47 protein-coding genes, 1 tRNA gene, 1 other RNA gene and 6 pseudogenes (2 of these 55 running past the window's edge) are annotated in these 115,343 nt (G+C 73.0%); 16 read left to right on the plus strand and 39 right to left on the minus strand.

Annotated features, from left to right (window positions below):
• On the plus strand, positions 1-1,825 hold the 3' portion of the coding sequence (locus AC4BDD_RS13465; RefSeq protein ID WP_490691245.1) for an MDR family MFS transporter. Its footprint begins 167 nt before the window's first position; the window shows 1,825 of its 1,992 coding nt (coding positions 168-1,992); its start codon lies off the left edge, out of view; it ends in the stop codon at positions 1,823-1,825.
• Between the two features lie 23 nt (positions 1,826-1,848).
• On the opposite strand, the gene AC4BDD_RS13470 is transcribed toward AC4BDD_RS13465, so the two are convergent.
• Entirely contained in the window at positions 1,849-2,316 is a 468-nt protein-coding gene (locus AC4BDD_RS13470; protein ID WP_490691246.1) for an RrF2 family transcriptional regulator, read from the minus strand.
• 176 nt (positions 2,317-2,492) lie between these two features.
• On the opposite strand from AC4BDD_RS13470, the gene AC4BDD_RS13475 reads away from it, so the two are divergent.
• On the plus strand, positions 2,493-5,234 hold the full coding sequence (locus AC4BDD_RS13475) for an FAD/NAD(P)-binding protein (RefSeq protein WP_490691247.1): 2,742 nt from the start codon (positions 2,493-2,495) through the stop codon (positions 5,232-5,234).
• A gap of 301 nt (positions 5,235-5,535) precedes the next feature.
• On the opposite strand, the gene cysN is transcribed toward AC4BDD_RS13475, so the two are convergent.
• Genes cysN through AC4BDD_RS13490 form a run of 3 tightly spaced genes read right to left on the minus strand, consistent with a single transcriptional unit; the run spans position 5,536 to position 9,187 of the window.
• Positions 5,536-7,449: a sulfate adenylyltransferase subunit CysN gene (gene cysN / locus AC4BDD_RS13480; RefSeq protein ID WP_490691248.1), complete on the minus strand. Its 1,914-nt coding sequence runs from the start codon at positions 7,447-7,449 to the stop codon at positions 5,536-5,538.
• Positions 7,449-8,378 carry a sulfate adenylyltransferase subunit CysD gene (cysD, locus tag AC4BDD_RS13485; RefSeq protein ID WP_490691249.1) on the minus strand — a complete coding sequence of 310 codons (930 nt, stop codon included), beginning with the start codon at positions 8,376-8,378 and terminating at the stop codon, positions 7,449-7,451. The genes cysN and cysD overlap by 1 nt, the downstream gene beginning before the upstream one ends.
• Entirely contained in the window at positions 8,375-9,187 is an 813-nt protein-coding gene (locus tag AC4BDD_RS13490) for a 3'(2'),5'-bisphosphate nucleotidase CysQ (protein ID WP_490691250.1), read from the minus strand. Before AC4BDD_RS13490 ends, cysD begins: the two co-directional genes overlap by 4 nt.
• Before the next feature lie 310 nt (positions 9,188-9,497).
• Between AC4BDD_RS13490 and AC4BDD_RS13495 the strand changes: the two genes are divergently transcribed.
• Positions 9,498-10,274 carry a thioesterase II family protein gene (locus AC4BDD_RS13495; protein ID WP_490691251.1) on the plus strand — a complete coding sequence of 259 codons (777 nt, stop codon included), beginning with the start codon at positions 9,498-9,500 and terminating at the stop codon, positions 10,272-10,274.
• A 36-nt stretch (positions 10,275-10,310) separates the two neighbouring features.
• The gene (locus tag AC4BDD_RS13500; RefSeq protein ID WP_490691252.1) at positions 10,311-11,363 is read left to right on the plus strand and encodes a sulfotransferase family protein; all 1,053 of its coding nucleotides are present in this window, start codon (positions 10,311-10,313) and stop codon (positions 11,361-11,363) included.
• A 75-nt stretch (positions 11,364-11,438) separates the two neighbouring features.
• Here AC4BDD_RS13500 and AC4BDD_RS13505 read toward each other — a convergent pair whose 3' ends face one another.
• The 5 genes from AC4BDD_RS13505 to AC4BDD_RS13525 all read right to left on the minus strand — a co-directional run bounded on the left by AC4BDD_RS13505 (position 11,439) and on the right by AC4BDD_RS13525 (position 27,919).
• Complete coding sequence (locus AC4BDD_RS13505; protein WP_490691765.1) at positions 11,439-22,352, minus strand: type I polyketide synthase; 10,914 nt, start codon at positions 22,350-22,352, stop codon at positions 11,439-11,441.
• An 85-nt stretch (positions 22,353-22,437) separates the two neighbouring features.
• A complete protein-coding gene (locus AC4BDD_RS13510; RefSeq protein ID WP_490691253.1) occupies positions 22,438-23,712 on the minus strand; it encodes a type III PLP-dependent enzyme domain-containing protein in 1,275 nt (424 codons plus the stop codon).
• The gene (locus tag AC4BDD_RS13515) at positions 23,709-26,744 is read right to left on the minus strand and encodes an AMP-binding protein (RefSeq protein WP_490691254.1); all 3,036 of its coding nucleotides are present in this window, start codon (positions 26,742-26,744) and stop codon (positions 23,709-23,711) included. The genes AC4BDD_RS13510 and AC4BDD_RS13515 overlap by 4 nt, the downstream gene beginning before the upstream one ends.
• A complete protein-coding gene (locus AC4BDD_RS13520; RefSeq protein WP_490691255.1) occupies positions 26,744-26,980 on the minus strand; it encodes a phosphopantetheine-binding protein in 237 nt (78 codons plus the stop codon). The genes AC4BDD_RS13515 and AC4BDD_RS13520 overlap by 1 nt, the downstream gene beginning before the upstream one ends.
• 51 nt (positions 26,981-27,031) lie before the next feature.
• Entirely contained in the window at positions 27,032-27,919 is an 888-nt protein-coding gene (locus AC4BDD_RS13525; protein ID WP_490691256.1) for an ACP S-malonyltransferase, read from the minus strand.
• A 233-nt stretch (positions 27,920-28,152) separates the two neighbouring features.
• On the opposite strand from AC4BDD_RS13525, the gene AC4BDD_RS13530 reads away from it, so the two are divergent.
• Complete coding sequence (locus AC4BDD_RS13530) at positions 28,153-29,052, plus strand: proline iminopeptidase-family hydrolase (RefSeq protein ID WP_490691257.1); 900 nt, start codon at positions 28,153-28,155, stop codon at positions 29,050-29,052.
• A 113-nt stretch (positions 29,053-29,165) separates the two neighbouring features.
• On the opposite strand, the gene AC4BDD_RS13535 is transcribed toward AC4BDD_RS13530, so the two are convergent.
• From AC4BDD_RS13535 to AC4BDD_RS13580, 10 genes and pseudogenes are all read right to left on the minus strand, one after another.
• Entirely contained in the window at positions 29,166-37,448 is an 8,283-nt protein-coding gene (locus AC4BDD_RS13535) for an SDR family NAD(P)-dependent oxidoreductase (protein ID WP_490691766.1), read from the minus strand.
• A gap of 23 nt (positions 37,449-37,471) precedes the next feature.
• On the minus strand, positions 37,472-54,292 hold the full coding sequence (locus tag AC4BDD_RS13540) for an SDR family NAD(P)-dependent oxidoreductase (RefSeq protein ID WP_490691767.1): 16,821 nt from the start codon (positions 54,290-54,292) through the stop codon (positions 37,472-37,474).
• Between the two features lie 38 nt (positions 54,293-54,330).
• Positions 54,331-65,037: an SDR family NAD(P)-dependent oxidoreductase gene (locus AC4BDD_RS13545; RefSeq protein WP_490691258.1), complete on the minus strand. Its 10,707-nt coding sequence runs from the start codon at positions 65,035-65,037 to the stop codon at positions 54,331-54,333.
• Positions 65,038-65,062: 25 nt separating this feature from the next.
• The gene (locus AC4BDD_RS13550) at positions 65,063-65,818 is read right to left on the minus strand and encodes an acyl carrier protein (protein WP_490691768.1); all 756 of its coding nucleotides are present in this window, start codon (positions 65,816-65,818) and stop codon (positions 65,063-65,065) included.
• A 78-nt stretch (positions 65,819-65,896) separates the two neighbouring features.
• Positions 65,897-66,469, minus strand: a pseudogene (locus AC4BDD_RS13555) (SDR family NAD(P)-dependent oxidoreductase); the annotation flags it as partial.
• A 27-nt stretch (positions 66,470-66,496) separates the two neighbouring features.
• Positions 66,497-67,081: pseudogene (locus AC4BDD_RS13560) on the minus strand (SpnB-like Rossmann fold domain-containing protein); the annotation flags it as partial.
• Positions 67,058-67,567: pseudogene (locus tag AC4BDD_RS13565) on the minus strand (polyketide synthase dehydratase domain-containing protein); the annotation flags it as partial. The pseudogenes AC4BDD_RS13560 and AC4BDD_RS13565, both read right to left, overlap by 24 nt.
• A pseudogene (locus AC4BDD_RS13570) lies at positions 67,559-67,993 on the minus strand (polyketide synthase dehydratase domain-containing protein); the annotation flags it as partial. The pseudogenes AC4BDD_RS13565 and AC4BDD_RS13570, both read right to left, overlap by 9 nt.
• A pseudogene (locus AC4BDD_RS13575) lies at positions 67,967-68,746 on the minus strand (acyltransferase domain-containing protein); the annotation flags it as partial. The pseudogenes AC4BDD_RS13570 and AC4BDD_RS13575, both read right to left, overlap by 27 nt.
• 144 nt (positions 68,747-68,890) lie before the next feature.
• Positions 68,891-80,632: pseudogene (locus AC4BDD_RS13580) on the minus strand (SDR family NAD(P)-dependent oxidoreductase); the annotation flags it as partial.
• Between the two features lie 364 nt (positions 80,633-80,996).
• Between AC4BDD_RS13580 and AC4BDD_RS13585 the strand changes: the two are divergent.
• The 3 genes from AC4BDD_RS13585 to AC4BDD_RS13595 all read left to right on the plus strand — a co-directional run bounded on the left by AC4BDD_RS13585 (position 80,997) and on the right by AC4BDD_RS13595 (position 88,137).
• Entirely contained in the window at positions 80,997-81,797 is an 801-nt protein-coding gene (locus AC4BDD_RS13585) for a hypothetical protein (RefSeq protein ID WP_490691259.1), read from the plus strand.
• Positions 81,798-81,805: 8 nt separating this feature from the next.
• Positions 81,806-84,919 (plus strand): non-ribosomal peptide synthetase, encoded by a 3,114-nt coding sequence (locus tag AC4BDD_RS13590; RefSeq protein ID WP_490691260.1) that lies wholly within the window; start codon positions 81,806-81,808, stop codon positions 84,917-84,919.
• Positions 84,920-85,290: 371 nt separating this feature from the next.
• Entirely contained in the window at positions 85,291-88,137 is a 2,847-nt protein-coding gene (locus AC4BDD_RS13595) for a helix-turn-helix transcriptional regulator (protein ID WP_490691261.1), read from the plus strand.
• Between the two features lie 84 nt (positions 88,138-88,221).
• On the opposite strand, the gene AC4BDD_RS13600 is transcribed toward AC4BDD_RS13595, so the two are convergent.
• Genes AC4BDD_RS13600 through AC4BDD_RS13615 form a run of 4 tightly spaced genes read right to left on the minus strand, consistent with a single transcriptional unit; the run spans position 88,222 to position 91,818 of the window.
• Positions 88,222-88,857: a response regulator gene (locus AC4BDD_RS13600; RefSeq protein WP_490691262.1), complete on the minus strand. Its 636-nt coding sequence runs from the start codon at positions 88,855-88,857 to the stop codon at positions 88,222-88,224.
• Complete coding sequence (locus AC4BDD_RS13605) at positions 88,854-90,116, minus strand: sensor histidine kinase (RefSeq protein ID WP_490691263.1); 1,263 nt, start codon at positions 90,114-90,116, stop codon at positions 88,854-88,856. The genes AC4BDD_RS13600 and AC4BDD_RS13605 overlap by 4 nt, the downstream gene beginning before the upstream one ends.
• Positions 90,113-90,970 (minus strand): ABC transporter permease, encoded by an 858-nt coding sequence (locus AC4BDD_RS13610; protein ID WP_490691264.1) that lies wholly within the window; start codon positions 90,968-90,970, stop codon positions 90,113-90,115. Before AC4BDD_RS13610 ends, AC4BDD_RS13605 begins: the two co-directional genes overlap by 4 nt.
• The gene (locus tag AC4BDD_RS13615; protein ID WP_490691265.1) at positions 90,967-91,818 is read right to left on the minus strand and encodes an ABC transporter ATP-binding protein; all 852 of its coding nucleotides are present in this window, start codon (positions 91,816-91,818) and stop codon (positions 90,967-90,969) included. The genes AC4BDD_RS13610 and AC4BDD_RS13615 overlap by 4 nt, the downstream gene beginning before the upstream one ends.
• 197 nt (positions 91,819-92,015) lie before the next feature.
• Between AC4BDD_RS13615 and AC4BDD_RS13620 the strand changes: the two genes are divergently transcribed.
• Entirely contained in the window at positions 92,016-93,311 is a 1,296-nt protein-coding gene (locus tag AC4BDD_RS13620) for a cytochrome P450 (RefSeq protein WP_490691266.1), read from the plus strand.
• 20 nt (positions 93,312-93,331) lie between these two features.
• On the opposite strand, the gene AC4BDD_RS13625 is transcribed toward AC4BDD_RS13620, so the two are convergent.
• On the minus strand, positions 93,332-94,177 hold the full coding sequence (locus AC4BDD_RS13625; protein WP_490691267.1) for a methyltransferase domain-containing protein: 846 nt from the start codon (positions 94,175-94,177) through the stop codon (positions 93,332-93,334).
• Positions 94,178-94,239: 62 nt separating this feature from the next.
• Here AC4BDD_RS13625 and AC4BDD_RS13630 point away from each other — a divergent pair, with 62 nt between their 5' ends.
• Entirely contained in the window at positions 94,240-96,087 is a 1,848-nt protein-coding gene (locus AC4BDD_RS13630) for a S9 family peptidase (protein ID WP_490691268.1), read from the plus strand.
• Here the strand turns inward: AC4BDD_RS13630 and AC4BDD_RS13635 are convergent.
• The 10 genes from AC4BDD_RS13635 to ffs form a co-directional block, all read right to left on the minus strand.
• Entirely contained in the window at positions 96,023-96,862 is an 840-nt protein-coding gene (locus AC4BDD_RS13635; RefSeq protein WP_490691269.1) for an SURF1 family protein, read from the minus strand. The genes AC4BDD_RS13630 and AC4BDD_RS13635 overlap by 65 nt on opposite strands.
• Before the next feature lie 165 nt (positions 96,863-97,027).
• A complete protein-coding gene (locus tag AC4BDD_RS13640; protein ID WP_490691270.1) occupies positions 97,028-98,248 on the minus strand; it encodes a hypothetical protein in 1,221 nt (406 codons plus the stop codon).
• The gene (locus tag AC4BDD_RS13645) at positions 98,245-98,904 is read right to left on the minus strand and encodes a SigE family RNA polymerase sigma factor (protein WP_490691271.1); all 660 of its coding nucleotides are present in this window, start codon (positions 98,902-98,904) and stop codon (positions 98,245-98,247) included. The genes AC4BDD_RS13640 and AC4BDD_RS13645 overlap by 4 nt, the downstream gene beginning before the upstream one ends.
• Positions 98,905-99,207: 303 nt before the next feature.
• Entirely contained in the window at positions 99,208-100,284 is a 1,077-nt protein-coding gene (locus tag AC4BDD_RS13650; RefSeq protein ID WP_490691272.1) for an aspartate-semialdehyde dehydrogenase, read from the minus strand.
• A complete protein-coding gene (locus AC4BDD_RS13655; RefSeq protein WP_490691273.1) occupies positions 100,281-101,552 on the minus strand; it encodes an aspartate kinase in 1,272 nt (423 codons plus the stop codon). Before AC4BDD_RS13655 ends, AC4BDD_RS13650 begins: the two co-directional genes overlap by 4 nt.
• A gap of 256 nt (positions 101,553-101,808) precedes the next feature.
• Positions 101,809-102,504: a DUF5063 domain-containing protein gene (locus AC4BDD_RS13660; RefSeq protein WP_490691274.1), complete on the minus strand. Its 696-nt coding sequence runs from the start codon at positions 102,502-102,504 to the stop codon at positions 101,809-101,811.
• Positions 102,497-103,096, minus strand: a complete 600-nt coding sequence (gene recR, locus AC4BDD_RS13665) for a recombination mediator RecR (RefSeq protein ID WP_490691275.1) — start codon at positions 103,094-103,096, stop codon at positions 102,497-102,499. The genes AC4BDD_RS13660 and recR overlap by 8 nt, the downstream gene beginning before the upstream one ends.
• Before the next feature lie 100 nt (positions 103,097-103,196).
• Positions 103,197-103,535: a YbaB/EbfC family nucleoid-associated protein gene (locus tag AC4BDD_RS13670; RefSeq protein ID WP_490691276.1), complete on the minus strand. Its 339-nt coding sequence runs from the start codon at positions 103,533-103,535 to the stop codon at positions 103,197-103,199.
• 360 nt (positions 103,536-103,895) lie between these two features.
• A complete protein-coding gene (locus AC4BDD_RS13675; protein ID WP_490691277.1) occupies positions 103,896-106,463 on the minus strand; it encodes a DNA polymerase III subunit gamma and tau in 2,568 nt (855 codons plus the stop codon).
• Between the two features lie 173 nt (positions 106,464-106,636).
• An RNA gene (ffs, locus tag AC4BDD_RS13680) (signal recognition particle sRNA small type) lies at positions 106,637-106,731 on the minus strand.
• Between the two features lie 111 nt (positions 106,732-106,842).
• On the opposite strand from ffs, the gene AC4BDD_RS13685 reads away from it, so the two are divergent.
• Positions 106,843-106,927, plus strand: a tRNA-Ser gene (locus AC4BDD_RS13685).
• 74 nt (positions 106,928-107,001) lie between these two features.
• On the opposite strand, the gene AC4BDD_RS13690 is transcribed toward AC4BDD_RS13685, so the two are convergent.
• The gene (locus AC4BDD_RS13690; RefSeq protein ID WP_490691278.1) at positions 107,002-107,574 is read right to left on the minus strand and encodes a GNAT family N-acetyltransferase; all 573 of its coding nucleotides are present in this window, start codon (positions 107,572-107,574) and stop codon (positions 107,002-107,004) included.
• Positions 107,575-107,629: 55 nt separating this feature from the next.
• Between AC4BDD_RS13690 and AC4BDD_RS13695 the strand changes: the two genes are divergently transcribed.
• Together AC4BDD_RS13695 and AC4BDD_RS13700 are read left to right on the plus strand one after the other, a co-directional pair.
• On the plus strand, positions 107,630-108,229 hold the full coding sequence (locus tag AC4BDD_RS13695) for a TetR/AcrR family transcriptional regulator (protein ID WP_490691279.1): 600 nt from the start codon (positions 107,630-107,632) through the stop codon (positions 108,227-108,229).
• Positions 108,230-108,462: 233 nt separating this feature from the next.
• The gene (locus tag AC4BDD_RS13700) at positions 108,463-109,350 is read left to right on the plus strand and encodes an SGNH/GDSL hydrolase family protein (protein ID WP_490691280.1); all 888 of its coding nucleotides are present in this window, start codon (positions 108,463-108,465) and stop codon (positions 109,348-109,350) included.
• Positions 109,351-109,412: 62 nt separating this feature from the next.
• Here AC4BDD_RS13700 and AC4BDD_RS13705 read toward each other — a convergent pair whose 3' ends face one another.
• Both AC4BDD_RS13705 and AC4BDD_RS13710 read right to left on the minus strand, forming a co-directional pair.
• The gene (locus AC4BDD_RS13705; protein WP_490691281.1) at positions 109,413-110,051 is read right to left on the minus strand and encodes an NAD(P)-dependent oxidoreductase; all 639 of its coding nucleotides are present in this window, start codon (positions 110,049-110,051) and stop codon (positions 109,413-109,415) included.
• A gap of 64 nt (positions 110,052-110,115) precedes the next feature.
• Positions 110,116-111,063, minus strand: coding sequence for an EamA family transporter (locus tag AC4BDD_RS13710; RefSeq protein WP_490691282.1), 948 nt, complete (start codon positions 111,061-111,063; stop codon positions 110,116-110,118).
• Positions 111,064-111,151: 88 nt separating this feature from the next.
• On the opposite strand from AC4BDD_RS13710, the gene AC4BDD_RS13715 reads away from it, so the two are divergent.
• Positions 111,152-111,652: a MarR family winged helix-turn-helix transcriptional regulator gene (locus AC4BDD_RS13715; RefSeq protein WP_490691283.1), complete on the plus strand. Its 501-nt coding sequence runs from the start codon at positions 111,152-111,154 to the stop codon at positions 111,650-111,652.
• Between the two features lie 47 nt (positions 111,653-111,699).
• On the opposite strand, the gene AC4BDD_RS13720 is transcribed toward AC4BDD_RS13715, so the two are convergent.
• On the minus strand, positions 111,700-112,368 hold the full coding sequence (locus AC4BDD_RS13720; RefSeq protein ID WP_490691284.1) for a TetR/AcrR family transcriptional regulator: 669 nt from the start codon (positions 112,366-112,368) through the stop codon (positions 111,700-111,702).
• A 78-nt stretch (positions 112,369-112,446) separates the two neighbouring features.
• Here AC4BDD_RS13720 and AC4BDD_RS13725 point away from each other — a divergent pair, with 78 nt between their 5' ends.
• Positions 112,447-113,082: an NAD(P)-dependent oxidoreductase gene (locus AC4BDD_RS13725; protein WP_490691285.1), complete on the plus strand. Its 636-nt coding sequence runs from the start codon at positions 112,447-112,449 to the stop codon at positions 113,080-113,082.
• Positions 113,083-113,247: 165 nt separating this feature from the next.
• On the plus strand, positions 113,248-113,673 hold the full coding sequence (locus AC4BDD_RS13730) for a DnaJ family domain-containing protein (RefSeq protein ID WP_490691286.1): 426 nt from the start codon (positions 113,248-113,250) through the stop codon (positions 113,671-113,673).
• On the opposite strand, the gene AC4BDD_RS13735 is transcribed toward AC4BDD_RS13730, so the two are convergent.
• A protein-coding gene (locus AC4BDD_RS13735; RefSeq protein WP_490691287.1) for a family 2 encapsulin nanocompartment cargo protein terpene cyclase crosses the window boundary here: on the minus strand, positions 113,618-115,343 show its 3' portion. 665 nt of this gene lie beyond the right edge of the window; the window shows 1,726 of its 2,391 coding nt (coding positions 666-2,391); the start codon falls outside the window, past its right edge — the gene reads right to left on this strand; its stop codon occupies positions 113,618-113,620. The two genes, AC4BDD_RS13730 and AC4BDD_RS13735, sit on opposite strands and share 56 nt — an antisense overlap.

Consider the following 115,343-nt stretch of genomic DNA (forward strand, 5'->3'; position numbering starts at 1 on the left):
CGTCCAAGCCTGGGTCAGCACCGCCTATCTGGTCGCCCTGTCCGTGACCACGCCGCTGTACGGCAAGCTCTCCGACATCTACGGACGCAAGCCGTTCTACATCGGCGCGATATCGATCTTCATCATCGGCTCGGTCGCCTGCGCGTTCGCCGACTCCATGCACCAACTGGCCGCCTTCCGCGGGCTCCAGGGCCTGGGCGCGGGCGGTCTGGTCACCCTCGGCCTGACGATCATCGCCGACATCGTCCCGCCGCGGGACCGGCCCAAGTACCAGGGCGCCTTCCTCGCGGTGTGGGGCACCTCCAGCGTGCTCGGGCCGCTGCTGGGCGGTCTGCTGTCGGGCCAGAGCGAGATCTTCGGCGTCACCGGATGGCGCTGGGTCTTCCTGGTAAACGCGCCCACCGGCATCCTCGCCCTGATCGTCGTCTCCAAGGTGCTCAAGCTGCCGCACCAGCGCGGCACCCACCGGATCGACTGGTGGGGCGCGGCCCTGCTGCCGCTGACCGTGGTGCCGGTGCTGGTCGTCGCCGAGCAGGGCGACAGCTGGGGCTGGGACTCGATCCGCTCGATCGCCTGCTACGCGCTGGGCGGCGTCTCGCTGGTCGTCTTCCTGCTGATCGAGCGCCGGATGCGGCACGAGGCGCTCATCCCGCTGCGGCTGTTCACCATCCCGACCTTCCGCATGTCGATGATCACCGCCGCGCTGGTGGGTGTCGGCATGTTCGGCGGCATCGTACTCGTCCCGCAGTACCTGCAGATCGTCCGCGGCGCCTCGCCCACCGAGGCGGGTCTGATGACGCTCCCGCTGATGCTCGGCATCATGATCGCGTCGGTGGTCTCCGGCGGTGGGATCGCGCGCAGCGGCCGCTACAAGATCTTCACGGTGATCGGCGCCGCGCTCACCGCGACGGGCCTGGGCCTGTTCTACACCGTGGACGTGGACACCCCGCTGTGGCAGCCGCTGCTGTACATGGTGGTCTTCGGCTTCGGCCTGGGCAACTGCATGCAGACCCTGACCGCCGCCGCGCAGAACGCCGTTCCGGTGCAGGCGATGGGTCTTGGCACCGCGCTCGTCACCTTCTTCCGGCAGATCGGCGGCTCGCTGGGCGTGGCCGCGCTGCTGTCGGTGCTCTTCCACACCGTGGGCGGCAACATCCAGGACTCCTTCTCGGCCGCACGCCAGGACCCGGACTTCCTGGCGGCCATGAAGGATCCGGAGGTCCGCGCGGATCCGGACAACGCCGCCTTCTTCAAGGCGCTGGACAGCGGCAAGCCCGGCGGCCTGCTGTCGGACTCCTCGTTCCTGAACCACCTCGACCCGCGCCTGGCCAGGCCGTTCAAGGAAGGGTTCATCGACTCCATCAACCTGGTCTTCCTGATCGCGGCCTGTGTGCTGGTGCTCGGGTTCGTGGCGGCCCTGCTGCTCAAGGAGGTGCCGATCCGTACGGCGCCCGAGGCCGTGGAGGAGTCCGCCGCCACCGAGGGAGCCACCGCCGAAACGCCGGACGCCGAGGAGCAGCTGCTGGTCACGGCCGCCGCGGGCGCCCCGTCGCCGGTGGCGGAGGCCGACGACAGCTGGTCACCGCAGCAGCTCAGCGCGACCACGATGCAGCTGCGCATCAGCGACTTCGAGCAGCTCAGGTCGCCGGCCACCACGCAGCTGCGGGTCCGTGAGCGCGAGGCGGCGCTCAGCTCCTCGACGATGCAGCTGCGCATCGTGGCCGCGCCCGAGGAGGCGTCCGCCGCGATCCTGCTGCCGAGGAGGGCGAAGAACAAGAACCCCGACCCGCGGGAGGCTTGGGCCACCCCGGCGCGGAAGAAGTGAACCGGCCGCTCCTGACCGCCTGACTACTGGTAGGTCCGCACGTCGTTGCGGTACTGGTCGGCCAACGCGCAGATCGCCTCGGGCAGCCCGCCCGAGGCGATCTGCGCGATCGTCACTTGTTCCAGCACATTGCGCAGGCTGGTGCGGGCCGCCATCCACACCTCGCGCAACGACTCGGCCGGGCCGGCGTACTGCAGCTCGGTGAGCCGGGCGTCACGCACATTGATCAACGGGCCGTCCACAGCCCGGTACACATCGGCGAGAGTGATCTCCTCCGCCGGCCGCGCCAGCAGGAAGCCCCCCTCGGGCCCGCGCGTGCTGCGCACGATCCGCGCCCGCTTGAGCTCTGCCAGCACCCCTTGCAGGAACTTCAGCGGAATGTCCTGCTCGGCGGCTATCCGGCTCGCCTTGACCGGGGTGCCGTCGGCCGCGTCCACGGCCAGTTGAGCCGTGGCGCGCAGCGCGTAGTCCGCCTTCGCCGAGATCCTCACGTCATCAATCCTTCTGCGGGCCGTTCCCCTTGGAGCCGACGGGTCCGGGCGGCATAGGGGGTCGCTAAGGGTAGCGCGGGGCAGTCCGGCGGCCTTGACCTCCGTAGCCTCAGGCCACCGACAACTTTGTCTACCGAAAAAGTAGACATACTGGCTGAGCTGGGGGTACCTCGCCAATGACCGGTGGAGAACCGAACTGTCGCGTCGCGGTCGCCGGCGCCGGGGCCGCGGGAGTGATCACCGCGGCCCGCTTGCTGGAGGCGGCCGCCGACCGCGGCCTGCCGCTGGAGATCCACCTCATCGACCCGGCGGAGACGACCGGCCTCGGCGTCGCCTACTCGACGCGGGACGATCACCACCTGCTGAACGTGCCCGCCGGGCGGATGAGCGCCGACGCCGGCGATCCGGACGACTTCCTGCGCTGGCTGGGCAAGCACGCCGGCCATCTGGCGGACCCCGGCCGGTTCGTCCCGCGCCGGCTGTTCGGCGCCTACCTCGCCGACCACCTCGCGGCGCGCTCGGCCGACGGGCCGGGGCGGGTCGTCCGGGTGCGGGACCGGGTACTCGAGGCGACGCGCGCCGACGGAAGGCTGACGCTCACGCTGGCCTCCGGCCGGACGCTCACCGCGGACGCCGCCGTGCTGGCCACCGGCAACCATCCGCCGTCCACCGACTGGGCACCGCCCGGGCTCCGCGACGCGGACGCCTTCATCGCGGACCCCTGGGCACCCGGCGCGCTCGACCGGATCCCGCGGGACGCGGACGTCCTGCTGGTCGGCACCGGGCTCACCATGGTGGACGTGGCGATGTCCCTCGACCGGCCGGGCCGCACCGTGCACGCGGTCTCCCGCACCGGGCTGCTCCCCCAGCCGCACGCCACCACCCCCGCGCCGCCCGTGGTGCCCGAAGACCTCACCGGTCACACCGGACTGGACCGGCTGCGCGGCGCGGTGCTGCGCCACCTGGTCCGCACCCGGCGGAGCCACGGCGACTGGCGGCCCGCCCTGGACGGTCTGCGCCCGCTGACCGCCGAGCTGTGGCAGGGGCTGCCGGAGCAGGACCGGGCCAGGTTCCTGCGCGCGGACGCCCGCCTGTGGGACGTCCACCGGCACCGGATGCCGCCGGTCACCGCCGCCCGGATCGCGGGCGCGCGGGACGCCGGGCGGCTGACGGTGAGCGCCGGGGAGGTGGCCGCCGCGGCCCCGGCCGGGGACGGGAGCGGGGTGTGCGTCACGCTCACCGACGGACGGCGGCTCACCGTCGGCGCCGTCGTCAACTGCACCGGCCCGCAGGGCGATCCGAGCCGGGCGGCGGACCCGCTGGCGGGCGCGCTGTTCGCCGCCGGGCTGGCCGCGCCCGGGCCGCTGGGCCTGGGCCTGGCGACCGGCTCCGACGGCCGGGTGGCGGCCGCGGACGGCGGGCCCGACGCCCCGCTGTGGACGCTCGGCGCCAACCGCCGCGGCTCGCTGTGGGAGTCCACCGCGATTCCCGAGATCCGCGCCCAGGCCGCCGAGGTCGCCGCGGCCGTGGTGGGCGTGGTGGGCGATGCCGGCGGGGTGGCCGGGACCGTGGGGGCTACCGCGGCCGCGGATCTCCCGGAGGACCGGCCGGTGTCCCGCGCCAGGCCGACGGACCATCACGGGCTGCGGCTGAGCACCACCCCCGAGGCGGCGGCGGCCTACAACCAGGGGCTGGACCGGATCCTGCGGGTGGCCTCCGGCGTGGAGGAGCCCATCGCCGAGGCGGTCCGCCTCGACCCCCACTTCGCCGTCGGCCACGCGGCGCTCGCCCTGCTCGGCCACGAATGGGGCGCCCGGGTGGACGTCGCCGGCGCGCTCGCGGCCGCGGCGGAGAGCGTCGGCCGGGGCGCGGACGAGCGGGAGCGGAGCTTCGTGGCCGCGGTCGCGGCCCGGGTCGGCGGCACCCGCGCCCAGGGCGACACCGCGCTGCTGCGGCACATCGAGGACCACCCCCGGGACGCCCTCGCGGTGAGCCTGGCGGTGCCCACCATCGCCTTCGGCGGGGTGACCTGCGGCGAGCAGACCTGGCAGCTGGTGGAGGGGCTGGCCCCGGCATACGGGGACGACTGGTGGTACCAGGGGCAGTTGGCGTTCGTCCGACAGGAACAGGAGCGCTGGGAGGAGGCCGAGGCGCTGGCCGCCCGCGCGCTCGCGGCCGTGCCCTCCTCCGGCCACGCGGTGCACGCCCGCGCCCACGTCTTCTACGAGACCGGGCAGCACAGCGAGGGGCTGGCGTGGCTGGACGAGTGGATCCGGGTACAGGGGCCGCAGGCCAACAACCGGGCGCACTTCTGCTGGCACGCCGCCCTGCACGAACTGATGACCGGCCAGACCGACGCGGTGCGCAGCCGCTACCTGGCCCAGCTGGCCCCGCCGTCGGTCACCGGCGCCCGGGCGCTGGTGGACTCCGGTGCGCTGCTGTGGCGGTGCCGGATGACCCGGTCCTGGGATGGCCCGCAGCCCGCCGGTGAGGTCCTGGAGCACGCCCCCGACGGGTGGCTGGAGGAGCCTCCGACGGCGTTCGCGGCGCTGCACTGCGCGCTGGCGCTGGCGGCCGCCGAGGACCTGGCCGGCCTGGCGCGGCTGCGCACCACCGCCGAGCGGCACGCGCTGCCGGTCTTCCGTGAGGTCGTCGCCCCGCTGTGCACCGCGCTGGCCGCGGTGGTGGACGGGGCCTGGGCCGGCGCGCTGCCGGTCCTGGAGGGCCTGCGGCCGCGGCTGGCTGCGCTCGGCGGCAGCGCGGCACAGCGCGACGTCATCGAGGAGACGCTGCTGTTCACCCTCACCTCGGCCGGCCGCCATGCGGAAGCGGCCGCGCTGCTGGAGGCACGGCTGGACCGGCGGCCCGCGCCGCTGGACCGGACCCGGCTGACCGGGCTGCGGCCGGCGCTGGTCTGAGCGGAGCCCTCCGGGGGCGTGAAGTGGCCGAGCGGCGCGGCCGGTGAGATCACCGGCCGCGCCGCTCTTATGGGGGGTGGGAGGAAATGGTCTGTGGGGCCCGGCCCTGCGCCGGGCTCCGGGCGCTCGCACCCCGAGCCCGCGCCCGGTACGCACCGGGGCCGACGCCGGCCCGCTGCCCGCCTGCGGGGCGGGCGGCATCCGGCCCCTGGCGCCGGGGCCAGAGGCCGGGGCCAAGGGCCGGGGCCAGAGGCCGGGGCCAAGGGCCGGCGACGTGGCCTCGGCGCGGTGCGCGCCTCGGTCAGCGCAGCACGCCCATCGCGGTCAGCTGGGCAACGATCGCCTCGACCGCCTCCTCGGGGGAGCTCTCGGTGGTGTCGACGCGCACGTCGGGCCGCTCGGGCGCCTCGTACGGGGAGTCGATGCCGGTGAAGTCCGGCAGTTCGCCGCGGCGCGCCTTGCGGTAGAGGCCCTTGGGGTCGCGTTCCTCGGCGACCGCGAGCGGGGTGTCCACGAAGACCTCGCAGAACTCCCCCTCGGCCACCAGCCCGCGAGCCATCTCGCGTTCCGCGCGGAACGGCGAGATGAAGGAGACCAGGACGATCAGCCCGGCGTCGACCATCAGCCGGGCGACCTCGGCCACCCGGCGGATGTTCTCCACCCGGTCCGCCTCGCTGAACCCGAGGTCGCGGTTGAGCCCGTGCCGGACGTTGTCGCCGTCCAGCAGGTAGGTGCGCTTGCCCAGGCTGTGCAGGCGCTTCTCCAGCAGGTTGGCGATGGTGGACTTGCCCGCGCCGGAGAGGCCGGTCAGCCAGACCACGCAGGGCTGGTGGCCGCTGAGTGCGGCGCGCGCGGCCTTGTCGATGTCCACGGCCTGCCAGTGCACGTCCCGGGCACGGCGCGATGCGGAGCGCAGCATTCCGGCGCCCACCGTGGTGTTGGTCAGCCGGTCGATGACGATGAAGCCACCAGTGTGCCGGTTGTCCAGGTAGGGGTCGAAGGCGACGGGCTGGTCGAAGGTGATCTCGCACAGCCCGATGCCGTTGAGCTCCAGCGCTTCGGCGGGGGCGCGCTCCAGGGTGTTGACGTCCACGGTGTGGGTCAGCTGGGTGACCGTGGCGCCGACCGTCCTGGTGCCGATCTTGACCAGGTAGGGGCGGCCGGGGAGCATCGGCTGCTCGGCCATCCACACCAGGTGGGCCTCGAAGCGGTCGCCGGTCTGGGCCGGGCTGTCCGCGGAGCACAGCAGGTCGCCCCGGCTGGCGTCGATCTCGTCGGCGAGGGTGACGGTGACCGCCTGCCCGGTGACGGCCGCCTCCAGGTCGCCGTCCCAGGTGACCAGCCGCGCGACGCGGCTCTCGGTGCCGGCCGGCAGGACCCGGACGCGGTCCCCGGGCCGCACGGTGCCGCCGACGACCGTGCCGGAGAAGCCGCGGAAGTCGGAGTTCGGGCGGTTGACGTAGCTGACGGGCAGCCGGAAACCCGCGCCGTCCGGCTGGGCGTCGCCGCCGCCCGAGGGGGTGACGGTCTCCAGGTGGTGCAGCAGGGTCGGGCCGGAGTACCACTCCATCCGGTCGCTGGGCTCGGTGATGTTCTCGCCGTGCAGCGCGGAGACGGGGATGCAGGTGATGTCGGTCAGGCCGATGGCGCCGGCGAACTCGCGGAAGTCGGACTCGATCCGGTCGAAGACCTCGGCCGAGTAGTCCACCAGGTCCAGCTTGTTGACGGCGAGCACGACGGTGCGGATGCCGAGCAGCGAGACCAGGTAGCTGTGGCGCCTGGTCTGGGTGAGGACGCCCTTGCGCGCGTCCACCAGGATCACCGCGATGTCCGCGGTGGAGGCTCCGGTGACCATGTTCCGGGTGTACTGCTCGTGCCCGGGGGTGTCGGCGACGATGAACTTCCGCTTGTCGGTGGTGAAGAAGCGGTAGGCGACGTCGATGGTGATGCCCTGCTCCCGCTCGGCGGCGAGCCCGTCCACCAGCAGCGCCAGGTCCAGTTCGCCCTCGCGGGTGCCGGAGCGCGCGGAGTCGGCCTCCAGCGCGGCCAGCTGGTCTTCGAAGATCAGGTGCGACTGGTAGAGCAGCCTGCCGATCAGGGTGCTCTTGCCGTCGTCGACGCTGCCGCAGGTGATCAGCCGCAGCAGGCCCTTGCGTTCGTGCCCGCGCAGGTAGTCCTCGATGTCCCCGGGCACCAGCTTGGTGGTGTTGACCATCAGAAGTAGCCCTCCTGCTTCTTGCGCTCCATGGAGGCCGAGGCATCGTGGTCGATCATGCGGCCCTGCCGCTCGGAGGTGGTGGAGAGCAGCATTTCGCGGATCACCGCCGGGAGGGTGTCCGCGGTGGACTCCACCGCGCCGGTGAGCGGGTAGCAGCCCAGGGTGCGGAAGCGGACGTCGCGCATCATCGGCCGCTCGCCGGGGAGCAGCGGCATCCGGTCGTCGTCCACCATGATCAGCGTCCCGTCGCGCTCCACCACCGGCCGGCGGGCGGCCAGGTACAGCGGCACGACGGGGATCTTCTCCAGGTAGATGTAGAGCCAGATGTCCAGTTCGGTCCAGTTGGACAGCGGGAAGACCCGGACGCTCTCCCCCGGCCCGGTGCGGGCGTTGTACAGCTGCCACAGCTCGGGGCGCTGGCGCTTGGGGTCCCAGCGGTGCTGGGCGGAACGGATGGAGAAGATCCGCTCCTTGGCGCGGGACTTCTCCTCGTCCCGGCGGGCGCCGCCGAAGGCCAGGTCGAAGCCGTGGGCGTCCAGCGCCTGCTTGAGCCCGGCGGTCTTCCACATGTCGGTGTGCACCGCGGAGCCGTGGGTGAACGGGTTGATGTCCAGCTCAAGGCACTCGGGGTTCTGGTGGACCAGCAGGTCCATGCCCAGCTCCGCCGCCGCCCGGTCCCGGAACTCGATCATCTCGCGGAACTTCCACGTGGTGTCCACGTGCAGCAGCGGGAAGGGCGGCTTGCCGGGGTAGAACGCCTTGAGGGCGAGGTGCAGCATCACCGAGCTGTCCTTGCCCATCGAGTAGAGCATCACCGGGCGTTCGCTGTCGGCGACCGCCTCCCGCATGATGTGGATGCTCTCCGCCTCCAGCCGCTCCAGATGGCTGAGCGCGGGCGCCGGCAGCGTGTCCGTTTCCGTCCTCATCGTGTCTCCTCGGCGTGGACCGCGGATGCGGCGGCGATCGTCTCCAGCAGCCGCTCCGCACTCTCCTGACGGCATATCAGCAGGTCGGGCAGGTACGGGTCGGGGCGGTTGTAGCGCAGCGGCGAGCCGTCCAGCCGGGAGACGTGCAGCCCGGCGGCGGCCGCCACCCCGGCCGGGGCCGCGGAGTCCCACTCGTACTGCCCGCCGGCGTGCAGATAGGCATCGACCGTGCCACGCAGCACCGCCATCGCCTTCACACCCGCCGACCCCATCGGGACCAGCCGCGCGCCCTGCCGCTCGGCCACCGCGGTGGCGATGGCGGGCGGGCGGCTGCGGCTGACCGCGATGCGCAGCGGCCCGGGGTCCGCGGGGCTCGAAGGCGACGGCGCGGGGGAGGCGGGCGGCGCGGCCGGCGATCCGGTGGTGAAGGTGGCGTCCTCGGCGGGCAGGCAGACCGCCGCCGCGCGGGGCTCGCCGTCCACGGCGAGGCAGATGTGCACGGCCCAGTCGGCGCGGCCGGAGGCGTACTCGCGGGTGCCGTCCAGCGGGTCGACCACCCATACCCTGCTCCGCGTCAGCCGGGCGGGGTCCGCGGCGCCTTCCTCCGACAGCAGCGCGTCGTCCGGGCGGTGCTCGGCGAGCACCCGGGCGATCCAGGCGTGGGCCAGCGCGTCCCCGGCCCGGCCCAGCGCGGCGCCGCTCAGCAGCTTCTCCTCGCGCACGGCCAGCAGTAGTCGCCCGGCGCCGCGTGCCAGGGCCCGCGCCAGCCCGTGGTCGTCGTCCGCCGCTATTGCGGGATCCTCGGACACGTCCACTGAAGCCCCCAAACTGTCGAGTAATTCGCACGACGCCGACGGCATCTGCTAATTGCCTGCCGGAATGGTAAGCGCTCCTCTGGGTAAAACATGCCGGAAACGGGACGCCACAGCAGATGGTGGAGTTATTTACCAGGGGCTAGGGGGGTTTTAGGGGCAAAATAGGGGTTGGTCATTTCAGAGCGTGATGAGACCGTTTCACTCGGCTATAAATGGACGACGGCCAGCGCTCACTGAATATTTTCGGCCCAATTCGCGCCCTGAAACGACGCTGGTGTTTCGCTCGGGAAGGACAGCGCCCCCCATGTCAGGAAAACCCGCGGCCAGCACTGCCTGGATACGCCGGTTCCACCCGTCGCCGGATCCCACCGCCCGTCTGGTCTGCTTCCCGCACGCCGGCGGCTCGGCGAGCTACTACTACCCGGTGTCCGAGGCGATGTCGTCCTCGACGGAAGTGCTGGCGCTGCAGTACCCGGGACGGCAGGACCGCAGAGCCGAGCAGCCGGTCGAGAACATTCCGGAACTGGCCGACCAGATCTTCACGGCGCTGCGCCCGTGGGCGGACCGCCCGCTCACCCTCTTCGGGCACAGCATGGGCGCGACACTGGCGTTCGAGGTGGCCGCCCGGATGGAGCTGGTGGGGATCGCCCCGCTGGGCCTGTTCGTCTCCGGCCGCCGGGCGCCGTCCACCCACCGCAGCGAGTTCGTCCACCAGGGCCCGGACGAGGCGATCGTGGCCGAACTCCAGATGCTCAACGGCACCGACTCGGCCCTCCTCGGCGACGAGGAACTGCTGCGGATGATCATGCCCGCGATCAGAAGTGACTACAAGGCCATCGAGACCTATCGGTACGAACCCGGGCCGAAGCTGAACTGCCCGGTATATGCGCTGGTCGGGCAGGACGACCCGAAAGCGTCGCTCGCCGAGGTACGGGCCTGGGCCGATCACACCACGAGCCACTTCGAGTGCCAGGTGTTCGAGGGCGGCCACTTCTATCTGACCGATCACCAGTCGGAGATCGTCAATCTCATCTCCGACCACATCGTTTCCACCACAGCTGGTTTGACGTCGACGCGCTGAAGACGTCGGCACGATGAATGGGAAAGTGATGCAGTGATGTCCACCGATCAAATCGAGCCGGGCACCGATCCCGGGACCATCATCGTGTGCAGCGGCCGCTGCGGCTCGACCCTGGTGTCGGACCTGCTCGCCGAGCACTCCACCATGGTGCCGCTGCTGGAGTTCTTCGGCTCCCAGTACCAGGCCGGCATGGTGCAGGAGGTCATGACCGGCCGGCAGTTCTGGGAGCTGGTGACCGAGCCCTGGCTGTCCATGAACACCGTGGTCCGCCTGGGCCGGGTGCCCAAGGAGGTCCGCTACGACCTCAGCCGCCACCAGACGCCGCCGGAGCTGTCCGGACTGCTGGGCTTCACGCTCCCCGCGATCAGCGAGGACCCGGACAAGCTGCTGGAGGAACTGGCCGGCCTGGTGCCGGAGTTCCCCACCCAGCCGCTCGGCGCCCACTACCGCCGGCTGTTCGCCCTGCTCGCCACCTACGGCGGCAAGCCGCGCTGGGTGGAGAAGTCCGCCACCTCCGGCCTGTACGTCTCCGAGCTGCTGGAGATGTTCCCCGGGGTGCGCGTCGTCTACCTGACCCGCGACATCGTGGACGTCGCGCTCTCCATGACGAACCACTCGATGTTCCTGATGGCCGACCTCAGCGTGAGCTTCCGGCAGCGCTGCGGCTTCGACCCGTTCGTCAAGGGCTCCCGCCCGGCGGGCGCACAGGTGCCGCCGGACCTGGAGCACCTGCTGCCGGAGAACCTCACCCCCGAGGTGCTCGACTACCGGGCGGGCAGCGAGGCGTCCATGATGAACCTCATCGCCCTCCAGGCGGTGATGGCCCGCAAGACCGACGACGCCCTGCGCGACCTGCCCGAGGACCGCGCCCTGCGCATCGCCTACGAGGACCTGCTCCAGGACCCGCAGGGTGAACTCACCCGCCTGGGCAGCTTCCTCGCCCTCGACGACGCCGAGGACTGGGCGAAGCGGTCGGCCGGCCGGGTCGCCAAGCCCCGGCCGCGGAGCACGGAGGTCGACGAGGCCTCGCGCGCCCGCTACCAGTCGTTCTACGACAACATCTACCAGGCCGCCCCGATGATGGGCTGACCTGGCAGAGAGCAGCAGCCGGCAGGCAGCACAACGGCCGGCCCGGGAATCCCGGGCCGGCCGTTCGCCGTTCCGCTACGACGTCTCCAGCTCGTCGTCGAGGATGTCGAACAGCTCGTCGGCGGTGACCGAGTCCAGCTCCGGCCCCTCCTCGCGCTCCTCGTCCCGGCGCAGCTCCTGCCAGGCCGAGGTCAGGGCGCGCAGCCGCTCCGAGATCCGGGCGTGCTCGCCGGCGTCCGGGCTCGCGGCCGCCACCACCGTCTCCAGCGCCGCCAACTGCTCCTCCAGCGACATCGGCCGCGTCGCCGCCACCGGCGCCACCTTCTCGGCGAGGAAACCGGCGATCGCCTCCGACGTCGGATAGTCGAAGATCAGCGTGGCCGGCAGTCGCAGCCCGGTCGCCCCGCCCAGCCGGTTGCGCAGCTCCACCGCCGCCAGCGAGTCGACACCCAACTCACCGAAGCCGCGTGTCGGTTCCACCGCATCCGGTCCGGTGTGGCCCAGGACCACGGCGACATGGGTACGCACCAGCTGCAGCAGCTCGGCCGCCCGCTCCTCCTCCGGCAGCGCCGCCATGCGCGAGGCGAAGGTGGCCGTCGGCTCCGGCGCCGTCCCGGGCCGCGCGGCGCGGCGGGCGGGCGCCCGCACCAGCCCGCGCAGCAGCGCGGCCACGCCGTCCTCTCCGGCGGCGGCCCGTACGGCGGCGAGATCGAGCCGCATCGGGACCAGCCGGGCGGTGCCGGTCTGCCGCACCGCCGCGTCGAGCAGCGCCATGCCCTCCGCCTCGGCCAGCGGGAGCATCCCGGACCGGGAGAGCCGCCGCAGGTCGGCGGCGTCGAGCTGCGCCCCCATCCCGCTGTCCCCGCCCCACAGGCCCCAGGCGAGCGAGACGGCCGGCAGGCCCTGCGCCCGGCGGTGCTGGGCCAGCGCGTCCAGGAAGACGTTGGCCGCCGCGTAGTTGCCCTGCCCGGCGCCGTCGAAGGTGCCGGCGGCCGAGGAGAACAGCACGAACGCGTCGAGCCGCAGGTCGAGCTCGACGGTGAGCGCGTGCAGGTTCCACGCCGCGTCCACCTTCGGGCGGAACACCGCGTCGAGCCGCTCCGGGGTCAGCGCGTCGATCACGCCGTCGTCCAGCACACCGGCGGTGTGCACCACGCCGGTCAGCGGATGCTCGGCGGGGACGGCGGCCAGCAGCGCGGCCAGCGCCTCCCGGTCGGCCGCGTCACAGGCGGCGAGGGTCACCTCGGCGCCGAGCGCGGTCAGTTCCTCCCGCAGCGCGGCCGCGCCCTGGGCCGCCGGGCCCCGACGGCTGGCGAGCAGCAGATGGCGCACCCCGTGCCCGACGACCAGATGGCGGGCCACGCGGGCGCCCAGGCCGCCGGTGCCGCCGGTGATGAGCACCGTGCCGTCCGGGTTCCACCCGGCAGCCCCGCCCTCGGCCGCGCCGTCCTCGGTCACGGCCGTGGACGTGGCGGTAGCCGTGGCCGTTGCCGTGGAGCGGGCCAGCCGGGGCACCAGCACCGCACCCTGGCGCAGCGCCACCTCGGGCTCACCGGAGCCGAGCGCGGCGGCCAGCGCCCCGCCGACGTCCGCACCGCCGGACTCCACGTCGACCAGCACGAACCTGCCCGGGTTCTCGGCCTGCGCCGCCCGCAGCAGGCCCCACACCGGGGCGGTCGCCAGGTCGTCCACATCGTCGTCGGCGGCGGTCGCCACCGCGCCGCTGGTCACGATGGCCAGGCGGGAGGCGGCGAACCGCTCGTCGGCCAGCCAGGACCGGACCAGATCGAGCGCCCGGTACGACGCCACCCGGACCCCGGTCACCAGCTCGCGGTCCGCACCACCCTGGCCGGGCTCGACCGTGCAGGGGGCCAGAACGACCTCCGGGACATGGCCTGATGCCGCCAGCGCCGCGAGATCCGGGTACTGATCGATCCGCGCGCCGGACGCCTTCGCCAGTGCGGCGACGCGCGGGCCGTCACCGCCCAGCAGCGCCCAGACGCCCTGCCCGGAGCCGGAGCCGGGGTTGGTACCGGTGCCGGCTGCTGTGTCGGCGGTCGGCAAGGCGGTCCACTCGACCTGGAACAACGCGTCGTGCGTGGCCTCGCGGGCCGCCGCGATCCCTTCGACCGCCACGGGCCGCAGGGCGAGGGACGCGACGGCGGCGACGGGCGCCCCGGTCGCGTCCGCGATGGCGAGCGACGTCCCGTTCTCCGTCGCCGAGAGCTTCACCCGCAGCGCCTCGGCCCCGGTCGCGTACAGCGACACCCCGCTCCACGCGAACGGCAACTCGGCCTGCTCGGAGTCCGCACCGCCACCCAGCCCGATCGCGTGCAGGGCCGCGTCCAGCAGTGCCGGGTGCAGACCGAACGCCCCGACGTCCGTGCCCTCGGGGAGGGATACCTCGGCGTAGACGTCTTCGCCCTCGCGCCAGGCGGCCGTCAGGCCCTGGAACACCGGCCCGTAGTCGAGGCCGATCCCGGCGAACCGGTCGTAGAGCCCGTCGACCGCGATGGTCTGGGCACCGGCCGGCGGCCAGGCGGTCAGGTCGACGTCCGGGGCCGGGGCCCCGGTGGCCAGCGCGCCGGTGGCGTGCCGCGTCCACGGCTCGTCCCCGAAGCGCGCATGGACGCTCAGCGGACGCCGTCCCGTCTCGTCCCGGTCTCCGACCAGGACCCGCAGCTCCACCGCACCCCGCTCAGGCAGCACCAGCGGCGCCTGAAGCGTCAGCTCGTCGAGCACATCGCAGCCGACCTGATCGCCGACGCGCAGGGCCAGGTCGACGAAGGCGGTGCCGGGCAGCAGGACCACACCGGAGACGGCGTGATCGGCCAGCCAGGGGTGGCTCTGCAACGACAGCCGGCCGGTGAAGAGGTAGCCCTCGGGCAGCGCGATGGCGTCGCCCAGCACCACATCGTCCGCGTCGAGCGTGGCGCTCAGCCAGTAGTGCCGGCGCTGGAAGGCGTAGGTGGGCAGATCGACGCGCGCGGCCCCGGTTCCGGCGAAGAAGGCCGTCCAGTCGACGGAGTTGCCGGTGATGTGGACCCGCCCGAGAGCGGAGACCACGGCCTCCGGCTCGGACTTGTTCTTGCGCAGAGCCGCGACGAACGCCACGCCGTCGGCGTCAGGCAGGCACTCCTGCGCCATGGCGGTCAGGACCCCGCCGGGGCCCAGCTCCAGGAAGGTCCGCACACCCTCGGCGTGCAGGGCCGTGACCTCGTCGCGGAAGCGGACCGCCTCGCGGACATGCCGCACCCAGTACTCGGGGGAGGTGACCTCGCCCGTCATCGCGATGCGCGGTGCGTGGAAGGTCAGCGACTCGGCGACCTTGCGGAAGTCGGCCAGCATCCCGTCCATCCGGAACGAGTGGAACGCGTGCGAGACGGTCAGCCGCTTGGTCTTCTCAAAGCACGCTGCCACGGCAAGGACGGCGTCCTCGTCACCGGAGATCACCACAGCGTTCGGGCCGTTGACCGCCGCGATATCCACACCATCGGTCAGCAGCGGACGAACCTCGTCCTCCGACGCCTGGAGCGAGACCATCGCCCCACCCGTCGGCAGCGCCTGCATCAGACGGCCACGAGCCGCCACCAGCTTGCCCGCATCCTGAAGCGACAGCACCCCGGCAACATGCGCGGCAGCCAGCTCACCGATCGAGTGACCACCGACGAAGTCCGGCTTCACACCCCACGACTCGACGAGCCGGAAGAGCGCCACCTCGACCGCGAACAGCGCCGCCTGCGTGAACTCCGTCTGATTCAGACGCTCGGCGTCCTCCAGCACCGCCGGGTCCAACCCCAGCGCGCCGCACGCCTCATCGAAAGCGGCAGCGAACACCGGGAACGCGTCCCGCAGCTCGCGGCCCATGCCGACCCGCTGCGCACCCTGGCCGGTAAAGAGAACGGCCAGCTTGCCGCCGAGCACCCGGCCCGAGACGACCTCAGAGCCGACGATCACCGCCCGGTGCTCGAACGACGCCCGGCCGGTCGCCAGCGAGAACCCGACATCCACCGGGCTCAGCCCAGAACCGGCCTCACGCACCCGCTCGACCTGCGCCGCCAGCGCCTCAGGCGTCTTGCCCGAGACCACCCACGGCACCACCGGCAGCTCGACACCGCCCTCAACAGGGGCATCCGTCTCCGGCGCCTGCTCCAGAATCACGTGTGCGTTGGTGCCGCTGATGCCGAAGGACGAGACACCCGCGCGCCGGGGCTGCTGCTCCCGCTGTGGCCACTCACGTGCCTCGGTGAGCAGCTCCACCGCGCCGGCGGACCAGTCCACCTGCGGCGACGGCTCATCGACATGCAGGGTCTTGGGCAGCACACCGTGCCGCATCGCCATGACCATCTTGATCACGCCGCCGACACCGGCGGCCGCCTGGGTATGCCCCAGGTTGGACTTGAGCGAGCCCAGCCACAGCGGCTCGCCGCTCTCACCGCGCTCCTGGCCGTAGGTGGCCAGCAGGGCCTGGGCCTCGATCGGGTCGCCCAGCGTGGTGCCGGTGCCGTGCGCCTCGACCGTGTCCACATCGCCCGGTGCGAGACCGGCCCCGGCCAGGGCCTGGCGGATGACGCGCTGCTGGGAGGGACCGTTGGGCGCGGTGAGGCCGTTGCTCGCGCCGTCCTGGTTGACGGCCGAGCCCCGGACCACCGCCAGCACCTGGTGGCCGTTGCGCTGGGCGTCCGACAGCCGCTCGACGAGCAGCATGCCGACGCCCTCACCCCAGCCGGTGCCGTCCGCCGAGGCCGCGAACGCCTTGCAGCGACCGTCGCGGGCCAGGCCGCGCTGCCGGGAGAAGTCGATGAAGGTGTCCGGGGTGGTCATCACGGTGACGCCACCGGCGAGCGCCATCTCGCACTCGCCCTGCCGCAGCGCCTGGATCGCCCAGTGGAGCGCGACCAGCGACGACGAACAGGCGGTGTCCACCGTGACCGCCGGGCCCTCCAGGCCGAGCGCGTAGGCGACCCGGCCGGAGGCCACGCTGCCCAGGCTGCCGTTGCCGACGTACCCCTCGAGTCCCTCGGGAACGTGCCGCAGACGGGCGCCGAAGTCGTGGTACATCACACCGGCGAAGACGCCGACGGCTCGGCCGCGCACCGAGGCCGGGTCGATCCCGGCCCGCTCGAACGCCTCCCAGGACGCCTCCAGCAGCAGCCGCTGCTGCGGGTCCATCGCCAGCGCCTCACGCGGGGAGATCCCGAAGAAGTCCGCGTCGAACTCGGCGGCGTCGTGCAGGAACCCGCCCTCGATCGAGTAGGTCGTGCCGGAGTTGTCCGGGTCCGGGTCGTAGAGCGTCTCGACGTCCCAGCCGCGGTCGTCCGGGAAGCGCGTGATGCCGTCCTGGCCGGCCGCGACCAGCTGCCACAGCTCCTCCGGCGAGGCGACCCCGCCCGGGTAGCGGCAGCTCATGGCCACGATGGCGATCGGCTCGTCGTCCACGGCCGTCCGGGCGGCGGCGGAGGAGGCGGGGCCGTTCGCCGGGCCGGCGGTGCCCAGGACCGTCTCGCGCAGGTGCTCGGCGAGCGTCGCGGCGGTCGGGTAGTCGAAGGTGAGCGTCGCGGGCAGCCGCAGGCCGGTGGCCGCGTTCAGCCGGTTGCGCAGCTCGATGGCGGCGAGGGAGTCGAAGCCGATGGCGTTGAAGGCGCGTTCGGCCTCGATGGCCTCCGGGCCGCTGTGCCCGAGGACGGTGGCGACCTCGGTGCGGACCAGGTCCAGCAGCGCCGGTGCGCGGTCGGCCTCCGGCAGCGCCTCCAGGGTGGCGCGCAGCGTGCCGCCGGGGCCGGTCGCCGCCTCGGTACGGGCCGCCTGGCGGCTGTGCGTCCGCACCAGCCCGCGCAGTACGGAGGGCACGCCGGCCGCCCGGTTGCGGAGCGCCGCCGGGTCCACCCGCATCGGCAGCAGGGCCGACTCGCCGCTGGCGAGCGCGGCGTCGAACAGCGCCAGGCCCTCCGCGGTGGTCAGCGCGGGCAGGCCGGAGCGGGCCACTCGCCGCAGGTCCGTCTCGTCCAACTGCCCGGCCATGCCGCTGCTCTCGGCCCACAGGGACCAGGCGAGCGCCACGGCGGGCAGCCCGGCCGCGCGGCGGTGGCGGGCGAGCGCGTCGAGGAAGGCGTTGGCCGCGGCGTAGTTGCCCTGACCGCCGCCGTCCAGGGTGGCGGCCGCGGAGGAGAAGACGACGAAGGCCGCGAGGTTCAGGTCGCGGGTGAGCTCATGGAGGTGCCAGGCCGCGTCCGCCTTGGGCCGGAGCACCGCGTCCAGCCGTTCCGGGGTCAGCGCGGTGACGATGCCGTCGTCGAGCACGCCCGCGGTGTGCACGACCGCGGTCAGCGGGTGCGCGGCGGGGATGGAGGCGAGCAGTGCCGCCAGGGCGTCCCGGTCGGCCGCGTCGCAGGCGGCGATGGTGACCTCGGCGCCCAGCTCGGCGAGTTCACCGGTCAGCTCGGCCGCGCCGGGTGCGTCCGCTCCGCGCCGGCTGGCCAGCAGCAGGTGGCGTACGCCGTGTTCGGCCACGAGGTGGCGGGCGAGCAGCGCGCCGAGGCCGCCGGTGCCGCCGGTGATGAGGACGGTGCCTCTCGCCGCCCAGGGCCGCGCGGTACCCGTGCCGTCGGCGTTCGTGCCGTCGGTGCCGGTGCCCTCGGTGCCGGTGCCGTCAGCGTGCGCGGCGGGCACCGGGACCCGGGTCAGGCGGGGGACGGAGACGGCGCCGTGGCGGACCGCGATCTCCGGCTCGCGCGAGCCGAGCGCGGCCGGCAGCGCCTGCCAGGATTCCGGCGTCTCGTCCAGGTCGACCAGGACCAGCCGGTCCGGGTGCTCCTCCTGCGCCGAGCGCACCAGACCGGCCACCGCACCGCGGGCCAGGTCGTGGCCGCCCTTCAGCAGCAGGGCCAGGCGGGAGGCGGTGAACCGCTCGTCGGCCAGCCACTCCTGGATCACCTCCAGGGCCTGCCGGAGCGCGGCCCGGGCGGCGGCCGGGGCGGGGTCGTCCGTCCGACAGGCGTCCAGCGGCACCACGACGGTGTCGGGGACGGCGGCGCCGGCGGTGATCGCCGCGCCGAGCGAAGTCAGGTCGCGGTGGGCGGGGCCGCCCTCGCCGAGGACGGTGAAACGCTCGGCCGCGGCGCCGGATCCCGTGCCGGGCAGGGCGGTCCACTCCAGCCGGAACAGCGACTCATGGAGGCCGCCGCTCGCGGCCTGGGCGGCGAGGTCGGCCGACACCGGCCGCAGCACCAGCGACTCCACCGTGGCCACCGGGGCGCCGGTGGCGTCGGCGAGCTCCAGGGTGTGGCCGCCGGCCTCGCCGGGGCGCACCCGGACCCGCAGGGTGCGGGCGCCGACGGCGTGCAGGGTGACGCCGCTCCAGGCGAACGGCAGCTCGGGGCCGGACTCCTCGTCCAGCCCGATGGCGTGCAGTGCCGCGTCCAGCAGGGCCGGGTGGAGGCCGAACGCGTCGGCCTCCGCGTCCTCGGGGAGGGTGACCTCGGCGAAGACCTCGTCGCCGCGGTGCCACGCCGCCCGCAGCCCCTGGAAGGCGGGGCCGTAGCCGTAACCCTGCTCCGCCAGCCGGTCGTAGAGCCCGTCCGTGCCCGGGTAGGGGGTCGCCTCCCGCGGCGGCCACACGGACAGGTCGAAGGAGGGTGCGGCGCTCCGGGCGCCGGCCGTGGCCAGCACCCCGGAGGCGTGCTTGGTCCAGGGCTGCTCGAAGGAGTCGCCTGCGGGCTGGGAGTGGATCGTCAGCGTGCGGCGGCCGGCGGCGTCGGGCTCGGTGACGGCCAGCTGGACGCGGACCGCGCCCCGGTCCGGGATCAGCAGCGGCGCCTGGAGGGTGAGTTCCTCCAGCAGCTCGCAACCGACGCGGTCCCCGGCCTGGATGGCCAGCTCCACGAAGGCGGTGCCCGGCAGCAGCACCGTGCCGGAGACGGCGTGGTCGGCCAGCCAGGGGTGGGTGCTCAGGGAGAGGCTGCCGACCAGCACCAGTTCGCCGGATTCGGCGAGGCTGAGCTCGGCGCCCAGCAGCGGGTGTCCGGCGGGGACCAGGCCGAATCCGGATGCGTCGCCGGTGGCGGCCGGGGCGTCCAGCCAGTAGTGCTGCCGCTGGAAGGCGTAGGTCGGCAGCTCGACCCGGCGCGGGGCCCGGCCCGGCTCGCGCGCGGCGAGGAACGCCGCCCAGTCCACGTCCGCGCCCCGGACGTGGACGGCCGCGAGCGCGCCGGTCAGTGCGGCGGTCTCCGGGCGGTCGCGGCGGAGTGCCGGGACCAGCGCGGCGGCGTCCGGCTCGGTCAGGCAGCCGGCGGCCATCGCCGAGAGCACGCCGTCCGGCCCGAGTTCCAGGAAGGTGCGCACGCCCTGCCGCTCCAGCAGCCGGACGCCGTCGTGGAAGCGGACGGCCTGCCGCACGTGCCGGACCCAGTACTCGGGCGAGCACAGCTCCTCGTCGGTGGCCTGCTCGCCGGTGACGTTGGAGACGACCGGGATGCGGGGCGGCGCGTAGTCGAGGATCTCCGCGATCCGGGAGAACTCCTCGAGCATGGCGTCCATGTGCGGCGAGTGGAAGGCGTGCGAGACGTTCAGCCGTTTCGCCTTCGTAAAGCGCTCGGCGATCCGCTGGACGGCGTCCTCGTCACCGGAGATCACCACGGCCTCCGGGCCGTTGACGGCCGCGATGTCCACCCCGTCGGTCAGCAGCGGACGGACCTCGTCCTCGCTCGCCCGGAGGGAGACCATGGCGCCGCCGCCGGGCAGCTCCTGCATCAGCCGTCCCCGGGCCGCCACCAGCATGGCGGCGTCCTCCAGCGACAGCACCCCGGCGACATGCGCGGCGGACAGCTCGCCGACCGAGTGGCCGGCGACGAAGTCCGGCCGCACGCCCCAGTACTCGACCAGCCGGAACAGCGCCACCTCGACGGCGAACAGGGCGGTCTGGGTGTACATCGTCTGGTCCAGCAGGGCCGCCTCGGGGGAGCCCTCCGGGGCGAAGAGCACCTCGCGCAGCGGGGTGTCGAGCTGGATGTCCAGGTAGCCGCAGGCGTCGTCCAGCGCCTTGGCGAACACCCGGAACGCCGCGTACAGCTCGCGGCCCATGCCGAGCCGCTGGGAGCCCTGCCCGGTGAAGAGCACGGCGAGCTTGTGGCCCAGCGCCCGGCCGGTCACCGGCCGGTCCAGGTCGCCGTCGAGCGCGACCGCCCGGTGCTCGAACGCGGTGCGGGCGGCCAGGGCGTGGCCGACGTCCGCCGGGTCCAGGCCGTCGGCAGCCTCGCGGAGCCGCTCGAGCTGCGCGGCCAGCGCCTCGGGCGTCCTGCCGGACACCACCCACGGCACCGGCGTGCGGGGCGTCTCGGCGGCGTCGGCGGGGGCCTGAGCAGGTGCCTCGGAAGCGGTGTCCGCGGGGGTCTCGGGCTCCGCAGGGGCCTCGGGTTCGGGCGCCTGCTCCAGGATCACATGGGCGTTGGTGCCGCTGATGCCGAAGGAGGAGACGCCGGCGCGGCGCGGCCGCTCGGCGTCCGAGGACCACTCCCGGGCCTCGGTGAGCAGCTCGACCGTGCCCGTCGACCAGTCGACGTGCGGGGTCGGCTCGTCGGCGTGCAGGGTCTTGGGCAGCAGCCCGTGCCGCATCGCCATGACCATCTTGATCACGCCGCCGACACCGGCGGCCGCCTGGCTGTGCCCGATGTTGGACTTCAGCGACCCCAGCCACAGCGGCCCGGCGTCCTCCGCACGGCCCTGGCCGTAGGTGGCCAGCAGCGCCTGCGCCTCGATCGGGTCGCCGAGCCGGGTGCCGGTGCCGTGCGCCTCCACGGCGTCCACGTCCGCAGCGGCCAGCCCGGCGTCGGCCAGCGCCTGCCGGATCACCCGCTGCTGCGAGGGACCGTTCGGCGCGGTCAGGCCGTTGCTGGCACCGTCCTGGTTGATCGCCGAACCCCGCACCACCGCCAGCACCTGGTGGCCGTTGCGGCGCGCGTCCGACAGCCGCTCGACCACCAGGACGCCGACGCCCTCGGCCCAGCCGGTGCCGTCCGCCGACGCGGAGAACGCCTTGCAGCGGCCGTCCGGCGCCAGGCCGCGCTGCCGGCTGAACGCGGTGAACGTGCCGGGGCTGGACATCACCGCGACACCACCGGCCAGGGCCAGGTCGCACTCGCCGGCGCGCAGCGCCCGCACCGCCAGGTGCAGGGCGACCAGCGAGCCGGAGCAGGCGGTGTCCACGGTCAGCGTCGGGCCCTCCAGGCCCAGGGCGTAGGCGACGCGGCCGGAGACGACGCTGGTGGCGTTGCCGGTGAGCAGATAGCCCTCCAGGCCCTCCGGCGCCTCGTGCAGCCGGGGCCCGTACTCCTGCGGTTCGGCGCCGATGAACACGCCGGTGCCGGTCCCGCGTACCGACACCGGGTCGATCCCGGCGCGCTCGAACGCCTCCCAGGATGCCTCCAGCAGCAGCCGCTGCTGCGGGTCCATCGCCGTCGCCTCGCGCGGGCTGATCCCGAAGAACTCGGCGTCGAACCAGGCCGCCTCGTGCAGGAAGCCGCCTTCGCGCACATAGGTCGTGCCGGGCTTGTCCGGGTCCTCGTCGTAGAGCGCGGCGAGGTCCCAGCCGCGGTCGACCGGCAGGCCGGAGATCGCGTCCCGCCCGTCGGCGACCAGCTGCCACAGCTCCTCGGCGGAGCTGACACCGCCGGGGTAGCGGCAGGCCATGGCCACGATCGCGATCGGCTCGTCGTCGGCGTGGCCGGGCCGCGCGGTGCGTACCGGCTCCGGCTCGGCGGAGCCGCCGTGCAGCCGGGTGTGCAGGTAGCGGGCGAGCGCGGCGGGGGTGGGGTGGTCGAAGGTGATGGTGACGGGCAGTTCCAGGCCCAGGGCCGCACCGAGCCGCTTGTGCATGTCGACGGCGGCCAGCGAGTCGAATCCCAGGTCCAGGAAGGTGCGCCCGCCGCGCACCGCGGCGGGCTCGGGGACGTCACGGCCCGCCTTGCGCAGGACCGCCACCGCCGTCTCGGTCACCAGGTCGAGGAGGCTCATCCGCGCATTCCACCCATTCGTTCGTTCATCTCGTTGATCTGTTGCCGGGCACCCCGGCGTGTGACGCCTAGTCCGCGAGGCGGGTTCGGGCCGTCTCCAGCCGCGTCGCGGAGACGACCTCTCCGCCGGAGACGAGGACTTCGGCGGGGGCCGGGCGGCTGAGGAAGTGGAGCAGGCTGGCGGTGGCTCCGTAGGCGCCGGCGTTGGGGATGGCGATCAGGTCGCCCTCGGCGAGCGCGGGCACGCTGACGTTGCGGCCGAGGATGTCGCCCGGGGTGCACAGCGGGCCGACCAGGGTGGCCGTCTCGGTCTCCTGCGCCTCGGCTTCCTCGCCGTTTCCGCCGTTTTCGCCGGCGTCGCCGTCTGCGTGCTCGGTGTCCACCGTGATGGACAGCGGCAGCAGACGGCCCAGGCCCGCCATGCCGCCGAAGGTGTTGATGCCCGCGTCGAGGATGACGAACTTCCGGCCGCGGCTGGTCTTGATGTTGGTGACCGTGGTCAGCAGTTCCCCGCTGTCGCCGACCAGGTAACGGCCGGACTCACACGCGATCTCCACCTCGCCCTCGCGCCAGCCGGGGAAGTGCACGTCCAGGGTCTGCTCGAGCTCGCCGCGCAGCTTGCCGTACCGGGGGCGTTCTCCCGGCCCGGCGTACGGGGCGGCGAACCCGCCGCCGATGTCGAGGAAGCGCATGGGCAGGCCGAGTTCGTCGCGCATCCGGGCGGCCGCCTCGATGCTCTGCCGGAACTCGGAGATCAGGCTCTCCTCGTCGCGGGCGTTGCTCAGCGGGAAGAAGTGGGCGCCCACGATCCGGGTGCCGGGGACGCGCTTCAGCTCCTCGACCCCGTCGGCGAGGGTCTCGCCGTCGATGCCGAACTGGGAGGGCGTCCCGGTCATGCGGATGCTGGTGGTGGCGCTGGCGGACTCGTTGTTGACCCGCAGCAGGCAGTCGGCGACGGTGTCGTGAGCGAGGGCCACGGCACCGACCCGGCGCAGATCGCCGATGGACTCCACGGAGAAGTGCCGGATCCCGGCCCGGATCGCGTGCTCCAGCTCGGCGGCGGTCTTGCCCGGCCCGCCGTAGAGGATCTCCGCCGCCGGGAAGCCGGCCTCCAGCGCCGAGTTCAGCTCACCGGTGGAGCAGACTTCGGCACGGCAGGCGCCGTCCCCCTCGCCCAGCGCCCGGGCGATCTCCGGGTGCGGATTGGCCTTCAGCGAGTAGAAGAGGGTGAACTGCGGCGGCAGCGCGGCCCGCAGGTCCTGCCGGGCGGCACGCACCCGGTCCAGGTCGTGGACGTAGAGCGGCGAACCGAACCGCCCCACCAGTTCCTTGCGCCGGCTCATCGGGTACCCCCGCCGTTCTCCGCGGCCTTGCCGCCCAGTGCCTGGTCGACCAGCACGGCCAGCCGCTTCTTCTCGTTCTTGCCGTTGGCGGTGAGCGGGAGCTCGTCCAGCACCAGGCAGACCGCCGGGATCTTCGCGGGCTCCAGCCGCTGGGACAGCTCCTTGAGGACCACCGGCTGCCGCACGTCACCGACCACGCACAGGGCCAGGTCCCGGTCCTCGGTCGGGGCGAGCACCGCGGCCGCCCGCACGCCGGGGACGTCCATCGCCGCGGCCTCGATCTCGGTGGTGGACATCCGGGTGCCCTTGCGCTTGAACATGTCGTCGCGCCGGCCCTCGAAGTACACGAAGCCGTCGGCGTCCAGCCAGCCGTAGTCGCCGGTGTGCAGCCGCACCTCGCCGGTGCGCTCATCCCGCCGGAAGGTCCGGGCGGTCAGCTCGGGCGCCCGCCAGTAGCCGGCCATCACATGCGGCCCGGTCACCGTGATCTCGCCGACCTCGCCGGGCGGCAGCGCCACCCCGTTCTCATCCAGCACGGCCACCTGGGTCCCGGGCAGCGGGCGGCCGACGGAGTCGGGGCGCTCGTGCTCCAGGTGCGGGGGCATGATCGAGATGCGCTTGCACTCGGTGGTGCCGAACATCCGCGCCACGCTTGCGCCGGGGAAGGAGCCGCGCAGGCCCTCGATGGTCGCCTGCTGGAGCGCGGCCCCGGTGTTGGTGAACAGCCGCAGCCGGGTCTCGCCCGGGTCGCGCTCGGCGAGCCGCAGCAGCATCTGGGCCAGCGAGGGGACGGCGGGGAAGACGGTCGCGCCGTACTCCCGGATCTCGCTGAGCAGCTTGATGTCGGTCTGCCCGCCGGCGAGCGCCAGCTCGGCCCCGGCCAGGCAGGACAGCAGGATCTGGAAGAGGCCGTAGTCGAAGGAGAGCGGCAGGCGGCAGTAGACGACGTCGTCCGCGCGGTAGCCGAGCTCCTCCTGGATGGCGCGGGCGGCGAAGGTCATCTGCGCCTGCGGGCACATGACCGCCTTCGGCGCGGCGGTGGAGCCCGAGGTGTAGATGAGCACGCCCAGGTCGGACGGGGCCGCCCCGGACTCCACGGCCGCGGTGTCGGCGGCGGCGCCGGCCTCGGCGAACTCGGTCCACAGCGCCTCGACGCCGTGCACCGGCAGGCCGCTCAGCTCGCGCAGCGCGTCCACCGCCGGGGCCTCGACGACGGCGAGCCGGGGCTCGCTGTCCTCGATGACCGAGCGCAGGTGGAACTCCTTCATGGCGGGGTTGAGCGGCACCATGGCCACGCCCAGGCGGGCGCAGCCGTAGAGCATGGCGACCAGTTCGCGCCGGTTGGGCAGCTGGACCAGGATCCGGTCACCGCGGACCACGCCCTGGCCGGCCAGCCAGTGCGCGAAGGCGCGGCTGTGCCCGGCCAGTTCGCGGTAGGTCCAGGGGTCGCGGGCGTCGCGGACCGCGGGGGCGTCGGGCGTGGCGGACGCCCGCTCGTCGAGGAGTTCGTGCAGCATGCGGGCGGCGGGGGCGAACAGCTCCGCCGCGCGGGACCGCAGGCCGACCCGGTCGATCTTCCGGTTCGCGTTCAACGGCAGTTCGTCCAAGTGCTGGAAGTGTCGTGGGATGAGGTTCTGCGGGAGCCGGGACCGCAGCGCCCGGGCCAGCTCCACCGGAGTGGCGGGCCGTCCGGTGTAGAAGACGACGAGTTCGTCACCGGCGGGCAGCGGGGCGACGACGGTGGCCGCCTCCTCGACGCCGGGGCAGGCGCGGACCGCGTGGTTGATCTCGGACAGCTCGACCCGCCAGCCCTGCACCTGGACCTGGTCGTCGACCCGTCCCAGGTAGGCCAGCTCGCCGTCGGGGAAGCGGCGCACCCGGTCGCCGGTGCGGTACCAGGTGCGCGCGTCACGCTCCAGGAAGCGCCCGTGGTTGTCGTCCGGATCCAGGTATCCGGCGCACATCTGCGGTCCGGAGACGCACAGTTCGCCCTCTTCGGTGCTCACCTCGCCGTCCGGGCCCAGCAGGATGTGGTCCAGGCCGTCGTAGACCGGGCCGATGGGCACCACGCCGTTGACGCAAGTGTCCGGCGAGGTCTGCGGCGACCAGCGGTGCGTGGCGCAGGTGATGGTCAGCTCGGTGGGGCCGTAGAGGTTCTCCAGGGTGGAGCCGGACGCGGCCCGCAGCCACTCCTGGGCGTCCTCGGCACGCAGCGGCTCGCCCGCGAACAGGCTCCAGCGCAGGCCCGGCAGCGCGCCGGCGGTCAGCGCGCCGGTCTTGCGCAGCAGGGCGATGCTGCTGGGGGTGGAGAAGAAGACGGTCATCCGCTGCTCGGCGACGAACTCGGGGAACGCCCGGTACGCCTGCGCGGGCACCGGCACCACGCACGCGCCTGCGCCCCAGGCGCAGAACAGGTCGAACATCGCGCAGTCGAAGGTCAGGTCGAACGTCTGCGAGAAGACGTCCTCGGGAGTGAAGTCGTAGCGCGCGTCGAGGGTGCGGAAGTAGTGCGCGGTGGCGCCGTGCGAGATCGGCACGCCCTTGGGCCGGCCGGTCGAGCCCGAGGTGAACAGCACATAGGCGGCGTCCCCCGGTTCGGCGGGCAGCGGCCGCTCCAGGGCCACCTCGGGCCGGACGCCGCGCTCGGGCACCAGGACGGGCAGCTCCGGGCCCTGCTCGAGGATGGCGGGCAGCAGACCGGCGCCGGTCTCGTCGGTGATGATCGCCGAGACCCCGGCCGCGGTCAGCGCCTGCCGGGTGCGGGCGGCCGGGAAGCCGGGGTGCAGCGGGACGACCGCGGCGCCCGCGTACAGGGCGGCCAGGGTGCCGATGTAGGCCGTCTCGTTCTTGCTGGCCAGGATGCCGACCGCGCGGGGGCGGCCACCGGCCGCGGCGTGCAGCTCACCGGCCCAGGCGAGCGCCGAGCGGTGCGCCTGGGCATACGTCACGCCGTGGCCGGCGACCCGGAACGCGTCCCGGTCGCCGGCCACGGCCAGGCCCCGCAGGAACCGTCCGTGCAGCGTGTTCTCCATCAGGCGGCGGGCAGGGAGTCGCCGTCGCGGAGGACGCAGAGGGTCTTCCACAGCACGCCGGGGGTGGAGAAGGTCTCCACGGTCAGCGCGTCGTCGACGAACTTGACGTCGTAGCCGGCCTCCAGGGACATCAGGAGCTCGACGATGCCGAGCGAGTCCAGCCCGTGGTCGCGAAGGTCGAGGTCCGGGAGCATCGGCTCGTCGGCGGGGAGGAACGGCAGGCTCTTGCGGAGCATTTCCTCAAACTGCTGGTCCCACACGGGATTTTCCCTTCTCCTGGTTCTCGATTACTTGCGCGGCCGCATCGCGAGCCGCGGATCGACGGCCAGAACCTCGAAATTCGAAACGGTGCACTCAAGACGGCCGAAGAGGCTGTCCGGGCCGGCGACGCACACCTTGGTGACGGACATGTTCTTCAGCGTTTCCACGACGGCGGGCCAGCGGACCGGGGCCACGAAACCGTCCAGCAGCAGGGTGCGGACCCCGTCCGCACCGCGCACCACCGAGCCGTCGGAATCCGCGACAAGCGGAAGCTTCGGGTCCTGGAACGTGAAATCGGAGATGACCTCGTCGAGTGCCTTCTGGCGGAGCGCGGCGAATGCCGACGAATGCATCGGCGGCCGCATGGTGTAGAGCGGAAGGCCGCCGATCGACCTGATCCGCTGTTCCAGCCACTCGACGGAACCGGCACCCAGCGTGAGCATGTAGAAGCCGTTGTCGAGGTAGCAGGAGAAGTCGTACCACTCGCCGCGCTCGGTCAGCTCCGCGAGCACCGGCTCCAGCTTCTCCTGGGGCGCGCGCACGAAGGAGAGCGTCACCAGGTCCTGGTGCTCGGCGGCGAAGTACTCGGCGGTGCAGCGGGCCAGCCGGGCGGTCAGCCGGGCGGCGTCGGGGAAGGGCAGCGCGCCGGCGAAGGCGGTCATCGGCTTGAGGCCGAAGCTGGGCCCCGCGCACACCTCGGGCTCCTCGCCCAGGGTGTCCCGCGCCCATTCGGCCAGCGCGACGCAGTTGACGAAGAATGCGACCTGGGCGGCCTCGGAGTAGTCGTCGCCGGAGGATCGGAATCGCTCCACGACGGAATAGCCGACGGCTTCGTCGGCTTCTGCGAAAAGTCGCCGCGCCACTGGATTGACCAACATGAACTTCGCCATGTCGGCGAAGCGGTTCGGTCCCATTCCAGGAAACACAAATGCCGTACTCACCAGTATCCCGCCGTCTGCTGAAGACCTTCCCAGCCAAAGGGTGGAGGAGGGAGGTTCGGCGCGGTACCCCTACCGGCCCGGATCCAGCCCCTACCGGGGAAGTCCGGGCAGCGGGGCGGCAACGCCCTGATACGTTGCATCTCGTTTATGGCGCACGCCATGACTCTCGGCCATGACCAGTGCCTTCCGGATGGGGTGTCAGCAGGTTGTTCGCATCTCCGAGTGCCAAGGGGACCGTTCCGTATCGCGATTACCGGACCTGGTACCGGGTCACCGGCGAACTGGACAGCGGCAACCCGCCGCTGGTCGTCGCGCACGGCGGCCCCGGCAGCACCCATGACTACCTGCTGGCGCTCACCGCACTCGCCGAGCAGGGCTGGCCGATCGTCCACTACGACCAGCTCGGCAACGGCGGCTCGACCCATCTGCCTGACCGTGGCGCCGACTTCTGGACCGTCGACCTCTTCCTGGACGAGCTGGACAACCTCCTCCAGCAGCTGGGCATAGCCGACGACTACGTCTTCTTCGGCCAGTCCTGGGGCGGCATGCTCGGCGCGGAACACGCCGTCCGGCAGCCCGCCGGGCTGCGCGGGCTGATCATCGCCGACTCCCCGGCGTCGATGCCGATCTGGCGCGCGGAGGCGCTGCGGCTGCGCGGCGAGCTGCCGCCGGAGACCCAGGAGGCACTGGCCCGCCACGAGGCGGCGGGGACGTATGACAGCCAGGAGTACCAGCAGGCGATGTTCGCCTACTACCAGCGGTACGTGTGCCGGGTCGACCCGGTGCCGCCGGAGCTGGCGACCACCTTCCTCGCGCTGGCCAACGACCCGACCGTCTACCACACCATGAACGGCCCCAACGACTTCCACGTCATCGGCAGCCTGAGCGACTGGTCGGTGGTGGACCGCCTGCCGGCCATCGAGGCGCCGACGCTGCTGATCAGCGGCCGCTACGACGAGGCCACCCCGGCGACGGTGCAGCCGTTCTACGACGCCATCCCGGATGTGCGCTGGGAGATCTTCGAGGAGTCCAGTCACATGCCGCACCTGGAGGAGCCGGAGCGCTTCCTGGAGGTCATGGAGGACTTCCTCGGCTCCCTGGGCTAGGGCTTCAAGGACCGGTCGCGCGCACGGCGGCCGAGGACGCGGACGGGCCCGGACCGGTTCTCCACCGGTCCGGGCCCGCCCGCTTCCGTCAGTTCCAGCCGCTCAGGCGGGGCTCAGTCCTCGGACTCCTCCGCCTGCTCCTCCCTCTCCTCCAGGAGGAAGACGGCCATCTCGCGAGGGGTCGGGCTCTCGTAGATCAGCGCAGCGGGCAGCTCGAGACCGGTGATCTGCTCCAGCCGGTTCCGCAGCTCCACGGCGTGCAGCGAGGTGAAGCCGAGGTCCATGAAGTCGGCGTCCTCCTCGATGTCGTCGGGCGAGGCGTGCCCGAGCACCGCGGCAGTCTGGTCCAGCACCATCCCGCAGAGCTCGTCCTCCTGCTCGGCTTCGGGCAGCCCGGCCAGCCGCGCCATGAACCCGCCGGCCTCGTCCGCGGTCTCGTCCTCCGCGCCGTACGCACCGAGCAGTTCCTCGATCCCGGAACCGTCCGCACCGGCGTCCTCGGCCCGGCGCCTGCGCCAGGAGGCCAGCAGCGGCAGCGCCGCGGCCAGCGCCTGACGCGACTCGCCGGTGGCGTCCAGGGTGTCGCTGAGCGAGTCGAGGTCGCCGCGCTCCACCGCCGCCCAGAACTCCACGTCCACCGGATCGGCCGCGGCCGCCGGCTCCCCGCCCCAGGTCGCGCCGGACTCCAGCCAGAAGCGCCGCCGCTGGAAGGGGTAGGTGGGCAGGTCGACGCGGCGCGCGCCACTGCCCGCGAAGAACGCCGCCCAGTCCACGGCGGTGCCCGTCACATGGAGACGGCCCAGCGCATGGACGACCGCATGGGCCTCGGCCCGGTCCCGCCGCTGCGCCGGCACGAACGTCACGCCCTTGGCGAGCGGCAGGCAGTCCTGGGCCATCGCGGTGAGCACCCCGTCCGGGCCGAGCTCCAGGAAGGTGCGCGCCCCCGCCCCGTACAGCGCCTTGACGCCGTCGTTGAACCGCACCGCCTGCCGCACGTGCCGCACCCAGTACTCCGCCGAGCACAGCTCGTCGGCGTCCGCGAGCGCCCCGGTGACGCCTGAGACCACCGCGAGGCGCGGCGGGTGGAAGGTCAGCTCCTCGGCGACCTCGCGGAAGTCGGCCAGCATCGCGTCCATCCGCGGCGAGTGGAAGGCGTGCGAGACACGCAGCCGCTTCGTCTTGCGCCCCAGCGCCTCGAAGTGGCCGGCGACCTCGCGGACCGCGTCCTCGTCACCGGAGACCACGACCGAGTTCGGGCCGTTGATCGCGGCGATGTCCACGCCGTCGGTCAGCAGCGGACGGACCTCGTCCTCGGCTGCCTGGAGCGAGACCATCGCGCCGCCGGCCGGCAGCGCCTGCATCAACCGGCCGCGCGCGGCGACCAGCTTGGCCGCGTCCGCCAGCGACAGCACCCCGGCCACGTGCGCGGCGGTCAGCTCGCCGACGGAGTGCCCCGCGACGAAGTCCGGCCGCACCCCCCACGACTCGACCAGCCGGAACAGCGCCACCTCCACCGCGAAGAGCGCGGCCTGGGTGTGCTCGGTCCGGTCCAGCAGCTGGGGGTCGTCGAAGACATCGTGGTCGAGCCCGAGCGCCGCGCACGCCTCGTCGAAGGCGGCCGCGAAGACCGGGAAGGAGGCGCGCAGTTCACGGCCCATCCCGGCGCGCTGCGCACCCTGCCCGGTGAAGAGCACGGCGAGCTTGCCGCTGAACGCCCGCCCGGTCTCCAGCCGTTCCAGGTCGCCACCGAGCGCCACGGCACGGTGGTCGAAGGCGGTCCGCGCGGTCGCCAGCGTGAAGCCGACGTCCACCGGTTCCAGCCAGGAGGCGGCCTGGCGTACCTGCTCGATCTGGGCCTCCAGCGCCTCCGGGGTCCTGCCGGAGAGCACCCACGGCACCACCGGAAGCTCGGCCACCGCCGGCTGCGACCCGGGCTCCGCCCCGGCCTCCGGCTCGGTCTCGACAGCCACCTCGGGGGCCTGCTCCAGGACCACATGGGCGTTGGTGCCGCTGAACCCGAAGGACGACACCGCCGACCTGCGCGGACGGCCGCGCTCCGGCCACTCGCGCGCCTCGGTCAGCAGCTCCACGGCCCCGGCCGACCACTCCACATGCGGGGTCGGCTCCTCGATGTGCAGGGTCTTGGGCAGCACGCCGTGCCGCATCGCCATGACCATCTTGATCACACCGCCGACACCGGCCGCCGCCTGCGTGTGGCCGACGTTCGACTTCAGCGAACCCAGCCACAGCGGCTCGGCGCCTTCGCGCCCCTGGCCGTAGGTGGCCAGCAGCGCCTGCGCCTCGATCGGGTCGCCCAGCGTGGTGCCGGTGCCGTGCGCCTCCACCGCGTCCACGTCGCCCGGTGCCAGTCCGGCGGCATCGAGCGCCTGCCGGATGACGCGCTGCTGGGAGGGGCCGTTGGGCGCGGTGAGGCCGTTGCTCGCACCGTCCTGGTTCACCGCCGAGCCGCGCACCACCGCCAGCACCTGGTGGCCGTTGCGGCGCGCGTCCGACAGCCGCTCGACGAGCAGCATGCCGGCGCCCTCCGCCCAGCCGGTGCCGTCCGCCGACGCGGAGAACGCCTTGCACCGGCCGTCGGTGGCCAGCCCCCGCTGCCGGGAGAACTCGATGAACGACACCGGGGTCGCCATCACCGTCGCACCACCGGCCAGCGCCAGATCGCACTCACCGGCCCGCAGCGCCTGCACCGCCAGATGCAGCGCCACCAGCGAGGAGGAGCACGCCGTGTCCACCGTCACCGCCGGGCCCTCGAGGCCGAAGACGTAACTCAGCCGGCCCGACACCACGCTCCCGGAGGTGCCGGTGCCCAGGAAGCCGTCCACGCCCTCGGGGATCGAACGCAGCCCGGTCGCGTAGTCGTGGTACATCGAGCCCGCGAAGACGCCGGTGCGGCTGCCGCGCACCGAGGCCGGGTCGATCCCGGCCCGCTCGAACGCCTCCCAGGACGCCTCCAGCAGCAGCCGCTGCTGCGGGTCCATCGCCAGCGCCTCACGCGGGGAGATCCCGAAGAAGGCGGGATCGAACTCGGCCGCCTCGTGCAGGAAGCCGCCCTCGCGCACATAGCTGGTGCCCGGCTTGTCCGGGTCGGCGTCGTAGAGCCGCTCCAGGTCCCAGCCGCGGTCGGTGGGGAACGCCGACACTGCGTCCGTCCCGGAGGCGACCAGGTCCCACAGCTGCTCGGGGGAGGCGACCCCGCCCGGGTAGCGGCAGCTCATGCCGACGATCACGATCGGGTCGTCCTCGTCCGGCCCGCCGGCCGCGGCGGACCGCACTGCCACCGCACCGGCCCGCGCGGCGGCGCCCCCCAGCTCCTCGCCGAGGAACCGGGCGATGGCCGCCGCGTTCGGGTAGTCGAAGACCAGGGTCACCGGAAGCCGCAGCCCGGTCTCGGCGATCAGCCGGTTGCGCAGCTCCACCGCGGTCAGCGAGTCGAAGCCCAGCTCCCGGAACGCCCGCTCCGGCTCCACCTCGGCGCCGTAGCTGTACCCCAGCACGGCCGCCACCTCGCCGCGGACCAGGTCCAGCAGGATCGCGGCCCGCTCGGCCTCGGTGGCCCGGGACAGCCGCTCGCCCAGCGCGGAGCCGCCGCCGGAGGCGGCCCGGGCCCGGCGGACCGGGGTGCGCACCAGGCCGCGCAGCAGCGGCGGCAGCTCACCCGCCGCCCCGGCCAGGGCGCCGAGGTCCAGTCGGATGGGCACCAGCACCGGGTCGTCCATGGCCGACGCGGCGTCGAAGAGGGCCAGCGCCTGCCCGGGGGCCAGGGCCCGCACGCCGCCCCGGCCCATCCGGGCCCGATCGGCGTCGTCCAGCCGGCCCATGCCGTCGGTCTGCTCCCACAGCCCCCAGTCCAGCGAGGAGGCGGCAAGACCGGCGTCGGCCCGGTGCCGGGCCAGGGCGTCGAGGAAGGCGTTGGCGGCGGCGTAGTTGCCCTGCCCGGGTCCGCCGAACACACCGGCCGCGGAGGAGAAGAGCACGAACGCCGTCAGGTCCATCTCGCGGGTCAGCTCGTGCAGATGCCAGGCCGCGTCCACCTTCGGCCGGAAGACCGTCTCCAGCCGCTCGGGGGTCAGCGCGCCGATGACACCGTCATCCAGCACACCGGCGGTGTGCACCACACCGGTCAGCGGATGCTCGGCGGGCACGGCGGCCAGCAGCGCGGCCAGCGCCTCCCGGTCGGCGGTGTCGCAGGCCGCGATGGTCACCTCGGCGCCCAGAGCGGCGAGTTCGGTGCGCAGCTCGGCCGCGCCCGGGGCGTCCAGGCCGCGCCGGCTGGTCAGCAGCAGATGCCGCACCCCGTGCTCGGCCACCAGATGACGGGCCACCAGCGCACCGAGCGAGCCGGTACCGCCGGTGACCAGCACCGTGGCGTCACTCCCCCAGCGCGGCGCGGCCTCCTCGGCCGGGCGGGCGGCCCGCGCCAGCCGCGGCACGTACACCGCGCCCTCGCGGACGGCGATCTCGGACTCGTCCCCCGCCGCGACGGCCGCGATCAGGGCACGCGCGGAAGGCTCGTCCCCGTCCAGCTCCGCCAGCACGAAGCGGCCCGGGTTCTCCGACTGGGCCGAGCGGACCAGGCCCCGGACGGTGCTCGCGGCCAGGTCGTCCGGGCGGACCACCAGCACCAGGCGGGCATCGGCGAACCGCTCATCGAGCAGCCATTCCTGAACCAGCGACAGGGCACGCTCCGCGGCGGCCAGGGCGTCGCCCGGCACATCACCGGCCGCCGCGCGCCCGGTGCCGCACTCGGCGATCACCACGGCAGGGACCGGCGCGCCTTCGGCGAGATCGTCCCGCAGGGCCGCCAGGTCCTCGTAACGGCGGTCCACGGGGAGACCCTCGCCCGCCAGCAGCGCCCAGCCCTCGGCGGACTCTCCACCGCCACCGGCGGCCGTGGCCGGCGCGGCCACCCAATCCACGCGGAACAGAGGCTCGTTCCCGCCCGGGCGGGCCGCGGCCAGCTGCGCCGCGTCCACCGTACGCAGCGCGAGGGTGCCGATCGAGGCGACCGGGGCGCCGGCGCCGTCCGCGATGGCGAGCGACGCGCCCTCGTCCCCGGCCGACACCCGCACCCGCACCCGCAGCGTCCGCGCGCCTGTCGCCAGCAGCGACACCCCGCTCCACGCGAAGGGCAGCCGGACGGCCGTGTCGTCACCCTGACCGAGGCCAGGACCGGCCAGCACGATGGAGTGCAGCGCGGAGTCCAGCAGCGCCGGGTGCAGCCCGAACGCACCGGCCTCGGTGTCCTCCGGCAGGGCGACCTCGGCGAAGACCTCATCGCCCTTGCGCCAGGCGGCCGTCAGCCCCTGGAACGCCGGACCGTAGTCGATCCCCAGCTCGGCGAACCGCTCGTAGAGCCCGTCGACGGAGACGGTCTCGGCACCGGCCGGCGGCCACGCGGTGAGGTCGAACTCCGGCGCCGGGGCGCCGACCGCCAGCACACCGGTGGCGTGCCGGGTCCACGGCTCGTCCTCGAACCGCGAGTGGACACTCAGCTCGCGCCGCCCGGCCTCGTCCGGGTCCCCGACCAGCACCCGCAGCTCCACCGCACCCTGCTCGGGCAGGACCAGCGGTGCTTCCAGGGTCAGTTCCTCGACGAGGTCGCAGCCGACCTCGTCGGCGGCCCGGATCGCCAGCTCCACGAACGCGGTGCCGGGGAGCAGGGTCACCCCCGAGACGGCGTGGTCGGCCAGCCAGGGATGGGTCTTCAGCCCCACCCGGCCGGTGAAGAGATACCCCTCGGGCAGCGCCACCCCGGGATCCAGCAGCGTCTCGCGGTCACCGTCCAGCCAGTAGCGCTCGTGCTGGAAGGCGTACGTGGGCAGGTCGGTCCGAGCGGCGCCGGTTCCGGCGAAGAAGGCCGTCCAGTCGACGGAGTTGCCGGTGATGTGCACCCGCCCGAGAGCGGAGACCACGGCCTCCGGCTCGGACTTGTTCTTGCGCAGAGCCGCGATGAACGCCACGTCTTCGGCGTCGGGCAGGCACTCCTGCGCCATCGCCGTCAGGACCCCGCCGGGACCCAGCTCCAGGAAGGTACGCACACCCTCGGCGTGCAGGGCCGTGACCTCGTCGTGGAAGCGGACGGCCTCGCGGACGTGGCGGACCCAGTACTCGGGGGAGGTGACCTCGCCCGTCATCGCGATCTGGGGTGCCTGGAGGGTCAGCGACTCGGCGACCTTGCGGAAGTCGGCCAGCATCCCGTCCATCCGGAAGGAATGGAACGCGTGCGAGACGGTCAGCCGCTTGGTCTTCTCAAAGCAGGCTGCCACGGCAAGGACGGCGTCCTCGTCACCGGAGATCACCACGGCCTTGGGGCCGTTGACCGCCGCGATGTCCACACCATCGGTGAGGAGCGGCAGCACTTCGTCCTCGCCGGCCTGGAGCGAGACCATCGCCCCACCCGTCGGCAGCGCCTGCATCAGGCGACCCCGGGCGGCAACCAGCTTGCCCGCGTCCTGAAGCGACAGCACCCCAGCGACGTGCGCGGCGGCCAGCTCGCCGATCGAGTGCCCGCCGACGAAGTCCGGCTTCACACCCCAGGACTCGACGAGCCGGAACAGCGCCACCTCGACCGCGAACAGCGCCGCCTGGGTGTACTGGGTCTGGTTGAGCCGCTCGGCGTCGTCCAGCACCGCCGGATCCAACCCCAGCGCGCCGCACGCCTCATCGAAGGCGGCAGCAAAGACCGGGAAGGCCGCGTACAGCTCGCGGCCCATGCCGACCCGCTGCGCACCCTGGCCCGTGAAGAGCACCGCGAGCTTGCCGCCCAGCACCCGGCCCGAGACGACCTCGGAGCCGACAACAACCGCCCGGTGCTCGAACGACGCCCGGCCGGTCGCCAACGAGAAGCCGACATCCACCGGGTCGAGGTCGGCAGCCGCCCCGCGCACCCGCTCGACCTGCGCCGCCAGCGCCTCCGGCGTCTTGCCCGACACCAGCCACGGCACCACCGGCAGCTCAACGCCGCCCTCAACAGGGGCATCGCTCTCCGGCGCCTGCTCCAGAATCACATGGGCGTTGGTGCCGCTGATGCCGAACGAGGAGACGCCCGCCCGGCGCGGGCGGTCGTCCACCTGGCGCCACTCACGTGCCTCGGTGAGCAGCTCCACAGCGCCCGCCGACCAGTCCACCTGCGGCGACGGCTCATCGACATGCAGGGTCTTGGGCAGTACCCCGTGCCGCAGTGCCATGACCATCTTGATCACGCCGCCGACACCGGCGGCCGCCTGTGTGTGGCCCAGGTTGGACTTGAGCGAGCCCAGCCACAGCGGCTCGCCGCCCTCGCCCCGGCCCTGGCCGTAGGTGGCCAGCAGCGCCTGCGCCTCGATCGGGTCGCCCAGCGTGGTGCCGGTGCCGTGCGCCTCGACCGCGTCGACGTCGCCGGGCTCCAGCCGGGCGTTGGCCAGGGCCTGGCGGATGACGCGCTGCTGGGACGGGCCGTTGGGCGCGGTGAGGCCGTTGCTGGCGCCGTCCTGGTTGACGGCCGAGCCCCGGACCACCGCCAGCACCTGGTGGCCGTTGCGCTGGGCGTCGGAGAGCCGCTCCAGGAGCAGGACGCCCACGCCTTCGGCGAGTCCGGTGCCGTCGGCGGCGGCCGCGAACGGCTTGCAGCGGCCGTCCGCGGCGAGCGCCTGCTGCTGGCTGAAGTCGATGAAGGTGTTGGGGGTCACCATCACCGAGACGCCGCCGGCGAGCGCCATCTCGCACTCGCCCTGCCGCAGCGCCTGGGCCGCGAGGTGCAGGGTCACCAGCGACGACGAGCAGGCGGTGTCCACCGTGACCGCCGGGCCCTCCAGGCCGAAGACGTAGGAGAGCCGGCCGGAGAGGACGCTGCTGGAGGTGCCGGTGCCCAGGAACGCCTCGATGCCCTCGGGCACGGCCCGCACATCCGAGGCGTACTCCTTGTACATCACGCCCGCGAAGACGCCGGTGCGGCTGCCGCGCACCGAGGCCGGATCGATCCCGGCCCGCTCGAAGGCTTCCCAGGAGGTCTCCAGCAGCAGCCGCTGCTGGGGGTCCATGGCCAGCGCCTCGCGCGGGGAGATGCCGAAGAAGGACGGGTCGAAACCGGCCGCGTCGTCGACGAAGCCGCCCTCGCGCACGTAGGAGGTGCCGCGCCGCTCCCGGTGCGGGTCCCACAGCCCCTCCAGGTCCCAGCCGCGGTCGGCCGGGAAGGGGGCTATCGCGTCCCCGCCGGCCTCGAGCAGCTCCCAGAGCCGCTCGGGGCCGTCGATCCCGCCGGGGTAGCGGCAGGCCATGCCGACGATCGCGATCGGCTCGCGGGTCTTGGACTCGGCATCGTTCAGCCGCTGCCGGTACTCGTGCAGGTCGGCGGCTGCCTTCTTCAGGTACCCGCGGAGCTTGTCCTCGTTGGACATGGCCATGTTCTCGTCGTCTCTTCTCAGTTGATTCCGAAGCCGTCGAGGAGATCGAAGATCTCGTCGTCGGTCGCGGATTCGATCTTTTCCCTGACCGTGTCGCCTTCCGCACCCTCTTCGGTTGCAGGGGCGGCGGTGACCTTGGCCAGCAGGGCGTTGAGCCGGACGGCGATCCGCTCCCGTCCGTCACCGCCCTCCGCCAGGTCGGACAGGGCCCGCTCCAGACCGTCGATGCCGGCGATCAGCGACTGGACGGCCTGCTCCTCGCCGACCGTGTCGGAGGCGAGTTCGGCGCCCAGCAGCTCGGCGATCGCGGTCGGCGTCGGGTGGTCGAAGACCAGTGTCGCGGGCAGCCGCAGCCCGGTCGCCGCGGTGAGCCGGTTGCGCAGCTGCACCGCGGTCAGCGAGTCGAAGCCGACCTCGCGGAACGCCCGGTCCGGCTCGACCGCGTCCGCGGAGGAGTGGCCGAGCACCGAGGCGACCTGGGAGCGCACCAGGTCCAGCAGCAGGGTGGGACGCTCGCCCTCCGGGGTGGCCGCCAGGCGCTCCCGGAAGGCGTCCGCGGAGCCGCCCGCGGCGTCCGCCGCGGGCCGCGCCGGGACGCGGACCAGGCCGCGCAGCAGCGGCGGCAGGGCGTCGGTGCGGGCCAGTTCGCGCAGGCCCGGCAGGTCCAGCCGGACCGGGACCAGCGCGGCCTCGTCCAGGGACTGGGCGGCATCGAGCAGCGCCAGGCCCTCCTCGGAGGTGAGCGCCGCGACACCGCCGCGCGACAGGCGCCGTACGTCGCCGTCGTCGAGGTGGCCGGTCATGCCGCTGGCCTCCTCCCACAGGCCCCAGGCCAGCGAGGTGGCCGGGAGCCCGGCCGCGCGCCGCTGCCAGGCGAGGGCGTCCAGGAAGGCGTTGGCCGCCGCGTAGTTGGCCTGGCCCGGGCCGCCGAAGACACCGGCCGCCGAGGAGAACAGCACGAACCCGGCGAGGTCCAGCCCCGCGGTCAGCTCGTGCAGGTGCCAGGCCGCGTCGGTCTTCGGGCGCAGCACCCGGTCGACCTGTTCGGCGGTGAGCGTCCCGATCACGCCGTCGTCGAGGACGCCCGCGGCGTGCACCACGGCGGTCAGCGGGTGGGCGGCGGGGACACCGGCCAGGGTGGCGGCCAGCGCCTCCCGGTCGGCGGCGTCGCAGGCGGCGACGGTCACCTGGGCGCCGAGAGCGGCGAGTTCGTCCCGCAGTTCGGCGGCGCCGGGTGCCTCCAGGCCGCGGCGGCTGGTCAGCAGCAGGTGCCGGACGCCCCGGTTGGCGACCAGGTGGCGGACGACGGTCGCGCCGAGGGTGCCGGTGCCGCCGGTGACGAGCACCGTGCCCTCCGGGTCCCACTCGGTGTCCGCGGATCCGGCCGGGGCGGTGACCCGGGCCAGGCGGGGCGTGAACGCCGCGCCCGCACGGATCGCCAGCTGGTCCTCGCCGCCTGCCACGGCGCCCGCGAAGGCGCGCGCCGAGGCGTCGTGGCCGTCGAGGTCCACCAGCACCAGGCGGCCGGGGTTCTCCGACTGCGCGGAGCGCACCAGGCCCCACACGGCGGCCTGCGCCGGGTCGGTCACGCTCTCGCCGGCCTGCCCGGTGGCGACCGCGCCGCTGGTGACGATCGCCAGTCGGGAGGCGGCGAACCGGTCGTCGGCGAGCCAGGCGCGCACTAGGTGGAGCGTGCGGTGCACGGCCTCGCGGGCCGCGGCGGCCTGGTCCTCGATCACCGTCCGCCCGGCGGGGCAGGCGATGACCAGGTCAGGCGCGGTTCCGCCGGCGGCGGCCAGCTCGTCCAGGTCGGCGGCGGTGACGGCGGGCACGCCCGCGCCGCTCAGCGCGGCACCGAGGGAGAGCGGGTCCTCGCCGAGGACCGCCCAGCCGGCGGCCGGGGTGCCGGACGAGGCCGGCTCGGGCAGCCACTCCAGGCGGAACAGCGAGTCGGTGCCGGTGCCGCCGGCGGCCGCCAGCTGCTCGGCCGAGATGCGGCGCACGGCGAGCGAGTCCACCGAGGCGACCGGGGTGCCCTCGGCGTCGGCGACGCGCACCCGCACCGCGTCCGTCCCGGCCGCCGACAGCCGCACCCGCAGCGTCCTGGCGCCCGGGGCGGCGTGCAGCGAGACCCCGGACCAGGCGAACGGCAGCGGCGCGCCGCCGTCGTCCGCCCCGGCCGCGTCCACGAACCGGCCCAGGCCGATCGCGTGCAGCGCGGCGTCCAGCAGCGCCGGGTGCAGCCCGAAGGTGCCCGCCTCGACGCCCTCGGGGAGGGCGACCTCGGCGAAGACCTCGTCGCCGGCGCGCCAGGCGGCCCGGACGCCCTGGAAGGTGGCCCCGTACTCCAGCCCGGCCGTGGCCAGTTCGTCGTAGAAGGCGGTGACGTCCACCGGTTCGGCGCCCAGCGGCGGCCAGCTCGGCACCGCCTCGTCGGCGGCGGCCGCGGGTGCGGCCGCCGCCAGCGTGCCGTCGGCGTGCCGCGTCCAGGGCTGCCCGTCCTCGGCATCCTCCCGGCGGGAGTGGATCAGCACCGAGCGGTTGCCGCCGGCGTCCGGCTCGCCGACCGAGACGCGCAGCTGGACGCCGCCCGTCTCGGGCAGCACCAGCGGCGCCTGGAGGGTCAGTTCGGTGACCTGGCCGCAACCGGCCTCGGCACCCGCCTGGAGCGCCAGTTCCACCAGCGCGGCCCCCGGCAGCAGCACCGTGCCCCAGACGGCGTGGTCCGCCAGCCACGGGTGGGTGTCCACGCCGACCCGGCCGGCCAGCAGCACCGCGTCCGAGTCGGGCAGCGCGACCGCGGCGCCCAGCAGCGGGTGGCCGGTGCTGCCCAGGCCGATGGAGGCCGCGTCGCCGCCGGTGGCGGCGCCGCCGGTCAGCCAGTAGCGCTGCCGCTGGAAGGCGTAGGTGGGCAGGTCGACGCGGGCGGTGGAGGTGCCCTCGAACACCGCGGCCCAGTCGGGCGCGGCGCCGCGGACGTACGCCTCGGCCAGCGAGGTGAGCAGCCGGCCGCGGCCGCCGTCGCCGCGGCGCAGCGAGCCCACCACGACGGCGTCGGAGCCGGTCTCGTCCAGCGTCTGCTGCACGCCCAGCGTCAGCACCGGGTGCGGGCTGGACTCCACGAAGGTGGAGAAGCCCTGGCCGGCGAGGTCGCGGATGGCGTCGGCGAACCGGACGGTCTGCCGCAGGTTCCGGTACCAGTAGGCGGCGTCCAGCCGCTCGGTGTCGATGAACTCCCCGTCCACCGTGGAGTAGAAGGGGATGCGCGAGCGGCGCGGCTCGATCGGGGCGAGCAGCTCCAGCAGCCGCTCCTCGATCTCCTCCACGTGGGCGGAGTGCGAGGCGTAGTCGACGGCGATCCGGCGGTTGCGGATCTCCTCGGCGGTCAGCTCCTCGGCGAGTTCGTCCAGCGCCGCGGAGTCGCCGGAGACGACGACGGAGGCGGAGCCGTTGACGGCGGCGACCGAGAGCCGGCCGGCCCACCGCTCCAGCCGGGCCCCGGCCTGCTCCGCGGGCAGCGCGACGGAGAGCATGCCGCCGCGGCCGGAGAGCACGCAGATCGCCTGGCTGCGCAGGGCCACCACGCGTGCCGCGTCCTGGAGCGAGAGCGCCCCGGCGACGCAGGCGGCGGCGATCTCGCCCTGGCTGTGGCCGACGACCACGCCCGGCTCGATGCCCAGCGAGCGCCACACCTCGGCGAGCGAGACCATCACCGCGAACAGCGCGGGCTGCACCACGTCGACCCGGTCGAAGGCGGGAGCCCCCTCCGTGCCGCGCAGCACCTCCATCAGCGACCAGTCGGTGAACGGTTCCAGCGCGGCGGCGCATTCACCCAGCCGCTGCGCGAAGACCGGCGAGGAGTCGAACATCTCCAGCGCCATGCCGACCCACTGCGAGCCCTGGCCGGGGAAGAGGAACGCGGCCTTGCCCGCGGCCCCGGCGACGCCCTCCACCAGGTTCGGCGCCGACTCGGCACGCGCCAGCGCGGTCAACCCCGCGAGGAGGTCCTCCCGCTCGGCGCCCACCACGACGGCCCGGTGCTCGAAGGCGGCCCTGCCGAGCGCCAGCGAGCCCGCGATGTCCACCGGCGCGGTGCCGGGCCGCTGCTGGAGGTGGGCCAGCAGCCGCTGGGCCTGGGCCCGCAGCGCGGTCTGGCTCCTGGCCGACAGGACCCACGGGACCACCGGCGCCTCGGCGGCGGCCTGCCGTGCGGCGGGCTCCTCGACCGGCGCGTGCTCCAGGATCACATGGGCGTTGGTGCCGCTGAAGCCGAACGAGGACACCGCGGCGCGGCGCGCACGGCCGGTCTCCGGCCAGTCGCGGGCCTCGGTGAGCAGCTCGACCGCCCCCGACTCCCAGTCGACGTGCGGGGTCGCCTCCTCCACGTGCAGGGTCTTGGGCAGCAGCCCGTGCCGCATCGCCATGACCATCTTGATCACGCCGCCGACACCGGCCGCCGCCTGGCTGTGCCCGATGTTGGACTTCAGCGACCCCAGCCACAGCGGCTCGGCGTCCTCACGCCCCTGGCCGTAGGTGGCCAGCAGCGCCTGCGCCTCGATCGGGTCGCCGAGCCGGGTGCCGGTGCCGTGCGCCTCGACCACGTCGACCTCGCCCGAGGTCAGCCCGGCGTCGGCCAGCGCCTGCCGGATCACCCGCTGCTGCGAGGGACCATTCGGCGCGGTGAGGCCGTTGCTGGCACCGTCCTGGTTGATCGCCGAGCCCTTCACGACCGCCAGCACCTGGTGGCCGTTGCGGCGCGCGTCGGAGAGCCGCTCGACGAGCAGCATGCCGACGCCCTCGGCCCAGCCGGTGCCGTCCGCCGAGGCGGAGAAGGCCTTGCAGCGGCCGTCGCGGGCCAGGCCGCGCTGCCGGGAGAAGTCGATGAACGTGCCCGGGGTGGCCATCACGGTCACACCACCGGCCAGCGCCATGTCGCACTCACCGGCCCGCAGCGCCTGCACCGCCATGTGCAGCGCCACCAGGGAGGAGGAGCAGGCCGTGTCGATGGTGACGGCCGGGCCCTCCAGGCCGAAGACGTAACTCACCCGGCCGGAGACCACGCTGCCGGCGGTGCCGGTGCCCACGAAGCCGTCCACGCCCTCGGGCACCGAACCGCCCAGCTGCGTCGCGTAGTCGTGGTACATCGAGCCGGCGAAGACACCGGTGCGGCTGCCGCGTGCCGAGGTCGGGTCGATCCCGGCCCGCTCGAACGCCTCCCACACCGCTTCCAGCAGCAGCCGCTGCTGCGGGTCCATCGCCGTCGCCTCGCGCGGGCTGATCCCGAAGAACGCCGGGTCGAACTGGCCCGCCTCGTGCAGGAAGCCGCCCTCCCGCGCATAGCTCTTGCCCGGCTTGTCCGGGTCCGGGTCGTACAGGTCCTCCAGGTCCCAGCCGCGATCGGTCGGGAAGCCGGAGATCGCGTCGCCCGCGGACGCCACCAGCTGCCACAGCTGCTCGGGCGAGCCGACCCCGCCCGGGTAGCGGCAGGCCATGCCGACGATGGCGATCGGGTCGCCGTCCACCGCGGCCGATCCCCGGCGCGCCACGGACGCCGAGGCCTCCGCCTGGCCGCCGAGCAGTTCCTCCCCGAGGTAGCCGGCGATGGCCGCCGGGGTCGGGTAGTCGAAGACCAGCGTGGCGGGCAGCCGCATGCCGGTCGCCTCGCCCAGGCGGTTGCGGAGCTCGACGGCGGTCAGCGAGTCGAAGCCGATCTCGTTGAACGCCCGCTCCGCCTCGATCACCGCGCCCGAGGCGTGGCCGAGCACGGCCGCCACCTCATCGCGCACCAGGTCGAGCAGGAGCGCCGAGCGCTCACCCTCCGGGGCGGCCAGCAGCCGCTGGCGGACGGTGTCCGCCCGGCCGCCGTCGGCGACCCGCCGTGCCGTGGTGCGGACCAGGCCGCGCAGCAGCGCGGGCAGCGCGCCGGAGCCCGCCGCGGCGCGCAGCACCGGCAGGTCCAGGCTCACCGGCAGCAGCGCGGCCCCGGCCACCGACCCCGCGAGGTCGAACAGCGCCAGGCCGTCCGTCGCGGACAGCGCCAGCACACCGCCCCGCGCCATCCGGGCCAGGTCGGCCTCGTCGAGGCTCTCGGCCATGCCGCCGGACAGCCCGGCGGACGGCGCCCACAGGCCCCAGGCCAGCGAGGTGGCCGGCAGGCCGGCCGCCGCGCGCAGCTCGGCCAGCGCGTCCAGGAAGCCGTTGGCCGCCGCGTAGTTGCCCTGTCCGGCGCTGCCGAAGACACCGGAGGCGGAGGAGAACAGCACGAACGCCGTCAGGTCCATCTCGCGGGTGAGCTCGTGCAGCAGCCAGGCCGCGTCCACCTTCGGCCGGAACACCGCGTCGATGCGCTCCGGGGTCAGCGACTCGATCGTCCCGTCGTCGATCACACCGGCGGTGTGCACGACGCCGGTCAGCGGGTGCGCGGCGGGCACGGCGGCCAGCAGCGCGGTCAGCGCCTCACGGTCGGAGACGTCGCAGGCGGCGATGGTCACCTCGGCACCGGCCGCGACGAGTTCTTCGCGCAGCTCGGCCGCGCCGGGGGCGTCCAGGCCCCGTCGGCTGGTCAGCAGCAGATGCCGCACCCCGTGCTCGGCCACCAGATGACGGGCCACCAGCGCGCCCAGCGCACCGGTACCGCCGGTGACCAGCACCGTGCCCTCGGCGTCCCAGCGCGCGGCCACCGGCTCCGTGGCGCGGCTCACCCGCGCCAGACGCGGCGCCCGCACCACACCTTCGCGGATCGACAGCTGGTGCTCGGCACCGCTGCCGACCGCGGCGGTCAGCGCCGCCAGGGACTCCTCACTTCCGTCCACATCGGCCAGCACGATCCGCCCCGGGTGCTCCGACTGCGCGGAGCGCACCAGGCCCCACACGGCCGCGAGCGCCGGATCGGCGAACGCGTCCCGGGTCAGCACCACCAGCCGCGCGCCGGCGAACCGGTCGTCGGCCAGCCAGCTCTGGACCAGGTCCAGCGCCGCGTACGCGGCCGCCCTGGCCGCCTCGGGCACACTCTCGCCCTCGGCAGGCCCGCAGGGGGCGACCACGACATCCGGAACGGCTTCGCCCGCCTCGACCGCGGCGGCGAGCGCCGCCAGATCGGGCACGTCCCGGCCCAGGAAGACCCAACGGCCCGCGTCCCGCGCCGCGTCCGCCCCACCGGGCAGCGTCACCGTCGCCCAGTCGACCTCGAACAGCGAGTCGCGGTAGGCGTTGTCCGTCTGCTGGAGCTGGTCGGCCGCGATCGGCCGCACGGCGAGCGAGTCGACCGTGGCGACCGCCGCGCCGCTGCCGTCGGCGATGGCCAGCGCCACGCTCTCGCCGCCGGACCGGGTGACCCGGACCCGCAGCACGGTGGCACCGGTGGCGTGCAGAGTGACCCCGGACCACGCGAACGGCAGCCGGGCACGGCCGTCGTCCGCCACGAAGTCACCGAGCGCCAGCGCGTGCAGCGCGGAGTCCAGCAGCGCGGGGTGCAGACCGAACGCGCCCGCCTCAGCGGCCTCGTCCAGCGCCACCTCGGCGAAGATCTCGCCGTCCCGGCGCCAGGCGGCGGTCAGCCCCTGGAACACCGGCCCGTACTCCAGCCCGTTCGCGGCGAGCCGCGCATAGAGGTCCTCGACCGGGACGGGGCTCGCACCCTCCGGCGGCCAGACCGTCAGCCCGGCGTCCACGGCTGCCGCCGCACCCGGCGCCACCGCGCCCGAGGCGTGGCAGACCCACGGCTCGTCCTCCGGCGCGTCCTCGGCACGCGAATAGATGTCCACGGCCCTGCGAGCCCGCGCGTCGGCCTCGCCGATCGCGACGCGCAGCTGCACGCCCCCGTGCTCGGGCAGCACCAGCGGCGCCTGCAGCGTCAGCTCCTCGACCGTGCCGCAACCGACCTGGTCACCGGCGCGGATCGCCAGCTCGATCAGGGCCGTGCCCGGGACCAGCACGGCCCCGGCCACGACATGGTCGGCAAGCCACGGCTGCGCGTCCACCGACACGCGGCCGGTCAGCAGCGACCCGTCCGAGTCCGGCAGCGCGACCGCCGCGCCCAGGAACGGGTGCTCGGCCGCACCGAGGCCGACCGCCGCCAGATCCCCGACCGAGGAACCGCCGGAGACCAGCCAGTAGTGCTGGTGCTGGAAGGCGTAGGTGGGCAGATCGACGCGCGCGGCGCCGGTTCCGGCGAAGAAGGCCGTCCAGTCGACGGAGTTGCCGGTGATGTGCACCCGCCCGAGAGCGGAGACCACGGCCTCCGGCTCGGACTTGTTCTTGCGCAGAGCCGGGACGAACGCCACGCCGTCGGCGTCGGGCAGGCACTCCTGCGCCATAGCGGTCAGGACGCCGCCGGGGCCCAGCTCCAGGAAGGTGCGCACACCCTCGGCGTGGAGGGTCTGGATCTCGTCGTGGAAACGGACGGCCTCACGGACGTGCCGCACCCAGTATTCGGGGGAGGTCACATCGCCGGTCATCGCGATACGCGCCGGGTTGAACGTCAGCGACTCCGCGACCTTACGGAAGTCGGCCAGCATCCCGTCCATACGGAACGAGTGGAACGCGTGCGAGACGGTCAGCCGCTTGGTCTTGTCGAAGCGCGCGGCGACAGCGAGGACGGCGTCCTCGTCACCGGAGATCACCACGGCGTTCGGGCCGTTGACGGCCGCGATGTCCACACCATCGGTGAGGAGCGGCAACACCTCATCCTCCGACGCCTGGAGCGAGACCATCGCGCCACCCGTCGGCAGCGCCTGCATCAGACGGCCACGCGCGGCGACCAGCTTGCCCGCGTCCGCCAGCGACAGCACACCCGCCACATGCGCGGCAGCCAGCTCACCGATCGAGTGACCACCGACGAAGTCCGGCTTCACACCCCACGACTCGACCAAACGGAACAGCGCCACCTCAACGGCGAACAGCGCGCACTGCGTGAACTCCGTCTGGTTCAGCTTCTCGGCATCATCCAGCACCGCCGGGTCCAACCCCAGCGCGCCACACGCCTCACCGAAAGCGGAAGCAAAGACCGGGAAGGCCGCGTACAGCTCCCGGCCCATACCGACCCGCTGCGCACCCTGACCCGTGAAAAGCACCGCAAGCTTGCCGCCCAGCATCCGGCCCGAGACGACCTCAGAGCCGACCACAACCGCCCGGTGCTCGAACGACGCCCGAGTCGACGCCAGCGAGAAGCCGACATCCACCGGGTCCAGATCGGCAGCCGCCTCGCGGACCCGCTCGACCTGCGCCGCCAGCGCCTCCGGCGTCTTGCCCGAGACCACCCACGGCACCACCGGCAGCTCAACACCACCCGCAGCAGGCTGGGCCTCAACCTCCGGCGCCTGCTCCAGAATCACATGCGCGTTCGTCCCGCTGAAGCCGAAGGACGAGACACCCGCACGCCGGGGCTGCTGCTCCCGCTGCGGCCACTCACGCGCCTCGGTGACCAGCTCCACGGCACCCGTGGACCACTCCACATGCGGCGTCGGCTCATCGACGTGCAGCGTCTTGGGCAGTACCCCGTGCCGCATCGCCATGACCATCTTGATCACACCAGCGACACCAGCGGCCGCCTGCGTGTGGCCCAGGTTGGACTTGATCGAGCCGAGCCACAGCGGCTCGCCACCCTCACCACGCTCCTGGCCATAGGTGGCCAGCAGGGCCTGCGCCTCGATCGGGTCGCCGAGCCGGGTGCCGGTGCCGTGGGCTTCCACCGCGTCCACATCGGCGGTCGACAGGCCGGCTCCGGCCAGCGCCTGGCGGATCACCCGCTGCTGGGACGGGCCGTTCGGCGCGGTGAGGCCGTTGCTCGCACCGTCCTGGTTGATCGCCGAGCCCTTCACCACGGCCAGCACCTGGTGGCCGTTGCGGCGGGCGTCCGACAGCCGCTCGACGACGAGCATGCCGACACCCTCGCCCCAACCGGTGCCGTCCGCCGCGCCGGCGAACGCCTTGCACCGGCCGTCACCGGCCAGACCGCGCTGGCGCGAGAAGTCGACGAACGCGTTGGGCGTCGCCATGACGGTGACACCGCCCGCGAGGGCGAGCGAGCACTCGCCCGCCCGCAGCGCCTGCACCGCCAGGTGCAGGGCGACCAGCGACGACGAGCACGCGGTGTCGACCGTGACCGCCGGGCCTTCCAGACCCAGGGTGTAGGAGACGCGGCCGGAGAGGACACCGGCCGAGGTGCCGGTGCCCAGGAAGGCTTCGACACCGTCCGGGACGGAGGTCAGCCGGGTGCCGTAGTCGTGGTAGATCACGCCGGCGTAGACGCCGGTGCGGCTGCCGCGCAGGGTGCCCGGGTCGATCCCGGCGCGCTCGAACGCCTCCCAGGACGCCTCCAGCAGCAGCCGCTGCTGCGGGTCCATCGCCAGCGCCTCACGCGGGGAGATCCCGAAGAAGGCGGGGTCGAACTGGCCCGCGTCGTGCAGGAAACCGCCGTCACGGGTGTACGAGGTGCCCGGACGGTTGCCCTCCGGGTCGTAGAGCGAGGCCACGTCCCAGCCGCGGTCCAGCGGGAACGTCGACATCGCGTCCCCGCCGTCCACCAGCAGCCGCCACAGCTCCTCCGGCGAGGACACCCCGCCCGGGAAGCGGCAGCTCATGCCCACGATCACGATCGGGTCGTCGTCGGCGGTCGCGGTGATCTGGACCGCGGTCGTCGCCTTGGCCAGGTCGCCGGCGAGCTCCTCGCGTATGTACGCCATGAGCTCGGCGGGCGTGGGGTAGTCGAAGACCAGGGTCGCCGGCAGCCGCAGCCCGGTGACCGCGTTCATCCGGTTCCGCAGCTCGACCGCGGTCAGCGAGTCGAAACCGATCTCCTTGAACGAACGATCCGCCTCCACCGCGTCCGCCCCGGCATGGCCGAGGACGACCGCGACCTGCTCGCGCACCAGGTCAAGCAGCGCGCCGTCGCGCTCGGACTCCGGCAGCGCGGCGAGCCGCTCGGTCAGCGAATCGGCCGTGACCGCGCCGGATTCGGCGGCCCGCCTGCGGGGCGCGCGGACCAGTCCGCGCAGGATCGGCGGCACCTCGTCGGCGTGCGGCGCCAGGATGGCGGTGTCCAGGTGCATCGGCAGGGTGAGGGCTTCGTCGACGAGCTGCGCCGTGTCGAACAGCGCCAGGCCGTCCTCGCCGGTCAGCGGCGCGAAGCCTTCGCGTGCCATGCGGCCCAGGTCGGCGTCGCTGAGGCCGCCGGACATGCCCTCGGCCTCGGCCCAGGGGCCCCAGGCGAGGGAGGCGCCGGGGAGTCCGGCGCGGCGGCGCTGGTGTGCCAGCGCGTCGAGGAAGGCGTTGGCGGCCGAGTAGTTGCCCTGTCCCGGGTTGCCGAGGGTGCCGGCCGCCGAGGAGAACAGCACGAACGCCGACAGGTCCATCCCGGCGGTCAGCTCGTGCAGGTTGAGCGCGGCGTCGACCTTCGGCCGGAAGACCGTGATCAGCCGCTCGGGGGTCAGCGCGTCGATGACGCCGTCGTCGATCACACCGGCGGTGTGCACGACGCCGGTCAGCGGGTGCGCGGCGGGCACGGAGGCCAGCAGCGCGGCCAGCGCCTCGCGGTCCGCCACATCGCAGGCGGCGATGGTCACCTCGGCGCCGGCAGCGACGAGTTCTTCGCGCAGCTCGGCCGCGCCGGGCGCGTCCAGGCCGCGCCGGCTGGTCAGCAGCAGGTGCCGCACCCCGTGCTCGGCCACCAGGTGACGGGCCACCAGCGCGCCCAGCGCACCGGTCGCGCCCGTCACCAGCACGGTGCCGTCGGTGTCCCAGCTCCTGGGGACGGTGAGCACGACCTTGCCGATGTTCTTCGCCTGGCCCAGGTAGCGGAACGCCTCCGGCGCCCGCCGCACATCCCAGGTGGTGACCGGCAGCGGCCGCAGCGCGCCGCTCTCGAAGAGGCCGAGCAGCTCGGTCAGGATCTGCTGGATCCGGTCCGGTCCGGCGTCGGTGACGTCGAAGGCCTGGTAGGAGACGCCGGCGTGTGCCGCGGCGACCTCGTCGGCGTCGCGGATGTCGGTCTTGCCCATCTCCACGAAGCGTCCGCCGCGCGGCAGCAGCCGCAGCGAGGCGTCGACGAACTCGCGGGCCAGCGAGTCGAGTACGACGTCCACGCCTCGGCCGGAGGTGGCGGCGAGGAAGTCGGCCTCGAAGTCGAGGGTGCGGGAGGAGGCGATGTGCGCGTCGTCCAGCCCCAGTTCGCGCAGCCGGTGCCACTTGCCCTGGCTGGCGGTGCCGAAGACCTCCGCGCCCAGGTGGCGGGCGAGCTGCACCGCGGCCGAGCCGACGCCGCCGGCCGCCGCGTGCACCAGCACGGACTCGCCGGACTTCAGCCCGGCGAGGTCCACCAGCGCGTAGTAGGCCGTCAGGAAGACCACCGGGGCGGCGGCGGCCTCGGCGAACGTCCAGCCTCGCGGCATCCGCGCCAGCAGCCGGCGGTCGGCGACCGCGGTGGGGCCGAAGGCCGCGGTGGACACCATGCCCAGCACCCGGTCGCCCGGTGCCAGGTCGGTGACGCCCTCGCCGACCTCCAGGACGACACCGGCGCCCTCGAAGCCGAGCAGACCGGCGTCGCCCGGGTACATGCCCAGGACGTTGAGCACATCGCGGAAGTTCAGGCCGGCCGCCCGTACCGCGATCCGGACCTCGCCGGCCTTCAGCGGCGCGGTGGCCTCCGGTGCCGGGACCAGCCGCAGGTTCTCGAAGGTGCCCTTCTCGGCGGCGTCCAGCCGCCAGGCGGGCACCCCCGCCGGGGCCGCCAGCACTGCGTCGGTGGCCACCCGGCCGAGGCGTGCGACGAGCAACCGCTCGCCGCGCACCGCGAGCTGCGGCTCTCCGCAGGCCAGCGCGGCGGCGGGCACCCGCAGCAGGCTGTCGTCGTCCGCCTCCGCCGGTGCGTCGACGTCGATCAGGACGACCCGGTCCGGGTTCTCGGACTGGGCGGAGCGCACCAGGCCCCACACGGCGGCGTGCGCGAGGTCGGAGACGTCCTCGGTCGATTCGACCGCCACCGCGCCCCGGGTCACCAGCACCAGACGGGAGGAGGCGAACCGGTCCTCGGCCAGCCAGCGCTGCACCAGGTCCAGCGCCCGCGCCGAGGCTTCCCGCGTCCCCGCCTCGTGCGCCGTTCCGGGCAGCGGGCCGCAGGCCACCAGCACCGCGTCCGGCAGCGCGGTACCGGAGGCGACCGCCGCCGCCAGCGCGTCCAAGTCCGGGTAGGCGGTGGTGCCGGCCCCGGCATCCGCGACCTCGACACCGAACCGGTCGTCGGTGAGCAGCGCCCAGCTCTGCTCGGCCCCGCTCTCGCGAGCGGCCGCCGGAAGCGCGGCCCAGTCGAGGCGGAACAGCGAGTCGTGGTGGGCCGCCGCGGCGCTCAGCTGGTCGGCCGAGATGGTGCGCAGCACCAGCGAGTCGACCGAGACCACCGGGGCGCCGGTGCCGTCGGCGATGGCCAGCCGGACCCCGTCGGCCCCGGCGGGCGAGACCCGGACGCGCAGCGCCGACGCGCCCGAGGCGTGCAGCGTCACCCCGCTCCAGGCGAAGGGCAGCCGGGCGCCCTCGGGGTCGCCGCCACCGGCGAACGCGAGGGAGTGCAGAGCGGCGTCGAGCACCGCCGGGTGCAGGCCGAAGGCGGCGGCGTCGGAGTCCGCGCCGGAGTCCGCGGACTCCGGCAGGACGACCTCGGCGTACACCTCGTCGCCCAGGCGCCAGGCGGCGCGCAGCCCCTGGAAGACCGGCCCGTAGTGCAGGCCGGTCCCGGCCAGCCGCTCGTAGAGGCCGTCGACCTCCACGGCCTCGGCGCCGGCCGGCGGCCAGGCGGTCATCGGTGCGTCGGCGGTCTGCCCGGTGGTGGCCAGTGCGCCGGTGGCGTGCCGGGTCCAGGGCTGGTCGACGGCCTCGTCCTCGCGCCGCGAGTAGACGGTCACCTCGCGGCGGCCGGACGCGTCCGGCTCGCCGACCGCCAGCTGCACCTGGACGCCGCCCCGCTCGGGCAGCACCAGCGGCGCCTCCAGGGTCAGCTCCTCGACCGTGTCGCAGCCGACCTGGTCGCCCGCCCGGACCGCCAGCTCCACGAACGCGGTCCCCGGCAGCACCGCCGAGCCCATCACCGCGTGGTCGGCCAGCCAGGGGTGGGTGTGCAGGGAGAGCCGGCCGGTGAAGATGTGGCCGCCCGATCCGGCCAGCACCACGGCCGCCCCGAGCAGCGGGTGATCGGCCGAGCCGAGGCCCAGCCCGCCCGCGTCGGCGGCGGAAACCGTGCCGCGCGGCCAGTAGCGCTGCCGCTGGAAGGGGTACGTGGGCAGGTCGACGCGCGCCGCGCCCGTGCCCGCGAAGAAGGCCGCCCAGTCGACGTCGCTGCCGTGGACGTGCAGTTGAGCGAGGGCGGAGACGATGGACCGGGGCTCGGCCTCGTTCTTCCGCAGCGCGGGGACGAAGGCCACGGACTCCGGGTCGGCGTCCGGCAGGCAGTCCTGAGCCATGGCGGTCAGGACCCCGCCGGGGCCCAGCTCGAGGAAGGTGCGGACACCCTCGGCGTGCAGGGCCGTGACCTCGTCGCGGAAGCCGACCGCCTCGCGGACATGCCGCACCCAGTACTCCGGCGACGTCACATCACCGGTCATGGCGATCTGCGGCGCCTGGAAGGTCAGCGACTCGGCGACCTTGCGGAAGTCGTCGAGCATCCCGTCCATACGGAAGGAGTGGAAGGCATGCGAGACGGTCAGCCGCTTGGACTTGTCGAAGTGCGCCGCGACCGCGAGGACGGCGTCCTCATCACCGGAGATCACCACAGCGTTCGGGCCGTTGACGGCCGCGATGTCCACGCCGTCGGTCAGCAGCGGACGGACCTCGTCCTCGGACGCCTGGAGCGAGACCATCGCCCCACCCGTCGGCAGCGCCTGCATCAGACGGCCACGAGCCGCCACCAGCTTGCCCGCGTCCTGAAGCGACAGCACCCCGGCAACATGCGCGGCAGCCAGCTCGCCGATCGAGTGCCCGCCGACGAAGTCCGGACGCACACCCCAGGACTCGACGAGCCGGAACAGCGCCACCTCGACCGCGAACAGCGCACTCTGCGTGTACTGGGTCTGGTCCAGCTTCTCGGCGTCGTCCAGCACCGCCGGATCCAACCCCAGCGCTGCGCACGCCTCATCGAAGGCGGAAGCGAAGACCGGGAACGCGTCCCGCAGCTCGCGGCCCATGCCGACCCGCTGCGCACCCTGGCCCGTGAAGAGCACCGCGAGCTTGCCGCCCAGCACCCGGCCCGAGACCAGTCGGGTGAGGTCACCGTCGAGGGCGACGGCGCGGTGGTCGAAGGCCATCCGCCGCGCGAGGGTGGTGCCGACGTCCAGCGGGTTCAGTCCGGCGGCGGCCTCGCGCACCTGCTCGACCCGCGCGGCCAGCGCCTCCGGCGTCTTGCCGGACAGCACCCACGGCACCACCGGCAGCCCGGTCTCACCGGCGGCCGGAGCCTCGGGCTCCGGGGCCTGCTCGATGATCACATGCGCGTTGGTCCCGCTGAAGCCGAACGAGGAGACACCGGCGCGCCGGGGGCGTTCGGCGCTCGACGGCCACTGGCGGGCCTCGGTCAGCAACTCGACCGCGCCCGCCGACCACTCGACATGCGGGGTGGCCTCGTCCACGTGCAGGGTCTTGGGCAGCACGCCGTGCCGCATCGCCATGACCATCTTGATCACGCCACCGACACCGGCCGCGGCCTGCGCGTGTCCGATGTTCGACTTCAGCGAGCCGAGCCAGAGCGGGTCGCGGTCCTCGGGCCGGTTCTGCCCGTAGGTGGCCAGCAGCGCCTGGGCCTCGATCGGGTCGCCCAGCGTGGTGCCGGTGCCGTGCGCCTCGACCACGTCGATGTCGCCGGCGGCCAGCCCGGCACTGGCCAGCGCCTGCCGGATGACGCGCTGCTGGGACGGGCCGTTGGGCGCGGTGATGCCGTTGCTGGCGCCGTCCTGGTTGATCGCCGAGCCGCGGATGACGGCCAGCACCTCGTGGCCGTTGCGGCGGGCGTCCGACAGCTTCTCCAGCAGCAGCATGCCGACGCCCTCGGCCCAGCCGGTGCCGTCCGCCGCACCGGCGAACGCCTTGCACCGGCCGTCGGGGGCGAGGCCGCCCTGCCGCCCGAAGTCGACGAAGGTGCCGGGGGTGGCCATCACGGTGGCGCCACCGGCGAGCGCCAGGGTGCACTCGCCCTGCCGCAGCGCCTGCACCGCGAGGTGCATGGCGACCAGCGAGGAGGAGCAGGCGGTGTCGATGGTGACGGCGGGGCCTTCGAGGCCGAAGACGTAGCTGACCCGGCCGGACGCGACGCTGCTCGACGTGCCGGTGCCGAAGTAGCCCTCGATGCCCTCGGGGTTGGCGGCGGCCAGGAAGGTCGCGTAGTCGTGGTAGGCGATTCCCGCGAAGACACCGGTCTGGCTGCCGCGCAGCGCGGGGATGTCGATGCCCGCCCGCTCGAAGGTCTCCCAGGACGCCTCCAGCAGCAGCCGCTGCTGGGGGTCCATCGCCAGCGCCTCGCGCGGGTTGATCTCGAAGAACGCCGGGTCGAAGTCGCCGGCGTCGTGCAGGAAGCCGCCCTCGCGGGTGTACGTGGTGTTGGGCTTGGTGCCCGTCGGGTCGTACAGCGCGTCGACGTCCCAACCACGGTCGCGGGGGAACTCCGAGATCCCGTCGCCGTCCGACGCGACGAGGTCCCACAGCTCCTCGGGCGAGCGGACGCCGCCGGGGTAGCGGCAGCTCATGCCGACGATGGCGATCGGCTCGGGCAGGGCCGTCTCGACCTCACGCAGCCGGCGGCGCGTCTGGTGCAGGTCGTTGGTGACCCGCTTGAGGTAGTCAAGCAGCTTCTGCTGATCGTTCATCGACTCAGCCTTCGAGTTGTTGCGGTCGTTCGTCGTGGTCATATCTCGGAGAGCCCCAGCTCGTTGTCGATGAAGTCGAAGACCTCAGCCACCGTCGCGTCCTGAAGCTTGTCCGCGACGCCCTCGTCGGTGTCGTCCTGCGTGCCGCGCGTGCACTTGGCCAGCAGCGCGCTGAGCCGCTCGGCGGCCCGGATGCTCACCAGCTCCTCGTGGTCCATCGCCGAGATCGCGGCCTCCAGCCGGTCGAGTTCGGCCTGGAGGCGGCTCGCGGTGGCCGCGTCCGGGACGAGCTCCTCGCGCAGCCGGGTGACGAGGGCGACCGGGGTCGGGTAGTCGAAGACCAGCGTGGCGGGCAGCCGCAGACCGGTGGTGCGGGCGATCCGGTCGCGCAGTTCGACGGCGGTGAGGGAGTCGAAGCCGAGCTCGGTGAAGGCCCGTTCGGGCTCGACGGCCTCCGGGCCGGCGTGCCGGAGCACGGTCGCGGCCTGCAGCCGCACCAGGTCCAGCAGCACGGCGGTCTGCTCGGCCGCCGGGAGGCCGGACAGCTGACGCGCCAGGGCCTCGGCCTCCGCGCGCGCCTGTTCGGCCCGCTCCGCCTCGATCCGCTGGACCTCGGGGATCTCGCGGAAGAGGGGGTGGGATCCGGCCGCGGCGAACCCGTCCAGCAGGCGGGCCCAGTCGATGTCGGCGACGGCGACGCTCGCCTCGCCGTCCGACAGGACCTCGGCGACCGCGGCGATGGCCGACGCCGGAAGGCCGCGCAGCCCGCCCTGGTCGTCGTCCCGGCCGGTGCCCTCGGAGCCTTCCTCGGCAGCCTCGCGGGCGGCCTCGCCGTCCCAGGGACCCCAGGCGATGGACGCCGCCGGGAGGCCGCGGTCGCGGCGGTGCCGGGCGAGAGCGTCCCAGCAGGCGCTCACCGCTGCCGCACCGCCCTGACCGGGCCCGCCCAGTGTGCCGACGATCGAGGAGCACAGGACGAACGCGGACAGATCAAGGTGCGCGGTGAGTTCATGCGCGTTGACGGCCGCCGCGACGCGGGCGCGGACCGCCCGGTCGAACGCCTCGGCATCGACCGAGCCCAGCAGCCCGTTCCCCGTCAGCCCCTCAGAGCCCACGGACTCGTCGGACTCGTCGGCGAGGACCACCGCGGTCAGCGGGTGCTCCTCCGGCAGCCCGGCAAGCAGCCCGGCAAGCACCTCGCGGTCGGCCGCCTCCGCGGAGGTGACGGTGACCAGGTGCTCGGCGCCGCGCTCGGCCAGCATGCGGGCCGCCCGGGCGCCGATGGTCCCAGTGCCGCCGATGAGCAGCACGGTGCCGCGCGGCTCCCACTCCCCCGCCTGCGGGTTCACCTGGGCACGCACCAGGCGCGGGACGAAGAGACCGGCGTCGCGCACGGCGACCTGGTTCTCGTCGGCCGATCCGGCCACCACCCCGATCAGGCGGGACACGGCACGATCCGCCACGGACTCCGGCACATCGACCAGACCGCCCCAGCGCTCCGGGTGCTCGAAGCCCAGGACCCGGCCCAGACCCCACAGCTGCGCCTGCTCCGGGTTATCCACCCGGTCGGCGCCCCCGACCGAGACCGCGCCGCGCGTGGCCAGCCAGAGCCGTCCGTGCACGCCCGCGTCACCGAGCGCCTGCACCAGCGGCACCACGGGCAGTGCGGCGGAACCGCTCGCCCAGGTCAGGACCCCGGCCACGGACGCCATATCCACCGACCGCTCATCGAGGGCCGCCCGCAACTGCTCGGCGACCGCCTGCCGGTCGCCCTGCCGGAGTTCCACGGTCAGGGCCTGCGCACCCGCCTCGCCCAGGGCGAGAGCGGAACGCTCGACCCAGCCGTCGCCACCACATCCGGCGGGCGCGACCACCAGCCACACCCCGGAGAGCGCGCGCGACGTGCCCTCCACCAGACGGGACCAGACGGTCCGGTAGCGCCAGGGATCCTGAGCCGCCAGGCCCGCCGCGCCCTGGTCAGGTGCCGCCGTGGCCTCCAGCCAGTAGTGCTGGCGCTGGAAGGCGTAGGTGGGCAGATCGACGCGCGCGGCGCCGGTGCCCGCGAAGAAGGCAGCCCAGTCGACGGAGTTGCCGGTGATGTGGACCCGGCCGAGAGCGGAGACCACGGCCTCCGGCTCGGGCTGGTCCTTGCGGAGGGCCGGGACGAAGGCCACGGACTCCGGGTCGGCGTCGGGCAGGCAGTCCTGCGCCATGGCGGTCAGGACGCCGCCGGGGCCCAGCTCCAGGAAGGTGCGGACACCCTCGGCGTGGAGGGTCTGGATCTCGTCGTGGAAGCGGACGGCCCCGCGGACGTGGCGCACCCAGTACTCGGGGGAGGTCACGTCTCCGGTCATCGCGATGCGCGGTGCGTGGAACGTCAGCGACTCGGCGACCTTGCGGAAGTCGGCCAGCATCCCGTCCATACGGAACGAGTGGAACGCGTGGGAGACCGTCAGCCGCTTGGTGCGCTCGAAACCAGCCGCCACGGACAGCACGGCATCCTCATCACCGGAGATCACCACGGCGCGAGGTCCGTTGACCGCCGCGATGTCCACCCCGTCGATCAGCAGCGGACGAACCTCGTCCTCGCCGGCCTGGAGCGAAACCATCGCACCGCCGGTCGGCAGCGCCTGCATGAGACGGCCACGGGCGGCGACCAGCTTGCCCGCGTCCTGAAGCGACAGCACCCCGGCGACGTGCGCGGCGGCCAGCTCGCCGATCGAGTGCCCGCCGACGAAGTCCGGGCGCACGCCCCACGACTCGGCCAGACGGAACAGGGCGACCTCGACGGCGAACAGCGCACTCTGCGTGTACTGGGTCTGGTTGAGAAGCTCGGCGTCATCCAGCACCGCCGGGTCGAGCCCGAGCGCCGCACACGCCTCATCGAAAGCGGCAGCAAAGACCGGGAAGGCATCCCGCAACTCGCGGCCCATACCGACCCGCTGCGCACCCTGGCCGGTAAAGAGCACCGCCAGCTTGCCGCCCAGCACCCGGCCCGACGTCACATCGGACCCGACGATCACCGCGCGGTGCTCGAACGACGCCCGACTGGTCGCCAGCGAGAAGCCGACATCCACCGGGTCGAGGTCCGCGGCCGCTCGGCGCACCCGCTCGACCTGCGCGTCCAGGGCCTCGGGCGTCTTGCCGGAGACCACCCACGGCACCAGCGGCAGCTCAACGCCGCCCTCAGCAGGGACGACATCCGTCTCCGGCGCCTGCTCGAGGATCACGTGCGCGTTGGTCCCGCTGAAGCCGAAGGACGAGACACCCGCACGCCGGGGCTGCTGCTCCCGCTGCGGCCACTCACGCGCCTCGGACAGCAGCTCCACGGCCCCCGTGGACCACTCCACATGCGGCGTCGGCTCATCGACGTGCAGGGTCTTGGGCAGCACGCCGTGCCGCATCGCCATGACCATCTTGATCACACCAGCGACACCAGCGGCCGCCTGCGTGTGACCGATGTTCGACTTGATCGAGCCCAGCCACAGCGGCTCGCCGCCGTCACCGCGCTCCTGGCCGTAGGTCGCCAGCAGCGCCTGGGCCTCGATCGGGTCGCCGAGCCGGGTGCCGGTGCCGTGGGCTTCCACCGCGTCCACATCGGCGGTCGACAGGCCGGCTCCGGCCAGCGCCTGGCGGATCACCCGCTGCTGCGAGGGACCATTCGGCGCGGTGAGGCCGTTGCTCGCACCGTCCTGGTTGATCGCCGAGCCACGGACCACGGCCAGCACCTGGTGGCCGTTGCGTCGGGCGTCCGACAGCCGCTCGACGACGAGCATGCCGATGCCCTCGCCCCAGCCCGTACCGTCCGCCGCACCGGCGAACGCCTTGCACCGGCCGTCACCGGCCAGACCGCGCTGGCGCGAGAAGTCGATGAAGGTGTTGGGGGTGGACATCACGGTCACGCCACCGGCCAGCGCCATCTCGCACTCGCCCGCCCGCAGCGCCTGCACCGCCAGGTGCAGGGCGACCAGCGACGACGAGCAGGCCGTGTCGACCGTGACCGCCGGGCCTTCCAGACCGAGGGTGTAGGAGACGCGGCCGGAGAGCACACCGGCGGAAGTGCCCGTGCCCAGGAAGCCTTCCACCCCGTCCGGCACGGAGGAGCCGAGCCGCGCGCCGTAGTCGTGGTAGATCACGCCGGCGTAGACGCCGGTGCGGCTGCCGCGCAGGGTGCCCGGGTCGATGCCGGCCCGCTCGAACGCCTCCCAGGACGCCTCCAGCAGCAGCCGCTGCTGCGGGTCCATCGCCAGCGCCTCACGCGGGGAGATCCCGAAGAACCCCGGGTCGAACTCGGCCGCCTCGTGCAGGAAACCACCGTCACGGGTGTACGAGGTGCCCGGACGGTTGCCCTCCGGGTCGTAGAGCGAGGCCACGTCCCAACCGCGGTCCAGCGGGAACGTCGACATCGCGTCGCCGCCGTCCACCAGCAGCCGCCACAGCTCCTCGGGTGAGGACACCCCGCCCGGGAAGCGGCAGCTCATGCCCACGATCGCGATCGGATCGTCGTCCAGGGCGGCACGGCCGCCGGCCGCCGGGAGCAGGGCTGCCGCTTCCTCGCCGCCCACCAGTTCCTCGCGGAGGTGGGCGGTGAGCGCGGCGGGCGTGGGGTAGTCGAAGACCAGGGTCGCGGGCAGCCGCAGCCCGGTGACCGCGTTCATCCGGTTCCGCAGCTCGACCGCGGTCAGCGAGTCGAAACCGATCTCCTTGAACGAACGATCCGCCTCCACCGCGTCCGCCCCCGCGTAGCCGAGGACGGCGGCGACGTTGGACTGGATCAGCTCCAGAAGCAGGCGCTCCCGCTCGTCCGGGCCGAGTCCGGCCAGGCGCTGCCGCAGCCCGTCCACGGCGGCGGCGCCGCCCGCGGCGGCCCGCCGGACCCGGGGGGCCCGCACCAGCCCGCTGAGCAGGGCCGGGACGTCGCCGCCCTGCGCGGTCATGGCCGCGGTGTCCAGGTGCATCGGCACCAGCGCCGGCTCGGGCGTGCGGTGCGCGGCGTCGAACAGCGCGAGGCCGTCGGCCACGGAGAGGGCCGGGGTGCCGGAGCGGACCAGGCGCTCCAGGTCGGCGGCGGTCAGTTCGCCCGTCATGCCGCTGTCCTGCGCCCAGGCGCCCCATGCCAGGGAGGTGGCGGGAAGCCCCGCACCACGTCGGTGCTGGACGAGGGTGTCCAGGAAGGCGTTGGCCGCCGCGTAGTTGGCCTGGCCCGGGTTGCCGAAGACTCCGGCGGCCGAGGAGAACAGCACGAACGCCGACAGGTCCAGCCCGGCGGTCAGCTCGTGCAGGTGGAGCGCGGCGTCGACCTTCGGCCGGAAGACCGTCGCCAGCCGCTCCGGGCTGAGGGAGTCGAGCGTTCCGTCGTCCAGCACGCCGGCGGTGTGCACGACGCCGGTCAGCGGGTGCGCGGCGGGGACGGAGGCCAGCAGTGCGGCGAGCGCGTCCCGGTCGGAGACGTCGCAGGCCGCGATGGTCACCTCGGCGCCCTGCGTGGCGAGTTCGTCGCGCAGCTCGGCGGCGCCGGGCGCGTCGGCGCCGCGGCGGCTGGTCAGCAGCAGATGCCGCACCCCGTGCTCGGCCACCAGGTGGCGGGCGATGATCCGGCCGAGGCCGCCGGTGCCGCCGGTGACGAGCACCGTGCCGTCGGCGTCCCAGGCCCTGTCCACGGTGAGCACGACCTTGCCGACATGCTTGGCCTGCCCCAGGTGGCGGAACGCCTCCGGCGCCCGCCGCACATCCCAGGTGGTGACCGGCAGCGGCCGCAGCGCGCCGCTGTCGAACAGCTCCAGCAGCTCGCGGAGCATCTGCTGGATGCGGTCCGGCCCGGCGTCCATCACGTCGAACGCCTGGTAGGAGACGCCGGCGTGTGCCGCGGCGACCTCGTCGGCGTCGCGGATGTCGGTCTTGCCCATCTCCACGAAGCGTCCGCCGCGCGGCAGCAGCCGCAGCGAGGCGTCCACGAACTCCCCGGCCAGGGAGTCCAGGACGACATCCAGGCCGCGGCCGGAGGTGGCGGCGAGGAACTCCGCCTCGAAGTCGAGGGTGCGGGAGGAGGCGATGTGCGTCTCGTCCAGCCCCAGTTCGCGCAGCGTGCCCCACTTGCCCTGGCTGGCGGTGCCGAAGACCTCCGCGCCCAGGTGCCGGGCCAGCTGCACGGCGGCCATACCGACGCCGCCCGCGGCCGCCTGCACCAGCACGGACTCGCCGGACTTCAGCCCGGCCAGGTCCACCAGCGCGTAGTAGGCGGTGAGGAACACCACCGGGGCCGCGGCGGCCTCGGCGAACGTCCAGCCTCGCGGCATCCGCGCCAGCAGCCGGCGGTCGGTGACGGTGAGCGGGCCGAAGGATCCGGACAGCATGCCCATCACCCGGTCGCCGGGGGCCAGGTCGGTGACGCCCTCACCGACCTCGACGACGACACCGGCGCCCTCCAGGCCCAGCAGCCCGGCGTCGCCCGGGTACATGTCCAGGACGTTGAGCACATCGCGGAAGTTCAGGCCGCCGGCCCGCACCGCGACCCGCACCTGCCCGGGCTGGAGCACCGCGGTCGCCTGCTCGTTCTCCACGAAGCACAGCCCGTCCAGGGTGCCCTTGCCGACGAAGTCCAGCCGCCAGGCGTCGGTGTCCGCCGGCGGCGTCAGGGCGCCACCGGAGCCGGCGCGCGCCAGCCGGGGTACGCGGATCTCACCGGACCGCAGCGCCAGCTGCGGCTCACCGGAGTCGAGGGCGGACGGCAGCGCGCGCCAGGACTCGGCCGAGCCGTCGACATCGACGAGCACCAGCCGCTCCGGGTTCTCCGACTGCGCCGAGCGCACCAGGCCCCAGACGGCGGCATGCGCCAGATCGGCCGGGGACTCGGCGGCGTCCGCCGCCACCGCCCGCCGCGTCACCAGCACCAGGCGTGCGGCCGCGAACCGCTCCTCGGCCAGCCAGCGCTGCACCAGCCCCAGCGCGCGGGCCGCCGCCTCGTGCGTCTGCCCGGCGCTCACCGTCGAGGCGGCGTCGCCCGGGGAGCACGGCACCAGCACCAGGTCCGGCACCCCGTCCGCGGACGTCCCTGTCTCCAGGTCCGCCCACAGCTCCGCCTCGATGCCCGCGTCCGCCAGCGCACCGGCCGTGCCGAGACCGTCGGAGCCCAGCACGGCCCACCGGCCGGCCCGCTGACCGGCATCGGCCTCGTCACCGGACTCGTCTCCGGCGGGGCCGGCGTCCGTGGCCGCGACCGTCACCCACTCCAGCCGGAACAGCGAGTCCTGCTGGGCGGAGGCGGCGTCGGCGAGCTGACCGGTGTCGATGGCGCGCAGCGCCAGGGAGTCGATGGTGGCGACCGGGGCGCCGGTGCCGTCGGCGACCGCCAGCGACACCTCACCCGTGCCGCGCGAGGAGATCCGCACCCGCAGCCGCGCCGCTCCGACGCCGTGCAGCGCCACGCCCGACCAGGAGAACGGCAGCCGGGGACGGCCGTCGTCCTCGACGAAGTCGCCCAGGCCGATCGCGTGCAGTGCGGAGTCCAGGGCCGCGGGATGCAGCCCGAAGGCGGCCGCCTCGCGCTCCGCGTCACCCGGCAGCGCGATCTCCGCGTACACGTCCGAGCCGCTGCGCCAGGCGGCCCGCAGCCCCCGGAACACCGGCCCGTACTCCAGCCCGAGGGCGGCCAACTGGTCGTAGAGCCCGTCGATGTCGACGGCCTCGGCGCCGGCCGGCGGCCACTGCGTGAGATCGGCCGCCGCTTCCGCCGCCGGGGAGCCGGCCGTCAGCGTGCCGGAGGCATGCCGGGTCCACGGGTTCTCCGCCGGGGCACCGTCAGGGCGCGAGTAGATCCGCACCTCGCGGCGCGCCGATCCGTCCGCCTCGCCGACGGTCACCCGCAGCTGTACGCCGCCCCGCTCGGGCAGCGTCAGCGGTGCCTCCAGGGTCAGTTCCTCGAGCAGGTCGCAGCCGACCTGGTCGCCGGCGCGGATCGCCAGCTCCACGAGCCCGGTGCCCGGAACCAGCACCGTGCCCGCCACGGCGTGATCCACCAGCCATGCGTGGGTGGCGCGGGAGAGCCGGCCGGTGAACATGAAGCCGTCGGAGTCCGGCAGCGCGACAGCGGCGCCGAGCAGCGGGTGTTCGGCGGAGCCCAGGCCCAGCCCGGCGACGTCCCCGGTGACGGCCGAGCCGCGCGGCCAGAAGCGCTGGTGCTGGAAGGGATAGGTGGGCAGATCGACGCGCTGCGCGCCGGTCCCGGCGAAGAACGCGGCCCAGTCGACGGTGCCACCGTGGACATGCACCCGGCCCAGGGCGGAGACCACCGCCTGCGGTTCCGTGCGGTCCTTGCGCAGCGCGGGGATGAACGCCACACCTTCGGCGTCGGGCAGGCACTCCTGCGCCATGGCGGTCAGGACGCCGCCGGGGCCCAGCTCCAGGAAGGTGCGGACACCCTCGGCGTGCAGGGCCGTGACCTCGTCGCGGAAGCGGACCGCCTCACGGACATGCCGCACCCAGTACTCCGGCGACGTCACATCGCCGGTCATCGGGATCTGCGGCGCCTGGAACGTCAGCGACTCGGCGACCTTGCGGAAGTCGTCGAGCATCCCGTCCATACGGAAGGAGTGGAAGGCGTGCGAGACCGTCAGCCGCTTGGTGCGCTCGAACCCGGCCGCCACGGAAAGCACGGCGTCCTCGTCGCCGGAGATCACCACGGCACGGGGGCCGTTGACCGCCGCGATGTCCACACCATCGATCAGCAGCGGACGAACCTCGTCCTCCGACGCCTGGAGCGAGACCATCGCACCACCGGTCGGCAGCGCCTGCATCAGACGGCCACGAGCCGCAACCAGCTTGCCCGCGTCCGCCAGCGACAGCACCCCGGCAACATGCGCGGCAGCCAGCTCACCAATGGAATGCCCACCGACGAAGTCCGGCTTCACACCCCAGGACTCAACGAGCCGGAACAGCGCCACCTCGACCGCGAACAGCGCACTCTGCGTGTACTGGGTCTGGTCCAGCTTCTCGGCGTCGTCCAGCACCGCCGGATCCAACCCCAGCGCGCCGCACGCCTCATCGAAAGCGGAAGCAAACACCGGGAAGGCATCCCGCAGCTCGCGGCCCATGCCGACCCGCTGCGCACCCTGGCCGGTAAAGAGCACCGCCAGTCGGCCCTCGACCGCGCGCCCGGACACGATCTCGGACCCCACGAGCACGGTCCGGTGGTCCAGGGCCGCCCGGCCCGTGGCCAGGGAGAAGCCGACGTCCAGCGGGTCGAGCCCGGCCGCGGCCTCGCGGACCTGCTCGATCTGCGCGGCCAGCGCCTCGGGGGTCTTGCCGGAGAGCACCCACGGCACGACCGGCAGCTCGATCTCACCGGCGGCCGGGGCCTCGGCCTCCGGGGCCTGCTCGATGATCACATGGGCGTTGGTGCCACTGATCCCGAACGACGACACGCCCGCGCGACGCGGCCGCTCCACCCGCGGCCAGTCACGGGGCTCGGTGAGCAGCTCCACCGCACCCGCGGACCAGTCCACATGCGGCGACGGCTCATCCACATGCAGAGTCTGGGGCAGCATGCCGTGCCGCATCGCCATGACCATCTTGATCACACCAGCGGCACCCGCGGCCGCCTGCGTGTGACCCAGGTTCGACTTGATCGAGCCCAGCCACAACGGGTCACCGGCCTCACCACGGTCCTGGCCATAGGTGGCCAGCAGCGCCTGCGCCTCGATCGGGTCACCCAGCGACGTGCCCGTGCCGTGCGCCTCGACCACATCGACATCGGCAGCCGACACCCGGGCGTTCGCCAACGCCTGGCGGATGACGCGCTGCTGGGACGGGCCGTTGGGCGCGGTCAGACCATTGCTCGCACCGTCCTGGTTGATCGCCGTACCACGCACCACCGCCAGCACCGGATGACCGTTGCGACGGGCGTCCGACAGCCGCTCCACCAGCAGCATGCCGACACCCTCACCCCAACCGGTGCCATCCGCCCCGGCCGCGAACGCCTTACAACGCCCATCCGCCGACAACCCCCGCTGACGCGAGAACCCGACGAAGATCTCCGGCGTCGCCATCACCGTCACACCACCGGCAAGCGCCAGATCACACTCACCCTGACGCAACGCCTGCACCGCCAGATGCAAACCCACCAACGACGACGAACACGCCGTATCCACCGTCACCGCCGGGCCCTCGAACCCGAACGCATACGACACCCGACCAGAGGCGATACTCCCGCCAGTGCCGAGGAAACCCTCCACCTGCTCCGCGGCCTGATCCACCACCACCCCGTAGTCGTGGTACATCACCCCCGCGAACACACCCGTCCGCGAACCCCGCACCGAAACCGGATCGATCCCCGCACGCTCCAGCGCCTCCCACGACGCCTCCAGCAACAACCGATGCTGCGGATCGATCGCCACCGCCTCACGCGGCGAAATCCCGAACAGGGAGGGGTCGAACTCGGCCGCCTCGTGGAGGAATCCGCCCGAGCGGGCGTAGGTGGTCCCCTGGTGGTCGGGGTCCGGGTGGTACAGCGACTCGATGTCCCAGCCTCGGTCGGTGGGGAAGTCGCTGATCGCGTCCCCGCCCGCGGCCAGCAGCTCCCACAACTCCTCCGGCGAGGACACCCCGCCCGGGAACCGGCAGCTCATCCCCACGATCGCGATCGGCTCGCGCGATTCGGCGGTGAGCTTCCGGTTCTGCTCACGGAGCCGCTCGGTCTCCTTGAGTGACGCGCGAAGTGCCTCAACGAGTCGTTCGTCAGGTGCGCTCATCGTTGCGTTCTTACCTCTCGCGTCTTCAGAAGTCGGACTCTCCGAGCGCCATCCGCATCAGGCGCTCGGCGTCCATCGAGTCGATCGAGTCCGGCTCGCCCGCCTCGTCGGCGGCGGCCGGGTCCGGGGCCTGGACACGGATGCCCGCCAGCTCCAGCAGGGCATCCATCAGGCCCGCGTCCCGCAGGCGGTTCAGCGGAATGGCGGCCAGCGCCCGGCGGATCTCGTCCTCGTCCGCCGTGCCGCCCGCGTCCTCGGCCGGCACCAGTTCGGCGCGCACGTACTCGGCGAGAGCGCGCGGCGTGGCGTAGTCGAAGATCAGCGTCGCGGGCAGCCGCAGCCCGGTCGCGGTCTGCAGCCCGTTGCGGAACTCGACGGCCGTCAGCGAGTCGAAGCCCAGCTCGCTGAAGGCGCGGTCGGATCCGACGGCGGTCAGATCGGCGTGGCCGAGCACCGACGCCGCGTGCCCGCGGACCAGGTCGAGCAGCAGCCGCTCCTGCTCCAGCGCGGGCAGGCCCGCCAGCCGCTGCTTCAGCTGCTCGCCGGTCTCCCGGGTGCCGGTCTGCGCGGCCCGGCGCGCGGTGGTGCGCACCAGCCCTCGGAAGAGCGGCGCCACCGCCCCCGCACCTGCCAGGGTCCGGGTGTCCAGCGGCACCGGGACGAGGACGCCACGCGCCCCCGCGGTCCGGTCGAAGAGCGCCAGCCCGTCCTCAGCCGACACCGGCAGCACCCCGGAGCGGGACATGCGGCGCAGGTCGGCGTCGGCGAGCGCGTCGGCCATACCGCCGCCGTCCTGCTGCGCCCACGGGCCCCAGGCCAGGGAGACGCCGGGCAGGCCGGCCGCGTTGCGGTGCCGGACCAGCGCGTCCAGGAAGGCGTTGGCCGCCGCGTAGTTGCCCTGCCCCGGCGTGCCGAACACCCCGGCCGCCGAGGAGAAGAGCACGAACGCCGTCAGGTCCATCTCGCGGGTGAGCTCGTGCAGATGCAGCGCGGCGTCCACCTTCGGCCGGAAGACGGTGTCCAGCCGCTCCGGGGTCAGCGCGCCGATGACACCGTCATCCAGCACACCGGCGGTGTGCACGACACCGGCCAGCGGACGCTCGGCAGGCACCGAGCCCAGCAACGCGGCCAGCGCCTCACGGTCGGCCACGTCACAGGCCGCGACCGTGACCTCGGCGCCCAGCCCGGCGAGTTCGTCCCGCAGCCCGACCGCGCCGGGGGCGTCCGCCCCGCGCCGGCTGGTCAGCAGCAGATGCCGCACCCCGTGCTCGGCCACCAGATGACGGGCCACCAGCGCGCCCAGCCCGCCGGTGCCGCCGGTGATCAGCACCGTTCCGGCGGTGTCCCAGACAACAGTCTGCTCGCCGGCGTCCGCGGCGGGCAGCTGGGCGGCCTTGACCAGGCGCGGCGCCAGCAGTCCACCGTCGCGCACTGCCAGCTCGCGCTCCCCGCCTTCGACCGCGGCAGCGGCGAGCGCATCGCGTACGGCCTCCGGCAGCTGGTCCTCGTCCGTGTCCAGGTCGACCAGGAGGAAGCGGTCCGGGTGCTCCTCCTGCGCGGAGCGCAGCAGCCCCCATACGGCGGCGTGTGCCGGATTCGCGACCCCGGCTCCGGCACTCGTCGCGACGGCCCCACGGGTCGTCACGACCAGCCGGGACGACTCGAACCGCTCCTCGGCCAGCCACTGCTGAACCAGGCCGAGAACCCGGCCCACCGCGAGACGGGTGGCCGCGGCCAGATCGCCGGCGTCCTGGCCGTCACGGTCCGACTCCGGGGCGGACAGCGGCAGCAGCACCAGCTCCGGGACACCGTCCGCTCCGGTCAGAGCGGCAAGGTCGTCGCCCTCCAGCACGGCCCACCCCGCGGTGGCCGATGCGGTGAGCGGCGACGCGTCCTGCGACACCGGCTGCCACTCGGTCCGGAACAGCGCGTCGCGCAGGGTGTCCCTGGCCGCGACGAGCTGGTCCTGCGCGAGAGGCCGCAGGGCCAGGGTCTCGACGAGAGCGACCGGCGCACCCGTGCCATCGGCGATCGCGAGCGACACCCCGCCCGCGGCGGGCGAGACCTTGACCCGGACCGTCTCGGCCCCGGCGGCGTGCAGCGCGACTCCGCTCCAGGCGAAGGGGAGCAGCGCCCGGCCGTCGTCCTCGACGAAGTCACCGAGCCCGATGGCGTGCAGCGTGGCGTCCAGCAGCGCCGGATGCAGCCCGAACGCCGCACCGTCCGTGGCCTCGTCCAGGGCGACCTCGGCGAAGACCTCATCGCCCTTGCGCCAGGCGGCCGTCAGCCCCTGGAACACCGGACCGTACTCCAGGCCGATCCCGGCGAACCGGTCGTAGAGCCCGTCGACCGCGACGGTCTGGGCACCGGCCGGCGGCCAGGCCGTGAGGTCGAAGTCCGGGGCCGGGGCGTCGGTGGCCAGCACACCGGTGGCGTGCCGCGTCCACGGCTCGTCTCCGAACCGCGAGTGCACGCTCAGCTCCCGCCGCCCCGCGTCGTCGGACTCCGCGAGCGACACCCGCAGCTCCACCGCACCCCGCTCGGGCAGCACCAGCGGCGCTTCCAGGGTCAGTTCGTCGAGCAGGCCGCAACCGACCTCGTCACCCGCGCGGATCGCCAGCTCCACGAAGGCGGCACCCGGCAGCAGGACCACACCGGAGACCGCGTGATCGGCCAGCCAGGGGTGGCTCTGCAACGACAGCTGACCGGTGAAGAGATGCCCCTCCGGCACCGCGATCGCGGCACCGAGCAGCCCGCCACCCACAGCGGGAGACGCGTCCAGCCAGTAGCGCTCGTGCTGGAAGGCGTAGGTGGGCAGGTCGACGCGCGTGGCGCCGGTTCCGGCGAAGAAGGCCGTCCAGTCGACGGAGTTGCCGGTGATGTGGACCCGCCCGAGAGCGGAGACCACGGCCTCCGGCTCGGACTTGTTCTTGCGCAGAGCCGGGACGAACGCCACGTCTTCGGCGTCGGGCAGGCACTCCTGCGCCATGGCGGTCAGGACGCCGCCGGGGCCCAGCTCCAGGAAGGTGCGCACACCCTCGGCGTGCAGGGCCGTGACCTCGTCGCGGAAGCGGACCGCCTCGCGGACATGCCGCACCCAGTACTCGGGGGAGGTCACCTCGCCCGTCATCGCGATGCGCGGTGCCTGGAAGGTCAGCGACTCGGCGACCTTGCGGAAGTCGGCCAGCATCCCGTCCATCCGGAACGAGTGGAACGCGTGCGAGACGGTCAGCCGCTTGGTCTTGTCGAAGCGCGCGGCGACAGCGAGGACGGCGTCTTCGTCCCCGGAGATCACCACGGCGTTCGGGCCGTTGACGGCCGCGATGTCCACACCATCGGTGAGGAGCGGCAACACCTCGTCCTCGGACGCCTGGAGCGAGACCATCGCGCCACCCGTCGGCAGCGCCTGCATCAGACGACCCCGAGCCGCAACCAGCTTGCCCGCGTCCTGAAGCGACAGCACCCCGGCGACGTGCGCGGCGGCCAGCTCGCCGATCGAGTGCCCGCCGACGAAGTCCGGCTTCACACCCCAGGACTCGACGAGCCGGAACAGCGCCACCTCGACCGCGAACAGCGCCGCCTGGGTGAACTCCGTCTGGTTCAGCTTCTCGGCATCGTCCAGCACCGCCGGGTCCAACCCCAGCGCGCCGCACGCCTCATCGAAGGCGGCAGCGAACACCGGGAACGCGTCCCGCAGCTCGCGGCCCATGCCGACCCGCTGCGCACCCTGGCCGGTAAAGAGCACCGCCAGCTTGCCGCCGAGCACCCGGCCCGAGACGACCTCGGAGCCGACAACAACCGCCCGGTGCTCGAACGACGCCCGGCCGGTCGCCAGCGAGAACCCGACATCCACCGGGCTCAGCCCAGAACCGGCTTCCCGCACCCGCTCGACCTGCGCCGCCAGCGCCGCCTCGCTCTTCGCGGAGACCAGCCACGGCACCACCGGCAGCTCAACACCGCTCGCAGCAGGCTGGGCCTCAACCTCCGGCGCCTGCTCCAGAATCACATGCGCGTTCGTCCCGCTGATGCCGAACGAGGACACACCCGCCCGGCGCGGACGCTCGCCCAGCTGCGGCCACTCGCGTGCCTCGGCCAGCAGCTCAACAGCCCCGGCCGACCACTCCACATGCGGCGACACCTCATCGACGTGCAGCGTCTTGGGCAGCAGCCCGTGCCGCATCGCCATGACCATCTTGATCACACCGGCGACACCAGCGGCCGCCTGCGTGTGACCCAGGTTCGACTTGATGGAGCCCAGCCACAGCGGCTCGCCGCCCTCACCGCGCTCCTGGCCGTAGGTGGCCAGCAGGGCCTGCGCCTCGATCGGGTCGCCGAGTGACGTGCCCGTGCCATGGGCCTCGACCGCGTCCACATCACCCGGTGCCAGACCGGCTCCGGCCAGCGCCTGGCGGATGACGCGCTGCTGGGACGGGCCGTTCGGCGCGGTGAGCCCGTTGCTCGCACCGTCCTGGTTGATAGCCGAGCCCTTCACGACGGCCAGCACCTGGTGGCCGTTGCGTCGGGCGTCCGACAGCCGCTCGACGACGAGCATGCCGACACCCTCGCCCCAGCCCGTACCGTCCGCACCGGCGCCGAACGCCTTGCAGCGGCCGTCCGTCGAGAGCCCCCGCTGCCGGGAGAAGTCGATGAACGTCTCCGGTGTCGCCATGACGGTCACACCGCCGACGAGCGCCATCTCGCACTCGCCCTGCCGCAGCGCCTGGATCGCCCAGTGGAGCGCGACCAGCGACGACGAACAGGCGGTGTCCACCGTGACCGCCGGGCCCTCCAGGCCCAGGGTGTAGGCGACCCGGCCGGAGGCGATGCTGCCGCCGGTGCCGAGGAACCCGTCCACCCGGTCGCCGGCCTGCTGCACCAGGAAGTCGTAGTCGTTGTACATCACACCGGCGAAGACGCCGGTACGGCTACCGCGCACCGACACCGGGTCGATGCCGGCCCGCTCGAACGCCTCCCAGGACGCCTCCAGCAGCAGGCGGTGCTGCGGGTCCATGGCCGCCGCCTCGCGCGGGCTGATGCCGAAGAAGGACGGGTCGAACTGGGCGGCGTTGTGCAGGAAGCCGCCCGACCGGGTGTAGGTCGTGCCCCGGTGGTCGGGGTCCGGGTGGTAGAGCGCCTCGATGTCCCAGCCGCGGTCGGTGGGGAAGTCGCTGATCGCGTCGCCCCCGGCGAGCAGCAGCTGCCACAGCTCCTCCGGCGAGGACACCCCGCCGGGGTAGCGGCAGCTCATGCCGACGATGGCGATCGGGTCGTCCTCGGTTGGCCGGACCGGCACCGCGACCTCGGCGGTGGCCTGCTCGTCGCCGAGGATCTCGGCTCGCAGGTGGTCCGCGAGCGCGTCCGCCGTCGGGTAGTCGAAGACCAGCCCCGCGGACAGCCGCAGCTCGGTGGCCGCGCTGAGCCGGTTGCGGAGCTCGACGCCGGTGAGCGAGTCGAAGCCGATGTCGCTGAACGACCGCAGCGGGTCCACATCGGCGGCCGACTCGTAGTCGAGCACGGCGGCGACGTGTCCACGCACCAGGTCCACCAGGGCCGCCTTGCGCTCCGGCTCCGGCAGCGCGAGCAGCGTCTGGCGCAGGGCGGCAGAGCCGGCCGCGTCGGTGCCGGTGCCCGTCGCGGCCGCACGCCGCGCAGGGGTGCGCACCAGGCCGCGCAGCATCGGGGGCACCTCGCCCCCGGCGGCGGCCAGGGCCCGGGTGTTCAGATGGATCGGCACGAGCACGGCGACGCCATCGGCGGTGTCCGCGGTTCCGGCCGAGCCGATCCGGATGGCGGCGTCGAGCAGGGCCAGGCCCTCCTCGTCGGACAGCGGGGCGAATCCCTCGCGGGTCATGCGGTCGATGTCCGCCTGGCCCAGCTCACCGGCCATGCCGCCGTCCCGCAGCCACAGGCCCCAGGCCAGCGAGACGCCGGCCAGGCCGGCGGTCCGGCGATGTGTCGCCAGGGCGTCCAGGAAGGCGTTGGCGGCCGCGTAGTTGGCCTGGCCGAGGTTGCCGAGCACGCCGGCCGCGGAGGAGAAGAGGACGAACGCGCTCAGGTCCATTTCGCGGGTGAGCTCGTGCAGGTGCCAGGCGGCGTCCACCTTGGGGCGCAGGACCGCGTCCACCCGCTCGGGCGTCAGCGAACCGAGCAGGCCGTCGTCCAGCACGCCGGCCGCGTGCACCACACCGGTCAGCGGCTGTTCGGCCGGCACCTTGGCGAGCAGTGCGGCCAGCGCGTCGCGGTCGGCCACGTCGCAGGCGGCGAGGGTCACCTCGGCACCGGCCGCGGCGAGTTCTTCGCGCAGCTCGGCCGCGCCGGGGGCCTCGGCGCCGCGGCGGCTGGTCAGCAGCAGGTGCCGCACTCCGTGCTCGGCCACCAGATGGCGGGCCACCAGCGCGCCCAGGCCACCGGTGCCGCCGGTCACCAGGACGGTGCCCTCGGCGCCCCAGGTCCGCGTCTGGCCCGCCGCGGCCGCACCGGCCGCGTCGGCGGCCCGCGCGAGCCGGGGGACGGAGACGACGCCCCGACCCACCGCGAGCTGCGGCTCACCGGAGGCGACCGCGGCCGGCAGGGCCCGACAGGACTCGGCCGACTCGTCGAGCTCGATGAGGAGGAAGCGGTCCGGGTGTTCGGACTGCGCGGAGCGCACCAGGCCGGCGATGGCGGCGTGCGCCAGGGTCGCGGAGTCGGTCACCACCGCGAGCCGGGAGGAGGCGAACTCCTCCGCACCCAGCCATGCCTGGAGCAGGCCGAGCACCCGATGCGTCTCGGTGTGCACCGCGTCCGCCGCGTCGGCGACGGGCAGGCAGGGCGCCAGGACGAGGCCGGGCGCCTGGCCGCCGCGCGCGCTGAGCGCGGCGAGGTCGGCGTACGTCTCCACCTGGGCGTCGGCCTGGCGGAGCCGCGTGGGCAGGGGTGCGTCGTCGGCACCGAGCACGAACCAGCGCGCGGTACCGTCCGCCGCGCCCGCGTCAGTGCCCGCGCCCGCGTCAGTGGTGGCCGGTGCGGTCACGTCCAGCGCGGTCCACTCCAGGCGGAACAGCGAGTCGCCCGCCCGTGCGCCGCCGAGCTGGTCGCGGGTGACCTGCCGCAGCAGCAGCGAGTCGACGGTGGCGACCGGGGCTCCGGCGGAGTCGGCGAGGTCCAGGGACATCCCCTTGCCGTCGGCCGCGGCCCGGATGGTGACCCGCAGCGCCGTGGCGCCGGAGGCGTGCAGGGTCACGCCGCTCCAGGCGAAGGGGAGCTCGGCCTGCTCGGCGTCGGGGTCCGCGATCTCGATCGCGTGCAGGGCGGCGTCCAGCAGCGCGGGGTTGAGGCCGAAGGTTCCGGCCTCCACGCCCTCCGGCAGGGACACCTCGGCGTAGATCGTCCCGTCCTTGCGCCAGGCGGCGGTCAGCCCCTGGAAGGACGGCCCGTACTCCAGTCCCCGCACGGCGAGGTGGTCGTAGAGACCGTCGACCGGTACCGGCTCCGCCCCGGCGGGCGGCCAGGTGCCCGGCGCCGGGTTCGGCTTCTCGGTCGGCTTCGCGCCCGAGGCCAGGACGCCGGAGGCGTGCCGGGACCACGGCAGTTCCTCCGCCGCGCCCTCCGGGCGGGAGTGCACGGTCAGGCCGCGGCGGCCCGAGTCGTCGGCCTCGCCGACGGTGACCCGCAGCTGCACCGCCCCGCGCTCCGGCAGGACCAGCGGAGTCTCCAGGGTCAGTTCGTCGAGCAGCTCGCAGCCGACCCGGTCGGCGGCCTCGATGGCGAGGTCGACGAAGGCGGTCGCGGGCAGCAGGACGGTGCCCAGCACCGCGTGGTCGGCCAGCCAGCCGTGCGACTGCAGCGACAGCCGGCCGGTGAGGACCCAGCCGTCCGGCAGCGCGACCGCCGCGCCCAGCAGCGGGTGGTCCGTGCCGGCGAGCCCGGCGGAGGACACGTCGCCGGTCGACGTCGAGCGGTTCGGCCAGTAGCGGCGGCGCTGGAAGGCGTAGGTGGGCAGGTCGACGCGGCGGGCGCCGGTGCCCGCGAAGAACGCCGTCCACTCCACCGCGGCGCCCTGGACGTGGAGTCGGCCCAGCGCCGCACCGGCCGTCTGGATCTCCGGCCGGCCGCGGCGGAGCGCGGAGACGAAGGCGACGTCGTCGGCGTCGGGCAGGCAGTCCTGGGCCATGGCGGTGAGCACCGCGTCGGGGCCCAGCTCCAGGAAGGTGCGGACGCCCTCGGCGTGCAGGGTCCGGATGCCGTCGCCGAAGCGGACGGCCTGACGGACATGGCGCACCCAGTAGTCGGGCGAGCACAGCTCCTCGTCGGTGGCCGCCCGGCCGGTGACGTTCGAGACCACCGGAATGCGCGGGGCCTGGAAGGTGAGCCCCTCCGCGACCTCGCGGAAGTCCTCGAGCATCCCGTCCATACGGAAGGAGTGGAAGGCGTGCGAGACGGTCAGCCGCTTGGTCTTCCGGCCCAGGGACTGGAAGTGCCCGGCCAGCCCGATTACGGCGTCCTCGTCACCGGAGACCACGACCGAGTTCGGGCCGTTGATCGCGGCGATGTCCACGCCGTCGGTCAGCAGCGGACGGACCTCGTCCTCGGCGGCCTGGAGCGAGACCATCGCGCCGCCGGCCGGCAGCGCCTGCATCAGCCGGCCGCGCGCGGCGACCAGCTTGGCCGCGTCCGCCAGCGACAGCACCCCGGCCACGTGCGCGGCGGCCAGCTCGCCGACGGAGTGCCCGGCCACGAAGTCCGGCTTGACGCCCCAGGACTCGACCAGCCGGAAGAGCGCCACCTCGACGGCGAACAGCGCGGCCTGGGTGTGCTGGGTCTGCTCGAGCAGCTCAGCCTGTCCGAAGACCTCGACGTCCAGCCCGAGGGCCGCGCACGCCTCGTCGAAGGCGGCCGCGAAGACCGGGAAGGTGGCGTACAGTTCACGGCCCATGCCGGCGCGCTGCGCGCCCTGGCCGGTGAAGAGCACGGCGAGACCGGCGTCGTCCCGGGCCACGCCGACCGCGGTGCCCAGGACGGGCTTGCCCTTGGCCAGTGCGGCCAGGCCACGGAGGTAGTCCTGCGGGCGGGAGCCGACGATCACGGCCCGGTGCTCGAAGGCGGCCCGGCCGGTGGCCAGCGAGAAGCCGACGTCCGTCGCGTCCAGTTCGGCGACCGCGCCGTGCAGGCGCTCGGCCTGGGCCCGCAGCGCCTCGGGGGTCTTGCCGGAGAGCACCCACGGCACGACCGGCAGCTCGATCTCACCGGCGGCCGGGGCCTCGGCCTCCGGGGCCTGCTCGATGATCACATGGGCGTTGGTGCCGCTGATGCCGAACGACGACACGCCCGCGCGACGCGGCCGCGCGAGCTCCGAGGGCCACTGGCGCGCGTCGGTGAGCAGTTCCACCGCACCGGCCGACCAGTCCACGTGCGGCGAGGGCGCATCGACGTGCAGGGTCTTGGGCAGCATGCCGTGCCGCATCGCCATGACCATCTTGATCACACCAGCGGCACCCGCGGCCGCCTGCGTGTGACCCAGGTTCGACTTGATCGAGCCCAGCCACAGCGGCTCGCCGGCCTCACCGCGGTCCTGGCCGTAGGTGGCCAGCAGCGCCTGGGCCTCGATCGGGTCACCCAGCGGGGTGCCGGTACCGTGCGCCTCCACAGCGTCGATGTCCCCGGGAACAAGGCCGGCGGTGGAGAGGGCCTGGCGGATGACGCGCTGCTGGGACGGGCCGTTGGGCGCGGTCAGACCATTGCTCGCACCGTCCTGGTTGATCGCCGTACCACGCACCACCGCCAGCACCGGATGACCGTTGCGACGGGCGTCCGACAGCCGCTCCACCAGCAGCATGCCGACACCCTCACCCCAACCGGTGCCATCCGCCCCGGCCGCGAACGCCTTACAACGCCCATCCGCCGACAACCCCCGCTGACGCGAGAACCCGACGAAGATCTCCGGCGTCGCCATCACCGTCACACCACCGGCAAGCGCCAGATCACACTCACCCTGACGCAACGCCTGCACCGCCAGATGCAAACCCACCAACGACGACGAACACGCCGTATCCACCGTCACCGCCGGGCCCTCGAACCCGAACGCATACGACACCCGACCAGAGGCGATACTCCCGCCAGTGCCGAGGAAACCCTCCACCTGCTCCGCGGCCTGATCCACCACCACCCCGTAGTCGTGGTACATCACCCCCGCGAACACACCCGTCCGCGAACCCCGCACCGAAACCGGATCGATCCCCGCACGCTCCAGCGCCTCCCACGACGCCTCCAGCAACAACCGATGCTGCGGATCGATCGCCACCGCCTCACGCGGCGAAATCCCGAAGAACGTCGGGTCGAAGTCGGCGGCGTCGTGCAGGAAGCCGCCCGAGCGGGAGTAGGTCTTGCCGGGCTTGTCCGGGTCGGGGTCGTAGAGACCGTCGATGTCCCAGCCTCGGTCGGTGGGGAAGTCGCTGATCGCGTCCCCGCCCGAGGCCAGCAGCTCCCACAACTCCTCCGGCGAGGACACCCCGCCCGGGAACCGGCAGCTCATCCCCACGATCGCGATCGGGTCGTCATCGACGGCCCGCGCCGGGGCCGCGGCCACCGCCACAGCCTGCTCCTCGCCGAGGAGTTCGGTACGCAGGTGGTCGGAGAGCGCCGTGGGCGTCGGGTAGTCGAAGATCAGGGTCGCGGGCAGGCGCAGCCCGGCGGCCGCTCCCAGCCGGTTGCGCAGTTCCAGCGCGGTGAGCGAGTCGAAGCCCAGCTCCTGGAAGGGCCGGCCGGCCGCCACATCGCCCGGTCCGGCGTAGCCCAGCACCGCCGCCACCTCGGTACGCACCAGGGCCAGCAGCTCCGCCGCACGCTCACCTTCCGGCAGCCGCAGCAGACGCTGGGGCAGCGCGCCGCCGGCCTCCGGCCCGGCGTTCGCCGCGCGCCGGACCGGGGTGCGCAGCAACCCCCGGAGCTTGTGCGGCACGCCCGCCGGGGCCGCCGCGAGCGCGGCGCGGTCCAGGCGCAGCGGCACCAGCAGCGAGTCCCCCGCGCCGCCCGTCCCGGCGACGGCGGCGTCGAAGAGCGCCAGCCCGTCCTCGTCGGACAGCGGCACATACCCCTCGCGGGTCATCCGCTCGGTGTCGGCGGCGGAGAGCTCGCCGAGCATGCCACCGGTTCGGGCCCACGCACCCCAGGCCAGGGAGACGGCGGGCAGCCCGGCCGCGCGCCGGTACTCGGCCAGCGCGTCCAGGAAGGTGTTGGCGGCGGCGTAGTTGCCCTGCCCGGCGCTGCCGAGCACACCGGCCGCGGAGGAGAAGAGCACGAACGCCGTCAGGTCCATCTCGCGGGTGAGCTCGTGCAGATGCAGCGCGGCGTCCACCTTCGGCCGGAAGACGGTGTCCAGACGCTCCGGGGTCAGCGCGCCGATGACACCGTCATCCAGCACACCGGCGGTGTGCACGACACCGGCCAGCGGACGCTCGGCAGGCACCGAGCCCAGCAACGCGGCCAGCGCCTCACGGTCGGCCACGTCACAGGCGGCGACCGTGACCTCGGCGCCCAGCCCGGCGAGTTCGTCCCGCAGCCCGACCGCGCCGGGGGCGTCCGCCCCGCGCCGGCTGGTCAGCAGCAGATGCCGCACCCCGTGCTCGGCCACCAGATGACGGGCCACCAGCGCGCCCAGCCCGCCGGTGCCGCCGGTCACCAGGACGGTGCCCTCAGCGCCCCAGGGCCGCGGCTGCTCCGACGTCGTCAGCGCCGCCTTCGACAGGCGCGGCGCGAACGCTTCCCCGCCCCGCAGCGCCAGCTCCGGCTGGCCGGAGGCCACCGCGCGCTCCAGCGCGGCCAGCGACTCCGGATCGGTGTCCACATCGACCAGGACGATGCGGCCGGGGTTCTCGGCCTGGGCCGAACGGACCAGGCCCCACAGCGCGGCGTGCTCCAGATCCACGACAGCGTCCACCGTGGCGTCCACGGCGGCGTCCACTGCGGATCCGGCGGCCACCGCACCCTGGGTGAGCACCACCAGGGTCGATGTCGCGGAGGTGTCCTCGACGGCCAGCCGGTCCTGCACCGAGGACAGCAGCCGGTGCGCCGCGTCGTGCACGGCCGAGACCACGTCGGCAGCGCGGTTGTCGTCGGACGGCAGGAAGGACAGCACCTCGAAGTCGGGGGCGTCCGCCGCCGCGTCAGGCAGCGCCACGGCCGCCCAGTCCAGCGCGTACAGCGCGTCGGCGACCTGCGAGCGGGACCGGCGCAGCTGGTCGCCGTCGACCGGGCGCAGCACGAGGGAATCGATGGAGGCGACCGGGGCGCCGGTGGCGTCCGCGAGCGCGAGCGACACTCCGTTGTCCGTGGGCGAGACCGTCACCCGCAGGGCGGTGGCGCCCGTCGCGTGCAGCGCGACACCGCTCCAGGCGAACGGCAGCTCGGCCTGCTCGGAGTCCGCGCCGGCGGCCACTCCGATGGCGTGCAGCGTGGCGTCCAGCAGCGCCGGATGCAGCCCGAACGCCGCACCGTCCGCGTCCTCGTCCAGGGCGACCTCGGCGAAGACCTCATCGCCCTTGCGCCAGGCGGCCGTCAGCCCCTGGAAGACCGGCCCGTACTCCAGCCCGGCCGCGGCAAGCCGCTCGTACAGCCCGTCGACGGCGACGGCCTCGGCCCCGGCCGGCGGCCACTGCTCCGGCCTGCCTTCCGGCTCCGGGGCGCCCGTGGTCAGCACACCGGTGGCGTGCCGCGTCCACGGCTCGTCCCCGAACCGCGCATGCACACTCATCGTGTGCCGCCCGGTCTCTTCCGGCTCGGAGACCAGGACGCGCAGCTCCACCTCGCCCTGCTCGGGCAGGACCAGCGGTGCTTCCAGGGTCAGTTCCTCGACGAGGTCGCAGCCGACCTGGTCAGCGGCCCGGACCGCCAGCTCCACGAAGGCGGCACCCGGCAGCAGCACGACACCGGAGACCGCGTGATCGGCCAGCCAGGGCTGTGTCCGCAACGACAGCCGGCCGGTGAAGAGATGCCCCTCCGGCACGGCCACACCCGCGTCCAGCAGCGGGTTCCCCGTGGCCGTCGGGGCGTCGAGCCAGTAGTGCCGGCGCTGGAAGGCGTACGTGGGCAGGTCGACGCGCTGGGCGCCGGTCCCGGCGAAGAACGCCGACCAGTCGACCGCCTTGCCGGTGATGTGGACCCGGCCGAGAGCGGAGACCACGGCCTCCGGCTCGGACTTGTTCTTGCGCAGAGCCGCGATGAACGCCACGCCGTCGTCGTCCGGCAGGCAGTCCTGAGCCATGGCGGTCAGGACCCCGCCGGGGCCCAACTCCAGGAAGGTACGCACACCCTCGGCGTGCAGGGTCTGGATCTCGTCGCGGAAACGAACCGCCTCACGGACATGCCGCACCCAATATTCAGCCGAAGTCACCTCCCCGGTCATCGAAATCTTCGGTGCCTGGAAGGTCAGCGATTCCGCGACCTTGCGGAAGTCGTCGAGCATCCCGTCCATACGGAAGGAATGGAAGGCGTGCGAGACGGTCAGTCGCTTCGACTTCTCAAATCGCGCCGCGACAGCGAGAACCGCTTCTTCGTCTCCGGAAATCACCACGGCCTTGGGGCCGTTGACCGCCGCGATATCCACACCATCGGCCAGCAGCGGACGGACCTCGTCCTCCGACGCCTGGAGCGAGACCATCGCACCACCGGTCGGCAGCGCCTGCATCAGACGGCCACGGGCGGCGACCAGCTTGCCCGCGTCCTGAAGCGACAGCACCCCGGCAACATGCGCGGCGGCCAGCTCGCCGATCGAGTGCCCGCCGACGAAGTCCGGACGAACGCCCCACGACTCGACGAGCCGGAAGAGCGCCACCTCAACGGCGAACAGCGCACTCTGCGTGTACTGGGTCTGGTCCAGCTTCTCGGCGTCGTCCAGCACCGCCGGCTCCAACCCCAGCGCCGCGCACGCCTCATCGAAAGCGGAAGCAAACACCGGGAAGGCGTCCCGCAGCTCGCGGCCCATGCCGACCCGCTGGGCGCCCTGGCCCGTGAAGAGCACCGCGAGCTTGCCGCCGAGCACCCGGCCCGAGACGACCTCGGAGCCGACCACAACCGCCCGGTGGTCGAACGACGTCCGGCCCGACACCAGCGAGAAGCCGACATCCAGCGGGTTCAGCTCTGCCCCGGCCTCGCGGATCCGCTCGACCTGCGCCGCCAGCGCCTCCGGCGTCTTGCCCGACACCAGCCACGGCACCACGGGCAGCTCGACACCGCCCTCCGCAGCAGGCTCAGCCTCAACCTCCGGCGCCTGCTCCAGAATCACGTGCGCGTTCGTCCCGCTGATGCCGAACGAGGAGACACCCGCCCGGCGCGGGCGCTCGCCCGTCGGCTGCCACTCGCGTGGTTCGGTCAGCAGCTCGACGGCGCCCTCGGTCCAGTCGACCTGCGGTGTGGGCTCGTCGACGTGCAGGGTCTTGGGCAGCAGGCCGTGCCGCATCGCCATGACCATCTTGATCACACCAGCGGCACCCGCCGCCGCCTGGGTGTGACCGAGGTTGGACTTCAGCGAGCCGAGCCACAGCGGCTCGCCGCCCTCGCCCCGGTCCTGGCCGTAGGTGGCCAGCAGCGCCTGGGCCTCGATCGGATCGCCGAGCCGGGTGCCGGTGCCGTGCGCCTCGACCACGTCGACGTCGGCCGCCGAGACGCGGGCGTTGGCCAGCGCCTGGCGGATGACGCGCTGCTGGGACGGGCCGTTCGGCGCGGTGAGCGCGCTGCTGGCGCCGTCCTGGTTGATCGCCGTGCCACGGACCACGGCCAGCACGGGGTGGCCGTTGCGGCGGGCGTCCGACAGCCGCTCGACCAGCAGCATGCCGGCGCCCTCGCCCCAGCCGGTGCCGTCCGCCGCGGCCGCGAACGCCTTGCAGCGGCCGTCCGGGGACAGGCCGCGCTGCCGGCTGAACTCCACGAAGGTGTCGGGGGTGGACATCACGGTGACGCCGCCGGCGAGCGCCATCTCGCACTCGCCCTGCCGCAGCGCCTGGATCGCCCAGTGGAGCGCGACCAGCGAGGACGAGCAGGCGGTGTCGACGGTGACCGCCGGGCCTTCCAGGCCCAGGGTGTAGGCGACGCGGCCGGAGGCGATGCTGCCGGCGCTGCCGTTGCCGAGGTAGCCGTCGGCGTCGGCCGGCACGCTCTGCAGGCGGGCGGCGTAGTCGTGGTACATCACGCCGGCGAACACACCGATGGCTCTGCCGCGCATCGAGGCCGGATCGAGCCCAGCACGCTCGAAGGCTTCCCAGGAGGTCTCCAGCAGCAGCCGCTGCTGGGGGTCCATGGCCAGCGCCTCGCGCGGGGAGATGCCGAAGAAGTCCGCGTCGAAGTCGGCGGCGTCGTGGAGGAACCCGCCCTCGATCGAGTAGGTCGTGCCGGGCTTGTCCGGGTCCGGGTCGTAGAGTCCTTCGACGTCCCAGCCGCGGTTGGTGGGGAATTCGGAGGTGGCGTCGCCGCCCGCCGCGAGAAGAGACCAGAGTTCTTCGGGGGTGCGGACGCCGCCGGGGAAGCGGCAGGCCATGGAGACGATGGCGATCGGCTCGCGGTGCCGGTCCTCGACCTCGCGGAGCCGCTTACGCGCCTCACGCAGATCCGTCGTCGCTCGCTTCAGGTAGTCGAGGAGCTTCTTCTCGTTCGACCCGTCCGACACCTAAGCCCCCACCGCCGAGCATTCATATAAAGCTGATGACGCTCATTCAGAACGCGTTTAAAGAATCAGCGGCAACGGTAAGGGGAGCCATGATGTGCACCAACCCCTAGTACGCCCCTGAACGCCCCCTAGTCAGGCACCTTGTCCGCTCCTGAGGTGCGGGGATACGGCCATAACGGCTCACGGGTGCGCAGATAGGGGGACATCAGGGGCGTACTAGGGGTGCCGGGCGCTCTTTCCGTCTCCCTACCCTGGCTACTCAATTCTTATGCAGCCGCGCCCGATTGAGAAAAGGGGAGTTATGCAGGATCTCGATGGATGGAGAGTGCATAACAACGGCAGCTCCGGCGATGTCGTGCTGGCCGCCGATTTCCCGATGTCCGGTCGGGGAGAGGCCGGTTTCGTCGACTTCGCCCCGCTGCTCGACCCCTCGCTGGCGGTCTGGGAAACCCTCCCGCCGGCCGGTGGGGAGGGCCGGGTGTCCGGCCAGGAGTACCTGGAGCGCTGGCTCGACGGAGTCCGGGAGAGCAAGCTCCGGGTCCGCGCGGTGCTGAGCTACTGCGCGGGGGCGGCCTTCGTCGGTGCGCTGACCGACCGGATCGCCGAGTGGCAGGACGAGGCGCCCGTCATCATCATGTTCGACCCCGAGGTGCCGACCGCGCTGACGCTGCACACGCAGTTCGTGCGGGCCATCGACCGCTTCTCCGTGTTCTTCTCGCCGGAGGAGGCGGCCCGGATGCACGCCGGCGCCCAGCGGGTGTACGCGGAGAACGGCCACGACATCGAGATGCTGCTGGAGGCCGTGAGCGGGCTCTACCGCAAGATCGGTGACGAGGGCTTCGCCAAGGCGGGCATCGACCCCAAGCACGGGGCGGGCCTGATCGAGGTGTTCAACTCCTTCGCGCGCTACCTGGTCGCCGGCGCCCAGCTGGATCCGCGGCCGGGCTGGAAGCGGGCCACCGCGATCAGCTCCTCGACTCCGACCAGCGGCCTGAACCTGGTGTCCGCCTCCGAGCGGGCCGGTCTGGTCGGCGAGGAGCTGCGGCTCGATGTGCACCACGCCGACCTGCTGAGCAGCGCCGAGTGCGCGCGGGCCGTGACCGAGCTGCTGGGCCGGACCGCATGACGGCGGCCGTGACAGCCGCGAGTCGCAAAGAGGAAGCGCTGTGGCTGCTGGAGCGCTTCGTGCCCGGCACCGGGGTGAACAACCTCTGCCTCGCCTTCGAGGTCGACGGCCGGCTGCTGCCCTCGGCCGTGCAGGAGGCGCTGACCTTCCTGGTGCGCCGGCACGAGGTGCTGCGCACGGTGTTCACCGGCGCGGACTCCGGGCTGTCCAAGCGGGTGCTGGACGCCGAGGGCGTGAAGGTCCTGCTGACCGAGGCGGAGCTGCCCGGCGACGCGCAGCGCGGTGACGGGCTGGACGCGGTGCTCACCGCGTATGTGGGCGCGCCGTTCGCGATGGACGGCGAGCCGCTGGTGCGGGCCCGGTTGTTCCACGGTGAGCAGGGGGACGTGTTCTGCGTCGCCCTGCACCACCTGGTGTTCGACACCATCTCGACGACGACGCTCTTCATGGAGTTCGCGGCGGCGTACCGGGCGTTCGCCGCCGGCGGTGAGGTCGAGGAGTCGCTGCGCGGGGTCGTCGCGGCCGCCTCGGATCCGGAACCGACCGAGCGGAGCCTGAAGTTCTGGCGGAAGCAGCTGCGCGATTTCGACGCGGTGCAGCCGCGGTTGTGGCTGGGTTCGGAGGCCGGTGACCACCCGGACCTGGTCGGTGACACGGTGGTGCGGATGCTGTCCGCCGAGGCCGTTGAGGTGGTGCGGCGGCTGCAGAAGGATCTGCGGGCGCCGGAGGCGGTCGTCCTGCTCGCCGCGTACTACCTGCTGCTGGCGCGGCACGGTGCCGGTCCCGACCTGGTCGTCGGCTCTCCGGTGAACAGCCGCGGGCCCGAGGACGCGGCGGCCATCGGCTACCACGTCAACGTGGTCCCGGTGCGCGCCAAGGTCGATCCGGCGCAGGGCTTCGGCAAGCTGGTGCGGACCGCCCGCAGTGCCTTCATGAACTCGATCTCGGCCGCCGATGTGCCGGTCGACTCGCTGCTGCTGGAGGTGGACCGCGCCGGCTCGTGGCGGAACACCCTCTTCCAGCACGTGTTCAACTACGTGCCCGGGGTGGAGGTGCCGTCGTTCGACTTCGAGGGGATGACGGCGCGCTTCCTCACCGTCGAGAACGGGTTCAGCAAGTTCGACCTGGAGTTCTTCATCCTGCCGTCGGAGGACGGCATCCGGATCCGGACCGCCTACCACACCGGGGCGTTCGACCGGGACGAGGTGGAGCTGCTGATCCAGCGGTACGAGGCGCTGCTGCTGGCGGTCGCCGAGGATCTGGACCGGCCGGTCGGTGAGCTCCCGGTCTGGTCCCAGGCCGACCGCGAGGTGATCGGGGCGGCGAACCGGACCGGGCAGCCGGAGGCGGAGCGTGCGCCCCGGGTGCCGGCCGCCTTCGCCGAGCGGGTGCGTACCGCGCCGGAGGCCGTCGCCGTGCTGGACGGCGAGCGTGCGGTGACCTACGCGCAGGTGTGGGACGCGGCCGCGCGGACCGCACGGCAGTTGGCCGAGGCCGGGATCGGCTCCGGCGACGTGGTGGCGGTGGCGGCTTCGCGGAGCGCGGAGCTGGCGGCGGCGGTGTTCGGTGTGTGGCTCGCGGGCGCCGCCTATCTGCCGGTCGACCCCGAGCACCCGGAGCGGCGGGTCGCCTACCAGCTGGAGGATTCCGGGGCGCGGGCGGTGCTGCACGCCCCCGGGGTGACCGTGCCGGCCCCGTCCGGGGTGATCGTCGCGCCGATGGCCGCCATCGAGGACGCACCGGGCGACGGGACCTCGGCGGACGCCGGGGCGATCGGCGCCGGGGTGGACGACCTGGCGTACCTGATCTACACCTCGGGCTCCACCGGTCTGCCGAAGGGCACCCGGCTCACCCATGGCAACCTGGCCAATCTGGTCGAGCACTTCCGTGGCGAGCTGGCGGCGGCCGCGGGCGAGAGCACGCTGTGGCTGACCACGTTCACGTTCGACATCTCGGCGCTGGAGCTGTTCCTGCCGCTGGTGTCGGGCGGGCGTGTGGTGGTGGCCCCGGACGAGGCGCGCACCGACGGCGCCGTCCTGGCGTCGCTGCTGGAGCGGCACGAGGTGCGCACCGTGCAGGCGACGCCGACCACTTGGCGGCTGGTGCTGGAGGGCGCCGGCGAGGTGCTCGCGGGCCGGAACGTGCTGTGCGGCGGCGAACCGCTGCCGGCCGCGCTGGCCCGGGACCTGATCGCCACCGGCTGTGTGCTGCGGAACGTCTACGGGCCGACGGAGACCACGATCTGGTCGACCTCGGGGCTGCTGGACGATCCCGCTCTTCAGCGTGTCAGTGCCGGCCGGCCGATCCGTGACACCCAGGTGTTCGTGGCCGACCCCGAGGGGCGCGAGCTGCCGCTGCTGGTCCCCGGCGAGCTGTGCATCGCCGGCGGCGGGGTGGCCGCGGGCTACCACGACCGGCCCGAGCTGACGGGGGAGCGCTTCGGCGAGCACGCTTCCTTCGGCCGCTTCTACCGCACCGGTGACCGGGCGCGCTGGCTGGCCGACGGCACCCTGGAGGTGCTGGGGCGCTCGGACCGGCAGATCAAGCTGCGCGGGGTGCGGATCGAGCTCGGCGAGCTGGAGGCGGTGCTCGGCGGTCATCCCCAGGTGCGGGCGTGTGCCGTGGTCGTCGTGGGCACGGGCGCGGACGCGGTGCTGGTCGCCTTCGTGGAGTCGGCGGCGGGCGAGGCGGTGACCGAGTCGCTGTGGAGTTACGCGGCCGAGCGGCTGCCGCGGGCTTCGGTGCCGCAGGAGTTCGTGGTGCTTCAGACGCTTCCGACCAATGTCAGCCAGAAGGTGGATTACCCCGAATTGACACGCATCGCGGCGCAGCGCCGTGCGGATGCCCCCAAGGCGGAGGCGAACGCGCCGGCGGATCACGAGGACGAACTCGTCGCCGAGCTGATCGCGCTGTGGCAGAAGGTGCTCGGCCGGGGTGACATCACCGCGGAGAGCAACTTCTTCACGCACGGCGGGCATTCGCTGCTCGGGGTACTGCTGGTACAGCGCATCGAGGAGATGAGCGGGGCTCAGATCCGGCTGCCGGACATCTTCACGCACTCGACACCTTCAGCGGTGGCGGCGTTCATCCGGAGCAATGGGGCGGCGTCCGCGAAGGGTTGACCGCCCGGCTGTGCCCGGCATCCACGGAAGGTGGTTGTGTGAGAGATCACGCAACCACCTTCCGGCTTTTTCGCGTCAGATGGCACCGGGGAAGCCGGACGGCCTCGGACGGCGCAGTTACTTGACGGGGCGTTAGGTTAACCCTGAGTGGCATCGGGTGGATTTCTTTTTGAGCCAGGTAGGCGCAAATTGAATTGCCCGGCCGATGAGATAAGTTTGCGGGACCCGGCTTGCATGTGTCGCCGCTCACCAGGCACATGTAAATGGCGGTTCAAAAGTTGCAAAAAATTTGGCAAGAGCGGCCGGGGCTGACGCTTTTGCAAGGGGGAATCTTGATGCCATTCGCCGAGCGATGTTACGAAATGGGCCGCTTGCGCGACATCTTCGCGCAGTGCGACCAGGGCAGATCGCAGGTCGTGCTGGTCACCGGAGCGGTGGCCAGCGGCAAGACCGAACTACTGCACAAGTTCGCCGAGGAAGCCGTCGACTCCGGGGCACTGCTGCTCACGGCGAGCGGCTCGCACGCCGAGCGGAACCTCCCGCTGGGCGTCATCGGACAGCTCTTCTGCAACCCCGCACTCCCCGCGCCCATCGTCGAGCAGGTGAACACCCTGCTGAGCGAGGACGCCGTCCCCGCCCCCAGCCCCTCCCCCGACCACGAACCGGTCACCATGAAGCAGACGGCCGCCCGCCTCGCCCGGGGCCTGTGCGCGGCACTGCTCACCCTCTCCGCCGACCGCACCGTGGTCCTCGGCATCGACGACGTCCAGTACGCCGACGGTCCCTCCCTGCAGATCCTGCTCTACCTGCTGCGCCGGCTGAACTCCGGCCGGCTGCTGGTGATCCTCAACGAGTGGGCCGTCTCCCAGCCCAGCCACCCCGCCTTCCGCGCCGAACTGCTGCGCCGGCCCAACTGCCAACGCCTCCAGCTGCAACCGCTCTCCGAAGCCGGTGTCGCCGACGTGCTCGGCGAGTACCTCGACGAGGCGACCGCCGGACAGCTCGCCCGCGCCTACCACGACGTCAGCGGCGGCAACCCGCTGCTGCTGCGCGGCCTGGCCGAGGACGGCATGGTCCGGCTCTCCGGCGGCTCGGACACCCTGTCCAGCAAGCCGCTCACTGGGGAATCGTTCCGCCAGGCCGTCTTCGCCTGCCTGTACCGCTGGGACCGCAGCACCATCGAGGTCGCCCGGGGGCTGGCGATGCTGGGCGAGTGGTCGACCCCCGCGATGCTCAGCCGGCTGATCGGCCGGAAGCCCGAGCCCGTCGCCCAGGTCGTGGACACCCTCACCCGGTCCGGACTGCTCAAGGAGGGCCGCTTCCGGCACCCGGCGGTGAACACCGCGGTCCTGGACACCATGGAGCTGGAGCACCGCGTCCAGATGCATCTGCACGCCGCCCAGCTCCTGCATGACAACGGTATCGCCGCGACCGGTGTCGCCGAACACTTCGTGGCCGCTGGGCAGATCCAGGGCCAGTGGGCCGTCGGCGTCCTCCAGGACGCCGCCGGGCAGGCACTGGCCGAGGACCGGGTGGACTTCGCCCTGGAATGCCTGGAGCTGGCGCAGCGCAACTGCGCCGACGAACAGCACCAGGCGCAACTCACCATGACCCTCGCCCGGCTGCAGTGGCGCATCCAGCCTTCGGCCGCCGCCCGGCACCTCGCCCCGCTGCGCCAGGCCCTGCTCGCCGGCCACCTCGACGCCGCCGACGCGGTCACCGTGACCCGGTTCCTGCTCTGGCAGGGCAGGACCGAGGAAGCCCGGGAGACCCTGGAGTGGCTCCACGAGTCGGCCGGCACCTCCGATCCGCAGATCGTCGCCGAGCTCCAGAGCCTGCAACCGTGGCTGTACCTGGGCCCCTCGCCCATGCTGGACCGGCTCGCCGGCGCGGCCGCCGCCCAGTGCACCGAGCGTCCCGGGCCGGACGGCCGGGGCGCCGGGCTCGCGTCCGTGCCCAGCCACTCCGGCCTCACCGCCTGCGCCGCGCTCACCTCCGTCCTCACCGACGGCCCCAACGAGGAGGCCATCGGCTGGGCCGAGCAGGTCCTCGCCAGCTGCACCCTCTCCGACGGCACCCTGGCCTCGGTGATGTCCGCGCTGTGCGCGCTCATCCACGCCGACCGGCCCGACAAGGCCGCCCCCTGGTGCCACGTCTTCCTCGGCGAGGCACGGGCCCGGCGCGCCACCACCTGGGAGGCGCTGCTCAGCGGGGCCCGCGCGGAGATCGCGCTGCGCCAGGGCGACCTGCCCACCGCCGAGCGCTGGGCCCGTGACGCGCTGCGGCTGATCTCCCCGAACAGCTGGGGTGTGGCCATCGGCTACCCGCTCGCGGTGCTGATGCTCGCCCAGACCTCGATGGGCAAGCACGAGGACGTGGCCCAACTGGTCCGGCGGGTGGTGCCCAAGGCCATGTTCCAGAGCCGGTTCGCCCTCAAGTACCTGCACGCCCGCGGCCACCACTACCTGGCCACCAACCGGCTGCAGGCGGCGCTGGCGGACTTCCAGCGCTGCGGCGAGCTGATGCGCGAGTGGAATCTCGACCTGCCCGCGCTGGTGCCCTGGCGCAGCGACAGCGCGCAGGTCCACCTCAGCCTGGGCAGGCGCGAGGCGGCCCGCGAGCTGGTGACCGAGCAGCTGGCCATGGCGGGCGCGGACGGCCCCCGTACCCGCGGGGTGAGCCTGCGGGTGCTGGCCTCGGCACGTGACCTCAAGCAGCGGCCGCTGCTGCTGCGCGAGGCCGTCGACCTGCTGCAGGAGTCCGGCGACCGGGTGCAGCTGGTGTGCGCGCTCGCCGACCTCAGCCGGACCGACCACCACCTGGGGGAGTTCAACCGGGCGCGCATGATGGGGCGGCGTGCCATGCAGGTCGCCCAGGACTGCGGTGCCGAGCAGCTCTGCCAGCGGCTGCTGTCCACGCACGACGCGGCCGACAATCCGGCCGCCCCGGAGTCCGATGCCACCGTCGACGACTCCGAGTCGCTCAGCGACGCCGAGCGCCGGGTCGCGGCGCTCGCGGCGATGGGCCATACGAACCGGGAGATAGGGCGCAAGCTGTACATCACGGTGAGCACGGTGGAGCAGCACCTGACCCGGGTCTACCGGAAGCTCAACGTCGACCGGCGCTCCGACCTGCCGCTGCGGCTCAAGGACGGGGACTACGGCGCCCCGCGGCTGGCCATGGCCGAGGGCTGGACGGCGGCCGCGCCGAGTTCCTGACGGAGAGGCCGGGAGCGCGCGGCCTGTCGGGCCCCGGGCCCGGACCGGCCGCGCAAGGGGCCCCGGGGGTCAGGCTCCCGGGAGTCAGGCTCCCGGGGTCAGCAGCCCGTACTGCATGGCGCGGGTGACCGCGGCGGTGCGGTCGGAGACGCCGAGTTTGCCGAAGGCCCGCAGCAGGTGCGTCTTGACCGTGGTGTCGCTGATGAACAGCCGGCGCCCGATCTCGGCGTTGGTGTGCCCCTTGGCGACCAGCCGGAGCACCTCCAGCTCGCGGTCCGACAGCTGGGGCCGCTCCGGCTCGCCGCCACGCAGCCGGGAGAGGACCTTCGCGGCGACGGAGGGCGCGAGCACCGTCTCCCCGCGGGCGGCGGCGCGCACCGAGTCGGCCAGTTCCCCGCGCGAGGCGTCCTTGAGCAGGTAGCCGGCCGCGCCCGCCTCCACCGCGCGCAGGATGTCCCGGTCGGTCTCGTACGTGGTCAGCACGACCACCCGCATGCCGGGGTGGGCGGCGAGGATCCTCCCCGTGGCGTCGACGCCGTCACCGCCCGGCATCCGCAGGTCCATCAGGACGATGTCCGGCAGCAGCTGCCCGCACATCACGACGCCCTCCGGGCCGGAGGACGCCTCCCCGACGACCTCCAGGTCGGGCTCGGCGTTGAGCATGCCGCGCACGCCCTCCCGGACCACCGGATGGTCGTCGACGAGCAGAATGCGGATCATCGGGCGGTCTCCAGCTCCGTTGCGGGTGTCGGGTCAAGGATGGCGGAGCCGTCGGAGCACGCGGCCACCGGCAGCCGGATGGTCAGCGCGGTGCCCTCGCCCGGCGCGCTGACCACTTCGGCCGTGCCGCCGATCTCCGCGGCGCGGGCGCGCATGCCGGGCAGCCCGTAACCGCCGCTGCGGGCGGCCGGGTCGAAGCCGCGGCCGTCGTCGACGACCGTGAGCTCCAGGCCGTCGGCGGTGTAGGCGAGGGCGACCGCGACCTCACTGGCGTGCGCGTGCTTGCGGATGTTGGCCAGCGCCTCCTGGCAGGTGCGCAGCGCGACCACCTCCACGGCCGGCGGCAGCCGCCTGGGCGTGCCCTCGACATGGACGGTGACGGCGACGCCGAGCTCCTCGGGCAGCCGCTCGACGAGCCGGCGCACCGCCTCCTCCAGGGAGGCGGAGTCCAGCTGGGCGGGGCTGAGGGCTGCGACCAGGGTGCGGGACTCGGCGAGGTTCTCCCGGGCGGTCTGCTTGATCAGCTCGACGTGGCGACGGGCCTGTTCGAGGTCGTGGTCGAGCTCGGACTCCACCGCCTGGCTGAGCATGACCAGGCTGGTGAAGCCCTGGGCGAGGGTGTCGTGGATCTCCCGGGCCAGTCGCTCCCGTTCGCTCAGCGCCCCGTGGGCGACGGACAGCCGGGCCACCTCGTCCCGGCTCTCGTCCAGCTGCCGGATCAGCTCGGCGCGGTCCCGGCTCTGGTCGACGATGCGCTGGATCCAGCTGCCGAAGGCCAGGGAGAAGGCGGTGATGAGCACGGTCAACACGGTGACCTGCAACAGCCGCTGGTACTGGTCGTGCCACAGGGCGCTCCAGCCGATCAGCGGGGTCAGGTTGATCGCCAGCAGTGTCAGCATCGCCCGGCGGATGCTCAGCAGCATGAAGCACTGCGGCCCCAGCGCGAACATCGCGATGGTCGCCTCCTGGTCGAGCACCGCCGCGGGGACGAAGAGCACCGCGGCGCCGCCGATGTAGACCATGGTCCGCGGCGAGTTCTCCGGGTCGTTGCGCATCGCCGGACGGCCCAGGAAGAGGTACAGCGGCAGGGCGAGCAGCACCAGCGCGGCGGCGACCAGCCGCTGGCTGTGGCGCGGGCTGTCGGACAGGCCCAGGAAGATCTCGGTGACGACCAGCACGACGCCGAAATACAGGTCCCATCGGCGTGCCTCGCGCTGCCACACGTGCACGCCCCGCGCGTTGTACTCGGGTGCTGTCATCCGTCGCGCCGGCTCTTCCAGCGGAAGGTCGTCAGGCACAGGACCAGTCCTCCGATGCACCAAGCGGCCAGCACCAGAGCGATCCGGCCGTACTCCCAGTCTCCCGCCTGCTCCAGGACCTTCGCCTGGTCGGGGAGGAAGACTCCACGGAAACCTTGGCACATCCACTTCAGCGGGAAGAAGGAGCCCACCGTCAGCATCCAGCCGGAGATGCTGTCGATGGCGATGTAGACGCCGGAGATGAACTGGAGCACCAGGAACGGCAGGGTGATCACGGCGGTGGCGCTCTTGGCGGTGCGCGGCACGCTGCTGACGGCGATGCCCAGCAGCGAGCAGGCGGTCAGGCCCAGCAGGAACACCCAGCCGAAGGTCAGCCACTTGGCCGGGTCGGTGGGCAGCTTGAGGTCGAACAGCGTCACGCCGACGGCCATCAGCAGGACCGTCTCGGCGATCCCGCTGACCAGGACCAGCCACAGCTTGCCCAGGAAGTAGGCGCTGCGCGGCATCGGCGTGCCGCGCAGCCGGCGCAGCACGCCCTCGTCGCGCTCGGTGGCGATGCTGATGCCCAGCGACTGGAAGCTGGTGGCCATCAGGCCGGCGCCGAGCATCGCGGAGACGTACAGCTGCGAGACGGTGATGTCGGTGCCGTCGACCTTGTCCTTGAAGATGGAGGCGAACAGGCACATCAGCACGGCGGGCAGCGCGAAGGTGAAGACCACGGCCTCGCGGGCGCGGAAGAACTGCTTGATCTCGATGCCGCCGCGCAGCAGTCCGAGCCGGAAGGCGCCGGGCAGCGAACCTTCGGGGCGACGCGCCGCGGCGGGGGCCTGGGCGTCGGCTGTGGTCTGGCTCATGCCGCTGTCTCCTGCTCGATCAGGCTGAGGTAGATGTCTTCCAGGGACGGCCGGGTGACGCTGAGCTCGGGGACTTCGCCGCCGAAGTAGTTGGACAGCTCGGTCACCACGCCGGTGGGGGTGTCGGTGAGGTGCTCGTGGCGGCCGTCGGGGCCGGTCCACGAGACGGTGGCCTTGGCGTGGGCGCGGCCGCCGAGGGTGGCCGGGTCGCCGACGGCGACGACGCGTCCCTTGACGACGACGGCGAGCCGGTCGGCCAGCGCCTCGACCTCGTCGAGGTAGTGGGAGGTGAGGACGATCGTGGTGCCGCCGTCGGCGAGCAGCCGGATGAGGTCCCAGAACTGGCGGCGGGCGGCCGGGTCGAAGCCGGTGGTGGGCTCGTCGAGGAAGAGCAGCTCGGGGTTGCCGATGACGCCGAGGGCGACGTCGACGCGGCGGCGCTGGCCGCCGGAGAGTCCGGCCACCCGGGCCTTCGCCTTCTCGGTCAGCCCCACCAGTTCGATGACCTCGTCGGGGTCGCGCGGGTCGGGGTAGTAGCCGGCGAAGTGGCGGATGGTCTCGGCCACGGTCAGCTCGCTGGGGGTGACCTCGTTCTGCCAGACGATCCCGATCCGGGACCGCCAGCGGCGGTTGGCCTGGCCCGGGTCCTCGCCCAGCACCGAGACCTCGCCGGCGTCCCGGCTGCGGTGGCCCTCCAGGATCTCCACGGTGGTGCTCTTGCCCGCGCCGTTGGGGCCGAGCAGTCCGAAGACCTCGCCGCGGGCGATGTCCAGGTCGAGGCCGTTGACGGCGGCGAAGTCGCCATACGTCTTGCGCAGCCCCCGTACGCGTACCGCTGTCTCGTTCATGCCTCCAGCGTTCCGCGGCCAGGGGCCGCGCCGGGACGACCGACCAGGCGGACTCGTGTCCTCCGTTCGGTGGACAGCGACTGTCGTACGGACGGCCGGAGGCGAACCGCGCCCGAATACGCGCTGTGTGGCGCATCCCACGCGATCGTCACCATCGCGTGGTGGGGAGCGCGGCCGACGGCAGGCAATATTGCGCCATGTCGAATCTCCGCTCCAACATCGTCGCCTGGCTCGGGCGCAAATACTTTTCGCGACTTCAGCGAAACGGCCTGGACCTGTCCAAGATGTCGTTCTTGCCGGAGTCGACGCTCATGCCGCTGCGCCGCGAGGGCGTCAGCCCCGTGCCCGCGCTGGCCGCTCGGCGCGCCAAGGAACCGATCAGCAAGCTTTCTCTGCCTTTCGGCATGAATGGCTGGCTTGTCACCGGACACGCCGAATGCAAGGCGATACTCGGCAAGGCCGGTGACTTCAGTACGGATTTCGCCAATCTCGCGGGAAATGCCGGGATTTCGGCGCAGCAGAACCCGGGCGGCCTCGGCATGAGTGACCCACCGAACCACACCCGGCTGCGGCGCCTGCTCACCCCGGAGTTCACGATGCGCCGCCTGAACAGGCTGACACCGCGCATCCACTCCCTGGTGGAGGAGCGCCTCGACGCGATGGCGGCGGCCGAGGGGCCGGTGGACCTGGTGCAGGAGTTCGCCTTCCCCATCCCCTCCCTCGTCATATGCGAGCTGCTGGGCGTGCCCTACGAGGACCGCGAGGAGTTCCAGCGGCTGAGCACGGCCCGGTTCGACCTGTTCGGCGGGGCCGGCGCGCCCTTCGGGGTGATATCGGACTCGCTGTCCTACCTGCGGGACATCGTCAAGAAGCAGCGCGAGAACCCGGGAGACGGGCTGCTGGGCATGATCGTGCGCGAACACGGCGACGCCATCGACGACGAGGAACTCACGGGGCTGGCCGACGGCGTGCTGACCGGCGGCCTGGAGACCACCGCGAGCATGCTGGCGCTGGGCACCATCGTGCTGCTCCAGCACCCCGAGCACTTCGCGGCGCTGTGCGAGGAGGACGCCGACGTCGACGGCTTCGTGGAGGAGCTGCTGCGCTATCTGACCGTCGTCCAGGTGGCCTTCCCGCGCTTCGCCAAGGAGGACATGGAGATATCCGGCACCCGGATCTCCCGTGGTGACTTCGTGCTCTGCTCGCTGAGCGGAGCCAACCGGGACGAGGCGCTGGGCCCGGACATGGAGCGCTTCGACCCGCACCGCGCGGGCCCGTCCCACCTCGCCTTCGGACACGGCATCCACCGCTGCATCGGCGCCGAGCTGGGACGCATGGAGCTGCGCGCCGCGCTTCCCGCGCTCGTCCGCCGCTTCCCCGAGATGAGCCTGGCCGTCGAGCCGGAGGAGCTGTCGTTCCGGAAGCTGTCCATCGTCTACGGCGTGCAGGCGCTGCCGCTGCACCTGGAGAAGCAGGCCCAGCCGGTCTCCTGAGAGCAGGCCCAGCCGGTCTCCTAGGCGCGGGCCTGAAGGGGGCGGGTGGCCTTCAGCGAGTACATCAGGGGCACCCGGGGACGGTCCTGCGGCAGCCGGAAGTAGCCGTCCTCCGCCCTGTGCAGCGACGCGAAACGCCGGAAGAGCGTCACGTCGTGCTCGTGCAGGAAGTCGATGCGCAGCCCGGCCGCGGCGAGGGCGGAGACCACGTCACCGAGCGGATGCTGCCACTGGTAGGAGCGGTTGTCCGTGGTGGCGGCGTCCAGATCCGCGTACGAGCCGGGCGTCTCGTCGATCCACGGCTCGCGGTTGAAGTAGTCGTAGGCGATCCGGGTGCCGGTCTCGTCGTCGAGGGCGTCGGCGACCGGGTGGAACTCGGCGAGGTAGAGAAAGCCGCCGGGCCGCACCAGATGGGCCGCGGTCTCCGCCCAGCGGCGGATGTCGGGCAGCCAGCACAGCGCGCCCACCCCGGTGTAGACGATGTCGTACGCGGAGTCGGGCACGGCCTCCGCGGCGTCGTAGACATCGGCTGCCACGAACGAGGCCCGATCCGGGCCGAGGCCCAGGTCGGCGGCGAGGTCGCGGGCGGTCTCGACGGCCGGTTCGGAGAAGTCCAGCCCGACGACGTGGGCGGCGCCGCGCCGGGCCCAGGAGAGGGTGTCCAGGCCGATGTGGCACTGGAGATGGAGCAGCGTGCGGCCGGTGACGTCGCCGACCTCCGCCACCTCGAAGTCGCGGAGGCTGTCCTCGCCCCGCCGGAAGGCGTCGAGGTCGTAGAAGTCGCTCGCGACGTGTATCGGGACGCGGCCGTCCCACATCGCGCGGTTCGCGTCGCGCCAGTCGTCGCCAGGCGCAGGTCTGTGCATGTGCCGGAGGTTATCCACAGGTCTGGGGTGAGACCAGCGGGTTGTGGGCGCGTCGGCGCAGAATGGGGGGCATGGCTGAGAGCACAGGGTCCGTTCCGGACTGGGAAAAGCGCTTCCGGGCGCCACGCGTGGGACTGCCGGACTGGGCGGAGGACGCCCCGGACCGTTCGCTGTTCGTGTCGAACGCCACCGGCACCTTCGAGTTGTACGCCTGGGACCGCGCCACCGGCGCGCAGCGGCAGGCGACCGACCGGCCGAACGGCACCACCAGCGGCCTGCTGTCCCCGGACGGCGAGTGGATCTGGTGGTTCTCCGACACCGACGGCGACGAGTTCGGCGTGTGGATGCGGCAGCCGTTCGCAGGGCCGGCCAAGGGCGATGGCGGCTCGGGCGAGGACGGCGTGCGGGGGGACGAGCCGGCCGCGCCGGGGCTGGAGCCCTCCTATCCGGCCGGGCTGGCGCTGGGCCGGGACGGCACGGCGGTCGTCGGCCGGTCCACGGACGAGGACGGGTCCACCATCCATGTGGTGGCTCCGGGCGGCGAGCCGCGGGAGATCTACCGGCACCGCGAGTCGGCGGGCGTCGGCGATCTGTCGTACGACGGCACGCTGCTGGCGATCGAGCACACCGAGCACGGCGACGCGATGCACTCGGCGATACGGGTGGTGCGCCTGGACGGCACCACGGTCGCCGAACTGGACGACACCAAGGGCGGTACCGAGGAGCTGGGGCTGGCGGTCATGGGCTTCGCTCCGGTCGCCGGTGACGCGCGGCTGCTGGTGGGGCACCAGCGCCGTGGCCGGTGGGAGCCGATGGTGTGGAATCCGCTGACCGGCCAGGAGACGGCGCTCGCCATCGACCTGCCGGGCGATGTGGGCGCCGAGTGGTATCCGGACGGCTCGGCGCTGCTGGTCGAGCACAGCTTCCAGGCGCGCAGCGAGCTGTGGCGGTACGACCTGGCCACCGCCGGGCTCACCCGGGTCGACACGCCGGCCGGCACGGTCTCCGGGGCGACGGCCCGGCCGGACGGCACGGTCGAGTTCCTCTGGTCGTCGGCCGCCGAGCCGCCGCAGGTGCGGTCCACCGACGGCCGGGTGGTGCTGGATCCTCCGGGCATGAAGGCCCCTGAGTCAGTGCCGGTGACGGATGTCTGGGTGGACGGGCCCGGCGGGCAGGTGCACGCCCTGGTGCAGCGGCCCGCGGGCGAGGGCCCCTTCCCGACGGTCTTCGAGATCCACGGCGGCCCCGCCTGGCACGACAGCGACGCCTTCGCGGCCGGGCCCGCGGCCTGGGTGGACCACGGCTTCGCGGTGGTCCGGGTCAACTACCGCGGCTCCACGGGGTACGGCCGGGCGTGGACGGACGCGCTCAAGCACCGGGTCGGGCTGATCGAGCTGGAGGACATCGCGGCCGTCCGCCGGTGGGCGGTGGAGTCGGGGCTGGCGGATCCGGAGCGGCTGGTGCTCGCCGGCGGCTCCTGGGGCGGGTATCTGACCCTGCTGGGGCTCGGTACCCAGCCGGAGGTCTGGGCGGTCGGCCTGGCGGCGGTGCCGGTGGCCGACTACGTCACCGCCTACCACGACGAGATGGAGGCGCTCAAAGCGCTGGACCGGACCCTGTTCGGCGGCACCCCGGAGGAGGTGCCGGAGCGGTTCACCGCCTCCTCGCCGCTGACCTATGTCGACCAGGTGCGGGCCCCGGTCTACATCTCCGCCGGCGTCAACGACCCCCGCTGCCCGATACGCCAGGTCGAGAACTACGTCGACCGGCTGGCCGAGCGCGGCGCACCGCACGAGGTCTACCGGTACGACGCCGGGCACGGCTCGCTCGTCGTCGAGGAGCGGATCAAGCAGCTCCGGCTGGAGATCGAGTTCGCCCGGCGTCATCTGAGCCGTCCGGGTCCGGCGTGAGGCCGAGCGCCTGGTCGCGGGCGATCTCGGCATCCCGGCGGTACAGACGGATCCACATGAAGACGACGAACCCGGCGAAGACGAACCACTCGCCGGTGTAGCCGAGATTCTGGAACGCCTTGAGGTCCAGTCCGGTGCCCGGGGCCGCGGCCGGGGGCACCGGACGCAGGGCCCCGGGCGCCGACGCGGAGGTGATCCACGCGTCATGCACCTGATACGGCACCAGGTTGACCAGTGACGCCGCGCTGATCATGCCCAGCTGCCCCTTCGGCAGGCCGCCGCCCGCCTGGGCCCCCTCGGTCCCCTGGTTCTCCGACGGCTGCAGCGCGCCGGTCACCGTCACCTCACCGGACGGCGGCGCGGGGACCTCGGCCACGTCCGCATGGGAGTCGGCATCCCCCGGCAGCCAGCCACGGACGACCGGCACCGCCTTGCCCGCGCCGGATCCGCCGGTGCGCAGCGGGGTGAGCACATAGAAACCGGTGCGGTCGTCCAGCCGGCGATCGGGGACGAGCATCTGGTGCTCGGCGTCGTAGCGGCCGGTGACGGTGACCTGCCGTCCGGAGGTCTCCTTGGTGACCGGCAGCAGGTCCAGCAGCGGCTCGGCCGCCACCTTCCCGGCGTCGTCGGCGTGCTTCTGCTGTTCCTTGTGCGAGTCGACGCGATCCTCGAAGCGGCCGAGCTGCCAGCTGCCCATGACGAGACACACCGGGATGGCCAGCGCGACGAAGACATTGATCACCCACCAGCGGGGCGTCAGCAGAAACCGATGCACCCCACCACGGTACGGGCCGGCCGCGCCACTACCGCACCGACCCCCGGCCTTGAGCTGTGGGGGTGCCCTGGCCTGCGCGTCTTGGGGTGGGGCCGCACCGCCCCCTCTGCGGCGCGGCCCCACCACAAGGCAGGGGTGGCGGTCAGCCCGCCAGGCAGGGGCCGGTCAGCCCGCCAGCACACCGGTGCGGTAGACCGTCCCGGCGCACGCGTTCGGCACCGTGGTGCTCGCGGCTACCGGGTCACCGGCCGCCGGGGTGTAGCTGAGCAGGACGCTCGCCTCCGGCTGCTCGGAGCCGCCGCTGCCGCCCGACTCGCCGCCGGTGTCGGTCCCGCCGGAGGCCGGCGGGTCTTCCGGCGCGGTGCCCTCGCCGTCCTGGGTGGGGGCGGGCGTGGGCGTGGGCCCGGTGGTGGTGCACCCGGAGGTGCCGCCGCCCGCCTCCGGGATCCAGGCGAACCGGACCTCGAAGGCCTGGCCGGGCTGGAGGATCAGCTGGCTGGGCGCGGTGGACGGGTCGGGCAGCTGGCCGGCAGCGTCCCCCGAGGTGTGGTCGACCACCGAGATCCGGGTGGCGTCGGCGCCGCCCTGGGCGCTCGCGCTCACCGCGCCCGCCGCGTCCACGGTGCAGGCGCTGTCGGAGACGTTCAGGACCCGGAAGGAGCCGTAGACGTTGCCGTTGGCGTCGGCCGGGCCGGCCGAGGCGCTGCCGCCGTCGAGCTGGGCTCGGGTGCACAGGGGCGAGGTGGCGATCAGGGTGCTGGACGGGTCGGGGTCCGGCACACCGGGGCTGCCCTTGGGGTCCTTGCCCTTGTCGTGCTTGCCCTTGTCGCCCTTGTGCTTGTCGCCCTCGTCCTTCTCCCCCGGCTTGGCGGGCTTGCCGGTCTCCTCGGTGCCGCTGCCCTCGCCGTGCGCGCCGCCCTGGGCACCCGGGGTGCGTCCGCTGCTGGCCGTGTTGGCGGCCCGGTCGCTGGAGGAGCCGCCGGTGGTGGCGACATGCACCAGGGCGGGCAGCGCGGCGCCGCCGAGCACCAGGGCTGCCACGGCCCCGACCAGCGCCTGGCGCCGCCGGGTGCGGCGGGCCGGGACGGCTCGGCGCAGATGGTCCAGGGTCCCGGGGGCGGGTTCGAGGTCGCCGACCGCACCGCGCAGCAGCTGCCTCAGGGCCTGCTCGTCGATGACTCCGGCCGGGGGGCCGGCGGTGCCGCCGCCGGCCGGCGCGTCGCCCTCGACGGAAGCGCCCTCGGCGGGCACGTCCTCGACCGGAGCGCTCTCGGCCGGAGCCTCCTCGGTCCGGGGTTCCTCTGTGTGAGCATCCTCGGACGGAGCGTCGTGCTCATGCCACTTGCCGGAGTCTTCCGGGCCCGGCTGGTTGTTCTTGTGATTCATGCCGGAGCCTCCATGGCGACGCGAAGCGCCGCTATGCCACGCGAGCCGTACGCCTTGACCGAGCCGAGTGATATGCCGAGGGTTTCCGCGACCTGCGCCTCGGTCATGTCGGCGAAGTAGCGCAGCACGAGGACCTCGCGCTGACGGCGCTGCAGCCCCCTCATCGCCTTGATCAGCTGGTCGCGCTCCAGCTGCTCGTACGCCCCCTCTTCGGCGCTCGCCATGTCGGGCATGGGCTTGGAGAGCAGCTTCAGTCCGAGGATGCGGCGACGCAGCGCGGAGCGGGAGAGGTTGACGACGGTCTGCCGCAGATAGGCGAGCGTCTTCTCCGGGTCGCGGACCCGGTTGCGCGCCGAGTGCACGCGGATGAAGGCCTCCTGCACGACGTCCTCGCAGGACGCGGTGTCGTCCAGGAGCAGCGCCGCGAGACCGAGCAGCGACCGGTAGTGGGCGCGGTAGGTCTCGGTGAGGTGATCGACTGTGGTGCCCACGGCCATCGCGTCGTCAGTTTCCCCGCGCTGCGAAGGAATCTGCGCAGGGCGTGTGGCCGACCACGGCGCGATCACCGGCATTCCGCCTGACGTGCGGGAACGCGAGGGGTGCAATGCTGCGCGACCCGGCCTGGGGGCCGTTGCGATGCCGAATACCTCTGCCACGCCTGTTGGACACGCTTCCCCCCGCCAGGGTTGTACGCGGGAGGCACAGCTTTTGACCATGAATCAAATGCCCCCATGCGCACCAGCTCTTCCTTCATGCACGATATGGATCCATATGAATCGAACCCACCCATACGGCTCGATTTAGCCACCACCCGCGAAGGGCGGCTACAAAGACGCCCCCCGCCTCGCTGCCAGTTGCAGCAAGGCGGGGAGCGCATCGTCGAACAAATGGTCTGCCCAGTTCAAGTGATACAGGTCATCGTAGTGGTCACATAATCTCCACACGACAACGAGCCATGCTCATGAACCCTCGGCGAGATCACGCGCGACAAGCTCGGCGATCTGCGCGGTGTTGAGCGCCGCGCCCTTGCGCAGATTGTCGCCGCAGACGAACAGCTCCAGCGCGCAGGGGTCGTCCAGCGAGCGACGCACCCGCCCCACCCAGGTCGGATCCGTGCCCACCACATCGGCGGGGGTGGGGAACTCACCCTGGGCCGGGTCGTCGCACAGCACCACGCCCGGCGCGGTGGCCAGGATCCGGTGCGCCTCCTCGACGGTGACCTCGTTCTCGAAGCGGGCGTGCACGGCCAGCGAGTGCGTGGTGACCACAGGGACCCGCACACAGGTCGCGGTGACCGGCAGCTGCGGCAGCCCGAGGATCTTGCGCGACTCGTTCCGTACCTTCAGTTCCTCCGAGGACCAGCCGTCCTGCACCAGCGAGCCGGCGAACGGCACCACGTTCAGTGCCACCGGCCCCGGGAAGGGCCCGGTGTCGCCGACCGCCCGCCGCACGTCTCCGGGCTGGTTGCCCAGTTCCCTGCCGGCGACCACGGCGATCTGCCGGCGCAGGGTGTCCACGCCTTCCTTCCCCGCCCCGGAGACCGCCTGGTACGAGGAGACGATCAGCTCGCTCAGCCCGAATTCGGCGTGCAGCGCGCCGACGGCGACGATCATCGACAAGGTCGTGCAGTTCGGGTTGGCGATGATGCCGCGCGGCCGCACCCGGGCGGCGGCGGAGTTCACCTCCGGCACCACCAGCGGCACATCCGGATCCATCCGGAAGGCGGCGGAATTGTCGACGACCACCGCACCCTTGCTCGCCGCGATCGGCGCCCACCGCGCGGAGACGTCGTCCGGCACGTCGAACATCGCGATGTCGACGCCGTCGAAGACGTCCTCGCTCACCGCGACGACCTCGACCTCCTCACCCCGGACGGTCAGCTTCCGGCCGGCCGAGCGGGGCGAGGCGATCAGCCGGATCTCACCCCAGATGTCCGCATGCTCGGAGAGGATGCCGAGCATGACGGTGCCGACCGCGCCGGTCGCGCCGACCACCGCGAGGGTCGGGCGACCGGCTCGGCCGGCAGGGGTGTTCATCGACCGGTCCCTCCATAGACGACGGCCTCGTCGCTGTCGGAGTCCAGACCGAAGGCGGTGTGCACGGCGCACACGGCGTCCTTCACGTCATCGGCGCGGGTGACCACCGAGATGCGGATCTCGGAGGTCGAGATCAGCTCGATGTTCACCCCCGCGTTCGCCAGCGCCTCGAAGAACGACGCGGTGACGCCCGGGTTGGTCTTCATACCCGCGCCGACCAGCGAGATCTTCCCGATCTGGTCGTCGTAGCGCAGCGAGTCGAAGCCGATGCCGGCCTGGGCCTTGGTCAGCGACTCCATCGCCCGGTGCCCGTCGGTCTTCGGCAGGGTGAAGGAGATGTCGGTCAGTCCGGTCGACGCGGCGGAGACGTTCTGCACCACCATGTCGATGTTGATCTCGGCGTCGGAGATCGTACGGAAGATGGCGGCGGCCTCGCCCGGCTTGTCCGGAACGCCGACGACCGTGATCTTCGCCTCGGAGGTGTCGTGGGCGACACCGGAAATGAGGGCCTGCTCCACCTTCTGGTCCCCTTGCGGCTCGTTGCTGACCCAGGTGCCGCGCAGCCCCGAGAAGGACGAGCGGACGTGGATCGGGATGTTGTAACGACGTGCGTACTCGACGCAGCGGTGCAGCAGCACCTTCGAGCCGGAGCTGGCCAGCTCCAGCATGTCCTCGGACGAGATCCAGTCGATCTTGCGGGCCTTCTTCACGACCCGGGGATCGGCGGTGAAGACACCGTCGACATCGGTGTAGATCTCGCACACCTCGGCGTCCAGCGCGGCGGCGAGGGCGACGGCGGTGGTGTCGGACCCGCCCCGGCCCAGCGTGGTGATGTCCTTCTTGTCCTGGGACACACCCTGGAAGCCGGCGACGATCGCGATGTTGCCCTCGTCGAGAGCGGTGCGGATGCGGCCCGGCGTGACATCGATGATGCGCGCTTTGTTGTGGACCGAGTCGGTGATGACACCCGCCTGGCTACCGGTGAACGACTGCGCCTCGTGACCGAGGTTTTTGATCGCCATCGCCAGCAGCGCCATGGAGATCCGCTCTCCGGCGGTCAGCAGCATGTCGAACTCGCGGCCGGCAGGGATCGGGGATACCTGCTCGGCGAGATCGATCAACTCGTCCGTCGTGTCGCCCATCGCGGAGACCACGACGACCACCTGGTGGCCGTTCTTCTTGGCTTCCACGATCCGCTTGGCGACGCGCTTGATGCCTTCGGCATCAGCAACGGATGAGCCTCCGTACTTCTGCACGACAAGGCCCACGTGCGCTCCTCGCAACTTAGTAAAACGGTCGACTCAGTCTATCGAGCGGCCGGAATATGCCCTCCGGTTATCGCATGGTGAGACAGGCGCTCACCTCGTGAAATCGGCGGGAGGCACCCTGCGCGCCCCGCCCCGCTCAGCTCGACCCTGCCCGCTCCCCACCCCAGCACACGGAAACGTAAGCCAGCTCACAGCCGCCCGGAGACGCGAAGAGATGAAGGGCCTTCGCCGGGACTGGGGCCCCGGCCGCGGGCGGTCAGCCCTCGGCCCGAGACTCCAGGCCCAGCGGCCCCTGGCTCCCCAGGCCCAGCGGTCCCGCGATCTCCGCGGCCATGACCTTCCCGGCCTCCTCGGCCAGGGCCTCGTCACCGCCGTCCGCGCCGTTGTCCGTGTCCAGGCCGTCCAGCTCGTCCAGCGGGCTGTTGAGGCGGACGTGCGCGACCAGCGACTGGAGCGCGCGCAGGGCGGCCGAGGCCGTCGGGCCCCAGTTCGACAGGTAGGAGAACTGCCACCACCACAGCGCCTCGGTGATCCGCCCGTTCCGGTAGTGCGCCATGCCGTGCCGCAGGTCGGTGATGATGTCGGCGAGGTCGTCGGAGATCCGGCACGCGACGGGCGCGGTGCGCGGCACATACGGATCGAAGACCTCGGAGTAGACGTCGACCGGGTCGAGCAGCCGGGCGAACCGCTCCCGCAGCTCGTCCACGTCCGGCTCCGGGCCGACGTCCGGCTCGTACCGCTCGTCGGGGACGATGTCCTCGTGCGCGCCCAGCCGCCCGCCCGCCAGCAGCAGCTGCGAGACCTCCAGCAGCAGGAAGGGCACGGCGCTGTCCGGCTCGTCACCCTTCGCGACCTCGGTGACCGCGACGATGAAGCTTTCGATCTGGTCGGAGATCTGGACCGCGAAGTCGTCCGGGTCCTGGTGGCTGTCGTGCAGCGTTGCGTCAGACATCGAGAAGTCTTCTCCCTTCGAAGGCCCGCCCCAAGGTGACCTCGTCGGCGTACTCCAGATCGCCCCCGACCGGCAGGCCGCTGGCCAGGCGCGTGACCTTCAGACCCATGGGCTTGACCATCCGCGCGAGGTAGGTGGCGGTGGCCTCCCCCTCCAGATTGGGGTCCGTGGCCAGGATCAGCTCGGTGACCGTGCCGTCGGCGAGCCGGGCCAGCAGCTCCCGGATCCGCAGATCGTCCGGGCCCACGCCGTCGATCGGGCTGATCGCCCCGCCCAGCACGTGGTACCGGCCGCGGAACTCACGCGTCCGCTCGATCGCCACGACGTCCTTCGGCTCCTCGACCACACAGATGACGGCCGGATCGCGCCGGGGGTCCAGGCATACCCTGCACTGCTCGGACTCGGCGACGTTTCCGCAGACCGAGCAGAACCGCACCTTCGCCTTGACCTCGGTCAGCGCGTGCGCGAGGCGGCGGACGTCGGCCGGCTCGGCCTGCAGGATGTGGAAAGCGATCCGCTGCGCGCTCTTGGGACCGACGCCGGGCAGCCTGCCCAGCTCGTCGATGAGGTCCTGGACCACGCCTTCGTACACGGAACGCTCTCTCCCTAGTCCTGCTTCGCTTCTTCTCTTCTTCTTCTCTTCGCTTCGTCGCTCTGCCTCAAGGCCCGCGTCGGCCCCGTCGGCGGAAGGATCAGAAGGGAAGCCCCGGAATGCCACCGCCCAGGCCCTGGGCGAGCGGACCGAGCTTCCGCTGCTGGAGCTCCTGCGCCGAGTGGTTGGCGTCCCGGACCGCCGCGACGATCAGGTCGGCGAGGGTCTCGGTGTCCTCCGGATCCACGGCCTTCGGGTCGATGACCAGACCCTGCAGCTCACCGGCTCCGGTCACGGTCGCCTTCACCAGCCCACCACCGGACGAACCCTCGACCGGCGTGCGGGCCAGCTCCTCCTGCGCCGCGGCAAGATCCTGCTGCATCTTCTGGGCCTGCTGAAGCAGCTGCTGCATATTGGGCTGGCCACCACCGGGGATCACGAGCGCGCTCCTGGCTGTCGACGGACGTTCGGTTCTTTCGATAGCCCGAGCCTACGTGCTCACCCGGCACCCCGCGCTACCCCCGTAGGGAGGAGTACGCGCGAGTACGCGCGTACGCGCCCCGACCGGATCCGCACCCGCCCCGCTCGCCTCCGACGCCCACCCGACCGCCCCGGCACGCCACCTCCCACGGCGACGGTGGCACCCCTCGCCAGTAGCCGGCGCCTCGCCGGTGACGGGCTCGTCCCGGTGACGCACTCCTCGCGGGTGACGGGCTCCTCGCGGATGACGCGCTCCTCACCGATGAGGCGCACTCGTCGGCGACGCTCCCCGACGGCGGCACTCCTCACCGGGGAGGCGCTACTCGTTGGTGATCTCCTCGATCACCGTCGCGCCGAGCTCCCGCACGATCAGGTCGTGGCCGCTCAGCGCGGTGTCGTCCAGGTCCGGATCGTCCTCGTCGGGGATGTCGTCCTCGGGAGCGACCGGCGGCGGCTGCGGCTCCCGGTACGCCGGGGCGGGCGCCGGAGCGGCCGGCGGTGCCGCGGGCGCGGCCGACGGCGCGGGCGCCGGGGCAGACCGACCGGCTGCGGCTCCCGGCGCGGCCGAGGCGGCCGGCCCCGGGCCCGCAGGGGCACCACCGAAGCCGCCAGAGCCACCGGCACCGGCCGGCGTACCGCCGAAACCGCCACCAGCCCCCGGTCCACCCGGCCCGCCCGGCCCGCCCGGCCCGCCCGCACCACCGAAACCACCGGGACCACTCGGTGCCCCCGGTCCCGCGAAGCCACCGGGGCCGGCCGACTGGCCGGAACCGCCCGAGGGATCGATGATCGCCTCGATCCGCCACTGCACGTGGTACTGCTCGCTCAGCGCCTGCCGCAGCACCTCCTCGCTGCCGCCGTTGGCGAAGCTGTCCCGCGCACCGGCATTGGAGAAGCCGAGCTGGAGGGTGGTGCCGTCGAACCCGGCGACGGTGGCGTTCTGGCTGAGCAGGATCCACGTGAAACGTCGGCGGTTCTTGACCGCCTCCAGGATGTCCGGCCACATCTGCCGCACCTGCACGGCGCCCTGAGCAGCCGCCTGCGAGGGCTGGGCCGTCCGGGGAGTGGTGGCCCCCGCCGCCCCGGAGGGCTGGCTCGTCTGAGGTGCCGAGGCCCCGCCCGCCGGACCGCCCGCCGGCTGCCCCGCGGCTGCGGGCGGCGCGCCCTGACCCGGCGCGGCGGCCGACGGCCAGCCTCCGGGCCGCCGTCCCTGCGCCGCATCCACCGCGTCCGCCGCGTCCTGCCCAGCAGGGGCCACGCCGCCACCGGCACCCGGACCGGGGGCGGCCGCGCCTCCCTGCCCCGGGGCGACCGCCGCGGGCCAGGCACCCGGCGCGCTCCCGCCGCTACCCGCTCCATCCTGACCACCGCCAGGCGCACCAGCAGACGCGTCGGCACCCGCGCCCGCCGGCCAGGCACCCGCCCGCTGGCCATTCGCCGTGTCCACCGGCGCGGCAGCGTCCTGAGCCGCACCCGCGCCCGCCGGCTCCCCGGCAGCGCCCGACGCTCCCTGCGGCGCACCCGAACCCGCGCCCGACCCCGGAGCCGCGCCCGCACCGGCCATCGCGGCGCGCGCGGCGGCCGGCCCGGACGGGCCACCCACCGGCGCGTGCGCGTCCGGCCCCGGCACGTATCCCATGGCGGGCCCCGGCACCGCGGCGCCAGGCAGCACCCCGCCCGCCGCCGGGCCACCACCGAGCGCCCCGCCGCCGGCCAGGCCACCCGCCAGAGCGCCCCGCTCCAGCCGGTCCAGCCGCGCCTGCAGCGACCGCTCGTCGTCGAACGCCGCGGGCAGCAGCACCCGCGCGCAGATCAGCTCCAGCTGGAGCCGCGGCGAGGTGGCTCCCCGCATCTCGGTGAGGCCCTCGTTGACCAGGTCGGCCGCCCGGCTCAGCTCCGCCGCGCCGAACACCGACGCCTGGGCCTGCATCCGCTCGATGACATCCACCGGAGCGTCGATCAGCCCCTTCTCCGCCGCGTCCGGCACCGCCGCGAGGATCACCAGGTCGCGCAGCCGCTCCAGCAGGTCCGCGACGAAGCGCCGAGGGTCATTGCCCCCCTCGATGACCCGGTCGACCACCTCGAAGGCCGCCGCGCCGTCCCCGGCCGTGAACGCGTCCACCACGGAGTCCAGCAGCGCCCCGTCCGTATAGCCGAGCAGCGAGGTCGCCATGGCATACGTCACACCGTCCTCGGCGGCACCGGCGAGCAGCTGGTCCATGACCGACATCGAGTCACGCACCGACCCCGCCCCGGCCCGCACGACCAGCGGCAGCACGCCGTCCTCGACTGGGATGGCCTCCCGCTCACACACCTCGCCCAGGTACTCGCGCAGCGTCCCGGGCGGCACCAGCCGGAACGGGTAGTGGTGGGTACGCGACCGGATGGTGCCGATGACCTTCTCCGGCTCGGTGGTCGCGAAGATGAACTTGAGGTGCTCCGGCGGCTCCTCGACCACCTTCAGCAGTGCGTTGAAGCCCGCCGAGGTGACCATGTGGGCCTCGTCGATGATGTAGATCTTGTACCGGCTGGAGGCCGGCCCGAAGAACGCCTTCTCCCGCAGCTCACGGGCGTCGTCCACACCACCGTGCGAAGCGGCGTCGATCTCGATGACATCGATCGACCCGGGCCCGTTGCGCGCCAGGTCCCGGCAGGACTGGCACTCCCCGCAGGGCGTCGGCGTCGGCCCCTGCTCGCAGTTCAGGCAGCGAGCGAGGATGCGCGCGCTGGTCGTCTTGCCGCAGCCGCGCGGACCGCTGAACAGATACGCGTGATTGACCCTGTTGTTGCGCAGCGCCTGCTGCAACGGGGTGGTGACATGCTCCTGCCCGATGACCTCGGCGAAGGTCTCGGGACGGTAGCGGCGGTAAAGCGCGAGGGACGACACGCCTACGACGATATCGGGACCCACCGACAAGTGGCCTCGGTCACAGACTCCGCCCCAGCCCCAGCAGCCCCACCCGGCGACCACCGACCACCAAGATCCCCGGCCGACCGCCGGAACATCCTCGACATCCCCGGCCGGCCCGGCGACCCCGCTCGGCCACCCGCCCCGCCAACGCAAGGGCCCCCCACGCACCCGCCAGAGCCCACTTACCCTTGCTGCCTTCCGGCCCTGGGGGAGTTCGGTGAGATAGCGCCACGTGAGGGGCTGGCCCCCACCCTAGCCGATCGCCGGCCGTGCTGGGACACCCCCCACCCCCCGCACCCACCCCCTCAGGGAACGGGTTCGCGAGCACTGCTTCTGGTCTTGTATTGTTTGCGGCGGAGGATTCGCCTAGTGGCCTAGGGCGCACGCTTGGAAAGCGTGTTGGGGGCAACCCCTCACGAGTTCGAATCTCGTATCCTCCGCCGGCAGAAGGCCCGGCCCGCGACAGCGGCCGGGCCTTCGTCGCTTTTCCGTGACGGAGGTGGCCACCGGGCCCTCAGGCGGAGATTTCGGTCGGTCGGGCAGGACGGGTCGGCCATTCCTCGGCCAGGACGGACCAGATCTCCTTGTCGTGGCGCACGCCCCGGTACGGATAGCTCTGACGCAGCACCCCGTCCCGGGTCATGCCGAGTCGGCGGGCGGCTTCGATGCTGCGGGTGTTGCCGGATGAGACCCGCCACTCGACGCGGTTCATGCCGCGCTCCCGGAAAGCCCAGTCGATCAGGGCGCGGGAGGCCATGGTGACCAGTCCGCGGCCTTCGCCGGCGGCCTCGAGCCAGCAGCCGACCTCGCAGACCCCCGAGGAGGCGTCGAAGGTGGCGAACATGACGCCGCCGACCAGCGTGCCGTCCAGCCAGATGCCGTAGATCCGGGCGGCGTCGTTGGCCTGCCGGTCGGCGTACCGCTGGAGGACGGCCGTCGCCGAGGCCAGGTCCGTGCTGAGCGTCGCCCAGGGTATCCACGGGTCCACGGTGGGGCGGGCACGGTCGATGTGGGCGAGGAATTCCTGCGCCTGCCAGGGCTCCAAGGGGCGGAGCTGGGCGTTGTCGGCGAGCGGGAGAGCGAACACGGGGGCCTCATCTCTGCGAGGTACGTAACGAGCGTTCGGTATGTAAAGTAGCAGCATGCCGCCAGCACCCGGAGACCGTGAAGCCCGCCGCGAGGATGTATCCCAGGCGGTGTGGCAGGTGCTCGCCGACAAGGGGTTCGGCGGACTGACCCTGCGCGCCGTCGCCGCCACCATGGGCGTGTCCACGGGCATGCTCATGCACTACTTCCCGACCAAGCGGGCCCTCGTCGCGCACGCCTTGGACCTGCTGGAGAAGCGCACCGCGGAGCGCCCCCGACGTTCACGCCCCATCGAGGGCCTGGCCGCGCTGCGGGCGATGCTGCTGGACGTGCTGCCGCTGACCGCGGACGACACCGCCCGCAATCGCATCTGGGTCAGCTCCTGGGACCTGGCGCTGGCCGACGAACGCCTCGGCGCGGACCAGGCCGACCGCTACACCCGCATGCGCTCGGCGATCCGTCCGCACCTGGAAGCAGCCAGCCGCCTGGGCGAACTGCCCGCCACCGCCGATCCGGAGCAACTCGCCGCCTCCGCCGTCGCGTTCACCCATGGGCTGGTGGTCCAGGCCCTCTTCGACCCCGACCGGTTCCCCCCGGACGTCCAGACCGCCATGCTCGACGACTTCCTCGCCGCGATCGCGGCCAGCTCCGACTGACCCGTTCCCGCCCGGATCCCCGCCCGTCGCCCGCCTGACGCCGGGCGACGGCGGCTCTGACCACGGGTGTTGTGACGGGTCACAACACCACGGGCGAATCTCCGTTCGTCGTCCAAGACGAAACCATTGGGCTGTGCATCACTCTGGGCTACGAGCCGCATCCCTCCAGGAAATCCGTGGCTCCCCCCATGTCCGGATTCGCCCTGCGGGGTGCAGGTTCAAGGAGAACGCTGATGTCGCAGAAGCCGATGCGCGCATTGGTCCGCAGCCTGGCGGCGACGGTCGCCGCGGCCGGAACGGCAGTCCTCGGGCTCTCCGTTCCGGCGGAGGCCGACACCGCGGAGCCCTCTTCCTATGTCGCGCTCGGCGACAGCTACAGCGCCGCCTCCGGCGTGCTGCCGCTCGACTCCTCCGCCCCCCTCCTGTGTCTGCGCTCCAGCAAGAACTATCCGCACGTCATAGCCGACGCCATCGGCGCGGAGCTCACCGACGCGACCTGCGGCAACGCCCAGACCAAGCACTTCACTCAGTCGCAATACCCGGGTGTCGCACCGCAGTTGGACGCTCTCAGCAGCGACACCGAGCTGGTCACGATGACGATCGGCGGCAACGACAACAACACCTTCATCGGCGCGATCGTCGCCTGCGGTGCGGCCGGCTCTCTCACCCTCGGCCACGGCAGCCCGTGTAAGAACACCTTCGGCAGCCACTTCGACGACCAGATCGACGCCAACACCTATCCGGCGGTGAAGGCCACCCTGCAGGCCGTGAAGGCCAAGGCCCCGAACGCGCGGGTGGCCATACTCGGCTACCCGTGGATCCTGCCGGCCGAGGCGGAGTCGGGCTGCTTCTTCAAGATGCCGGTCGCCTCGGGAGACGTGCCCTACCTGCGCAACCTCCAGTCGCACCTGAACCAGGTCATCGAGCGGGCCGCCGACGAGACGGGTGCGACCTTCGTCGACCTGTCCGCCGCGTCCGACGGACACGACGCCTGCAAGCCGGCCTCCACCCGCTGGGTGGAGCCGGTGCTCTTCGGCACCAACTTCGTGCCGGTGCACCCCAACGCCGAGGGCGAGTCGCAGATGGCCACTCGGACGCTCGAGGCCCTGAACCTCGGCTGACCCGGGGGCTCCGCGCTGACGATCGACAGACCGGGCCGCGACCTGAGACCGGCAGCCGGTGGTCAGTAGGCGACGGTGAACCTCGTGCGGTGGTGCTTCGGCAGCTCGGCCTCGTCCAGAAGCGCCACCGCCAGGTCCTCCATGGAGATCGCCGAATTCCCCGCGGCGTCGACCAGCAGCTCGTCGGCACCCAGTCGGTACGTCCCGGTGCGTATACCCGGTTCCAGGAGAGCCGGCGGGCTCACATAGGCCCAGTCCACCTCCCCATCGGCCCGGCAGAGCGCGAGCTGCTCGGTGCAGGCCCGCGCGATGCCCCGCCAGTCGTCAGGGAATTGCGGGTCGTCGACCACCGTGGCGCCGCCGCCACCAGGCAGTGTCAGGGTGGCGGCGCCGCCCACGACCAGCAGCCGGATGCCGGTCCCGGCGAGCCCGGTGAGCAGTGCCTCGGTGGCCGCGACAAGCTCGCTCTCCTGGCCGGGCGCCGGGCGGGTCGCGGTGATCACCAGATCGTGCCCCGAACTCAACTCGGCGACGTCCGCAGGGCTCCGGGCATCGCCGCGGCGGATCTGGGCGGCGTCGGGCACCCCATCGGCCCGGGCCGGATCGCGGACGACGGCGGTCACCTCATGGCCCCGGGACAGTGCTTCGGTCACCACACGGCTACCCACATTCCCGGCCGCTCCGAAGACGACGATACGCATCACTCTCAGCTCCTTCTGGATCAATTGACGGTCAACTGTCGATCAGCCGGCGATCGGTCGGTGATCACTCGGCCTTTGCCGGAATCAACTGGTGCTCATCGGCGGGCCGGTGGTCCACCGATCGCGCAACGGGTGCGGCAACACCCCCGCGCGGGCCGGGCGCGGGCCGGAGCTGCGCGGCGACCAGGGCGCCGAGGACGATCGCCCCGCCCAGCGCCTGCACGGCGGTGAGCTGCTGGTCGAGCGCGAGCCAGCCGAGCGTGGTGGCGACCACCGGACTCAGCAGCCCGAGGAAGGTGACATCGGTCGGCGGCAGGGCGCGTATCCCCCGGAACCACAGGGCGTAGGCGAGGGCGGACCCGATGACCGTGAGGTAGCCGTAGCCCGCCAGATTGCCGGCGCTCAGCGACTCGGGCGGCGGGCCCTCGACCAGCAGCGCGACCGGGAGCAGCAGCAGGCCGCCGGCCACGAGCTGCCATCCGGTGGTCGCGAGCACCGGCGCGGGCGACACCCACCTCTTGCTGAGGACGACGCCGGTGGCCATGACGACCGCACCCCCGAGGGCCGCGGCGACCCCGAGCGCGTCCAGCCGCGCCTCGGCCCGCAGGACCAGCAGGCTGACGCCCGCCACGCCCGCGAGCCCGGCGACCGCGGTCCGCCAGGAGAGCCGCTCGCCGAGCAGACCGGAGGCGAGACCGGCTACCAGGAGAGGCTGGATGGCGCCGACGGTGGCGGCGACCCCGCCGGGCAGGCGGTAGGCAGCGATGAACAGCAGCGCGAAGAACGCCCCGATATTGAGGGCTCCGAGCACGAGGGCGCGCCACCACCAGATACCGCTGGGCAGACGGCGGGTCAGCGCGACCAGCAGCAGCCCGGCGGGCAGGGCGCGCACCACCGCGGCCAGCAACGGACGGCCTGGCGGCAGCAGTTCGGTGGTGACGAGGTAGGTGGAGCCCCAGATCGCAGGGGCCAACGCGGTCAGCAGGATGATCCCGACTCGATTCCTTAGCACTAAGACAATGTATCTCAGCGCTAAGGAACATTGCTAGGGGTTCGGGCAAATCTGTCTCAGCACTAAGGCATCCGCTAGCCTGAAGGACGTGACAGATCATGTGGACCGGGTGCTGGAGCAGTGGGGCACGCAACGCCCCGACCTGGATGTCTCACCGATGGCGATCATCGGTCGGCTCTCCCGGCTCTCCCGGCTGATCAGCACCGAACTGCACCGAACCTTCGCCGAGCACGGACTCGACGCCGCGTCGTTCGACGTACTGGCCACGCTGCGCCGCAGTGGGCCGCCGCCTCACCACATGACGCCCACCGAACTGATGCTCTCCGCGATGGTCACCTCAGGGGCGATCAGCCAGCGCCTGGACCGCCTCGAGGCGCGCGGCCTGGTGACCCGCGCCTCCAACGCCTCTGACGGCCGCAGCGTGCGGGTCGCGCTCACCGATGAGGGCCGCGAACTCATCGACCGGGCGCTGCCCGATCACGTCGCCACCGAGGACCGGTTGCTCGGGGTGCTCGGCGGGTCGGAGCGCGGCGCGCTCGCCGACACGCTGCGCAGCCTGCTGGAATCACTCGGCGACACGGTGGACTGAGACCGTGGACTGAGTCCGCCCCGGACCACCGGGGACCGGACCGACGGTCAGGAGACCCCTTGGGCACCGCGCCGGCGCGGGCCGGCGCCCTCGAGCAGCGACCGCACCGCCTCCGTCACGAACTCCTCCTCGCTCTCCGGGCGCAGCGCCCCCGCCGGTGCCTCTCCGGCGAAGAAGAGGGTGAGGAACGCCCGGTGGAAGCAGGCGCCGAGGAGCAGCCCGGCCGCGGACGAGGGGTCGATGGTCGGCGAGATGCGGCCCAGCTGCTGCTCCGCGCACAGATACCCGGCCAGGTGGTGGGTCACCTGATGCGGGCCGGCGTCCTGGTCGATCTTGCGCCGGTGCGCGGTCAGCAGGTCCTGGCTGGCGAAGAGGGAGGCCGCCATCGGGAAGACCTCGCGGTAGAAGTCCAGGGCCTCCCGGGCCACCCCCTCGAGGTGCTCGGCGACCTCCCCCTGGCCCGCGCGGCCGGAGAGTTCGGCCAGCGCGTCGGACAGGCGTGGCCCGCGTTCGCGCAGCACAGAGATGCAGATCTCTTCCTTGTCGCGGAAGTGCTTGTAGAGAGCCGCCTCCGAGCAGCCCGCGGCCCGGGCGATCTCCTTGGTGGTCGTCCGGGTCAGGCCCACGGTGTTCATCAGCCCGGCGGCGGCGTCCAGGATCCGCGCGCGGGTGCGGGCGCCGCCCGTCAGGGGCGGTAGGGCGGCATCTGACGTCATGGTCGGAGTGTAGTTGACAGTGGGTGAATACTCACCAACACTGGTGAGTGAGTCCTCACTCACCATTCGGGGGGAGCCATGAAGCTCACCGTTCTCGGCGCCACCGGCGGCGTCGGGCGGCATCTCGTCGCACAGGCGCTGGCCGACGGACACCAGGTGACCGCGGCGGTGCGCGATCCAGGACGGCTGCCGCTGCGTCACGTGAACCTCAGGGTGTTGCAGGCCGACGCCCTGGACGCCACCTCCCTGAAGGCGGTCGTGGAAGGCGCGGACGCCGTGCTGTCCGGCATGGGCGCCGCCGGCCGCAAGGACCCGCTGAAGCCGGCCTCCACCTCGGCCCGAGCCGCCGTGGAAGCGATGACGGCGGTCGGTGTGCGGCGGATCCTGGTGGTGAGCGCCGGTCCTCTCAACCGCGCCGGAACAGGTCAGTCCGCCATGGTCCACCGGGTGGTCACACCGCTGCTGTGGGCGTTCCTCGGCGAGCTGTACACCGACCTGCAGCGGATGGAGCGGATTCTGCGGGACAGCGATCTGGACTGGACGGCGGTACGGCCCCCGCGACTGCTCAACAAGCCGGGCACGGGGCGCTACCGTCGCACGGACGAGTCGGGCCCGGTCGGCAGCTCGGTCCCGCGCGCCGATGTGGCACGAGCCATGCTGGACTTCCTCGAAGACCGGCAGACCTTCGGCCGGGTGGTCGGCGTCAGCAGCTGACGGTGGCCGTGCGCCGCCGGCAGACGCGCCCGGCCCCGCCGGGGCCCGGACTCGCCGGGGGCTCCCCGCCGCACACAGCGGCCCGGGCTAGGCGCCGTTCAGGTCACGGCCGCTCCGTACCATGAAGGTGTCACGTCGAGGCACCTCGGAGCGAAGGAGCGCGCGTTGACCGAACGGAAGCCGCCCGGCGTCAGCTTCGAATCATGGGCCGAGAAGCAGATCCGCGAGGCGGAGGAGCGCGGCGAGTTCGCCGCCCTCCCCGGCTTCGGGAAACCACTGAGGGATCTCAGCGCCCCGTATGACGAGGAGTGGTGGATCAAGGAGAAGATGCGCCGCGAGAACGTCTCCTTTCTGCCGCCGACGCTCGCCCTGCGCAAGGAGACCGAGGACGCCGTCGCGGCGGTCGCCGAGGCCAGGACCGAGTCCCAGGTCCGCCAGATCATCGCGGAGATCAACGAGAAGATCGGCGCGGCGCTCCGCAGACCGCCGCCCGGCCCTCCGCTGAACCTCATGCCCTTCGATATCGAGCAGGTGCTCACGGACTGGCGTGAGCAGCGCCGCAACGAGCAGCCGCCTCACCAGACCCGGTGAGGGTGGCGAAGGCACGCGCGGCCGAGGTGCCCAGGCCCGTCGGGCCGCCGATCCACGGGCCGGGCACGCTCCTGCCGCCACCGCGTGGCTGGGCTCCGGGCCCGCCTCCGGCGCCGGCTCCAGCACCTGACCCGACCGACGCGCCGGTGCCGGCCCTGCTCGCGGCGGCACGCAGCTCCGCCTCGTCGTAGCGGCGGCATTCCCGGTGCCACACGAGGATCCCCGACAGCCAGTTCTCCAGCTCGCGGACGTACCCTTCCAGGACTTCGCGAGCCTCCCGGGAGAGCTGGAAGTCGTCGTAGAGGACGGGAAGTTCATGGGCGGCGACATGCTCGAACTGCCTCATCCGGGAGGTCATCAGATCGTGCACGATGGCCACACCGGTGGGGTAGTCGCAATTGAAGAAGTTCTGAACGACGAGGACGCCGTTGTGCACCTCGCCCTCGAACTCGATCTCCTTCTGGTACGAGAAGAGGTCGTTGAGCAGGCAGGCGTAGTCGGCGGCGGCATTCTCCAGTGAACGCATCGGTCCGCTGCGGTAGATCTCCGGCGGCACCGCCCGGCCGTGGCTCAGCCGGCACAGGCTCATCGTGAGGTCGGACCCGAAGGTCAGCCGGCGCATCTCCACATAGTCCACCGGATCCGGAATGCGGTTCTGGGCCTGGTTGGCCAGCTCCCACAGCCAGCTGTCGGTCATGTCCCGGACGGCGGTACGGAACGCGCGGCGCGCCTCGGGGGACATCGGTCCCGCTGTCCGCGCCCACAGATCGGCCAGCCCGCGCTCCAGGGCATTCACCGGAGGCGGGGCGGCGGCCGAGGACTCCAGCGGCATCAGCAGGGAGAGGCGTTCGTTGGCCAGCCGGGCTCCGGCCAGATCGCGGGTACGGCCGAAGACCAGGGGGAAGTAGTCGTCCCCGTACGTGCCCCAGGTGAGCCACCCGGAGGTCAGGTTCAGCTGCTCAGGGGTGGCGTCCGGGTGGATGCCGGCGGCACACAGCGGGAAGTCGAAGCCGACCACCTTCTCCTCGTCCCAGACGGCGGAGCCAAGGAGGCCGGGCTGCTCCTCCAGGAAGCCCATCCGATGGGACCACTCGACGATGTGGCGCCGGGCGCCCTCCAGATACGGGCTGAGACTGGCGGTGAACGGCATGGAGAAGTCCGGCAGTCGGGAGGGCCCGACCTGCTGGAACGGGACATGGGTGAAGCTGCGCAGCCGCTTGGCGCCGGTGGCCGAGACGAGCGCCTTGATGTCCAGCGAGGCGGTGCCCAGGCCGGTCGGCCCGGGGAGACCGCCGCCGGGGCCGGCGAGGCCGCCGGCGCCGAACGGCGTGGCCGAGGTGGCCGCGCCCTCGTTCATATAGCGACTGGAGCGCAGGTGCCATTCATGGCCGCCCGACTGCCAGTCCTGGAGCCCCTTCACATACGCCAGGACCCTGGTGCACTCGTCCGGCGGCAGCCCCGTCTCGGCGAACAGCGGGCCGAGCTCGGTCAGGGTCGTGCTCTCGAACTGCTGGAGTCGGGAGGTGAGCAGGTCGTTCACCGCCTCGGCCGCCTGCTGGGTGTCGCACTCCAGGAACTTCTCCAGGACCAGGACGCCGTTGCTCAGTTCGCCCTCATCCTGCGTCTCCCGCTGGTACGAGAAGAGGTCGTTCCGCAGGTGGACCGCGTCG

It is taken from the genome of Streptomyces sp. JLBT605 (assembly GCF_058215555.1).

What these genes read in the sequence shown, in the direction of transcription:
- AC4BDD_RS13475 (WP_490691247.1), top strand. Translation starts at nt 2,493, where the DNA reads ATGACCGGTGGAGAACCGAACTGTCGCGTCGCGGTCGCCGGCGCCGGG.
- cysN (WP_490691248.1), bottom strand. Translation starts at nt 7,449, where the DNA reads ATGGTCAACACCACCAAGCTGGTGCCCGGGGACATCGAGGACTACCTG.
- cysD (WP_490691249.1), bottom strand. Translation starts at nt 8,378, where the DNA reads ATGAGGACGGAAACGGACACGCTGCCGGCGCCCGCGCTCAGCCATCTG.
- AC4BDD_RS13495 (WP_490691251.1), top strand. Translation starts at nt 9,498, where the DNA reads ATGTCAGGAAAACCCGCGGCCAGCACTGCCTGGATACGCCGGTTCCAC.
- AC4BDD_RS13500 (WP_490691252.1), top strand. Translation starts at nt 10,311, where the DNA reads ATGTCCACCGATCAAATCGAGCCGGGCACCGATCCCGGGACCATCATC.
- AC4BDD_RS13510 (WP_490691253.1), bottom strand. Translation starts at nt 23,712, where the DNA reads ATGAGCCGGCGCAAGGAACTGGTGGGGCGGTTCGGTTCGCCGCTCTAC.
- AC4BDD_RS13515 (WP_490691254.1), bottom strand. Translation starts at nt 26,744, where the DNA reads ATGGAGAACACGCTGCACGGACGGTTCCTGCGGGGCCTGGCCGTGGCC.
- AC4BDD_RS13520 (WP_490691255.1), bottom strand. Translation starts at nt 26,980, where the DNA reads ATGCTCCGCAAGAGCCTGCCGTTCCTCCCCGCCGACGAGCCGATGCTC.
- AC4BDD_RS13525 (WP_490691256.1), bottom strand. Translation starts at nt 27,919, where the DNA reads ATGGGACCGAACCGCTTCGCCGACATGGCGAAGTTCATGTTGGTCAAT.
- AC4BDD_RS13535 (WP_490691766.1), bottom strand. Translation starts at nt 37,448, where the DNA reads ATGTCCAACGAGGACAAGCTCCGCGGGTACCTGAAGAAGGCAGCCGCC.
- AC4BDD_RS13540 (WP_490691767.1), bottom strand. Translation starts at nt 54,292, where the DNA reads ATGAACGATCAGCAGAAGCTGCTTGACTACCTCAAGCGGGTCACCAAC.
- AC4BDD_RS13545 (WP_490691258.1), bottom strand. Translation starts at nt 65,037, where the DNA reads ATGAGCGCACCTGACGAACGACTCGTTGAGGCACTTCGCGCGTCACTC.
- AC4BDD_RS13550 (WP_490691768.1), bottom strand. Translation starts at nt 65,818, where the DNA reads ATGGCCGACGCGCTCGCCGACGCCGACCTGCGCCGCATGTCCCGCTCC.
- AC4BDD_RS13600 (WP_490691262.1), bottom strand. Translation starts at nt 88,857, where the DNA reads ATGATCCGCATTCTGCTCGTCGACGACCATCCGGTGGTCCGGGAGGGC.
- AC4BDD_RS13605 (WP_490691263.1), bottom strand. Translation starts at nt 90,116, where the DNA reads ATGACAGCACCCGAGTACAACGCGCGGGGCGTGCACGTGTGGCAGCGC.
- AC4BDD_RS13610 (WP_490691264.1), bottom strand. Translation starts at nt 90,970, where the DNA reads ATGAGCCAGACCACAGCCGACGCCCAGGCCCCCGCCGCGGCGCGTCGC.
- AC4BDD_RS13615 (WP_490691265.1), bottom strand. Translation starts at nt 91,818, where the DNA reads ATGAACGAGACAGCGGTACGCGTACGGGGGCTGCGCAAGACGTATGGC.
- AC4BDD_RS13620 (WP_490691266.1), top strand. Translation starts at nt 92,016, where the DNA reads ATGTCGAATCTCCGCTCCAACATCGTCGCCTGGCTCGGGCGCAAATAC.
- AC4BDD_RS13625 (WP_490691267.1), bottom strand. Translation starts at nt 94,177, where the DNA reads ATGCACAGACCTGCGCCTGGCGACGACTGGCGCGACGCGAACCGCGCG.
- AC4BDD_RS13630 (WP_490691268.1), top strand. Translation starts at nt 94,240, where the DNA reads ATGGGGGGCATGGCTGAGAGCACAGGGTCCGTTCCGGACTGGGAAAAG.
- AC4BDD_RS13640 (WP_490691270.1), bottom strand. Translation starts at nt 98,248, where the DNA reads ATGAATCACAAGAACAACCAGCCGGGCCCGGAAGACTCCGGCAAGTGG.
- AC4BDD_RS13650 (WP_490691272.1), bottom strand. Translation starts at nt 100,284, where the DNA reads ATGAACACCCCTGCCGGCCGAGCCGGTCGCCCGACCCTCGCGGTGGTC.
- AC4BDD_RS13660 (WP_490691274.1), bottom strand. Translation starts at nt 102,504, where the DNA reads ATGTCTGACGCAACGCTGCACGACAGCCACCAGGACCCGGACGACTTC.
- AC4BDD_RS13695 (WP_490691279.1), top strand. Translation starts at nt 107,630, where the DNA reads ATGCCGCCAGCACCCGGAGACCGTGAAGCCCGCCGCGAGGATGTATCC.
- AC4BDD_RS13700 (WP_490691280.1), top strand. Translation starts at nt 108,463, where the DNA reads ATGTCGCAGAAGCCGATGCGCGCATTGGTCCGCAGCCTGGCGGCGACG.
- AC4BDD_RS13705 (WP_490691281.1), bottom strand. Translation starts at nt 110,051, where the DNA reads ATGCGTATCGTCGTCTTCGGAGCGGCCGGGAATGTGGGTAGCCGTGTG.
- AC4BDD_RS13720 (WP_490691284.1), bottom strand. Translation starts at nt 112,368, where the DNA reads ATGACGTCAGATGCCGCCCTACCGCCCCTGACGGGCGGCGCCCGCACC.
- AC4BDD_RS13725 (WP_490691285.1), top strand. Translation starts at nt 112,447, where the DNA reads ATGAAGCTCACCGTTCTCGGCGCCACCGGCGGCGTCGGGCGGCATCTC.